We start from the raw sequence: 115,343 nt of genomic DNA, 5'->3' as shown, positions 1-115,343 counted from the left end.
AGCGCAGCAGGCGGGCGATGGTGAAATGCGCCGCCGCCGGAAGGAATTTGAAGTATTCCGAAACGAGCGTGCGGGTGACCGATGCATGCAGCCACCAGCGCGTCGGCGGGAAATTGTTGGGTATCACCGGGTGCGGAATGAGCTCCGTGGAAGGCAGCGCCAGCGCCAACTCCGCGAGGCTGCGCGGCATGTGGTAGCTCGCCGTCACCACTATTAGGCTGCCGTAGCCGTGCGACACCGCCCACGCGCGGGTCTCGTTGGCGTTGCCGGCCGTATCGAGCGCGGCGTAGCCGATGTCCACGCAGCAGTCGAACTTGTCTTCGGGAAGGCCGGAGATCTCGAGCAGCGCCTTCTTGCCCGTGCGGCGGAAGACGCCGGAGATCAGCATGCGCTGGGCACGGCCCTCGTCCAGCAGACGCGCGCCCTCGGCGATGCGCATGCTCTCGCCGGTGAGGACCACGATACCGTCCGCGTGGGGATTGTTGTCGGCAGGAAATCGCGTGACGACGCTGGCGAACAGGACAAAGCCCAGTGCCAGCAAGGACACTGCCGCTCCCAGCCCGATGATCAAAGCTCGCCGCAAGCTGCTCATCGCAAGCGCCGCCTACGTTGTCCGTCCTTAGTCGCCCGCGCCATTGAGCGTCGGCGCAGACTACCCGATTTGATCCCTATTTCGACAGGTCTCATTATGCAGCCGAGCGAATACCGTTTTGCCCGGTTGTTTTGCTGCACCTGCGTGCTAGGCCTTGGAATTGAGGATACGGAAGACCCCGAACCGGGATGTCAGCATACACAACGCGGAGATTGCGATAACCACGCCGCCGAGCATCGCATAGCCGGCGGGGTCGAGGCCGCCGGTGCCGATCAGCCGGTGCATTTCGGCCTGCGTGGTCTGCCCGCCGCCGAGCATCTCCATGATCATCGGCATACCGAAGAACACCGCCATGGCGGACAGCGCCCCGACGATCCCGGCGCGAATGCCGAGACGGAGGAAATGGCGCTCGAACTCGCGGGCAATATAGCGGTCCGTCGCCCCCACGAAATGCAGAACCTCGACGATTTCGCGGTTGGAGGCCAGCGCCGAGCGGGTGGCGGAGACGATGATGGCAATGGTTGCGGCGCCGACGAGCAGGAGAATGGCCAACCCGCCAAGCGCGAACGAGCGTGTAACCGTACGGATCTGCTGCTGCCAGCGTCGGTGATCGTCGAGGGAAGCGGAGGGGAACTGCTTGGTCAGGTCGGCGCGCAGCTGCTCGATATTGGGCGGGTTGTCGCGGTCGATCTCGATGGCGAGCAGGCGCGGCACGGGCAATGCCGCGAGCACGTCCGAATTGCCGAGCCACGGCTCGAGCAACTTCGAAGATGCCTCGAGGCTCAAGGCATTGGCGCGGGCGATGCCCTTCTGGTTGCGCAGGAACGCCTCGGCGTCGCGCACCGTCTTGTCGACGTCCATGCCGTCGCGCGGCTCGATCTGCGCCGTCACCTCGCTGGCGATATCCTTCAGCCAAGCGTTGGCGGATTGATTGATCATGTAGACGGCGCCGGCCGTCAGGCAGGCGAGGAAGCACATGATCGAGATCACGAGGGTGAGTGAACGCCCGGTGACCGAATCCGGCGGCACCACCGGAGTGCTCGTCGGCTCGGCTTTCGCCTTGCGCCCGCGCGCAGGCGCTACTTTGCGTGCCGGTGTATCGTCCAGCGAGCCCGTCGTCGGCTCATAGGTATAGCGCTGCCCCGTGGCGGGGCCCGTCAGCACCGTGTCGTAGAGATCGAAGTCGGTCGCCGTCGGCGCGCCTCCCTGCTCCCTGCGGCCGGTCGGCCTGTCATACGATCCGGACATGACCGTCGTGCAGCTCCAGCCGCGGCGCCTTGAACTGCCGCATCAGTTGATGATCGTGGGTAGCGATGAGCACCGAGGTGCCCAATCGATTGAGCTCGATGAACAGGCGCAGCAGACGGCGCGCCATTTGCGGGTCGACGTTGCCGGTCGGCTCGTCGGCCAGGAGCAGCTCCGGCTTGCCGATGACGGCGCGCGCGATAGCGGCGCGCTGCTTCTCACCGCCGGACAGGATCGACGGGTAAGCGTGCATGCGGTCGCCGAGGCCGACCCACTGCAATAAATCGGTGACATCCTCGCGGTAGTCGGCGAGCCGCTTGCCGACGACGCGGAGCGGAAGCGCGACGTTTTCCCAGGTGGTGAGGTGGTCGAGCAGGCGGAAGTCCTGGAAGACGATGCCGATACGCCGACGCAGCTGGGCGCGCTTGGAGGTGGAGATGCGGCTCACGTCTTGGTTAAACAGCTGGATCTGCCCACGTGTGGGGTGGCGCGACATGAACAACAGGCGCAGCAGCGACGTTTTACCCGCGCCCGACGGGCCGGTCAGGAAGTGGAAAGACCCCGGGCGCAGATGGAAATTCACATCCGATAGAATGTCTGGCCCCTGCTCGTAGGCGAGCCCGATGTTTGACAGACGAATCACGTGTCCTCAGCCAGCGGTTTGCAGCATGTGCGCCAGGCTCCCAAGTTCTTCGAACTACGCGGGAACCGGCGATCAATCCGGTACGAATGTGGCGGGTTCGTGTGCAGAGGGCCGCAGATACAGGGTAAGCACGTTATGGCGGTATTGCGGGGGGGATGCAATGTGCTGCTATCCTCCCCTCATCGGGCAGATTGCGATTTGGAACAGCGGTCATGAACGAAGCGACTACGTCACCCGAGCTCGAGGTCATCTTCACCCCCGAGGCGATCGCTGCGCGCCTCAAGGAGCTGGCGCAGGAGATCGCGGGTGAGCGGCTAGAGAACCTGCTGGTGGTTGCGGTGCTGAAGGGCAGCTTCGTTTTCGCCGCCGACCTGATCCGCGCGCTGCACGCGGTCGGACTCGCGCCTGAGGTCGATTTCATGACCCTCTCGAGCTACAGGAAAGCACGCATTTCGTCAGGTCAGGTATCGATCCTGCGCGACATGGACCTCGACGTGCGCGGACGCCATGTTCTGATCGTCGACGACGTGCTCGATTCCGGTCGCACCCTAGCGTTCGCCAAGGATCTACTGACCGCGCGCGGTGCCGCGTCGATCCGCACCTGTGTGCTGCTCGACAAGCAACTGCCGCGTGCGGTCAATCTGGAGCCCGACTATTGCGCGTTCGAATGTCCCAATGAGTTCGTCGTCGGCTACGGCATGGACGTTGCGCATCGCTACCGCGAGTTGCCGTTCGTCGGCCGTGTCGTGCGGCAATAGGTGAGAAGGAAGGGGGCGCGCGATGGCGCGAATACTACTAGCGGACGACGATGCGGCGACCCGCGAGCTCGTAAGGCGTGCCCTCGAGGCGGACGGACACAGCGTGCATGTCACCCAGGACGGCAGCGAGGCGCTGGATTGCGTCGAAGGTGCCGGCGCGCAGAAGTTCGACGTGCTCGTCAGCGACGTGGAGATGCCGTTGCTCGACGGCGTGGCGCTGGCGCAGCGAGTGCTGAAGCAGCCGAATATTCGCGTTCTGCTGATGTCGGGCTTTGCCGAGCAGCTCGATCGCGCTCGGGGGCTCAAGAGCGGGCAAGTGGCAGTCCTGTCGAAGCCGTTCACGCTCGAGGAAGTTCGCTCCAGCGTGCGTAAACTGCTCGGCTAGCTCACGGTGGCTTCGCAGGCGGCTGCTGCTGCGCCGGCGTGGCCGTTGCCGGCGTCGCCACGGCTCCGGTGACGGGAGCAGACGGGGTCGGTGAGGCGGGCGGTTCAGGCGGCCGCGTGCAGTTGGCCTTGATGTTAATGTCTGCCAGCCGCTTACGCTCCGTCTTCGCATTGGAGAAAGGCGAGAACGACAGGCGTGTGAGCTTGTAAAGCTCGTCGGTGAAGGTGGCGCCGCAGTCGAGCACGAACTGGTGCATCTGTGCCATGCGGCAGCCGTCGAGGATCGGCACGGCGTCCTCGCCGGCGAGCTTCTTGTCGTAGGCCTTGGTCAGGCAGCGGTCGATGTCGGCCATGGTGGCGACGAGGTCGTCCTCGAAGGATTTCTCCAGCACCGTGAACTTCAGGTCGCCACCGACCTCGCGGATGACGAACAGGTTCAAAAGGATGTTCTTGTTCCAGTCGACGTAGGCCTCGTCGTAGGCCCGCTTGCGGAACTGGATCTCGTCGGGCGGAGCATTGCGGCGCATGGAGGAGACCACCATGCCGGCGCGCGTGCGCCTGTCGTAGATGAGGTTGGCCAGCGTCTCGACGGATTTTCTGCGCGTCTGCTGCGTTGAGTAGGTCTGCGCCAGCCAGGCGCCGACGCAGGCAGTGACCACGCCATTGAGAACCGCTGATATCAGAGCGAACAGAATGAGCTGCCGCCGCGTCAGCCGCGCCGAGCGGATCAACCCCATGCCGTACTTGGACATGCTCCCCTCCCGTCCCCACGGGAATAGGAGCTTACCAGACTATCCGCCTGTGACACTCATATGGCGTGCAACGGCGGGACGGCCGGCGCGCCGGTCGATGACGAAGTCGTGCCCCTTGGGCTTCAGAAGCATTGCCTCGTCGATGGCGGCGTGCAGGGCTGCGTCTGAGGAACCGGCGCGCAGTGGCTCGCGCAGGTCTACGGCGTCCTCCTGGCCGAGGCACATGTAGAGCGTGCCGGTGCAGGTGAGCCGCACGCGATTGCAGCTCTCGCAGAAGTTATGCGTCATCGGCGTAATGAAGCCGAGGCGTCCCCCCGTCTCGCGCACGCGGACATAGCGCGCCGGTCCGCCAGTTTGGTGCGGGATGTCCTCCAGCGTCCAACGGTCGAGAAGCCGCGCGCGCACGATCGACAGCGGCAGGTACTGATCGTGGCGGGCGCCGTCGATCTCGCCGAGCGGCATGGTCTCGATGAGCGTCAGGTCGTAGCCGCGGCCGTGGGCGAAGGTGATGAGATCGCCGATCTCGTCCTCATTGGTGCCCTTGAGCGCCACCGCATTGATCTTGACCTTGAGGCCCGCGGCGTCGGCAGCGTCGAGCCCCTCCATCACGGTGCCAATGTCGCCCCAGCGGGTGATGGCACGGAAGCGGTCGGGCTGCAGCGTATCGAGGGAGACGTTGATGCGCTCGACGCTGGCGGCCTTGAGTTCCTTGGCGAAGCGCTTCAGCTGGCTGCCGTTGGTGGTGAGGGTGAGTTCGTCCAGCTGCCCGGATTGGAGATGACGGGCCAGTGCCTCGAACAGCCACATGATGTTCTTGCGGACGAGCGGCTCGCCGCCGGTAATGCGCAGCTTGCGGACGCCGCGCGCGACGAAGGCCGTGCAGATGCGGTCGAGCTCCTCGAGCGTGAGCAGCTCCCGGCGCGGGAGGAAGCTCATATGCTCCGACATGCAATAGACACACCGGAAGTCGCAGCGGTCCGTCACCGACACCCTGAGGTAGGTGATCGAGCGGCCGAAACGGTCGACGAGCGCTGGCAGAAGCGGCGAATTGAGTTGGTCACCCACGTGTTGCGATGCGCTCCCGAAGCGATGTGGATTGCCGTGGCATACGTGCCATAGATGGTGTCCCGGCTGCCGGTAAGCTAGCGACCGCGGCGGGGTGATCAAGGGTTTTGTCGCATTCGGCGCCCAAGGGGAAGGCCGGTGGCGCCGTTCCGGCCGCAGGGTGCCGCTCACCGGCCGGCGGCTGCACGGGACAAACAGTATGCGCACGCTCGTGGCGCTCTTGGAGTGGCTCGCCGCTCGTGCCGGCGTGGCGGGCGGCGCAACGACGGCGGACCGCGCCGGACGGCTGGTGCCCACTCCCCACGACGGGCTGGAACCAGAAGTGAGCCGCTCGCTGGTCGAGCATTGGGCCCTCTGGCTCGCGGTCGGGCTCGTCTTGATCATTGTCGGCATGGGTTACGTGCGTCGCCGCTGGCGCGTGCGTGGCCAGTCGCCGCCCGCGTGGCTCACCTGGCTAGGCCTGCGATGAAGGCCGCGATGCCCTCGGCGTCGTCGAGATCGAATAGAGGCAGCCCGGCGGCGTCCGCTTGGTGATCGGCCGCCACGGCGACAATGCGGCTGTCGCTGGGGGCCAGCGGCTCGTTGGTGGGCGACGCGGTGCGCCGTACCTCGATCTTCGGTATTGGCGCCCGCTTGAACCCCTCGATGAGGACGATGTCGGCCTCGGCCACGTGCGGCGCGATTTCCGCGAGTTCGGGCGGCGGTCCGAACTGCCTCTTGCCGTCGATTTCCCACACCTGCGGGGCGATCACGATCGTCTTGATGGCGCCGGCGCGCGCGTGCCGCTCACCATCGGTGTTGCCGTCGGACGGCCGCAGGTCATGGTGGGTATGCTTCACGGTCATTACCCTAAGCCCGCGCGCCGCCAGCAAGGGAATGAGCCGCTCCACGAGCGTCGTCTTGCCAGAGTTCTTCCACCCGACGATGCCGACGAAAATGGGTGGTCTAGCCACGAGCCGTCTCGCTTGCAAAGAGCGAGCGCGCCTTCTCGAGGTCGGCCGGGGCATTGACGTTGAAAAACGGATCGATGCTCGAGCCGCCGATGACCACGGGCGCGAAGTCGGCGACCGCGCACCCCTGCGCGTCGGTGAAGCGGTGTAACGCGCGCACGTTCTGCTGCAGCGATTCGGCGACCGCGCCTATAAGGTCGGTGCGCCACAGCCCGGCGACTGGGTGACGCTCGCCATGTGATGCTGCGATTGCGCACGAAGCATGCTTGGAGAGCAGCGCCGCCTTGAGGCGTGCGACGAGGTCGAGCGGCAGGAAGGGGCAATCGACAGGCACGCTGGCGATATAGCGGGCCTCCGGCGTTTCACTCAACGCCCAGGCCATGCCGGCGTGAAGTCCGGCAAGCGGCCCTGCATAGCCCTCGATGCTGTCGGATACGACCGGCAGGCAACAGCCGGAAAAGCGCGCTGGGTCGCCGTTGGCGTTGATGACGATACGGCCGACCTGAGGACGCAAGCGTTCGAGAACATGCAGGAGCATCGGCTTGCCGCCGATGTCGAGCAGTGCCTTTTCGCGCCCGCCCATGCGTGAGGAACGGCCGCCCGCCAGGAGCACGCCTGTCACCTCGGCATCTATTTCGCTGGTGCGCATGGAAGCGATTTAGGCGCGTGCGCGACCCGGGGCAAGCCTGGGGTACGGCAATCGTTGTGGGCGCGGCGCGGGCAGGGATATAAGGGCGCCAGGCAGGAAGACAGAAGAGAGGCGTCCGTGAAGAAGCAGGTAAGCCGGCGCAAATTCCTCGCGGCCGCTGCGGCGGGAACCGCGGGAGCCGGCATCGCGGCGCCCGCGATCGCGCAGACGAAGCCGACGATCGACTGGCGCGTCGTGTCGAGCTTCCCGAAGTCGCTCGACACGATCTTCGGCGCCAGCGAGACGTTCGCCAAGGCGCTCATGGAAATGTCGGACGGTAATTTCCGCGTGCGCGTATTCGCGCCCACCGAGCTCGTGCCCGGTCTGTCGGCTGCCGATGCGGTGACCAACGGCAGCGTCGAGATCGCGCACACCGCGTCCTATTATTACTGGGGCAAAGACCCGACGTTTGCCATCCCGACCGCGGTACCCTTCGGCCTCAACTACCGCATGCAGAACGCGTGGATGTACCAGGGCGGCGGCATCGACCTCATGAACGAGTTCTATGCACGCTACAAGATCGTTGCCTTCCCCGGCGGCAACACCGGCACGCAGATGGGCGGCTGGTACCGGCGCGAGATCAACAAGCCGGAGGATTGGCGCGGGCTGAAGATGCGCATCGGCGGTCTCGCCGGCGCGGTTATCGCGCGCCTCGGCGGCGTGCCGCAGCAGATCGCCGGCGGCGACATCTATCCTTCGCTCGAGAAGGGCACGATCGACGCGGCCGAGTGGGTCGGCCCCTACGACGATGAGAAGCTCGGCTTCTCCAAGGTCGCCAAGTACTACTACTACCCGGGCTGGTGGGAGGGGCAGGCAATGCTCCACTTCTTCATCAACCTCGATAAGTGGAACGAGCTGCCCAAAAACTATCAGGCGATGATCCGCGCCGCGTCGTCCATCGCCAACATGAGCATGATGACGCGCTACGACCTGCAGAACCCGGCGGCGCTGCGCCGTCTGGCCATCGGCGGCGCCGAGCCGCGTCCATTCTCGGAAGCGGTGCTCGACGCTTGCTTCAAGGCGTCGAACGAGGTGTTCGCCGAGATCTGCGCCAAGAACGCCGACTTCAAGAAGGTCTACGACGCCACGCTGGCGATCCGCGGCGAGGACTATCTCTGGTTCCAGCTCGCCGAGCACACGTACGACACGTACATGATGATCCAGCAGCGCAAGGGGCTCGTTTAGGAGCCGCGATATGCGCGAACGCGCGCGCCCGCGCGGCGGTCCGCCGGGTTGAGAAAGAGCAAGGGGCGCGGGGCGGGGAAACGCCGCGAGCTTGACTTGTTTTTTTGAGCGGCACCTCGCCGCCCCGCGCAGGATTTGGGGCATACCCGCGGCATTTCAGGGGTTTCCCCCTCCGGGACTTTCACCCGGTGGGCGCGGCGAGCCTCAGGTAGTCGGGCGCCGCGTGAGCGCGCGTGTACCCGACACTGCAGCCCGCCCTCGATACAGGAACGCCTCGAGACCGACCCCTTGCGCGGGGCGGGATGGGGGGATTTTACTCAAGGAGACGAGCGCGGGGGATAAGTCTCTCGATCATCCCGACGCTGTGATGTCCGCTATGGGCCAATAGCGGACATCAGCGGCAGGCACGGCTTATTGGAGCTTCCATCGCGGGAGGAGCAGTCCTGTTGCGGAGCTCGAAAAGTCCGCTCCACCCTGTTGGTCACATGGCCTTCAGGTACTCGTGCACGAACTTCACCGCCATGGCGCCTTCGCCCACTGCTGAGGCGACGCGCTTGATCGAGTCTGCTCGCACGTCTCCAGCTGCGAACACGCCGGCGCGGCTCGTTTCCAACAGGAATGGCTCGCGCTTGGCGGTCCAATGGGGAGAGCGCACGAGTTCCGCTCCTGTGCGGACGAACTCTTTGGCGTCCTTCTCGATCTCCGGCGGCAACCAGTTGGTGCGGGGCTCGGCCCCAATGAAGCTGAAAACCGCGGCCGTCGTCAGCGTTTGCGCCTCGCCGGTTTCGTTGTTCACGATCTCGATCTCGCGCAAGTGGTTGTCACCCCGCATGGCGCGCACGGTGGTGTTCAACAGCACCTCGATGTTTGGCGTCTGCTGGATGCGCCGTGCGAGGTAGGCTGACATGTTGGCATAAAGATCATTGGCACGAATGATGAGATAGACCTTACGGGCAATAGTGGAGAGGAAGACCGCCGCCTGTCCAGCGGAGTTGCCGCCGCCGATGACCACGGCTTCCGCCTTTCGGCACAACGGCGCCTCGTTGAGCGTGGCCGCGTAGTAGACACCGCAGCCCTCGTAGCGTTCACAGCCTTCCGCCGGAAGCCGGCGATAGTCGGCGCCGCTGGCGATCAGCACACACTTGGCGGTCAGCTTCTCGCCTCCGTCGATGTGCAGCGTCGGGTACTGGCCCTCTAACGTGAGGCGGATAACCGGTGAAGGAACCGCGATGTGTGCCCCGAACTTGTTCGCCTGCACCGTCGCGCGCTCGGCCAGTTCGCTACCGGCAATGCCTGTCGGGAAGCCGAGATAGTTCTCGATGCGCATGCTGCGGCCGGCTTGGCCGCCTGGGCCTGCACTCTCGAGCACCACGGTGGTCAATCCTTCCGAGGCGGCATAAACGGCCGCGCCGAGCCCGGCCGGCCCGGCGCCCACCACGATCAGATCATATGTCGTGTGTTCGAGCGCGCGGCGGATGCCGAGCGCCTCGGCGAGCTCTCTGTCCGAGGGGTTGCGCAAGATCAGCTTGCGCCCCCACGTCACTACGGGCGTGTCGGCCTCGCTCACTCCAAACTGCTTCAGGATCCGTGTGACGTCGGGGTTGGCTTCGAGATCGAGCCACGTAAAGGGAAGCCGGTTCTTGGCTAGGAAGTCGCGTACGCGCGAGGTGTCGCTCGAGTAGCGCGAGCCTATGACGCGAATGCCGGCGAATTCCCCAGACTCTCGCAGGAGCTGCCGCCGCGCGATGAACGCCTGCAGTATCGTGTCGCCGAGCGCCGGGTGCAGGTTGATGATCTCGCGCACCCCGCCCGGCGCAATCTCGTAGACCTCGCAGTCCCCTCGCGCCACGGCACTCACCAGGGCCGCTTCGCCGGTCAGATGTGCAACGTCGCCCGTGAAGTTTCCCGGGCCATGAATCGTGACGGTCTTGGGCACATCCCCAGATTCATCTACGATCTGGACCTTGCCCGACTTGACGATGAAAAACCCGAAGTCGCGGTCACCCGCCTGAAACAGGCGCTGTCCGTCCCGAAAGCGCTTGAGCATCGCCGCGCTGCAACGGTCGAGGCCCGCCATCTGTTCGTCCGTCAGCTTTGGAAATGCGATGGTGTTGAGGTCATGCGCGATCATGACAGGTCCCCGGTCGGCGACTGGCCGGCGGTTTTGCTTGAATCTTTTTCTACGGAGCCGGCAGCATCAGCGGCTCTCTAAATTTCACAATGTTTCGAACCCCGTCCGCATCGACGATCTCGAGAGCCGACACAAGCCCGCCCTGCTGCTGAAAGTGTAGTTCACGGGGATGAGAGATGATGTGGTCGAGCCCCTCTAGGGCTACTTCGACGATGTCGTCTTTATGATCGTACGCGATGCCTATGATGGGCACCCATTCCGCGGCGATCTGGTCACCGAGGCTAAGGGCTGCGATCTCGATCTCGGCCTGTTTGCCGCTCAGGCTCTTGGATAGCGTGTCCAGGGCCGCGCGCCATTCGCTCTTGTCGATTTTCTGATTCATTACATTTTGACCTCGGCTGAAGGGTTCTCCCTATGCCTTTCGCAATCAAGCTGTCCTATGCAAAGCAGCGAAGAGTTCACTTGGTCAACGTAGGCAATTAGAGATAATGATGAGCCGTTGTCCCGGGTTCACGCCACCGTGAGATTATTTCAGCAGGCCGGCCAATTGCCGGCGTGAGAGTGTCGAACGAGGAATCCGCAATGATGATATTTGGCGAAACGCGGGCCAACTGGGCTGGGCTCAACCTCTATCAGCGCTTCGAGCAGGTCGTTGTTCTGCTGCTGGGCTTCCTCATCTCCGTCGTTATCGTCGCGGCTCTCATCAACGTGCTGCAAACCGTGTTCGCGTTGCTGCGTCTCGGCTTGCTTGATCCAGCCCGGCCAGAGGTATTCCAGACCGTTTTCGGGATGATCATGATCGTGCTCATCTCGCTTGAGTTTAACCACACGATCGTGGGGCTCCTGGACCGTGGCCGCAGCATCGTCCAGGTTCGCGCGGTCGTGCTGATCGCCCTACTCGCCGTGCTGCGCAAGTTCATCGTCATTGAGATAGGGGAGACCGACGCGCTGGTCCTCCTGGCCTTGTCGGCGGCCACACTCGCTCTCGGCGGCGTTTATTGGGCCGTGCGCGAACAAGACAGAGCAATGCGAACGACCGACGACGACGCAGCGAGCTAGGCCCGCTCGGAGGCCCGGCGGCCGTGCGCGCCAAAAGTCTTATTGGTGTTGACCGCGATTAAGTCCACTTCGGGTCAGGAGCGACGTCGGCGCGGCGGCCTCAGGGCGCGCGTTTGCCGCCGATGACGTCCCACGCCGCGTTGATCTGCTTCATCCGCAACTCACGCAGCTCTCGATCCTCCGGGCTCGTCGCATAGTCGGGATGCCAGCTGAGGCGCAGACCGTCGACGATCTTCTTGACGGCGATCTCGCTGACCTCTGGCGCGACGCCCATGCCCAGGACTTGCAGCGCTTCCTCGCGCGTTTGCGGTATGGCGTCGCCCCAATTTGCCGGCGCCCCGCCGCGCTGTGGCGCGGGGGATTGCGGTGTCGCACCTTCAGGCGCGCTCGTAGCGAGCGAGCGGCCCGCTCGCACCAATTCCTTGCCGCCCGCCCGTCCATCGAATGAAACCGCGGCGATATCGCGCGCGAGCGTGAAGGCCGGTTCGGTTTGGTGGCGCCGATAGGCGAACAGCAATGCGAGCAAGCCGAGCATCGTCACGCCGCCTACGCCCAACAGTGCCGGGCTTACCGATTTCGTGAGGTCGTCGACGAGGGTGACCGCGATCGGTTTGCTTTTGCTTTCCTCCACGGGCGGCGCGGGGTCGGCGTGTGGCTCTTGGCGGGTATCGCTTTCGGCGACAACAGCAGGTGGAACTTTGGCCTCCGCCAGAGCGGCAGTCGTCTCTGGAGGCGCTATAGCCACCTGCTCCGGCGCCGCCTTGGCGCTCGGCAAGCCCGGCTGATTGATGATGGTCGGAGTGAGCGGCGTGCCAGTCGCGGTCTCCGTTGCAGGATCCGTCGCAGTCGGCGGCGTGCCGTCGGGCTTTGCAAGTTCGGATGGTGCGGGAACGGGCGCACTCTTGGCGACCGGCGGTGCGGCGGGTGCCTTCACCGGCTTCTCGGGCTCGCGTGCCGGCGCTGGTGCCTCGGCACGGATGGGCTTGGGGACAGGGCGCTCGGCAACCACGGGAGCAGCTGCCGTCTGGGGTGCCGGTGCGGGCCCCTTGTCCGCAACAAAGATGGCATCCAGTTCGAGCATCGGCGCAAAGCCCGCCGGCATCTCGACATTCGCCCGTTCCATGTTGCGCCGTTCTGCACAGTACCTGCCGTGGCGGCCAGCGCGCCAGCCATAGCGCGCTTCCCTGGCGCACGGGTCGTCGGGCCGCAGGCTCCAGCTGGGCGGCATCTCCAAGTGCATGCGCCCGTCCTCGACCCAGCTGCGCCCCCCGTTGTGCGTGTCGGCGGCGGCAGACAGGGATACCCACGGCAGGCGTTGGCCCCCACAGTCGACATCGAAACGGTAGAGCTTCCACCGCCGGCACATGTCCGGATTGGCCGGGGAGCACTCGGTGAAGTCGCGCTCCTCGCGCCGGCCGATGACGCGGTAGCCCTGATCGGGCGCTGGCGTGAGCACGGGCTCGCCGCCGACGACGCGGCAGGCGTACGGCAATACCAGCAGTTCGCCGGCCGCAACCGTTGTGCAAAGAAGCGTCGTCGCGGCGACGAGCGCCGCAGCCGTGATGCGGTTGATCGCAAAAGAGCGCATGAGTGCCCCGCCAATATGAAATCGCTCTTGAGGGGCCTACCTCCGCCCGCGGCGTGGCGCATTTATGACGTGAGCGAGCTTAAGACACGGGCGAATCTAGGGTTTACGCCCCAGCCCCGTCCCTGTGGCGTCATGTCGAGGCGGTCTTCGACATCAACCGGGCAATCGCTGCGTCGGCGTACGCCTCGAGCTCGGGCAGCAGCACGACGCTCTCCTGCTCGTTCGGATCGGTGCGGGCGATGACGGCCGATATCGGCTTGTCGCTGATGTTGATCGGCAGATGCGGGACGCCCGCGGGGATGTAGAACAGGTCACCCGCCTTGGTGACCGCCTGATGCTGCAGCTTGTCGCCGTAGAGCGCGACGGCCTCGCCATCGAGAACGTAGATCGCCGTTTCGTGGCTTGCATGCATGTGCGCTTTGGCCCTGCCGCCCGGCGGGATGGTCAGCAGATGCATGCAGATGCCCTGCGAGCCGACAGTCTCGGCGGCGATGCCGCAGAAATAGGTGAGTCCCTGCTTGCCGTCGTAGGTGTCGTCGGGGCGGACGAGCCGGCAGGTCGGCGCGGAAGGATTGCTCATGCGGGAGCCTCCAACAGAATCTATTCCGCCAGCCTAGCCTATTCCGCCTACGGCTTCACGATCACCGGCGGCACCGACATGTCGAGCTTGCTCCGCAACCCGACGCCCGGCGCGCGCCCAATACCCGCGAGCTAATAGCATCTGATGTGATCGGTAAACTGAACCGCATCGCGAATGGGGCAGCACTTCCAAGCCCCAGTATAGTGACCTATCGCCCCGACCGTTCCCGCCTCACAACAGGTGTAACGCGCGCCCCAAGGCGTCGTATTAGTGAAACCCCCACACACCGGAAGGTGTGGCGGACAGCAGCTCGTATCGCTGCATTTCGTCCATCCACTGGGACATCTGCATGTTCCATTCACGCAAGAAACCTGTGTTGGAACGCAGTTGGCTCCCTCACACCAACTTGTCGGTCCGCATTTCCTATTGCAGCCGCCGCAATTGTCTATGTTCGTCCCGGTGTTGACGCATGCGCCATTGCACTCCGTGGTGCCGGCCGGACAGACGCATGTTCCGTTGACGCAAGCCTTGGGCGAAGGGCACGACACGCCGCAGGCACCGCAGTTATTCGGATCCGACCTTACGTCGATGCATCTGCCCGAGCACAGCCTATGCCCTGGCGGACATCCGCACATTCCATTTACGCATGGAACCCCCGGGGCGCATCGTTGTCCGCAGCCGCCGCAGTGATTCACATCGGCCTGCGTGTTCGTGCAATTCCCCGAGCAGCAGGTTTCGCCCGGCGCACAAGTGCGAGCACAGCTCCCGCAGTGGCCCCGGTCGGTCTGCAGATCGACGCAGACGCCCGAGCAATCTGTCAGCCCCGTGCGACACATGCAGCGACCACTGACACAGACGCGGTCGTTGCTACAATGGTTGCCGCAAGTCCCGCAGTTATTGCGGTCGGTTCGAAGATCGACGCAAACGCCTGCGCATTCGCCCTGCGGGCAGACGCATCGTCCCGCCTGGCAGACTTGGCCCTCCCTGCAGGCGATTCTGCAGCCGCCGCAGTTGTTCGGGTCGGTTGTGAGGTTGCGGCATTTGCCCGATTTGGCGGCCCCCGGGAGGGCGCAGCAAGCCCGGCTATTGCTCGCACAGACTATGCCGCAGCCGCCGCAATTCGGATCGCGGTTGAAAAAGACGCATTCGCCTGAACAACAGTGCTGATCCGGTAAGCATTCCGTCCCACAGGAGCCGCAGTTGAAGCGGTCCGACGACAGAAGCCGGCACGTTCCGCCGCAATCCGTAAAGCCTGACGGGCAGTAGCAGTCGCACCTGTCCGGGTCCTGCAGTTTCCCACCTGTGCACGGATCAGGACAGACGCACTGGCAGGTATCCGGGTCCTGTATTTTCGGCCATCGACAACGAAAGGGGCCGGACAGGCATCTGCAGCTGCAATCTGGAGCCATGCCCTTCGGCGGTGGGCACGAAGGCCGGCACAGGCCGCCGCAAGGTGTTTGGCCGGGGAGGCAGCAGAGGCCGTCGCGCCAGAGATCGGCGCCCTTCGTCTGAGCATCTGGCTGGCAAAGCAGGCCACCATCGCAACCATGGCGCCGCCGGCAGTCCGACACAGCCTGATCTCGCACATACTCGCAGTTTACGTTCCGTCCGAGCCAGATTGCGCATCGAACCTCGGTGGCAGCAGCGATCTGCCAATTTGAGCCGCACTCTCGGCCGCGCTCCTGATAGCAGCCATTGTATTGGATATCGGCGCCATCAATGCACGTCCGCAGCTTTGGCTGGGAACACGATTTCCCAACTACGCCAAGCTGTCCCGGCGATACGACGACGGGAGACGCCACGATGTAGTTGTTGTGCGACGCATACAGGCTCTCGCCGGCATAAAGCCCGGGAACACGCATTGCGCTCACCCAACTTCCGCGCTGCTGTCAGTGCCGCTGCACGTGTGGACCCAATTGCGAGATGAGGAATGGGAAGAGATCCGTGACATCGACGAGCGCAGAGAACTGCTGCTCATTCGGTGTCTTCCGAGATTTGAAGGTGAAGCTCGTCTCGATAATTCTGCGCCCGGCCGAAAGATCGCTGTAGCCGCCGCGAGCGGCAGCCAGAACGAAGTCGTCGGCCAGCATTTGCGCTGCCAAAGCATGCAGCTCTGCCGAACGCGTCGCGAGGTAGTTGAGAGCGCGATGTTCGTCGCTCGACCCCGAATTCCTCACGCTCCCGATGATCATTGTAACCGCCCTGGTTGCCAGTTCAGCGAATTTCGCCGGTTCGATGCTTGGCGGGCGTGCGAGCTGGCGCGCGAAAGCCTCGGCTTGGAAGGAGTACAACTGCGCGGGTGCCACAACCGGCAGCATGGCGCCGTTGCAGGCACTGATTGAAGCTCGCGGCCCCATGTGCCCAATTACGACATCGATATCGCGGGTGTTGCCCTCGTCGCGCAATGTCTCCAGGAGCCAGCCGAGTTCGGTTGCGCAATTCGGTTTTACGATCAGCAGGTCGACGGTCTCGGCCGAAAGCACCCAGCACATTTGGCGCCCAATGTACTGAGATTTTGGATCCGAGAATGCTTTCTTGAGAACAGAGGGGTCCAGCTTGTCTTTGACGACCGCCGATCCGATGGCCTGCGCCAACTCCTTCTCCACCCCGACATTCGGAAAGCGGGGTCGAATGCGCCCGATAGCGTAGCAATGTCCGATAGCCGTCGCGTGGTCGTGCGCCAATTGCCCTGAGCAGCTAGGGCAAGCGCCGCCGCAAGAGCACCCCCCCGGTGGTTGGCCGTTCGCCAAAAATCCAGCGGACCCATCCGCGCCAAAGACCATGCCCGCTGCCGCAGGCCCAATACCTGACATGTCGACAATCTCCCCTCATCAATGAGCTACAAAATATCTTTCAAAGGTTTGTGAGTTGATGACAGTGCCACTGGAATGTTTTCTGACTACAGCGAAGAGCGGGACGCAAACGCGTCGAAGAATACGCGCGAATGCGTAACCGTCAAATGACAGGTGCCCAAACAATGTTTTGATGGCGCGTCCGTGTAGCGCGAAGCTTTATGGCCGTCGTTACGGCTTCACGATCACCGGCGGCACCGACATGTCGAGCGTCGGTGCGCCGGGGCCGGTCGTTTCCGGCGGCGGGGCGCCGGGGATCGCCGGGGGATAGGGCGGCAGCTCGAAGCCTTGGCTCTTAAACGCCGGTGCCTTCGAGTCGTGCGCCATGCCGGTACTCGGAAGCGCGCGCGGGAGGGGACTCCGATCATGGCCGACGAGGCCTGGGAAGGCGATGAGCAGCCCCACCATAATGAGCTGGATGAAGACGTACGGGACGGCACCCCAATAGATCTGGCCGGACGTGACGGGCGGCATCGTGCGCCCCGTGACCTTGTCGACGTAGGGCACGCGCGGCGCGACGGAGCGCAGATAGAACAGCGCGAAGCCGAACGGCGGATGCATGAAGCTCGTCTGCATGTTCACCGCGAGGATCACGCCGAACCAGATCGGGTCGATGCCGAGCGCCTGCGCTGCCGGAGCCAGCAGCGGCACGATGATGAATGCCAGCTCGAAGAAATCGAGGAAGAAGGCGAGGAAGAATACGAGCACGTTGACGAAGATCAGGAAGCCAACCTCGCCGCCGGGCAGCGACACGAGCAGATGCTCGACCCAGAGGTGGCCGTTCACGCCGTAGAAGGTGAGCGAGAAAATGCGCGCGCCGATGAGGATGAACATGACGAAGGCGGAGAGCTTCGCCGTCGCTTGGGCGGCCGAGCGCACGATGTCGTAGCTGAAGCGGCTGGGGTTGCCCTCGCTCAGGCGCTTGCCGAGCGCCAGCAGTATGGCGCCGACCGCGCCCATGGCGCCGCCTTCCGTGGGCGTGGCGACGCCGATGAAGATGGTGCCGAGCACGAGGAAGATGAGCAGCAGCGGCGGCACCATCACGAATACAACCTGCTCGGCAAGGACCGACAGCAGGCGCGGACCGCCGCTCCGCTTGAAGACCCAATTTGCTCCCGCGATCGCGATGGCAATGCAGATGGCCAGCGTCACCGTGAGAATGACGAAGTCGGCGCCCGATCGTTCGCTGCCGCGCATTAGGAACCATGCAGCGGTGCCGCAGACCGCCACGAGGACGACGAGAGAGCGATAGCCTCGGGATCCGTCCGGCTCGCGATGGATGATGGCCTCAGGGGGAAGGCCGGGAGCAGCCTTCGGCCATATCGACGAGACGATGAAGGCGAACACTGCATAAAATCCGGCCAGCATCAGGCCGGGCACCAGCGCGCCCGTATACATGTCGCCGACCGAGCGGCCGAGCTGATCGGCCAGAACGATGAGCACCAGCGACGGCGGTATGATCTGCGCCAGCGTTCCGGACGCGGCAATCGTGCCGGTCGCAAAGCGCGCGTCATAGCCGTAGCGCAGCATGATGGGCAGCGAGATCAGACCCATCGAGATCACCGAGGCGGCGACGACGCCGGTCGTGGCGGCGAGTAGCGCACCGACGAAGACCACCGCGTAGGCGAGGCCGCCACGCACCGTGCCGAACAGCTGGCCGACCGTCTCGAGCAGGTCCTCGGCCATGCCGGAGCGCTCGAGGATCAGACCCATGAAGGCAAAGAACGGGATAGCCAGCAGCGTGTCGTTGGCCATCACGCCGTATATTCGCTCCGGCAGTGTGCCGAGCAGCGGCCATGAGAGGTTGATGGCGCCCCCGGAGTGGGGCGCCAACTCCACGCCGACGACGAAGAAGATGAGACCGACGGCGGCGAGCGAAAAGGCGACGGGATAGCCGAGCAGCAGAAAGCCGATCAGCGCCAGGAACATGATCGGCGCGAGGTTCTGTGCAATCAGCTCGAGCATGCCCCCGCCCCGTCCCCTCTAGCGCTTCTGATCTGCGGCGCGATCGCCCAAGATGGCCGCGACCTCGAGGCCACCGGCGGTGCGGGCGGCGGGATGGCCGCCGTCGAGCCAATCGTTGGGCAGGTCGCCGTTGATGATGGCGATGCGCTTGATGAGCTCGGACACGCCCTGCACGGAGAGCAGGGCGAAGGCGAGCGGGATCAGGAATTTGACAGGCCACTGCGGCAGGCCGCCGAAGTTGGACGACTGCTCGTTCTGCTGCCACGACGACACGAAGAAATCCCACGAGGTGTAGGCAACGAGCGCCGCCATCGGCAGCAGGAAGAACACGTGACCGATAATCTCGATGGCATTGCGCATCCAGCGGGGAAAACGCTCGTTCACGATGTCGATGCGGATGTGCTCGTTGAGCGCCAGTGTCCACGGCGCGGCGAGGAGGAACACGGCGGCGAACAACCACCACTGCATCTCGAGCCAAGCGTTCGAGCTTAGGTCGAACAGTTTGCGGCTGACGGCATTGCCGGCGCTGATGATGGCGGCAACCACAACCAGCCAGGCGACGGACTGCCCGATCACGCGCGTCGTGGCGTCGATCCAGCGGCTTACCGCCAGCAGCCCCTGCATTTTTTTCTCCCCATTGGCGCGCCGGTCGGCGGTCCCGCCCTGCACCGATGCGCACCGGCATCCTATATCCAGGGCAGGCCGTGACTTCCAGTCTGGCCTCTGACAGTATCCGCGCCCGGCGCGATTAGCCGCCCTCAGGAGCCCTTTATGACCGTCTCGAAGCCGCATGTTCTCGATGAACTGCGCCGTATCAAGGGGCCCGACCTGGAAGGGAATATCGTCGACTTGGGCCTCGTTTCCGAGATCCTCGTCAAGGACGACAAGGTCTATTTCTCGATCACCGTTCCAGCGACACGCGCCGAGGAGCTCGAGCCCCTGCGCAGAGCGGCCGAGACGGTTGTCGCCAAGGTTCCGGGTGTCGCCAGTGTGAGCGCCGTGTTGACCGCTGAGATGCCACGCGGCACCGGCAAGGCGCCCGAAAGCGCGCGGGTGGCGCAGGCGCGCTCGCGCGGGACAGGCGGCAACGGCGGCGGTCACGCGCATAGCCACGATCACGCTCACGCTCACGCGCCCGCACCTGCCGCAGCGGCGGGTGCGCAGCCGGGTACCGGCCCCAAGCCCCTCGCCGCCATTTCCGGCGTAAAGACCTTGATTGCCGTCGCATCGGGCAAGGGCGGCGTCGGCAAGTCGACGGTCGCGGTCAACCTCGCGCTCGGCCTGCAGGCGGCGGGGAAGAAGGTCGGCATCCTCGACGCCGACATCTACGGGCCCTCGCAGCCGCGCCTGTTGGGCCTTAAGGGCCAGCCGCAGATCATCAGCGGCAAGACGCTCAAGCCGATGCAGGCGCACGGTCTCAAAGCCATGTCGATGGGCTTCCTCGTCGACGAGGAGACGCCGGTGATCTGGCGCGGCCCGATGGTCGTCGGCGCGCTCAACCAGATGCTGCGCGACGTCGCGTGGGGCGACGGCGGCGACCTCGACGTGCTGATCATCGATATGCCGCCGGGCACCGGCGACGTGCAGCTCACGATGGCGCAGCAGGTGCCGCTCTCCGGCGCAGTCATCGTCTCGACGCCGCAGGATCTCGCTTTGATCGACGCCCGCAAGGGCCTCTCCATGTTCCGCAAGGTAGGCGTGCCGGTGCTGGGCATCGTCGAGAACATGAGCACCTTCGTCTGCCCGAAGTGCGGTGAGCGCTCCGACATCTTCGGCCACGGCGGCGCAGAGCACGAGGCGCAGCGCCTCGGTGTTCCCTTCCTCGGCGCGGTGCCGCTCGACATGGACGTGCGCCTGCGCTCGGACACAGGCGAGCCGATCACGGCCACGCTCCCCGACAGCGAGCATGCCAAGATCTTCCGCGCCATCGCCGAGCGTACGCTGACCGAGCTGGAGACGGCGCAGCGCAATGCCGTGCGCCCACCGCGGCTGGAGATCACGGGAGGCGGTTCCGGCCTCACCGTCGAGTTCGCGTGCAAGTCGCGCTTCGAATTCACCGCCGAATTGCTGCGGGTGATGAGCCCGTCGGCCGAAGTGCAAGGGCACTCGGCGGAGCAGCGCGTCACTGTCGGCGGCAAACGCAACGTCAAGATCAAGGAGTTGCGCCCGGTCGGCAATTACGCGGTGCGCATTGCCTTCGACGACGGTCACGACACCGGCCTCTACACCTGGACGTACCTGATGCAGCTCGGGCGTGAGAAGGACATGCGCTGGGGCCAGTATCTGGAGGAGCTTACGAAGAAGGGACTTTCCCGCTGAGCCTGTCTCGTCGCTCGGTCAATTTCCTCTTGAGTCCGTAGGCGAGCGATCCCCAGGCGGCGGCGCAGGCCCAGGTCACGACCACCGCTGCCGGCTGAAAGTTACTGACGTACCGTGCCGCCTCGACGGCGGCGGCAATGACGACCGCCACGCCGGCCAAATGCGCCCAACGTCGGCACAAGAGCCCCGCCACGATCGCCGGGATCGCGACCAGCGGGTCGAAGAGCCGTTCCAGGACCAAGGATAGGAAAAGGAAAGAGTACGCGGCACTCATTGCCTAAATCCTCAAAGCGGATATGCCGCGCAGGTTCATTGGCACCGCCGCGCTGGCCAAGGAAAAGTGGCCTGCCGCCATACGATTTGGGTGGGTAGTGGCCCATTCAACTCAGGCGTCCGTCTTGACTTGAGGGCGTTTCTTTTCGATGTTTCGGCCTATTGCGACAGGCATCTGTGCCGGTTGACCGGGGTCGGTCGGCCGGCTTTACGTGCAGAAGTCAGACTTACCAGAGAAGTCACACAAGGAGAGACGACATCCGCCGACCAATGCGAGCCGCGCCCGAGCGCGAGCCATCAGGCCCCCGGATCAACGATGCGATCCGCGCCCGCGAAGTACGACTGATTGACGAGACCGGGCAGAACGTAGGCGTGGTGACCCACGTCGATGCACTCGAGCGGGCCGTCAAGGCCGGGCTCGACCTCGTAGAGATATCGCCCGAGGCTGACCCGCCCGTCTGCAAGATCCTCGACTACGGCAAATACAAGTATCAGGCGCAGAAGAAGGCGGCCGAAGCGCGCAAGCATCAGAAGATCGTCGAGATCAAAGAGATCAAGATGCGGCCCGCCATCGACGATCACGACTACGACGTGAAGATGCGCTCGATCAAAAGGTTCTTCGAGGAAGGCGACAAGGTGAAGATCACCCTGCGCTTCCGCGGCCGTGAGATGGCCCACCAGCAGCTCGGCATGGAAGTGCTGCAGCGGGTGAAGGGCGACCTCGAGCCGATCGCTAAGGTGGAATCCGAGCCGCGCCTGGAAGGCCGGCAGATGGTCATGGTTTTGGCACCGAGGTAACGGTCGTCCCGGCGCCGATGCCCGCGTGACGTGGGGGTGCCGATGACTTTTGTTCTGGCCAATGCGCGCGATCGCCGGCTGCTAGCGGCGGTCGCGCTTTTTCTTCTGACGGCAGGTACGTCGTCCTCCCTCGCTCAAACGACGCCGAAACTGCCAAGTGGCACAGGAGGGGGCGCCGGGGGTGTCGGCGGCGGTGCGGGCAACATGCCGGATTTCAGCCCGGTGCCCATGGCACCGGCTGCGCCGGCCGCCCCGTCCGCTACAGCGCCGCAACCCGTAGTTCCCGCACCGGCGCCCATCATTCGCTTCCGCTGCCAGGTTCCGGCGGGTGCGAGCACCTGCAAAGAGCAGCCTGCACCCGATGGCGGCGGCGATAGCGACTCCTGCGACTGCGCGCGCGACTTTTGCTACAATGACGGCGCAGGCGTGCGGATTTGCGAGAAACCCTGAGCGATATTAACCGGTCGAAGACCGCTTGCCGTTTTGGACCTCCACCCGTATAAGGACCCCCCAAGTCGCCCGGCGGGGCATGCCGTGGCGGCTTTTATTGCTTTGACAAGCCTCAATAGGTGGCTCCTCCCGAACAGGGACGTTTCCGATCGGCCATGGGTCGATACGGAATTAGGGCTGCCCCGAGTAGAGAAAGGATCGAGCCAAATGCCCAAGATGAAGACCAAGAGCGGCGCCAAAAAGCGCTTCAAGATGACGGGCACGGGCAAGGTGAAGGCCGCTGCGGCCGGCAAGCGTCACGGCATGATCAAGCGGACTGCGAAGTTCGTTCGCGATGCGCGCGGCACCATGGTGCTGAACGACTCCGACGCGAAGATCGTCAAGAAGTACATGCCCTACGCCCGCTGAGCATCCGCTGACCAAGCGTCAGCTGCTCGCGCAACCGAACACGTCATCTGAAGGAGCAAGTCCATGGCACGCGTCAAGCGCGGCGTTACCGCCCATGCCAAGCACAAGAAAGTTCTGAAGGCTGCGAAGGGCTACTATGGCCGTCGCAAGAACACGATCCGCGTCGCGAAGCAGGCCGTCGAAAAGGCCATGCAGTACCAGTACCGCGATCGCAAGGCCAAGAAGCGCACGTTCCGCGCTCTCTGGATTCAGCGCATCAACGCCGCGGTGCGCGAGCACGGCATGACCTACGGCCGATTTATCGACGGTCTGAACAAGGCCGGGATCACCATCGACCGCAAGGTTCTGGCCGATCTCGCCGTCACCGACGCTGAGGGCTTCAAGGCGCTGGCCGAGCAGGCTGCCAAGGCCGTCGAGAAGGCGCAGAAGGCCGCCGCTTAAGACACAGCCGGAACGTTCTATTGAATGTCATGCCGGGGCTTGTCCCCGGCATCCAGCTAAAGGCTGGGGTCGCAATTCGAAGTTGCATCCGACCTGAGCGTCTGGAGCCTGCTGATCCCTGGATCCCGGGCACAAGGCCCGGGATGACACCGGTAAGGTTCGTCAACCCATGACCTCGGTTGCTACAGGCGCAGATCTGCAAGGGCTCGAGCAAGAGCTTCTCGCCTCTATCGCTGCCGCCGGCGATCTCGCCGCCATCGAGCAGGCGCGCATCGCCGTGCTCGGCAAGAAGGGTCGCATCGCCGAGCTGATGCAGACGCTCGGCACGCTGCCGGCCGAGCAGCGCAAGGGCTTCGGCCAGTCCGTCAACGAGATCAAGGCGCGGGTCTCCGAGGCGCTCGAGGCGCGCAAGGCGTCGCTCGAGGGCGATGCGCTGTCGCAGCGGCTCGTCAACGAGCGCGCCGACGTGACCTTGCCGGTCCGTCCCGGCGCCGTCGCCGACGGCCGCATCCACCCGGTCAGCCAAGTTTACGACGAGTGCGTCGAGATCTTCGCCGACATGGGCTTTGCCGTCGCCGAAGGTCCCGACATCGAGACCGACGATCTCAATTTCACCAAGCTCAACATCCCGCCCGAGCATCCGGCGCGGCAAGAGCACGACACGTTCTACTTCCGGCCGAAAGAGGATGGATCGCGACTGGTGCTGCGCACGCACACGAGCCCGGTGCAGATCCGCACGATGCTGGCGCAGAAGCCGCCGATCCGCATCATCGCCCCGGGCCGCGTCTATCGCAGCGACAGCGACCAGACCCACACGCCGATGTTCCACCAGATCGAGGGCCTCGTCATCGACGAGACGACCCACATGGGACACCTGAAGTGGGTGCTCGAAGAATTCTGCAAGGCATTCTTCGAAGTGGACGAAGTGAAGATGCGCTTCCGCGCCTCGCACTTCCCGTTCACCGAGCCGTCGATGGAAGTCGACATCGGCGCCGAGGCGATCGGCAAGCCAGGCCAGTGGCTGGAAATCCTGGGCTGCGGGATGGTGCATCCAAACGTGCTGCGCAACTGCGGGCTCGATCCTGAGAAGTATCAGGGCTTCGCCTTCGGCATGGGCCTCGATCGCATCGCCATGCTGAAGTACGGGCTGACCGACCTGCGCGCCTTCTTCTCCGGCGATCTGCGCTGGCTGCGCCACTACGGCTTCTCGGTGTTGGACGTCCCAACGCTTTCCGGAGGCCTTTCGGGCTGAGGTGACGCAATGAAATTCACGCTGTCCTGGCTCAAGGATCATCTGAAGACTAAGGCGACGGTCGATGAGATCGCGACGCGTCTGTCGGCCATCGGCCTCGAGGTCGAGAGCGTCGAGAACCCCGGCGCGAAGCTCGGCGCTTTCCGCGTGGCGCGCATCGTCGAGGCCAAGCGGCATCCGAATGCCGACAAGCTGCAGATCGTCATGGTCGAGACCGACAAGGGTAAGCCGCCGCTCGAGGTCGTCTGTGGCGCCCCCAACGCGCGCACCGGGCTCGTCGGCGTTTTCGCGCCGCTCGGCACCTATATTCCGGGATCGAAGATCACGCTCGAAAAGAAGCCGGTCCGCGGCGTCGTCTCGAACGGCATGATGTGCTCGGCCGCCGAGCTTGAGCTTTCCGACGAGAGCGCCGGCATCATCGAGCTCTCCGCCGAATTGGCGGCGCATGTCGGCGAGAGCTACATCGATGCAGCCGGTCTCAACGATCCCGTTTTCGAGGTGAAGCTGACGCCGAACCGCCCGGACTGCACCGGCGTACGCGGCATCGCTCGCGATCTGGCGGCTGCCGGCCTCGGCACGCTGAAGCCGGAAAAGGCCATTTCCGGCGTCGAAGGCGCCGACGCATGCCCTATCGAGATCAAGCTCGAGTTCTCCAAGGATACGAGCAGTGCCTGTCCGGTGTTCGCCGGCCGCTACGTGAAGGGCGTCAAGAACGGCCCGTCGCCAGCCTGGCTGCAGCAACGCTTGAAAGCTGTAGGCCTCCGGCCGATCAACGCGCTGGTCGACGTCACCAACTACATCAGCATTGATCGCGGTCGCCCGCTGCATGTCTACGACGGCGACAAGTTGAAGGGTGCGGTGCGCGCGCGTCTCGGCAAGCCGGGCGAGAAGTTTCTCGCCTTGGACGGCAAGGAGTACGTGGTCGACGAGACGATGTGCGTCATCGCGGACGACAGCGGCCCGCTCGGCCTCGGTGGGGTCATAGGCGGCGAGGCTTCGGGATCTACCGACGCGACCGTCAACGTGCTGATCGAGAGCGCGTACTTCGATCCGGCACGTACGGCGCAGACGGGCCGCAAGACGGGCCTCGTGACGGATGCGCGTTATCGCTTCGAGCGCGGCGTCGATCCCCAGTCAGTCCTTGCCGGCCTCGATCTCGCGACGCAGATGATCCACAAGCTCTGCGGCGGCAAGCCGTCCAAGGCCACGGTCGCCGGTGTGGCGCCGGAGGGTCGGCACAGCATCACCTTCGACACCAGGCTAGTCGCGAAACTGGCAGGGCTTGTCCTTCCTGAGAGCGAGATCAGAACGATCCTGGAGTCTCTCGGCTGCGAGATCCTTGGAAAGGGCGATGTGATCAGCGTCACGACACCGTCCTGGCGCCCCGACATCCACGGTCCGGCCGACCTCGTCGAGGAGGTCGTGCGCATCGCCGGGCTCGACCGCGTACCAGCAACGCCCATGGAGCGTCCGGCGGGCGTCGCCAAGCCGGTGCTGACCGAGCGCCAGAAACGCGCCCGCCGGGCTCGCCGCACGCTGGCCGCGCGGGGCATCGTCGAGGCGATCACCTGGTCATTCATTCCCCCGGCCGAAGCGAAAGCGTTCGGTGGCGGCCATGCGGCGCTGGAGCTCGCCAATCCGATCTCGGTCGAGATGTCGGCGATGCGTCCGGGTCTGTTGCCGGGTCTGCTCACGGCACTGAAGCGCAATACCAACCGCGGCTTCAATGATGCGGCGCTCTTCGAGCTCGGGCAGGCGTATCGCGGCGACAAGGCCGACGATCAATACGTCTCCGCATCTGGCGTGCGCGCCGGTACGGCCAAGGTCTCTGGCAGCGGCCGCCATTGGGACGGGGCGGCGAAGGACGTCGACGTGTTCGACGCCAAGGCCGACGTGTTCGCCGTGCTCACGGCGCTCGGGCTCGATCCCTCGAAGGCGCAGATCACCCGCGACGCGCCGGCGTGGTACCACCCCGGACGGTCCGGCACGCTGCGCCTCGGGCCGAAGACGGTTCTGGCGCACTTCGGCGAAATCCATCCCGCGACGCTCAAGTCACTCGATGTCGCCGCTCCCGTTGCCGCCTTCGAGGTCTTCCTCGACGCCCTGCCCGCGCAGAAGGCCAAGAGCCGCGCCAAGCCGCGCCTTGAAGCCAGCGATCTCCTGCCGGTGCGCCGCGACTTCGCCTTCGTGCTCGATCGCAACGTCGCTGCCGCTGACGTGGTGCGTGCCGCGGCCGGCGCCGACAAGACGCTGATCCGCGAAGTGTCCGTGTTCGATCTGTTCGAAGGCGGTGCGCTCGAGAAGGAAGGCAAGAAGTCGCTCGCCATCGAAGTGACGCTGCAACCCACCGCCGAGACGCTGACCGACAAGGACATCGAGGCGGTGACGCAGAAGGTGGCGGCTGCGGTGAAGGCAGCGACCGGCGGCGAAATCCGCTCCTGATCGGAGCCTTAGCGGTTTTTCAAATCCTTGCGTGCTTGGTGCACGTGCGGGCATATTCAGCCCGCGCCAGCCGCGAGGGATATGCACCGATGGACAATCGCAAGCTTCTGATGTTCGGCTTCATCGCCTGCATCCTTGCCGCGCTCGCCTACACGTTCGTGTTCGCCGACCTGCCGTTCGCGACGGGACCCGAGACGCCTGCCGCGCCTGCCGCCGAGCCCGCTGCACCCGCGCCCTAAGCGCTCTACGCTGCTCGGCGTCCTGACGCACTTCGTCGCTCGCTATCGAATCGATATGCCCGGCGCTAGCGCTCCGCGGGCCGGCTGATGCTATAAGCGCGTCGGCCCGTAGGTCTCCATCCCAAGAGGCGCTCCGCGATGACGGAATCCACCACACTCCCCGCCACCACCAAGGTGCTCCCCGTCGGCGACGACACCAGCCTGCCGCACATCGTTATCGTCGGCGGTGGTGCGGGCGGTCTGGAATTGGCGACGCGGCTCGGTGACCGACTCGGCCGTGATCGCTGGTGGCGCAAGAAGCAGGCGAGGATCTCGCTCATCGAGCGCGCCCGCACGCACATCTGGAAGCCGCTGCTGCACGAGATAGCCGCCGGCAGCATGGATACGGCGCAGCACGAGATCGAGTATCAGGCACAGGGCTACTGGCACGGCTTTCAGTTTCGTTACGGCGAAATGACGGGCGTCGATCGCAAGAAGCAGCTGGTCTACCTTGCCGCCACCTACGACGAGGACGGACGCGAGATCACGCCGGTTCGCTCGTTCCGCTACGACATCCTCGTCATCGCCATCGGCTGCGTCGGCAACGACTTCGGCACGCCGGGCGTCACCAAATATGCCATCATGCTCGATACACCCGAGCAGGCCGAGCGCTTCAACCGGCGCATGATCAATGCCTGCGTGCGCGCCTACGCGCAGGAGGGCCCCATACGCCCCGGCCAGCTCGACGTCGCCATCATCGGCGCCGGTGCCACCGGCACGGAGCTCGCCGCCGAGTTGCACCAGACGGCACGCGGCGTCGTCGCCTTCGGCCTCGACAAGATCGACCCGGAGAAGGACATCAAGATCACCCTGATCGAGGCGGCGCCGCGCATCCTGCCGGCGTTGCCCGAGAAGATCGCCGAGGCCGTGGCCGAGACGCTGCGCGATCTCCACGTCGACATCCGCACGGGTTCTCCCGTGACTGAGGTCACAGCTGAAGGCGTGAAACTCGCCAACGGCAGCTTCGTACCTTCGGAGCTCGTCGTGTGGGCGGCGGGCGTAAAAGGTCCCGACGTGCTCGCCAAGCTCGATGGCCTCGAGGTCAGCAAGTCGAACCAGCTTGTCGTCACCGAAACGCTGCAAACGACGCGCGACCCCAACATCTTCGCGCTGGGCGACAGCGCATACCTCGTTCCTGAGGGGGCAACTGCGCCGATCCCGCCGCGCGCGCAGGCCGCGCACCAGGAGGCTTCGCACCTCTACACGGAGATCCAGCGCAAGCTGAAGGGCGAGCCGCTGCGGCCGTTCCACTATCGCGACTTCGGCTCGCTCGTGTCGCTCGGCCACTACTCGACCGTCGGCAGCCTCATGGGCTTCATCATCGGGCGGAGCTTCTTCATCGAAGGGCTGTTCGCGCGCTTGATGTATCGCTCGCTTTACAAGATGCACGAGATGGCGCTGCACGGGCCGTGGAAAGTGGCGCTCGATACGCTGTCGCGCACCCTGACGCGCCGCACCGAGCCCGTCGTCAAGCTGCACTGATCTACACGCGCGACGCGCTCTAGGGTCATCCCGGCAATGAATGCCGGGATGACGGAGAGTGCGTGCTGGCTTAGCCGCCGCTGCGCAGCGCGTAGAGCAGCTCGGGCGTGGCGTAGGAGTCGGCGGGCAAGCCCAGCTTGATCTGCATGTCCTTCACCGCCGCGCGCGTCTTGGCGCCGGCGAGGCCGTCGATCTTGCCCACGTCGTAGCCGCGCCGGGCAAGTATCTGCTGCAGCTCCTTGGTCTGCGCCGCGTCGAGACCGTTGGTGTCGCCGCGGCCGCGCGACATCGCCCCCGCGCCGTCGATGCGGGTGGCAAGATAGGCGGCGGTCGTCGCGTAGCTCAGCGAGTTGTTCCACTCCGTGTAGATATCGAAATTCGGGTAGGCGAGGAATGCCGGCCCGTTGCGCCCCATGGGCAGCAGCAGCGACGCGGTGAGGTTGTCGGCGGGAACCGGGCTGCCGTCGGGATACTGGATGCCCCACTGCGCCCATTGCGAGCGCGGCAGCTTGATCGCGAGATCGGCCTTGTCCCACGGCAGATCGCCGGTGACGCGCACCTCCTCGATCCACGGCTCGTTCGGGCGCCAGCCGAGGTTCTTCATGTAGTTCGCGGTCGAGCCGATGACGTCGTCGTCGTTGGAGAACAGGTTGATGCGCCCGTCGCCGTCATAGTCGATGGCGTAGTCGAGGTAGCGGGTGGGCAGGAACTGCGTCTGCCCGATCTCGCCAGCCCACGAGCCGATCATGCCGGACGGGCTCATGTCGCCGCGGTCCATGATCTGCAGCGCGGCGATCAGCTCCTCGGTGAACATCTCGCCGCGCCGGCAGTCGTAGGCGAGGGCGACGAGGGACGGCAGAATGGGGAGCTTCCCCATGCCGGCGCCGAAGTCGCTCTCCAGCGCCCAGAAGCCGGTGATGACCGAAGCGGGCACGCCGAATTCCTTGCCGGCGCGCTCGAACGTGGCGCGATGCTCGGTGACCTTGCGCTTGCTCGACTGCACGCGGTTCGGCGTCGCCAGCTTGGTCTGGAAGTCGAGGAAGGTCATGACGAAGATGGCGCCCTGCTTGCGGTCGCGCCCGATGATGTTGGTGGCAAGCGGCGTCGCGTCGACGATGGCGATCGACTGACGGCTGACGCCGCGCGCCGCCGCTTCTTTGCGGAAGCGCGCCTTCCACGCTTCGAAGTTCTCGGTGTTGCGGCAGTTCTCCTTTGCCGGCGGATAGGGTGGGCGCTTCTTGGGATGCGTGGCGTGCGAGGAGACGCCACCGGTTTCCTGCGCGACCGGGGCCACTGCCGGCGCAGCCTCGGTGGGAGGGGCCTGCGTCATCGGCGCGGGGGCTTCAGGTGCGGCAGGAGCGGCAGCGGGGGGTGTGACAGCTGCCGGTGCCGTCGCGGCTGCCGCGGGCGCGGCGGGCGGCGTTGCGGCTGCCGCCGGTGCGGCCCCAGGTGCTGCAGTTACGGGCGGTGCCTTGCGGACGGGCTTCTTCTTCGGGATCTCGCGGAACGCGGGGGAGGATTCGATCTGGGCCGCGGCGATATTGATGGTGCCGAAATAGATGGTGGCGGCGAGGGCCGCGCAAATTTTCATAACGTGCATCACGCGTCCTTCGGCGTTTTGGCGATCGGGGTGGGGCTAACAAATGCCGCTCGGTATGGCCGCGTCAAGACAAGGACGGCCGCATGGTGTGCGGTATTTTCGGCCCCCACCGGAAAAGCACGGTTACTCAAGCCACTGCCCCTTTCTAGGGGCGGGGGGCGGTGCTATCTACCGCGCCATGACCGATACCTCCCTGATCCGCAATTTCTCCATCATCGCCCATATCGACCACGGAAAGTCGACCCTCTCGGATCGGCTGATCCAGCTGTGCGGGAACGTGGCCGACCGCGAAATGAAGGAGCAGATCCTCGACTCGATGGACATCGAGCGGGAGCGCGGGATCACCATCAAGGCGCAGACCGTGCGCCTCGACTACAAGGCCAAGGACGGCAAGACCTATCAGCTCAACCTGATGGACACGCCGGGACACGTCGACTTCGCCTACGAGGTGTCGCGCTGCCTCGCTGCCTGCGAGGGCGCGATCCTCGTCGTCGATGCCTCGCAAGGCGTCGAGGCGCAGACGCTCGCCAACGTCTATCAGGCGCTCGACAACAACCTCGACATCCTTCCCGTCCTCAACAAGGTCGACCTACCCGCCGCAGACAGCGAGCGTGTCAAGCAGCAGATCGAGGACGTCATCGGCCTCGATGCGTCCGACGCCATTCCGATCTCGGCCAAGACCGGTCTCAACGTCGAGGCAGTGCTCGAGGCGATCGTCGAGCGCCTGCCGCCGCCCGTCGGCAATCCCGACAAAACGCTCAAGGCGCTGCTGATCGACAGTTGGTACGACGCCTATCTCGGCGTCGTCGTGCTCGTGCGCATCATCGACGGCATGCTGCGCAAAGGCCAGAAGATCACGCTCATGTCGACTGACGCCAGCTATCAGATCGAGCGCGTCGGCGTGTTTCGTCCCAAGCAGCAGATGATGGACGCGCTGGGTCCCGGTGAGGTCGGCTTCTTCACCGCCGCCATCAAGGAAGTGGCCGACACGCGCGTCGGCGATACGGTCACCGATGCGCGCAACCCGACTACGGAGCCGCTGCCTGGCTTCAAGCCGGCGCAACCGGTCGTCTTCTGCGGACTGTTCCCGGTCGATGCGGCCGACTTCGCCGACTTGCGCGACGCCATGGGCAGACTGCGCCTCAACGATGCGAGCTTCTCCTTCGAGATGGAGACTTCGGCTGCGCTCGGCCTCGGTTTCCGTTGCGGCTTTCTCGGGCTACTGCATCTCGAGATCATCACCGAGCGGCTCGAGCGCGAGTTCAATCTCGACCTCATCACCACCGCGCCGAGCGTTATCTACAACATCTACCTCACCGACGGCACGATGCTCGAGATGCACAATCCGGCGGACATGCCGGATACGACGCGCATCGAGCGCATCGAGGAGCCGTGGATCAAAGCGACGATCATGGTGCCGGACGAGTATCTCGGCGGCATCCTGAAGCTTTGCCAGGACCGGCGCGGGCGGCAGAAGGATCTCACCTACGCAGGCAACCGCGCCATGCTCGTCTACGAGCTGCCGCTGAACGAGGTCGTGTTCGATTTCTACGATCGCCTGAAGTCGATCAGCAAAGGCTATGCCTCGTTCGACTACCAGATCAAAGGCTACGAGGAGAACGAGCTCGTGAAGCTTTCGGTCCTGGTCAACGAGGAGCCGGTCGATGCGCTGTCGATGATCGTGCATCGCACCCGCGCGGAAAGCCGCGGGCGATCCATGTGCGAGAAGCTCAAAGAACTTATTCGACCTCACCTTTTCAAGATCCCGATTCAGGCAGCCATCGGCGGCAAGGTCATTGCGCGCGAAACCATTAGCGCACTGCGCAAGGACGTGATCGCCAAGTGCTACGGCGGCGACATCACGAGAAAGCGCAAGCTGCTCGAGAAGCAGAAGAAGGGTAAGAAAAAGATGCGCCAGTTCGGCAGCGTCGACATTCCCCAGGAAGCCTTCATCGCCGCCTTGAAGATGGACGAGAACTGAGGCGTCGCGCTCGGCAATGGACGCGCGCGCTCAATCGCCAGCGAACGTCGACATTTCACGCCGCTGGCCACGCCATCGCCCCGGTATCGCCGCCTGCATGCCATCGGTGCATGAAATCACGTGCTCAACGCGAACTTCGCGTGGTGGGAAAGGAGCACATCGTGACACGAATGAAATCGATGGTCGGATCGGTCGTGTGCGCGTCGCTGTTGGTGTCGGCGCTGCCGCTTGCGTCTGCCGTTGCGGCACCGATCGGAATGCAGGCGATCAAAAGCAGTGACACCGGCGTAACATTGGTCGGGCGCCGCGGCTGGGGTCCGGGAGCCTTGTTCGGCGGCATCGTCGCCGGCGCACTGATTGCGGCCGCGATTAGCGAAGGCCGCGCGGATGATCGCGATATGCGCCGCTGCGCCCGCGACTTCCGCGGCTTCGATCCACGCTCCGGCACGTATATCAATCGCTACGGCGAGGAGCGTGTTTGCCCGTACCTGCGCTAGGACGGCAACACGCAAGCACTTTGCTGAGGCGCCGGTTGCACAATCCGGCGCCTCATCGCTTTTCAAGACGCATACGGCGCATCGCCGCACCAGGTTAACCACGCCCCATTGTCACCACATGGCGTGGCAGACTGCGTCTCAACCCGGCTTGGTCATCGTCGTGATGATCGTGGCAAAGGCGCTCGACGGACAGGCGAGGCGGTCTCCGGGGATCTGCGTAGGCTCGTGAACTCGACGGCTGGCTGTGTGCGGCCGTCGATGCAGACCGAGCTGCGAATTTGGAATGGGGCAAGCGCTCGATAGCCGCCCCGAAGTCTCTCTACAAATCCAGGAGTGATCATGATCAAGCGGCTCTCAACCGCAACGATCGGCGTTGCGCTCATTTTCTCTGCCACATCCGTGCAGGCGGCAAAGCCCTACTACGGTTTCGACGGTCGGACTTACGGCGAGCCGGCACAGGCACCAAACTGGGGGCGCCCCGAGGCGAAGAATGTCCCTCGCGTCGCCGACGACAAGGGCGCGCCTCGCAAGTGCCTGACCAAGCCGGTGCACGACCTGCTCGACCAGGTCGAGGCTCGCTTCGGACCGGTAAAGGTGATCTCGACATGCCGCCCGGGCGCGCGCATCGCCGGATCTGGCCGCATCTCGCGCCATGCCAGCGGCAACGCCGTGGACTTCGAGGCCGGCAACCGCAAGGGTGCGATCATCGATTGGCTGGTCGCCAATCACAAGACGGGTGGCACCATGACGTATCCCGACATGAGCCACATCCACATCGACGTCGGCCAGCACTTCGTTTCGCTGGCAGGCGGTCGCAAGTATGCGAGCCGCAATACCGGCAGCAGCAGCCGGCGCTCCGCGTCGAGCGGCGGCTCGCGGTACGAGCGCTATGCGCGCGATTACGACTACGAGCCGCGCTCCTATGGACGTTCCCAGCGATATGCGCGTGAGGCCTCGTACGAGCGCGGCTATGGCTCGCGTTACGGGTCCGGCAACTCCGACTACTCTCGCGGCTACGCTACGATGTATCGCTAGATTGCCATTCCGTGACGGCGGCGGGGCGTGCAACCCAGCCGTTGCAACCTCTCAGGGCGCCGGGCGCATCGCGCCTGGCGCTCTTTTATGTGGTGGGCGGGGTGCTCAGCTGCCCGCTCTTGAGGCAGCGCCTTGCCTCTCCAACACGCCGTAAATTTGCCGCGATCTGAGAGCGCCGCGAGGCCCTCGCGAAGTGAGATTTGCTCTTCGCGATGTGCCGGCAAGTCAAGAGAATCAGGGGCCTTTACCGCCACATAGGTGGACCGGTAAGGGGGCCATCACGTCGTCCCACAGACCCCCATCCTCGCCTTGCCTTTCGGCATGGAGCGGTCCATATAGGGCCGATCGAACACGCCTTGGTTTACTCCGACACTGGACGTCTCCATCGCGCGATTTGATGTCCTAGGGCATTCGCCCGAAGGAGATTGCCTAATTGCTTTGGAGAGACTTGATGGCAAACGGCACTGTGAAGTGGTTCAACGGCCAGAAGGGCTACGGCTTCATCCAGCCGGATGAAGGCGGCAACGACGTTTTCGTGCACATCTCGGCAGTTGAGCGCGCTGGTCTCTCGACGCTTCGTGAGGGACAGAAGATCGCTTACGAGACCGAGACTGGTCGCAACGGCAAGGTCGCAGCAGTCAACCTGCGCCCGATGTAAGAACCGCGGAGCATTCCGCTTCAAGGGGAGCAGGCGCGTCTGCTCCCCTACCATTTTCTAGGCATCGATGCCGGGCGGCCAGTGCGCCCGCTGCGTCGCCCAGCAAGGACCCTGATGGCGAAGGAAGAGATGCTCGAGTTTGAAGGCGTGGTGGTGGAGGTGCTTCCCGATGCACGCTGCCGCGTCAAGCTCGACAACGGACATGAGGTTGTCGCCTACACATCCGGACGCATGAAGAAGAACCGCATCCGCATCCTTGCCGGCGATAAAGTCACCATTGAGATGACGCCGTACGATCTCACCAAAGGGCGCATCAACTTCCGCCACAAGGACACTCGTCCAGGCGGAGGCGGCCCACCGCCGCCGCAGCGCCCTGGCGGTCCCGGCAACTTCCGCCGCCGCTGAGACTAGGAAGCCTTGTGATTTGAACGAGGAGCGTCGCGATTGCCGCGGCGCTCTTGGCGTTTCCGGTCGCGCGAAATTGTGTGCGCGGTTGTATAGCGGCTCCATGATTTAGCCGAGGGTCAGCCACGCGACTCAGTCAACGTCGCGTGCATGAATAGGTATCTGAAGAAGTGGATCTACCGCCGCCCGGTGGCGTCTGCGCTGGCTGGCGTTGTTGCGCTTGGTCTCTTGTCCGTGATCCCGCCGCGCGAGACCGCGGCCCGCTCCGTCGCGGAGCATGGGGCATTGAGCGGCCGGGCGCGGGTCATTGACGGCGACACGCTCGAGATCGATGGCCGCCACATTAGGCTTGAAGGCATTGACGCCCCCGAGATGGGTCAGACCTGCGGCCGTCGCTTGATCGGCTCCTGGAAGTGCGGCTCTGCCGCTGCCGACCGGCTGGCCGCGCTCGTCGCCAAGCGTTCCGTAAACTGCGAAAGCCGCGGCGACGACAAGTACGGGCGCATGCTCGGCATCTGCTTCGTCGACGGAAACGACATCAATGCGCAGATGGTGCGCGAAGGCTATGCGTGGGCGTTCGTGAAGTACTCGCAAACCTATGTTCAGCAGGAAGGCACGGCGCGCACGCAGCGTGTGGGCATCTGGCAGGGCGATGCCGAGCCCGCGTGGGTCTATCGCGAGAAGCGTTGGGCCGGCGCCGAGCAGGCTGCGCCGCAGGGGTGCGCGATCAAGGGCAACGTCACCGAGCACGGCCACATCTATCACATGCCGTGGAGCCCCTGGTACGGGAAGGTCAAGATCGAGGCCACCAAGGGCGAGCGCTGGTTCTGCAGCGAGTCCGAAGCGGCCGCCGCGGGTTGGCGACCGGCATCGGTGCAATAGTTTCTTAGGTCGCGCCGGCGCGCGCGCGAAGATTTCCGTGTAAGGATCATCCAGCAACACACCGACAACCAATACACTTAACGCTTCCTGAAGGGCGCCGCGGCTAGTCTGCGGCGCTCTTTGCTCTGAGGGACGTTTCGTGAAGCCGGTCGGACCAAGAACTGTTCTTGCAGCGATTGCCGAGCATCCCTGGTCGAGCCTGCGCGACTTCGTCGTGCTGTCCGCGATCATGCTTTTCGCAGTGCTCATGGCCCAGCACTACGACATCTTCGCCTTCATCGCCTCGCTCGCCTATCCGAGCCGCGAGATCTCGCCTGCAGAAGCCGTGCTGCTCGGCGGCGTCGGTGCCGCGTGCGTATGGACCTTCATCTCCCGCCGTCTGAGGGATGCTGCGACCGACACTCTCAGCCCGGAGATGCTCGCATCGGAGATGCATGCCTTGCGCGTTCTGGCGATGCAGGATCCGCTGACCAGCTTGCCCAACCGTCGGGTGCTGCTCGATGCCGTCGATATCGCCACCAAGGTGAGCCCGGTGCCGGGCAGGTCGCACGCCGTGTTTCTGCTCGACCTCAACGGCTTCAAGGGGGTCAACGACCGCTACGGACACGCTATGGGCGACGAGGTCCTGAAGGCGGTCGTCGCACGCTTCCGCCGGGCGGCGCGCAGCAGCGATATTCTCGCCCGCCTCGGGGGCGATGAGTTCGCGGTGCTGTCGCGTGACGTGGACGAGACCGACGCCCGCACCATAGGTGACCGCTTCATCGCCGCCCTGCGCGACAACGTGAAGGCCGGCGGAATGTCCCATGCGATCGGCGTCGCCGTCGGCGCGGCGCTTTTTCCCAAGGACGGGGACACTGTCGAGAAGATCATGCGCCACGCAGACGTGGCCATGTACCGTGCCAAGTCGCAGGCGGTATCATCGCTCGTCTTCTTCAACCCCGCTGTCGGCATTGTGGGCATGGAGCGCAAGGCGTCGGCCTGAGCCGCGTCATCTCTCCATCAAACGGGCAGTATCACCGGCTTACCGTCTGGAAAGCGTCCAATTGTCTCCGCGTCGACCTTCAGCGTCTGCGTGACCATGGCGCGCGGCGTGCGCGTCAGCCACTCACACAGCGATACGTCGGCAAAGTGCGCGGCGCGGAAGACCTCGAGATAGACCAGGTCGGTGAGACCCGTATTGCGCAGGTAGTGGCCCTGCGAGCGCTTGACGTAGCCGATGTCGCCCGCATTGAAATTCTGCGTTACCGCGTTGGGGCCGGTCTCGAAGACCGTCAGCTCGCCCTCTCCCTCGATGATGTACAACCATTCGTCGGCGTTCGGGTGCCAATGCATTTCGCGCATGCCCTTCGGGTGGATGCGCACCAGCGCCGCAGCGATCGTCTTGGAAATTTCAAAATTGCTCGAGTCGGCGATGCGAACCTCGCCGCCGCGCGTCTTCTTCACGGGGGCCGTGTCGATGAGCGAGAAGCTCGAGCGCAGCTTCGGCACGCCGGCGTTGCCCTGGGCCTCCTGCCGATCTGTCTCGATAGGGCCGGGCATCTTGCCTTGGAAAATATAGAGATCCGTCAGCGGCACCTTGCTGAACGCCTCCGCTGGTACGCCGAAATTGAGCGCCAGAACGTCCGGCTGAGTATGCGCCATCCACTCGGTCAGGAGCAGGGTGTCGAATTCCGAGGCCTTGCCGTTGTCGAAGCAGATGACGAACTCGCAGCCGTCCTCGCCCACGCCCTGCAGCGAGTGCGGAAGCCCCGGGGGAAAGTACCAAAGGCCGCCCTCGCGCACGTCCTCGACGTTGGCGCGACCCTCCTGATCGATGGTGGTGATGCGGCACACGCCCTTGGTCACGAATGCCCATTCGGCGAACACGTGCCAGTGCATCTCGCGGATGCCGCCGCGGGTCAGGCGCATGTTCACGCCGGAGATGGACTCCGAGATCTGAAAATCTTCCTGGGTGACCTGCCGCGCCCAGCCACCGTTCTGGATGCGGCGCGGAGCGTTGTTGAAGGACGCCCAGAACATCGGCAACGAGCCGACGTCGGTCGCCGGCGGGGAGACCGCGCCGGGAAACTGTCCCGACAATGCAGGGTTATTCGGGCCGATGATCGTCGTGCTCGATGGATTGTCGAGCGTGTTGATCGCGCCCTGCGGCGGTTCGTCGGGATTGCCGAAGGTTGCTGCCTGCGCCGTCGCGGCTGCGGTGATCAGTCCGCCAGCCGCCGTCGCCACGAGCACATCGCGACGCGAAAGCTTGTCCATGTTGGCTCCCGGAAATGACGCCGGCATTGGCAATTTTCGACGCCGGCAGAGAGGCGCAGGGTCGGTCAGTCGCGTTAATTTCGCGTTGCGGAGTGTCCGGGATACGGGTCGTCAGGGCGAGCTATCGAAGCTGAGCGAGCCTTGGAAGAGCAGCGCTGCCTGCTCGACCGAAAAGCGCATCGGTACGTAGGTGCCGCTATCGCCGAAATCCACCGTGCCGCTCTCCGTCCACATGGTCCAGTAGCGACCGCCGACGCCGATCTTCAACTGGTCGGTTAGGGTGTAGGCGAGAATGAGCTCCAATTGCGCTCCGGTGCCGGTTGCCCATTCCGGTGACACGAGCGAACGGAGAAGGTGGTCGTCGACGCCGTTGATCCGAACGTAGGGGAGGTAGGCGGCATCGGCCGTTAGCGTTAGGCCAGGCACAATCTGCAGATCCGCGGCAATTCCGAGGCGCAGGGCATGCCACGTGTCGTCCTCGGAGATGACCGCGACCGAAACCGGGATCGACGTGCCGCAGTCGGAGTTCGGGTTGGCGATCTGGACGCAGCCGAAGCCCTCCATGTACTGGTGGAACTGGCTGTAGCCGACGAACGGCGTCACGCGCACCAGCTGGTCGTGCCAGACATCGTAGCCGGCATCGATGACGCCGTAGCGGATCGAGTCGTCCACCTTCGACCAGGTGTTGGAATAGGGCACGAAGACCGCGAACGGCACCGCCCAGTCCTCGTCGTTGAGGCTGCCTCCGCCGTTGCCCGAGCCGATGAAGCCTTTGGCCATGAAGCCGTTCGGCAGGTCGGCCCGCGCGAAGAGCTCGCCGCCCTGGGTGTTCATGCCCGAATAGGTGAGCCGCGAGGCGAGTGACGACAGCCCCGCGCCCTGGATGCCGAGATCCTTCTGGAAGCGCCCCCAGCCGAACACGTAGCGGGCGCCGACCTCGAGCGTCGTGCCGATGATCGGCCGGAGCGCCGGCGTTTCGATCACCTCGCCCGCACCGCCGCCGAGGTGATAATTGACGCCGAGCTTGAACAGGTGCGCATCCGTCGAAACGTTCGTACCCGTCGAGGCTGTTTGCACCATGTCGGCGGGGTTGCCGCTCGGCACCGGCTGGAAGAATCCCTGCGGCGTGGTCAGGCTGCTGCTGCCGAAATTGAGGTAGTCGTACTCGGCCTTCACCGACCACTGCCGCGACAGCATGCGCTCGGCGCCGGCGCCCAGCATCCACCCGAAGCGGGAATCTCCGCTCGACGTTGTCGGGGTCCCCGCGCCGCCGTTGGTCGTGGCCTCCAAGTCGCCGTTCAACCAGGCACCGCCCGCCTTGCCGTACAGTAGCGTCCCGCCGTCCGTGCCGACGATCCAACCGAGGCGCGCGGCAAGGGTGGCGAGCGCGTTGGTGTCGTCCTCGCAATTGGCGCTGACGTAGAAGCCCGAGTAGGCGAGGCACGTGTTCGTGGCGAAGAAGTCGGCCCAGCCGAGCTCGCCCTCGATGCCGAGGAGCGTCTGGCCAAATTGCCAATTGTAGCCAGCCTGGCCACCGGCGAGCGGACCAGGAGTGCGTACCGTGTCGCCGTACATCGACGGCCCGAACGGGTCGTTGACGTCCGAGAGCTGCAAGCCGCCGCCGAGGTGCGCGCCGATATAGAAGCCGCTCCAATCGTAGCGGACGGCTTCCGACTCTTGCGCGTGCGCGGGATAGGCAGCTGCGCTGGCCAGCATGATGGCCCATGCAAGATGTCGCATGATTATCCTGCGCCCGTTTCTCCTTCCCCTCTAGTGCCGCGATTCGCGTCGCTACCGAAGGTGGTAGCCGCACTTAGCGGTGGGCTCGGACGGCCTATTCAGCACCAGGAATAACGTTTGCTGATCAAATTGGTTTGGCGGCGCAACGGTGCGCCCTAGCGTCGTGGCTCATTCGTCGCCGAAGAGCTGCAAATGTCGATCGCCGCGCTCACCATCGTTTCGGTCCTGCCCGTCAGCACGCCGCTGATGGGCTGTCCCTGTATGCGCGCCCGCTGATCGACGAGACCGCTTCCCGAATAGCCGCTGCAATTGCCGCCCCACCCGCATCGAGGGTGGGTTTATCCCCGCGGCATTGGGGACGACTAGCCTTGCGTAGTACCGGGGCCGAGGCCCCCAATGAGAAACGAACGAAGGGATGACGCCTGGATGACCGCTGATCCAACGAAGGTGTCAACATGATCGAACTCGTACTTCTCGCCTGTCTCGTCGACAAGCCCGAGAGCTGCCGCGATGTCGGCCTCATGTATTCCAGCGAGAACCTCACACCGATGCAGTGCTTGATGCAGGCGCCACCACAGATGGCGAAGTGGGTCGGCGAGCATCCCGGCTGGAAAATCATGAAGTGGTCCTGCCGCCGCGCGGGGCGCTACGCCAAGACCTGATGCGCACGACGGTGGGCACAGCTCGGGCGCGGCGCGAGAAGTCGATTTGCTTATTCAGAATTGTTTAGCAGATCATCTTCGTTCGCCGTTTGCCCGAGCTGATGTTCTCATTCCTCCCGCCGAGGACGACAAAATGTCTCGGTTGAAGGACGTAAGTCCGTAAGTGGAGGAGAAAAGGCAATGCGTGGTGCGGTTCCTATCGCGCTACTCGCCGCAATGGCTTTGTGCAGCCCGGCGATGGCAAATGACGACGTATTGAAACTGACGAGCGACCCGAACAATTGGGCCTCGCAAAGCGGCGATTACTCGCTGCAACGCTATTCCAAGCTCGACCAGATCAACACCAGCAACGTCAAGGACCTGAAGGTCGCCTGGACGTTCTCGACCGGCGTGCTGCGCGGCCACGAAGGCTCGCCGCTCGTCATCGGCAACACGATCTACGTGCACACGCCGTATCCCAACATCGTCTACGCCCTGAACCTCGACGATGAGAACAAGATCATCTGGAAGTACGAGCCGAAGCAGGATCCCGCCGTCATCCCGATCATGTGCTGCGATACTGTGAACCGCGGCCTCGCCTATGCCGACGGCAAGATCTTCCTTTATCAGGCGGATACTTCGCTGGTGGCGCTCGACGCCAAGACCGGCAGGGAGGCGTGGAAGTCCGTCAACGGCGACGTGAAGCGCGGCGAGACCGGCACCAATGCCCCCATCGTCATCAAGGACAAGGTGATCGTCGGCATCTCTGGCGCCGAGTTCGGCGTGCAGGGCTACGTGACCGCCTACAACATCGCCGACGGTTCGCGCGCCTGGCGCGGCTACTCGGTGGGGCCGGACGACCAGATTCTGTTCGACCCCGAGAAGACGACATCGCTCGGCAAGCCCGTCGGCAAGGATTCCTCCTTGAAGACTTGGAACGGCGAGCAGTGGAAGATCGGCGGCGGCTCGACGTGGGGCTGGTTCTCGTACGATCCGAAGATCGACCTCTTCTACTATGGCTCGGGCAATCCCTCGACCTGGAACCCGGTGCAGCGCGCCGGACCGGACGGCAAGCCGATCGACCAGAAGTGGACCATGTCGATCTTCGCCCGCAATCCAGACACCGGCGTCGCGTCTTGGGCCTACCAGCTCACGCCGTTCGACGAGTGGGACTATGACGGCATCAACGAGTCCATCCTCGTCGACGACGTCGATGTGAAGGGCAAGAAGCACAACGTGCTCGTGCACTTCGATCGTAACGGTTTCGCCTACACGATCGATCGGCAGAGTGGCATTCCGCTGGTTGCCGAGAAGTTCGATCCGGCCGTCAACTGGTCGACGGGCGTCGATCTCGACCCGAAGAGCGAGCGCTACGGCCGACCGACGGTCGTCGCCAAGTACTCGACCTTCGCCAATGGTCAGGACGTCAACACGACCAATGTCGTCCCGGCCGCGCTGGGCACAAAGGATCAGCAGCCGGCTGCCTACTCGCCGCTGACCAAGCTGTTCTACGTCCCGACCAACCACGTCGCCATGGACTACGAGCCCTTCAAGGTGGAGTACACCGCCGGTCAGCCGTACGTCGGAGCGACGCTGTCGATGTATCCGCCGCAGGGCGACAAGCACCTCGGCAACTTCATCGCCTGGGACGCCTCGAAGGGGAAGATCGTCTGGTCGAACCCGGAGAAGTTCTCGGTGTGGTCGGGTGCCCTTGCCACCGCCGGCGGCGTCGCCTTCTACGGCACGCTCGAGGGCTACCTGAAGGCGGTCGACCAGAAGACGGGCAAGGAGCTGTACAGGTTCCGCACGCCGTCCGGCATCATCGGCAACGTCTTCACCTACGCACACAAGGGAAAGCAGTTCGTCGGCGTCTACTCGGGCGTCGGCGGTTGGGCCGGCATCGGGCTCGCCGCGGGCCTCACCAATCCAACCGACGGTCTCGGCGCCGTCGGCGGCTACGCGGGTCTTTCCCAGTACACGGCACTGGGCGGCTCGCTCACGGTCTTCTCGCTGCCTTAGCGCTTCCTCCAAGGGTACTAAGCTTGCGAGCACTTGGGGCCGATGCAGTCACCTGCATCGGCCCCTTTTTCAGTTCGGTGGGGATTGCCCTAGGCGGCGCGCGCCAGGCCGGGCAGCGCGGCGAGATCGGCGAACCAACGCTGCATGCGCGCGTCCTGATAGTCGGCGAAGCCCGCGTAGAGCGTGCCTGCCTCGATCGTCGGCTTCAGGCCGAGCAATGTCTGTTTCAGCTCCGCGCAGACCGCGGCATCGAGACTCGAGTGGACGATGAATGGCGGTGTCGGCAATCCGTCGAGGCGGGCGAGCACCTTGGTGCGCTCGGCGTTGGACGGCTGTGCTAGCCAAACGTCCTCATAGACCATCGTGGCGTCGATGCCGCCGCTGAGCATCGTATCGATCTGCCCCTGCCAGGCAGCAACCGGGAACGCATCGAAGAAGTCCTTGAGCGCAAAACCTTCGCGCGCCAGCAGAATCGAGGGCGAGAAGTAGCTCGTCGTGCAGTAGGTGTTGATGTACCCGAGCCGTTTGCCGCGCAGCTGATGCCAACTCGTTGCCGGGTTCTCCTTAGCGACGACGAAGACGCTGCTTTGCGCGGCGCGCTTGGTGATCGGTGTCATGGCGCTGACGATGCCGCGATACGGCGCTTCGCGCAGAAAGAAGCAGTTGGATGACGGCAGGTACGAGAAGTCGAACATCTGCTGGCGTAGCCCCGTCGTCAGCACATCGAGGTCGGTATAGCTCGTGATGCTGCAGGCCGCCGAGCGGGCGAATGCCGCCCAGGCTGGATCGGCGAAGTCGAAGTCGAGGTTGGTGTCAAAACCACCGGTTAGCTTGCGGGAGCTTCCTGACTGATCGGGCATCGGGGCTTCCTCGTCGCTCAAAAGCACCCGACCGGCATAGCGCAACGGGGTGAACGCTTCCGTGCGCGGGACTATTGCGCCGCTTCACACGTCCAGCCACGGTGAACGAAGGGTAAAGCCGCGCGAGGCGATGCGATTCATTTGTCGAGCCGATGTCTCCGCCCTGCCCAATTCCGGTGGCTGCATGGCGCGCGACAAAATAGGGGGGAGACACGGTGAGCAGGGATGCGATCACGACATGGCTGCTCGATGCAGATCCCGCGATCCGCTGGCAAGTTCTGCGTGACATCAGCGGCGGCTCTGAGAGCGATGTGACCGCCGAGCGAGCGCGCGTAGCCAGCGCCGGGTGGGGCGCAGAACTGCTCGAAAGGCAGACAACCGACGGGCACTGGGGGGACGAGCAAGAACACGGCTGGATGACGACCAATGATGCGCTGGCCCTGCTGAGGGAGCTTGGCGCCGATCCGGCCGATGCGAAGGTGCGCGCGGCAATCGACCTCGTCGTGGACCGCATCAAGTGGTGGCAGCTCGACGGCCGGCCTTTTTTCGACGGTGAGACGGAGGCGTGCATCAACGGCAGGATCATCGCTGCCGGCGCATACTTCGGCGCCCCGGTCGACAAGCTGCTGGAGCGCCTTCTCAGCGAGCAGCTCGAAGACGGCGGCTGGAACTGCGAGGCGCCGCCCAGCACGCGCTCATCGTTCCACTCCACGCTCTGCGTCCTCGAAGGACTTCTGGCCTACGAGCAGGCGAACGGGGCAACGCCCGCGACATCGAAGGCTCGGCTGCGGGGCGAGGAATACCTCTTAAAGCGCGGTCTGCTGCGGTCGCTGTCATCCGGTGCGGTCATCAACGAACGCTGGACGCGCTTTGCGTGGCCGGTGGTCTGGTACTACGACGTGCTGCGCGCCCTCGACTACTTCCGTGCCGTGGGGCGTGAGCCCGACCCGAGGATGGCGGAAGCGGTGGCTCTGGTGGAGCAGCGGCGCGACGAAGATGGACGCTGGCCGCTCGACGGCATCCACCCCGATCACAGTAGCCGGCTGGCGTTCGACGTGGAGACCGAAATAGGCAAGCCTAGCCGCTGGATCACGTTGCGCGCCGTGCGCGTGCTCGACTGGTACGGCCCTTGATTGCGCACCCGAGTAGCATGGCGACTAGCTCACCGAGCTGAGCCGTCCTTTCGCGGTCGCAAACGCCCAATCCAGCCATGGCATCAGCGCGCGCAGGTCGTCCGTCTCAACGGTTGCTCCCGTCCAAATCCGCAGCCCCGGCGGCGCATCCCGATAGGACCCGATATCATACGCGACCTTTTCTCGTTCGAGGCTGGCGGCGATATCCTTGGCGAAAGCCGCCTGCGCCTTGTCGACAAGCCCCGTCACGTCCGGGTCAACGATCCTGAGACAGACGGAGGTGTTCGACCACGTTGCGCGGTCGACGGCCAGATTGGCAATCCAAGGCGTTCTCTCGATCCACTCGTAGACGACGCTCGCATTGGCATCGGCGCGCGCGGCGAGGCCGCTTAGTCCGCCGACGCTTCGCGCCCAGTGCAGGCAATGGAGATAGTCCTCGACGCAGAGCATCGACGGCGTATTGATCGTCTCGCCTTCAAAGATCGCCTGATCGAGCGCGCCGCCCTTTGTCATGCGAAAGAGCTTCGGAAGCGGCCAGGGCGGCACATAGCTCGCGAGGCGTTCTACCGCTCGCGGACTTAGGATCAACATGCCGTGTGCGGCTTCCCCGCCGAGGACTTTCTGCCATGAATAGGTGACGACATCTGTCTTCGCCCAATCGATCGGCTGGGCGAAAATCGCCGAGGTCGCATCGACCAGCGTGAGACCGCGGCGGTCGTCAGGGATCCAATCCGCGTTTGGCACGCGGACGCCCGAAGTGGTGCCGTTCCAGGTGAATAGTACGTCGCGCTCGAAATCGACCTGTGCGAGAGCCGGCAGCCTGCCGTAGTCTGCGTGCATCACACGCACATCGTTGAGTTTCAATTGCTTCACCACGTCGGTTACCCAGCCGTGTCCGAAGCTTTCCCATGCAAGCACGTCGACACCGCGTGCCCCCAATAGCGACCACATCGCCATCTCGAAGGCGCCCGTGTCCGACCCGGGGACAATCGCGATGCGATAGTCGGCCGGCAGGCCGAGCAAGCTCCTTGTCTGGTCAAGCGCAGACTTTAGTCGCGCCTTGCCTTCCTTCGCGCGGTGTGATCGCCCGACAAGAGCTTGCGCAAGCACCTCTGGCGTCCAGCCTGGCGGCTTCGTACACGGGCCGGAAGAGAACTGCGGGTTGCGCGGACGCACCTCCGGCTTTTCCAAGATCGTTGTCATTCGTGGGCACCGATTGTTAGCGACTTAGAAGCGATGGGGCCGCGCCGCCGGTTCTTCTCCAGGGGAGAACTCGTCCCGGAAGTTGACTATTTCCCCAAGCGCCACGCCCTACATATTGGGGGCGCCGCAGTTGGGATAGACTCTGAACCATCAGATGGATGCTGGTCCGAGTGGTTCAAAGCAGCAGGGTAGCGAAGAGAATGGCGAACTCCAATTCCGATCACGTGGTAGCGGCCAAGCGCATTCTCGTGGCGGATCCGATCCATGAGCAGGGGCGGGCTTTCCTGGCCGCACGTCCTGGATTGACCGTCGACGTAGTGGCCGGACTGGATGAGAGCGCCTTGATCCACAAGATCGGCGACTATGACGCTCTTATCGTGCGCTCCAAGACGCGCGTCACGGCGCCCGTCATCGCGGCGGGCACGAGGCTCAAGGTCATCGGGAGGGCCGGCATCGGTGTCGACAACATCGATGTTGCGGCGGCGACGGAAAGGGGAATCGTCGTCTTCAACACGCCCGATGCGAATGCCACGACGACGGCAGAGCTCGCACTTGCGCACCTGTTGTCCCTGAGCCGCCACCTTCCGCAAGCCGACCGCTCCGTCCGCCGCGGGGACTGGAAGCCCGGAGACTTCGTCGGCACCGAGCTCGCCGGAAAGACAGTGGGCATCATCGGCTTTGGAACGATCGGGCGCATCGTCGCGCGCCGTTGTTTGGCGTTTCGCATGCGCGTGCTCGCCTTCGATCCCTACGTCGTCGCGGATGTGATCCGCGAGACGGGTGCCGAGCCTGCTGACCTCGACAAGCTGCTTGCCTCGTCCGACTACGTGACGCTCCACTGCCCGCTCAACGACGCGACGCGTAATCTGCTTGACGCATCCCGCTTCAACAAAATGAAACCGGGCGCCCGCCTCATCAATTGCGCGCGGGGCGAGCTGGTTGACGAGACGGCGCTCGTCGAGGCCCTTGCCAGCGGACACTTGGCGGGCGCCGCGCTTGATGTCTACGCGAAGGAACCGCCGGCAAACTCGCCACTCCTTGCACTCGACAACGTGGTCCTAACGCCCCACGTCGGCGCTTCGACCAAAGAGGCGCAGCAGGCCGTGAGCGTCAAGATCGCCGAGCACGTCGCAGCATTCCTCGAAACGGGGGCGGCGCAAAGCGCGGTAAACCTCCCCCGCATAGCGAGCGATCAGGTCATCCGCGCGCGACCCTATCAGCAGCTCGCTCTGGCCCTGGGGCGACTGTTGTCGGCGCTCATGCCTGGCCCCATTGCCGAGCTCGAGGTGGCCCTCTTCGGGCGCATTGCCGATGTCGATCCGCGGCCCATAACCGCGGGAGCGCTGACCGGATTGCTGGGCAAACGTCTGGCCATGCCGGTCAACGAGGTCAACGCGACGACGCTCGCGCAGCGTCAGGGCATTGCCGTGCGCGAGGTCCGCTCGCAAGAAGCGCGCGGCTACCTTTCCCTGGTGGAGCTGCGCGCCAAGACCGGGACGGAATCGATCAGCGTCGCGGGAACGCTACTGGGTGAGAGCCATCCGCGGCTCGTCTGCATCGACGATTACCACGTCGAGGCGGTGCCGGAAGGTTGTCTCATATTCACGCGACACGACGACCGTCCCGGCGTGGTCGGCGCCTTGGGCAGCATCCTCGGGCGCGAAAACATCAACATTTCGCGGATGCAGGTTGGCACCGCCGAAGGGAGGCCCGAAGCCATCGCCCTTGTTGGCGTTTCCGCGCCGTTGCCGCCGGCGGCGATCGAGGAGGTGCGGGCAATTCCCGCCGTCCGCCAAGCCATTCAGATCGAGCTGTAATGGTCGAGCGGCCTAAATTCGACGCGGTTTGCTTTGACTGCGACAGCACTCTGACGCGGATCGAGGGCATCGACGAGCTGGCGCGGCGTTCGGGCCGGGAGGCGGAGATAGCGCCGCTCACGACTGCGGCGATGGACGGCGCGTTGTCACTCGAAGAGGTCTATGCCCGGCGCCTCGAGATTGTTCGGCCCGGCAGAGACGATCTGGCGTGGCTCGGCGAACGATACATCGAGGAATTGGTCGACGGCACCCGTGCGACGATCGCCGCGCTGCAGCGCCTGGGTAAAACGGTCTATGTCATCAGCGGCGGTTTCCTTCAACCGGTCGCCCGGCTGGCACAAGCTGTCGACATACCTGCCTCCCATGTGCGGGCCGTCGAGATCCAATTCGACAGTACAGGCAACTTTTCCGGCTTCGACGCAGGCTCGCCGTTGATACGCGGCGACGGCAAGGCAGAGATCTGCCGCGACCTGGTACAACGCCACGGCGCCATAGCGATGGTTGGCGACGGAATAACCGATCTCGCGGCGCGGGCGGGCGGGGCTTATGTCATCGGGTTCGGCGGCGTTGTCCGGCGGCAAGCAATGGTCGAGGGCGCGGACTCGTTCATTGCGGACGCGAATCTCCTTTGCACGCTTGACGTCCTTCTGACCGGTGCCGAATCCGCGCAGTGGCGCGGCTCGCAGCAAGGTCGTGAGCGGGGATAGATCCTTAAGGGCATTGACCCCAAGCGCGACGCGCACCACGTTCGGTATTGTCGATTAAGGTCTGCGGAAGAGTTCGGAGGGCCTTCCTCCGGCGCCGAAGGAGCAACCGCCCCGGAAACTCTCAGGCAAAAGGACCGCAGACCGATGACGCTCTGGAAAGTGGCCGAATCGGTTTCGCTCCGGCCCACCGAAGAGGATAAGGCGCGCTGGCCCGGTCGGCCGTAGGCAGCGCGTCCAATCTTTCAGGTTTCGAGACAGAGGGGGCTCGAGTTGGCGCGCGCGGGAACGTGCGCGAATGAGCCAAGGAGCCTCTGCATGGGCGGCCAAGGTGCTCTCAGTTCGATCCAGGCGCTTCAGCGCACGCCGCTCCATGCCCTGCATGCTGAGCTCGGCGCCCGCATGATGCCGTTCGCCGGCTATGAAATGCCGTTGCACTTTCCCCCCGGCATCCTCAAGGAGCATCTGTACACGCGTGCAGCGGCGGGTTTGTTCGATGTATCGCACATGGGACAAATCGCTTTGCGCCCACTCTCCGGCGATGTCGCGGATGCGGCCCGCGCCCTGGAGCAGCTTGTGCCGATGGATATCGTCGGTCTAGAGCCCGGCCGACAGCGCTATGCATTTTTTACCTCGCCTGCGGGTGGCATCCTCGACGATCTGATGGTCGCCAATCTTGGGGACCGACTGCTGCTTGTCGTCAATGCGGCCCGCAAAGCCGCCGATGAAGTGCACCTCCACGCCAGCCTTTCGGACAAGTGCTCTGTCGAACTTTTGAGCGAGCGAGCGCTCATGGCTCTGCAGGGACCGAAAGCAGCCGCGGCGCTGTCACTGATCGCGCCCGAATGTGGGCACATGAGCTTCATGGATGTGCGCACGCTGGAACTGCTGGGTGCGCCGTGTGTGGTATCCCGATCTGGGTACACGGGCGAGGATGGGTTCGAGATTGCCTGTCATGCGGACATAGCCCGAGAGATCGCGGAAGCGCTGCTCGAGGATCCGGCGGTCGCGCCGGTCGGTCTGGGCGCGCGCGACTCTCTGCGCCTCGAGGCCGGGCTTTGCCTCTACGGATCGGACATTGACGAGACGACGACGCCGGTCGAGGCGGATCTGGCCTGGGCGATCCCAAAGTCACGCCGGCGCCACGGCTCAAGGGAAGGCGGCTTTCCGGGCGCCTCGATCGCCCTTGCTGAGCTCGAGAGCGGGTCCAGGCGTCGGCGCGTTGGTCTTCGCGCAGAGGGCAAGGTTCCGGTGCGTGCGGGCGCGCTGCTGTACGCCGACGAGGATGGGAAGTTCCCAATGGGCGCGGTGACTTCCGGTGGCTTCGGGCCAAGCGTCCAGGCACCGGTCGCTATGGGTTACTTGCCAACCGAGCTTTCTGCACCCGGAACTAGGATCTTCGCCGAGGTCCGCGACAAGCGGCTTGCCGTTGACGTGACCGGCTTGCCTTTCATTGCCACAAAATATGCGCGCATGCGAAGCGAACATTCCAGGAGGGCACCTTGCTGAAATTCACGGACGAGCACGAGTGGCTGAAGCTTGATGGCGACATTGCTACCGTTGGCATAACCGAGCATGCCGCGACGCAGCTGGGAGATCTCGTCTTCGTGGAACTCCCCGAGGTTGGCGCCAAGCTCAAGAAGGGCGACAGGGCGGCGACCGTTGAATCCGTGAAGGCAGCGTCCGACGTCTTCGCACCCCTATCGGGCGAGGTTGTCGCCGCCAATCAGAGCATTGTCGATGACCCTGCCGTCGTGAACAGTGCCCCAATGGGTGAGGGGTGGTTCTTCAAGCTCAAGCTCGCCCGCGTGGAGGATATGGAGGCGCTGATGGACTTGGACGCCTACAAGGCCCTTATCGCCTGATGGTGATCGTCATGAAGAGCGAAAGATACGAGCCCTACGATTTCGCCAACCGGCGTCACATCGGGCCCTCGCCCGAAGAGATGGCGCAGATGTTGCGCGTGGTTGGCGCGAAAGACCTCGAAGCGCTGATCGACGAAACCATACCGAAGGCGATCCGGCAAACGACGCCGCTGGAATTCGGCCATCCGTTCTCTGAGCGCGGTGCGCTCGACAAATTGCGCGAGACCGCCAACAACAACCGCGTGCTGACCTCCCTCATCGGCCAGGGCTACCACGGCACGATCATGCCGCCGGCGATCCAGCGCAACATCATGGAGAACCCTGCCTGGTATACGGCCTATACGCCCTATCAGCCGGAAATCAGCCAGGGGCGCCTCGAGGCGCTTCTGAACTTCCAGACCCTCGTCAGCGATCTGACAGCGCTCGACATCGCCAACGCGTCCCTGCTCGACGAGGCCACCGCGGCTGCTGAGGCGATGGCGATGGCGCATCGGGTGACAAAGTCGAAGGCGGACGCATTCTTCGTCGATGAGCAGTGTCTGCCCCAGACGATTGCTGTTCTCAGGACCCGCGCCGAGCCGATGGGCTGGAGGCTCATCATCGGCGATCCCATCAAAGGCCTCGATCCCGACGCGGTTTTCGGTGCGATCTTCCAGTACCCTGGCGTCTGCGGAGAATTTCGGGACTTCACCGAGGTCATCGCCAAGCTTCACGCCGCCAAAGCCCTTGCAATAGTGGCCGCCGACCCCCTCGCCCTCACGCTCTTGAAGCCGCCGGGAGAGATGGGCGCCGACATCGCCGTGGGATCAATGCAGCGGTTCGGCATGCCCATGGGGTACGGAGGCCCGCATGCCGCCTACATTGCCGCGAAGGACGCATACAAACGCGCGCTGCCGGGGCGCCTCGTCGGAGTGTCGGTCGATGCCCGGGGCAATCGCGCCTACCGGCTAGCGCTGCAAACGCGCGAGCAGCATATCCGGCGCGGGCAGGCCACGTCGAACATTTGCACCGCGCAGGTGCTTCCCGCAGTCGTCGCGTCGATGTACGCCGTGTTCCACGGCCCCAAAGGACTCAAGGCCATCGCCGAGCGAGTGCACCGCAAAGCCGCACGTCTCGCCGACGGGCTGGCCGCGCTCGGCTTCAAGATTGCCCCTCAATCGTTTTTCGACACGATCACCGTCGAGGTCGGGCCCTACCAAGGGCTCATCATGAAAAACGCCGTCGACAACGGCGTGAACCTGCGCAAGGTTGGCCCCGACCGGATCGGCATCACGGTCGATGAGCGGACGCGGCCGGCAACGCTCGAAGCTGTCTGGCGTGCGTTCGGCGGTTACAACCTCACGTACAAAGACGACTACCCCGAATACCGCCTACCGGAATCCCTTTTGCGTCGATCGAAGTATCTCACGCACCCGGTCTTTCACATGAACCGGGCCGAGAGCGAGATGACGCGCTACATGCGCCGGCTCGCCGATCGCGACCTGGCGCTCGACCGGGCGATGATTCCCCTGGGCTCCTGCACCATGAAGCTCAACGCCACGGCCGAGATGCTCCCCATCACCTGGCCGGAGTTCGCCGAGATTCACCCCTTTGTGCCGGCCGACCAAGCTCGGGGATACGCGGAGCTGATCGAAGACCTTTCCAGAAAGCTGTGTCAGATCACCGGCTACGACGCGATCTCGATGCAGCCGAACTCCGGCGCACAAGGGGAGTACGTGGGGCTACTGACCATTCGCGCCTACCACAGGAGCCGCGGTGAGGCGCATCGGAACGTCTGCCTGATCGCCGCTTCTGCCCACGGCACCAACCCAGCCTCCGCAGCAATGTGCGGGATGCAGGTCGTTGTGATCGGCACCGACGCGCACGGCAACATCGATGTTGACGAATTCCGTGCGCAGGCGACGGAGCACGCGCACGATCTGGCCGCCTGCATGATCACCTACCCGTCGACGCATGGTGTCTTCGAGGAGACGGTACGCGAGATCTGTGAGATCACGCATGCGAATGGCGGACAGGTCTATCTCGACGGCGCCAATCTCAATGCGCTCGTGGGACTGGCCCGGCCTGGAGATATGGGCGCCGACGTTGGGCATCTCAATCTGCACAAGACCTTCTGCATTCCGCACGGCGGCGGCGGCCCGGGCATGGGCCCGATCGGCGTCAAGGCGCACCTCGTTCCCTTCCTGCCGGGGCATCCCGAAATCGACGCCGGGGAGCGATGCGTCTCGGCCGCGCCGTTTGGATCCGCTTCGATATTGCCGATTCCGGCGAGCTACTGCCTCATGATGGGCGGTGAAGGTTTGGCACAGGCCACGCGTGTCGCGATCCTCAACGCCAACTACATCGCGAAGCGACTCGCGGATGCCTACCCCGTGCTCTACACGGGTAGAAATGGACGCGTCGCGCACGAGTGCATCATCGACACGCGCCCGCTCTTAGAAAGCGCCGGAATCGCCGTCGATGACGTCGCCAAACGCCTCATCGATTGCGGCTTCCATCCTCCGACCATGAGCTGGCCGGTTCCCGGCACGCTGATGATCGAACCGACGGAATCGGAGACCAAGGCGGAACTCGACCGTTTCTGCGATGCCATGCTGGCAATCCGCGAGGAAGCACGCGCCATCGCGGAAGGGCGGAGCGATCCCAAAAACAATCCGTTGAAGAACGCGCCGCACACGGTCGAGGATTTGGTCGGCGATTGGCAGCGACCCTACAGCCGCGAGGCAGCTTGCTTCCCGGCGGGCGCTTTCCGCGTCGATAAGTATTGGCCGCCGGTCAACCGCGTCGACAACGTCTACGGCGACCGGAACCTGGTTTGCTCGTGCCCGCCGCTCGATTCGTATGTGAAAGCCGCGGAATAGTCGGCGGTTGCGTGCACCCCGCGGCTGCCAAACATGAAAAAGGGCCGGAAGCGATGCTTCCGGCCAGTTGCACACTTCGGGGAGCTCAGTGTGCCGGGTGAGTGCGCAGGCGCATTGGATCGTAGAACGGCATCTGCACCACCACAGCGCGATGCTCGCCATTGTCATGTACGACGAGCTCGGTTCCGAGCCCGGTAAAACCCGCTTCGATCTGCGCCATAGCCAGCGACTTCATCAGGTGCTGACTGTAAGTGGTGCTGGTGACGACGCCGACCTGCTTGCTGCCAGCGGTGATTTTAGCGCCGGGTTCGATGACCTTCGAGGTGGCGACTTCGAGGCCGGTGATGAACGAGCGCTCCTTGCCCTTGCGCTCGATCAGCGCCTGCTTGCCGACGAAGTCCGGCTTGTTGAGATCAACCGTCCAGCCGGCCCGCACCTCCCACGGCGTCGTGTCCCCGTGCGGCATGTCGAACGGGAAGAACAGCAGGCTTCCCTCGACGCGCACGATGTCGAGGCATGCCCACGAGACGGGGATGATGCCGTGCGACTTGCCGATTTCGAGGATCGTATCCCACAGGTAGTGGGCATCTGCGGCGGAGCAGAAGACCTCATAGCCTCGTTCCGCAGAATAGCCGCCGCGCGCGATGCGGACCTTCTTGCCGAAGAGCGTCGTCGGCTCGTGGCGGAAGTATCCGAGGCCGGCGAGATCCATCGGCGTGTGCGGAGCGAGCGTCGCCAATGCTAGAGGCCCTTGCAGCGAGAGAATGTGGACGTCGTTGTCGCGCTCGATCTTGACATCGTACTTTGCGGCAACCGGCAACATCGCGTCCTCGAACGAGCCGCCGCCGTGCGAGATGCGGAACTCCTCGGGGCCATCGACATAGACGATGACGTCGTCAACGAGCGCGCCCGTCTCGTTGACGATATTGCTGATGTGGGAGTCGCCGGGCTTCGCTTTCGACACGTCGGAGGTGAGAAGGTGATTGAGGAAGGGCAGTGCCTGGCGTCCCGACACGTTGAGCATTTTCAGCATCGAAACATCGAACAGGCCGGCGCGGCAGCGCACCGCGGCGGTCTCCTCGTAAGGGTCCGTCTTGTAGTTCTGCGGAATCGGCATGTCGTTCCAAGCCGTGGAAAGATCCGCGCCGAGTGCAGCGTGGCGATCATTGAGAACCGATTGCCTCGGGAACTTGCTTATCGTCATGGGCGTCTCGCTCCGGTTGCTTTGTGAGTCTTCTGTCTGCGATGCCGAGGGACCATCGTCTGGCCAGCAACCCGGGCTCGTCGGTGCGCCGTCGTCGTACTTCGACAACCATTCGATCGTCGTGTCGCGGTAGCGGGTGAGGCCCTTGTAGTCGACGAGCTCGGGCGGCAGCGTCTTGAGCACGCGGGGGAAGCGTCGCGCCCACTTGGGCACGGTGACGAGTTCGCTCATCTTGATGAGGTAGCAGCGGATGGAGAACAGGATGGCGTTCGAGCGCGGCAGGCGCCACAAGCCTTGCAGCTCGACACGCAGATGAACCTTGTCGCCGACGTTCTCCGGCGTCACGGTCGTACGATCGACGCCCCACTTGTCAAAGTTTTCCGGGCTCGTATCGAGACGCGGGTTGATGGTCATCGTCCAGTTGAGGCGACGCACCGGATGACCATTCTGCAGGTTCAACAGGAACTTTAGCGCCCGCTCAAAAACCCGCGCCTTGTGGGCCAAGGGTACGGGGCCGTGCCACTCGGTGAAGTTCATGCCGACGTCGAAATCGAGCGACCAATCGGCCTGTGCGGTGATGATGCCCGCGTCCATCCAGAGTTGGTTGTCGCGCTGGTCCTGCAGCGAGAAATCACCCTGGCATTGCCGGCCGATATACTCCATCGGCCCGTACGGCAGCGTCGTCTCGTCACCGAAGGTAAAGCGCTGCTCGATATTTAGCGGCCGGTTGATCCAATGCCACTGGTTGCCGGCGCGGTTGAGCGTGAAGTGCTCGAGGTAGTGCGCTGCCATCGACGTCATCAGCAGCTCGAGCATGTCCCACTGCGCCGGCATCATGTGAGGCAAGGCCTGGCAGCGCCGCGGATCCTTCTCGAGCACCAGCGCGCGATCGCGCATTTCCGAGACGTAATGCTCGTCGATGTCGATCGGGAACTCGTACACGCTCCCCGTTGGGCCAGCTATATGCGGCTCGATGTTGACCGCGTACATGTACTTGTCTTCGTGGAAGGGAAACGGAAAGCGGCTTATGGCGGCGGGACTGTTCGAGAACGTGAAGTCATCTCGAAATGTCTCGTTCTTGAAGACCAGGCCCATTACTCGTCCTCCGGGATTGTCGAGGCGATTTCGATCAAAGATCGAGCGTGAGAGTGCTGCCCGCGGCACGCGACACGCAGATCATGATCTTTTCGCCGGACTTCTTTTCTTCGTCAGTGAGGTAGTGGTCGTTGTGCTGCAGGGCGCCGTCGCAGGCGACGACACGCGTCTCGCATTGCCCGCATGCACCGCCGCGACACAGGTACTGCGCGTCGATGCCGTGCTGCTCCAGCGCTTCGAGGATGCTCTGTTGAGGCCCGACGACGATGTCGCGCCGCGAACGGGCGAGTTTGACAGTGAAAGAGCGGCCGGGCGGCGGTGCCGTGAAGCGCTCGGAATGCAGGTTCTCCTGCGGCCAGCCGACCGCACGACCGACCTGCAATGCCCAGTTGATCATCGCGGCGGGACCGCAGACGTACATGTGCGTTCCGAGCGGCTGCTCGCTCAGGACGCTTTCCAGCGGAAATGCCTGACCGAGATCCGATCGGTAAAGGTGCACGCGTGAGCCGTAGTCGGCGAGCAGCCGATCGCAGAAGGGTGCGCGGCCGAGGCCTCGCACCTTGTAGTGCAGCTCGAAATTCGCATTCAGCGCCGCCAATTCCTGCATCATGGCAAGGAAGGGCGTGATGCCGATCCCGCCGGCGACCAGGATGTGCTTGTGGCCCTGCCGGGCGATTGGAAATAGGTTCACGGGCTCGCTGATGTGGAGCTCGGTCCCGGGTTGCACGCCGTCATGCATGAAAGCCGAGCCGCCGCGCGAGCTTGCTAGCCGCAGCACGCTGATCTCGTAGCCGCTGCCGTCATCGGGGGCGCTGATCAGCGAGTAGGGGTTCTTCCATACATGGCCGTTCGCGCCATGCATCGTCACCAGAACATGCGACCCGGCCGAGAACACGGGGAGCGCGGCGCCCGACGCGTCGACAAGGCGAAAGCGTTTGACCTCGTCGGCGACGCGCTCGACCTCGGCGACACGCACGCGACGCAATGCGAATGCCGTCATTGGAACAGGACCTGTTGCTCGGGAATCTCTCCAGGAACTTCGGCGTCGGCGCGGACCCCCTGGAAGGCGGCCAGACGTCGCGAATAATGATCGCGGACCGTCAGCATGAGACCGCAGTTGCTGCACCTTACTGGACTGACGGTCACGTCATCAGTCATGCCCTTGCAGTGGACGCATTGCACACGCCGCTTAAGCGAGCCGCGGTGTTCGCAACGCACCGAACGATGGTCCACGCCGAAGCGCGCCGCCCGTTGGACGGTCGAGCCGATCAATGGCTCGCTGCCCGCTGCATAAACGCGGGTTCCCATTTTGGCGCGGAAAAGCCGCTCGCCGAGCGCGGCGACAGCGGCATTGAGATTGGGTAGCGGGATAGTGGCGGCAGGTTTCAGATTTTCAATCTGCGCTTCGAGGGCCTGCGGCGTGACGAAATCCTCGGCGCACAGAAATACGGTCGTCTTGGCCGCAAAGTCCCCGTTGGCGGTTCGCAGCATGTCGGCGACGGCGGCGGCGCCGGCGCGATCACACACGACAATGTTGCTGCTGGCGAACAGATCGGGCTCGAGGCCTGCGTACACTGGCCGGCTTTTTATGTCGCTAATCAGCAATGCTTTCCTCCTCTCGTCGCTGGGATGTCGGCAAGCTGCCAAAAATCAGGCCGGAGCAGTGCGCACACCGCTCCGGCCCAGGACATCAAGCGGGCAACTGGAAGAACCAGTTGGAGGCGAGGACGATCGCGGCACCGACGATCAGCGCCACGTAGGGCAACGCACCCGCCCGTCTCTTGCTGAGATCTGCTGTCGTCAGCCCCAGGTCAGCGAGCATGTGATCGGGGAACTTGCCGCGATCCTGCACGTAGTGACGGAACCAGAAGACCGGCACGATGAGCGCCGCAGCGATCAGGCCGGCCCACAACGCATTGGGGTTCCAAACTTTGGCGCCGGCGCCGAGGAACACCGCGTTGACGTAGGCGAACAGCACGCCGAGCCCCAGGAGCAGGGTCGGCGCTCGCCACGGCCGCACGACATCGCCGTTGTCGACGCGATGGATCCAGCCGGCATTGAGGTTGAGGAAGTTGAAGATGATGTAGCCGACGTTGGACACCGCCAGGATGAAGAAGAAGCTGGTGGCATCCGCGCAGGCGATGGCCAGTACACCGAGGTTGACGATGAGATCGGTCCACATGGCCCGGGTCGGCGCGCCGTGCTCATTCACGTGGCTGAGATATTTCGGCAGCCACCCGTCATACGAGCCCTGGTAGAGGGTGCGCGATGAGCCGGCCATGGCCGTCATGATCGACAGCAACAACGCGAATATCATCAGCATGACGAACAAGTTCGTCACCCAGCCGCTGCTGCTTACCATTTTGCCCATGGCTTCAGCGACGCCGGAGCCGTCGACGATCGGCGTCGCCAGCATGCCCTCGAGGCCGAGGACGCCCTGGAACGCGAACGGTACGAGCGAGAACAGCACGAGGCAGAGGACGCCCGAGTAAAGGATCGCCCTAACCGTATCGGTCTTCGGGTTCTTGAACTCGCTCGTGTAGCAGATGGCCGTCTCGAAAGCGTAGGTCGACCAGGCCGCGATGAACATGCCGCCGAGCACCAACGTCCAGCCGCCGATGTCCCATGAGCCCATTTCGGGCGCATAGGCAGCTTTGAGCGGCGCCAGAGGCGTGTAGTTCGACCAATCGATCTGGCCAGTGATGATCGGCACGATGCCGACAATCAGCATCGGTATGATCACAATCAAGCCGAGGTACTTTTGGACGTTCGCAGTGCCAAGGATGCCGCGATGCTGAATCGCGAAGGTGAGCAGCATCAACAGCGCGCCAATGAAGAAGGCGGCGTTGAGCGAAAAGGATACCGGCCCCAAGGTTCCCGCATGCAGCGTCCAGGAGCGGACGGCGGGCGTTACTGCCGAAATGGCGTCGGCGGACAGAAGCGCAGCGACGCCGTCAGCCGCCGTCTTTCCCGAATTGGCCGCCAGCCATTCGACGACGCGGGGACTTTCAGCGGTGATGGAGGACGCGTGGCTCTGCACCCAGGCTAGAACGGCCGCGTTATCGGCGCCCGGAACAGGGGCAAGCGCGTTCAGGATGTAAGCGGCGGCGATAGAGCAGCCGAGCGAGAGAACGGGCGACCAAGCGATCCAATTGCACCAGACGGAAAGAGGCGCGATGAGCTTGGAGTAGCGAACCCAGGCCGCGGCTCCATAGACGGACGCGCCGCCGGACTTGCTGGGGAACAGGCCGGCTATCTCCGCATAGGTGAAAGCCTGAATGAACCCCATCAGCATCGATACGATCCAGACGAGGAAGGCTACCTTTCCTGCTGTGCCGGCGATGCCGCCAATGGAGAAGAGGACGAGTGCAGGGACGCCGCTCGCGACCCAGAAAGCGCCTCTCCAATCAATGGCTCTATGAAGCTCCCCCGAAGATGCTTGGCCCACCACGGGCGCTTGCAGTATCCCCGTCGTCATTTGCGTGACTCCTCACGTTGCGCCTTGCCCCAAGCACCCGCGCGCTGGCCGAAATGCCGTCCGTGAAGCCACCCATGGCGAGGCGGGTGGAAATAGCCTTGCGCATCAAGACCAAATTGTGCCATACTCAACCACTTCAGACCAATAGGCGCTGGACTGGTCGAGTTTAGATCAAAAAAAATCGCGAGCAAGAGACAATGTTGCCTGTAAGGAAAGTATTTTGCGTGATGGATGCCCTGCGTTTGATCAGTAGATTCGGGGAGTGAACGTAGAGGTCGTCGCGCAAATGCTTGACTCGTATGCGGAATATTTTGCGTGGTTATAAGTGGTTGATTTTGGGCTGATTGCCTGCAATCTAGGCGCCCGCTTTCCCGTTCTGAGAGCAGACGCCCTGAGTGAAAGGCGACCGAGAGAGTGACGAATGGGCGGCCGTTTCCGAGATGATTGGATGGGAATAACGGCTGCGGGCTTTGCGGCCATGGCCGAGGGCCGGCTGGATGACGCGGCTAAGCAGTGGCAGCAGGCAGCACGGGAAGTCGGGCGAGAGGGAGCTTCCGATCCGCTCGGCGCTGCTTCCTACAACAACGCCGGCGTCGCCCATCTACTCGCGTCTGACGCGCACAGGGCCCAGGAGAAGTTTTGCGAGGCCGAGAGGCTCTGGGGGAAATCGCGCGCCCAAATTGAAAGCGCGGAGATACCGATCGCAGGGCGCAGTTCCGTGTTTCATCTTCGCCTCGCCATGGAGCATCATGAAGCTTTCGCGGCGCTACGGCGGCGCAAGCACACGCTAATATGCGCGGCGGCCTGCGCGATCACGAAATTCAACGCCCGTCTCGCACACAGCGTTGCTGACGGCACCCTAGGCAACGCCAAGGCGGATCAGAGCCTGATCCCTACACTATCCGCGGCCTTCGGTCCGAGCTGTGTAGAGATCATGATCCTGCGCGATGCATTAGCCGATGGCGATAGCTCACCCACCACCGCGACCTTTGCCGCTTACCGGGCAAAGGGTGCGCGTCTGGCAGAACCCTCCACGCATACTTATGTCGACAGTGACCGTATCTGCGCCGATCTCGATTGCGCGGCCCAACTCACGGCGCTGATGCATCCTGGCCTTCTGTCAGCGCCGTCGAACGCTGCCGGGGCAACTGACAAAGGTAGACGATGATCGAGACGAGCCTACGAGCGATGGAAGGCCCGGTTGAAACGCCGCCGTGGGAAAGGGATCTCTCGTCCCATCCGATGGTCAAGCAGCGCGTCAAGAGGATCGCGACGCAGATCTTCAATCGCATGGTCTCGGGCGAGTATTCCTTCGGCACGCGCATTCCGGCCGAGCGCGAACTTGCCGACGCGTTTGCGGAGTCGCGCACGACCATCCGGCAGGCTCTCGACTTTCTGGAGACCTTCGGCGCAGTCGCCCGGCGCGCAGGTAGCGGAACCTTCGTTGCCTACCGCGCTGATCCCGCCAAGCGCGCCGGTACCGACGCATCGGGCTACCTCAACATCTCGCTCATCGCCGAGACGATCTCGCCGTTTGAGATGAACGTAGCGGAATCGATTCTCGAGCCCGAGATCGTGAGGTTGGCGACGATCTACATGTCGGTCCGCGATCTGACAAAGCTCGGCCAGCAACTGACGCAACTCGAAGCGATCGTCACCGATGCCGCAGAGTTCGCCGACCTCGAGAAGCAGTTCATGATGACGATCTGCGAAGGGACGCACAATTCGCTCATCGTTACGATGTATCGCATCATGCACGAGGTCCGCCGCCAACCGCAGTGGTGCGCCAACAAGAAGCGGACGCTGACCCCTCTGCGCATCCGCGAAGCGCAGAAGGCGCTTCGATCCCTCTTTACGGCCCTCGAACGGCGAGATGTGGACACCGCCGTCGAGTGCATGCGGCTCTACATATCGAGCACGCAGGAGGACATGATCTACGCCTCACCCTGAGGCCGTGCACCGCGATTAGAAATTACGGCCGCTCGTGCGCCAGCGCCGACGCGACTTGCGCCTCCTCGCGCTGGTCCCACATGAGGTTCATGTTCCGCATGTGCCGGATCAGAACCGCCTTGTTCTTGGACCACCAGCGCACGATCGATGAGAACTCCTGAATGCGCGCGCGCCCATCCTCGATGGTGACAACGGGCCAGTCGCCCACCAGAGCATTGTCTATCCCGAAAAGCTCTCTGCCCCACCAGACGGCTTCGCCGAACGCATGGTGTCCGACCCCGCCGAACTTCATCATGGAAAGCACCGAAAACGGCTCGAACGTGCGGGCACGCTGCACTGCGTTCTTCCAAAGCTCGAGGGTCGAGACGTATTCCCAGGACACCGCACTCCAGGTTCCCGGATAGCGGGCGCAGAACTCCGCGTAGAACTCGTTGGGGTTCTCGAAGTTGATCTGCGAGTCGTTGAGCCGCGGGTCATCGAAATCCGGGAACTGGAAGACGAAGCCCTCCATGAACTCGGGGCTCGTGTGGGCGATGAGGTCGCCATAGTTGTCGCACGTGCAGGAGATCATGCGGCCCTTGAAGCCCCGCTTGAAGGCCTCCTTGGTGAGGGCATGCAGAAACGGCTCGTAGACCGTGTCCCAGCACAAGACGTCCGGGTTTTTGGCCATCAGCTTGTCGACGATGGCGCCGAAGTCCGTCGTTTCGATGGGGAACAGGTGCTCGGCAACGAGGTCCCATCCCGCCACCTCGAATGCCGCCCGATAGGTCGCGATTGAGGGCAGCCCATGAAGGTCGTCCTGCGCACACATGGCGACCGTCTTGAGACCTGGCTCCTGCCGATGCAGCCAGTCGACGCCCGTAACATTGTAGATCGGGTGCACCTCGCTAGGGGCAACCAGCGTCGGTGCGTCCGGCGTGAGGTCGCTCGGCAGCAGCGTCGCAACCAGCATGCGGTGCTTGTTCACGAGATTGCGGACCTCGTCGGTGAAGTCGTTGCCCCCGACCATCAGGATGAATTTTACGCCGTCCTCGTTGATCAGCTTTTTCACCCCCGCCAGTGCCAGATCGGGCTGGAAGTTGCTGTCGAAGGGGATGAGGTCGACCATGAAGCGGCGCATGCCGACCTTGATGCCGCCTGCGGCATTGACGCGGTCGCGCCAGATGAGGCTGCCATTGAGGCCTGGCTCCGCCCACGACTTCAGCTTGCCGGTCAGCGGCGCCAGGAAGCCCACCTTCAGGACGGTTGGCGATCCAAGGCCATGGTCCGCCATCGCGATGGATAGTGCCGAGGCAAGTGAGCTTTTCGAGCGTGCTGCCATCAGCCCAAGACTCTCCTTCGAGTTCCGCGGATCGTGGGTGCCCGGTTGCCCCGCCTAGCGAGCGGGGCGCGAAGCTCAGCCTAGCGCTCACGCCGCGTCCGCCGCAATGCGCCGCCGTGTATTGGGCGAAGGTCAACAAGATCATGTAGCCGGCAACGCTGGTTGCCGGAACGATTGAGTTCGAATCCTGGATGATGGAATGGCGCACCCGAAGGGATTCGACCCCCCTGGCCTCGGCCTTTATTCGTTCGTGGCAACGCTCTCTCAACAATGGCGGGTGATGTGGCGTCGGGCGTGGGGGAGGCGTCCCCACATTTCCCCCACGAAAAAGTAGAAAATCATTTCACATCAAATGCTTGTTTTCCTGAAGGAAATCGCGTGAGTGCAATCGTTCCTGCCGCAACCCCTACAAGAGGACTCACCATCTCGGCTTCGGACGACTAGGCGCCGCCCGGCAGTTGTTGGCGACCGCATCTATACAGAAGCCGACGAGGGCCCCTTGCTGCTGCTTGGTCAGCGCGAGATCCGCTTTGCAGAGTTAGCGGACACCGCTCCAATACCGCCCACCCATCTGCTGTCGGTCGCAGCAATGGCCGAATTGCCCTTGACAGCGGTCATTGGCGTTCCGGCGCAAGACTCCGCATCCTGTCTAGGGGCGCGCTCCGCGGAAGGCTCACCAGTGAATGCGTTCGATGTCCGTAACATTGATCTGCGCGCCGTCGTTGACGCTGATGATGCCGTCCGCATCGTTGGAAAGGATGAGCTCGCCGGCGTTCTGGGTGACGATGCTGCCGGACGTCAGGTTGAGCGTCCAGTCCGTGCCGAACTGCATCGCGCCCGCCGACTGATCGAACTGGACCGTATCCAGCCAGCTGGCGCCGCCGTCGATGTTGTCTGACCCTTGGCCGTGCAGATAGATGAACACGTCGTCGCCGGTCCCGCCGATCAGCGTGTCTGTGCCGGCACCGCCGGTCAGCGTGTCGTTGCCCGCTCCGCCGTCGAGCACGTTGTTGCCCGCATTGCCGGTCAGCGTGTTGTCGAGCGCATTTCCCGTGCCGTTGATGTCGCCGGATCCGGTCAGCGTCAGGTTCTCGACGTTGGCGCCGAGCGTGTACGTGACGCCCGACTGCACCGTGTCGGTTCCCTCGCTGGCGTTCTCCGTCACCGTGTCGCCGGCCGCGTTGACGACGTAGGTGTCGTTGCCGATACCGCCGCTCATGGCGTCATTGCCGGTGCCGCCGTCGAGCGTGTCGTTGCCGGCGCCGCCGGAGAGCACGTTGGCCCCTGAATTGCCGGTGAGGACGTTGTCGAGCGAGTTGCCGGTTGCATTGATGCTGGCCGTCCCGGTCAGCGTCAGGTTCTCGATGTTGGCGCTGAGCGAGTAGGTCACTCCCGACTGCACGGTGTCGGTTCCTTCGCTGGCGTTCTCGACGACCGTGTCGCCGGCCGCGTTGACGACGTAGGTGTCGTCCCCCGCGCCGCCGCTCATGGCGTCGTTGCCGGTGCTGCCGTCGAGGATGTTGTTGCCGGAATTGCCGATCAGGATGTTGGCGCCGGAGTTTCCGGTGGCGTTGATGTTGTCGCTGCCCAGCAGGGTCAGGTTCTCGACGTTGGTGGCGATGGTGAAGCTGACGCTGGACTGTACCGTATCGGTTCCGGCGCTGGCGCCTTCGGTCACCGTGTCGCCCACCGCATCGACAACGTAGACGTCGTTGCCGGCCCCACCGCTCATGGAGTCATTGCCGCCGCCGCCGTCCAGAACGTTCGCTCCGGAGTTGCCGGTGAGCGTGTTGTTCAACGCATTGCCCGTGGCGTCGATGTTCGCCGTTCCGGTCAACGTGAGGTTCTCGAGGTTGGCACCGAGCCCATAGCTGATGCTCGCCTGCACCAAGTCGGTGCCCTCGGACGCGTTCTCGGCCACGCTGTCTCCGGCCGCGTCGACGACGTAGGTGTCGTTACCCGCACCGCCGACCATGGTGTCGTTGCCGGCGCCGCCGGTCAGGATGTTGGCGCCGGTGGTGCCGGTCAGCACGTTGTCGAGCGTGTTGCCGGTGGCGTTGTTGTTGCCGGTGCCGGTCAGCGTGAGATTCTCGACATTGGCGCTGAGCGTGTAGGTCGTGCTCGACTGCACGGTGTCGGTGCCCTCGCTGGCATTCTCGACCACCACATCGCCGGCCGCGTTGACAAAATAGATGTCGTCGCCCGTGCCGCCGCTCATGGTGTCATTGCCGGTGCCGCCGTTCAAAGTATCGTTGCCGGCGCCGCCGTCGAGCGCGTTGGCGCCGGAGTTGCCCGTCAGCACGTTGTCCAGATCGTTGCCGGTGGCGCCGATCCCGCCAGTGCCGGTCAGCGTCAGGTTCTCGACGTTGGCGCTCAGCGTGTAGGAAACACCTGACTGAACCGTATCGGTGCCTTGGTTGACCGCCTCGGTCACCGAGTCACCGACCACATCGACGACGTAGATATCGTCGCCGGCGCCGCCGCTCATCGCGTCGTTGCCGGCGCCGCCGCTCAGCGTGTTGTTGCCGGAGTTGCCGACAAGCGTGTTGTCGAGGGTGTTGCCGGTGGCGTTGACGTTGCCCGTCCCGGTCAGCGTCAGATTGTCGACGTTGGATCCCAGCGTGTAGGAGAGTGCCGTCATGACTGTATCGGTGCCGGCGCTGGCGCCCTCGGTCACAGTGTCGCTGGCCGAGTCCACGACGTATGTGTCGTCGCCTGCGCCGCCGCTCATCGCATCGTTGCCGGCGCCGCCATCGAGCACGTTGTTGCCGGCGTTGCCTGTCAATGTGTTGTTGGCGGCATTGCCGGTGCCGTCGATGTTGTCGGTGCCGGTCAGCGTCAGATTCTCGAGGTTGTCGCCCAGAACATAGCTGATGCTCGCCTGGACGGTGTCGGTACCTTGACCCACCAGCTCGGTAACGACGTCGCCCGCGGCATCGACGACGTAGGTGTCGCTGCCGGCGCCGCCGATCATCGTGTCGTTGCCGGCGCCGCCGGACAGCACGTTGACTCCCGTGTTTCCGGTGAGCGTATTGTCGAGCTCGTTACCCGTAGCATTGATGGCGCTGGTGCCGCCGAGCGTGAGGTTCTCTACGTTGGCGCTGAGCGTGTAGGTGACGCTCGACTGCACCGTGTCAGTGCCCTCATTGGCGCCCTCGACGATCGTATCGCCGGCATTATCGACAATGTAGGTGTCGTTGCCGGTGGCGCCGATCATCGTGTCGCTGCCGGAACCGCCGCTGAGCACGTTGGCGCCGCTGTTGCCGGTCAGCGTGTTGTTGAGCGTGTTGCCGGTGGCGTTGATGTCCGCCGCGCCGCTCAGCGTCAGGTTCTCGACATTGGCACTCAGCGTGTAGGAGACGGCGGACACGACCGTGTCAGTGCCGGCGCTGGTGCCTTCGGTCACCACGTCACTTGCCGCGTCGACGACGTAGGTATCATCCCCGGTGCCCCCGGCCATCGTGTCGGTGCCGGCGCCGCCGTCGAGCACGTTGGCACCGGTGCTACCGGTCAGCGCGTTGTTCGCGGCGTTGCCCGTGGCATTGATGTCTCCGGCGCCCGTGAGCGTCAGGTTCTCGACGTCGCTGCCCAGCACATAGCTGATGCTCGACTGGACGGTGTCTGTGCCCTCGGAAGCGTTCTCGACCACTGTGTCGCCGACGGAATCGACCACATACGTGTCGTTGCCGGCGCCGCCGATCATCGTGTCGTTGCCAGCGCCGCCGGACAGCACGTTGACTCCCGTGTTGCCGGTGAGCGTGTTGTCGAGCGCGTTGCCGGTGGCGTTGATGGCGCCGGTGCCGGTAAGGGTGATGTTCTCGACGTTGTCGCTCAGCGTGTAGGTCGCGCTCGACTGCACCGTGTCGGTGCCTTCGCCGCTCGCCTCGGTCACGACATCGGTGGCGGTGTCGACGACATAAGTGTCGTCACCGGCGCCGCCGCTCATGGTGTCGCTGCCGGAGCTGCCGCTGAGCACGTTGGCGCCGGCGTTGCCGACAAGGGTATTGTTCAACGTGTTGCCAGTGGCGTTGATGTCGGCGCTGCCGGTCAGGGTCAGGTTCTCGACATTGGTGGCAAGCGTGAAGCTGACGCTCGCTTGAACCGTATCCGTGCCCTGGTTGGCGCCCTCGATCACCGTGTCGCCGGCCGCATCGACGATGTACGTATCGTTGCCGGCGCCGCCGCTCATGGCGTCGTTGCCGGCGCCGCCGTCGAGCACGTTGACTCCGCTGTTGCCGGTCAGCGTGTTGTTCAAGGCATTGCCTGTGGCGTCGACGTCAGCTGTCCCCGTCAGCGTGAGGTTCTCGACGTTGTCGGAGAGCGCGTAGCTAACGGACGACTGGATGGTGTCGGTGCCTTCGCTTGCCGCCTCGATTACGGTGTCGCCAGCGGAATCGACCACATAAGTGTCGTTGCCGGCGCCGCCGGCCATGGCGTCGTTGCCGGCGCCGCCCGAAAGCGCGTTTGCCCCGGTGTTTCCGGTGAGCGTGTTGTCCAGCGCGTTGCCGGTGGCATTGATCGCGCCCGTGCCGGTCAGCGTCATGTTCTCGACGTTTGCCCCTAGCGTGTAGCTGACACTCGACTGCACGGTGTCGGTGCCCTCGCCGGTCGACTCGGTCACTGTGTCGGTGGTCGCATCGACGACGTAGGTATCGTCGCCGGCCCCGCCGGCCATCGCGTCGGTCCCGGCGCCACCGCTCAGCACGTTGTTGCCGCTATTGCCGGTGAGTGTGTTGGTGCCGGTGTTGCCGGTTGCATCGATGTCGCCGGTGCCGGTGAGGGTCAAATTCTCCACGTTGGTGCCGAGCGTGAAGCTGACGCTGGCTTGCACCGTGTCGGTGCCCCCGCCCGTGCCTTCTGTCACCGTGTCGCCGGCCGCATCGACGATGTAGGTATCGTTGCCGGCGCCGCCGCTCATGGCATCGTTCCCGGCGCCACCGTCGAGCACGTTGGCTCCGCTGTTGCCGGTCAGCGCGTTGTTAAGGGCGTTGCCGGTCGCATCTAAGGCGCCGCTTCCCGTCAGCGTGAGGTTCTCGACGTTGTCACCGAGCGTGTAGCTGACGCTCGATTGCACCGTGTCGGTGCCTTCGCTTGCCGCCTCGGTCACGGTGTCGCCGGCCGCATCGACCACATAAGTGTCGTTGCCGGCGCCACCGGCCATCGCATCATCGCCGGCGCCTCCGCTCAGCACATTGTTGCCGCTGTTGCCGGTGAGTGTGTTGTCGAGCGTGTTGCCGGTGCCGTTTATGTTGGCGCCTCCCGTTAACGTCAGGTTCTCGATGTTTGCTCCCAGCGTGAAACTGACGCCCGATTGCACGGTGTCGGTGCCTGCACCGGTCGCCTCCGTCACCGTGTCGCCGGTCGCGTCGACGATATAGGTGTCGTCACCGTCGCCGCCGGTCATGGCGTCGCTGCCGGTGCCGCCGTCGAGCGTGTTGTTACCGGAATTGCCGGTGAGCGTGTTGGTGCCGGTGTTGCCGATCCCGCTGATGTCGGCAGACCCAGTGAGGGTCAGGTTCTCGACATTGGATCCGAGCGTATAGCTGAAGTTTGCCTGCACCGTGTCGGTGCCCTGGCCGGATGCCTCCGTGACCGTATCGCCGGAGTCGACCACATACGTGTCGTTGCCGGTCCCGCCGATCAGCGTGTCGCTTCCGGCGCCGCCGTCCAGCGTATCGTTGCCGCTGCTGCCGCTCAGGATGTTGTTGCCGGAATTGCCGGCGAGCGTGTTGGCCAGAGTGTTGCCGGTGCCGTTGATGTCGGCCACCCCCGTGAGCGTCAGGCTCTCAACGTTCGCCGGAAGCACGTAGCTGAAATCCGCCTCCGCCGTGTCGGTACCTTCGCCAGCGGCTTCCGCCACCGTGTCGCCGGAGCCGACGATGTAGGTGTCGTCACCCTCGCCGCCGCTCAGGGCGTCGTTGCCTGCGCCGCCGTCGAGGGTATCGTTGCCCTGCAGCCCCGCGATGGTGTCTTCTTCGCTGGTGCCGATGAGCACGTCGTCACCGGGGGTGCCGATGACGGTGCCGGATTGATTGGTCACCTGGATGACCACTGCTTCTGCGTAGCTGAGGCCGCTCGCGTCGGTCACGGTGACGATCACCTCGTGCGACGTCGCGCTCTCGTAATCGATGTCGGCACCTGTCTTCACCCTGATCTCGTCGCCGACGATCTCAAACAGGCCGGAAGGGTCGTCGCTCAGCGCGTAGGTAAAGGAGGTCGAGTCCGCATCGACTGCGGACAGCGTCGCCACGACCGTTCCAGCCGGGGCATTCTCGGCTACCGAGCCGCCGCCGACTAAGATGTCGGTTGGCGCCAGCGGTTGCACAGGAGCTATCTCCGCTTCCTCCTCCTCCTCGGCCGAGGCGAGGGCGCCGGTCACCAGCTCATCGGCCGCCGCGGCAACCGCGACTCCGGGAGTGTCGGCAGGCAGTAGCTCGCCTGATTCGCGGCCGGTGATGGCGCTCAGCGCCGCAGGGCTGGAGCTTGGATTTCTCGCGGTGGTTTCCGCCGGCGGGGCATCCGGGGCGCCTGCATCGCCGCCCGCATGCGGGGAACGGGAGCGCGTGCTGATGAGCTCCTCGACGGGCGCCGTCTGGCTCTCCGGCTCTTCTGTGGTACGCGTTTCGCCCGCGTCGTCTCCTGCAGCCTGCACACCGCTATCGCTTGTAGTGCTTTGGACCTGCAATTCCACGAACGGCCAGCCGAATTGGTTTGTTTCGGCGACGGGTGGCTGCCCCGTTTGACCCTGGTGCGTATTCGCCAGAGACGAGCCGGGATGGTCCGGCTGCTGCACCGGGGCGGGCGCATCACCGGTTTTTTCGAGCGACTTGAGAGCGTCCGCAACCTCGCCGTCTGCGGCAGGAGGTGGGATGGAAGAGGTCTCGGGGTTGGTGAGCATGGGACGTTCTCAGCGAACGGATGCAGACGAAGGTGAGCCTACGTATCACCCTGTCGATAATGACCTCCCCTACATTGTCCTATGTCTGAATAATTCACCGCTAGATCGCGCTGTGTACTGAATATCGAGTATCGGCAATCTCACTTAGGTTCATTCAGCGTGACATATTGCAGTGCGATATGCAGGCTGAAAATCAGACAACGGAGCGTCAAGCAGGAATTAGGGCTTGTTCGATACTATCCATCGATCCTGACACCGATCGAGCCACCGTGCAGCCCACCATCTCGACATTCGACTCAGCAACACCAAGAACCTCGCCTGCCTCGGATGGCCCCTCCGGCGCGCCTTCAGGCGGGGTGTCGGCTGTTGCCGGCCGAGAGTACCTCCAGCTGTTCGGCAGGACGTTCTCCAGCTTGCCGGCCGACGTGATTGCCGCCTCGGTCGCCATCAATCTGTTGGGCTTGGCGCTGCCGCTGGCAATTCTGCAGGTCTATGACCGCATCATCCCGCGCGCGAGCTGGTCCACTCTCTTCTACCTCGTCCTCTGCGTGTGCATTGTCGTGCTCCTGGAGGCGGTCCTGCGGGTCATGCGCAGCCAAGTCATCGCCTGGGCCGCGATGAAGGAAGCCTGGAGGAACAGTGTCGATGCCGCCGCCCGCGTTGCGCTGGCGCCAGCTCGGGTGCTCCACCGGGAGCCTGCAACTTGGCTGCTGCAACGCTTTCAGGCCATCGGTACGGTTTCGGACTTTCAGCTGAACCCTGCGCGTCTGGTCATCATCGACCTGCCGTTCGTATTGATATTCGTAGCTTTCCTGTTTGCGATAAGCCCCCTGCTCGCGGCCATTCCGTTTGCAATGTTCGTTTTGTTCGCCATCGTCGCAATCATGCAGGGACGCGCGCTGAAGGTCGCCACGGCGGCGCGCGCGCGTTCGGAGGCGAAGACCCGCGATTTCCTGCATGAAACTCTGAGCGGCATCGTCGACGTCAAGGCGCTTGCGATGGAGCAGCAGGTTCTGCGCCGCTTCGAGCGCCTGGAGGAAGCAGCGTCCGGCCATTCCTATAACGTCCATCTGTTGTCCGACAATGCCGTCAGCCTCGCTTCCCTTGCATCCACCACGACGCAGCTGGCGACTGTCACGCTCGGCGCCTTGCTGACGATCAACGGCGACATCACGATCGGCGCGCTGGCGTGCTGCACGATGCTCTCCGGAAGAGTGATGCAGCCGCTGGGGCGCCTGGTCTCGAGCTGGAACGAGATACACTCGGTGATTGTCGCGGAGGAGACGGCGCGGCCGATTTACGAGTTGCCGCGCAATGACCGGCCTGCCCCGGCCATCAATAGAGCGCTACCGGCGCGTGTGGTCTTCGAGGATGTTTCGTTCACCCATGCGGGCAAGCCGGAGCCGATACTGTCAGATGCCAGCTTTTGCATCGAGCCTGGTGCGATCGTTGCGCTGACGGGACCGAACGGCAGCGGCAAGTCGACAGTCGTCCGCCTCGCCCTGGGACGGCTACGTCCGCAGTCAGGCCAGGTTCTGATCGACGGGATACCAGCAACGCTGGCCGAGACCTGCCTCTGCGGCAACCTCGCGCTGGTCGATTATCATGTGGCGTCGATACGCGGCACCGTCCTCAACAATCTCACGATGTACGATGAAGGCAACGACGCCGAGAGGGCACTCTCGATGGCGCGCCTGATCGGCCTCGAAGACGATATCCACGCCCTTCCCCGTGGCTACGACACCCGGCTGGGCGAGGCTGCTAGCGAGCCGATACCGCCGAGCCTGCTGCAGCGCATCGCCATTGTCCGGGCATTGGTTAGTCAGCCGCGGCTCCTGATCCTCGATGAAGCGAACCTCGCGCTCGATTACCGAAGCGACCACCTGCTGGCGCGCGCGCTCCTTTCTCTGAAGGGCAAGGTGACTATCATCATCATTACGAACCGGCCTTCGTTCGCCGCCGTCGCCGACCGCGTCGTCGCGATTCGCGGGCGGAAATTCGTGCAGCTCCATGAAAAGCAATCGATGATGAAATCGGCTGCCTCCTCCAAGGAGGTCGTCGCATGATCCAACCCAATCAGACAGAAAGTGCGAGCAGGATCGAAGACAGAGCGACGGTGGCCGGCAACCTCGCGCGCGAGGGCCCCGCTGCCTCGAGCGCGGACACGCAGCACCACTCGATCGGCTTGGCCGCGGATGCGGGTACGTTCGACCGGTTGCTGCTGGAGATACTAGCCACACTCAGATGGCGCGGAGAGCATCGCCGCTTGTTCGAAGCTCTTCCCCACATGCAGCGGATCGGCTCGTTCACCATGCTGCGTACGGTCCTCGACCGTCTGGACGTGGGCCTGATCATGGTGGAACGCCACGGCCGGCAGTTGGCGGCCAGGGACCTGCCCTACCTGGTAGTGGATGCCGCAACCTGCTGGCTCGTCAGGTCCGTAGGCGGGAAGGCGCAAGTCTACAACGCCGCCGCGCCGTCCGCGAGCGTGGATGCCGACTCACTGCGGGGCACTACCTACCTGCTGAGGATGAACACAGCCGACGAGGCCGCGGCCTGGGCCCCTGTCGATGGGTTTGTCGGAGCCGTCGTGCGGTCGCTCCGCAAACCGATCATAAGGATTGCCGTGTACTCGGCAGCGATCAGTGCGCTCGGCATTGTCCTGTCTCTCTACATCCTGCTCGTCTACGACCTGGTGGTCGCCACAGGTTCGCGCGATACCCTGGCCTTTCTTGCCTTCGGCGCCGCTGTGGGTCTTGCGCTCGAACTTTTTCTCTACGCTCAGCGGTCGAAGCGCATCGCCTACATCGCCTCGCGCTTCGACGGCATCGTCCAGGTTCGAGCACTCTCCGCCGTTGTCAATTTGCCCCTGGCGCTGACGGAGCGGGCGCCGCTCTCGTCGCAGCTCGCGCGCTTCCGGCAGTTCGAGCTCGGCCGCGACCTGTTTGCGGGGCGCCTTGCGTCGGCCCTCATCGATCTGCCCTTCACGCTCCTGTTCCTCGCGATGCTTTTCGTCATCGGCGGCTCTTTGGGATTTGTGCCGCTGGGGATCGCCCTCGTCATGATCGCGCTCGCCGCTTTCTCCGTGCCGGCGTCCTTGGCGCACACGTCGAGGGTTGCCGCCGTCAGGCTCAAGGCGGAGACCATGCTGCTCGAGCTGGCGACCAAGTTTGGCGCCCTGCGAGGTGCTTCCGCTGAACCCAAGTGGCTCGCCCGTTATGGCCGCAAGCTTGCCATCTACGAGCGAGCCCGCTTCGAGAGCATGCGCCAGAGCAACGCGCTGCAGATCACGACCAACGCACTCATCGCCCTTGCCGGGGTTGCCACTCTAGGAGTCGGCGCGCAGCGCGTGATCGAGGGCACGCTGTCGCTGGGCGGCCTGGTCGCCTGCATGATCATCGTGTGGCGAATGCTGGTTCCGCTGCAGATCGTGTCGCTCGGCCTGCCCCGCTTGTGGCAGCTGCGTACGACAATCGGGCAGATCGACGATCTGATGCGCATGCGGCCGGAGCGCGACGAGCCCGCGCCGCTTGTCTACCGGCGACTGCGCGGCAGCATCGCCACTTCGGGGCTCTATCTCAATCTCGGGACGCGCCAGGAGCCGCAGCTGCGGGGCGTCAACATCGACATCCGGCCGGGCGAGACCGTTGTCGTCACGGGGCCCAGCGGCAGTGGCAAGTCGACCCTGCTCAAGGTGCTTCTGGGTCTCTATCCGCAGTACATGGGCACGGTGCGGCTGGGCGGCCTCGACATGCGCCAGCTCGATCCTGCGGAAGTTCGTGCGGCGGTCGGTTATGCGTCCAACCACCTGAACTTCTTTTACGGCACGGTTGCCGACAACCTGCGCTTTGCCTTCCCCGACGCTACCGATCACGACATCGTCGAGGCCTTGGCGGCGGTGGGGATTCGGTTGCCGCATCCTGATCTGCCCGAGGGGATCGAGACGCGCATCAGCGCGACCGCCGCTCGTTCGTTTTCCCAAGGCATGCTGTGCCGCCTGTCGCTGGCTCGCGCCTTCGTCAAGAAGTCCTCGATCATTCTGTTGGATGACGCCTACAGCGGCCTCGACGCCGAAGGCGACGCCGCCCTGATTTCCCACCTCAACACTCTGCGCGGCAACACCACCGTGGTGCTGGTGACCGCTCGACCCAGCCACATGCGGATTGCCGACCGCATCATCATCATGAATGCGGGCACCGTCGCCATGAGCGGCAAGCCGGACAACATCATTCCCAAAATTATGGAAGTCATTCACGCCGAAGTTGCGTGACGACGCGCGCCGGCGCGTCGGTAGAACCAATGGATTGAGTATAAGCGTGATGTCGCGAACAAATGCAGTGGCCGTCGCACCCGCCGAGACGCCCGATTGGCTGACCAGCCCAATCGAGTTCGAGGACCAGGCCTCGACGAGGACGCGCCGGCATACGATGCGTATCGTCGTCCTGCTCGTCGCCGTGGCGCTGGTTTGGGCCGCGGTTGCTCCCATCCGCGAGCACTCGAAAGCGCAGGGACAGCTTGTGCCGCGCTTCGAGGTGCGCCCCGTGCAGCATCTGGAAGGCGGCATCGTCGACCAGATTCTCGTCAGCGAGGGCGATCTCGTCGAGAAGGGGCAGCCGCTGCTGCGCTTGCGGCCCATCGAGACCCAATCCGATCTCGCCGGCCTGCACGTTCGCGCCAACAATCTGACGCTGCAGAAGGCGCGCTCGGAAGCGCTTCTCGCCGGTCGCGAGATGCAGCCGGGCTCGTTGAAGGGCATCGGCGCCGATATCGTCGCCGAGCACAATCAGGTCCTTCGGTTGCGTGTTGCGCAGCGGGCCAAGGAACGCGAACTGCTGGCGAGCCGTGTCGATCAGCGCAAGGCGGAGATCGCCGGCCTGAAGTCGCAGATTCCGATGCAGCAACGGCTGGTCGAGATGCAGAAGGAGCGTCTGGATGGCCGCCAGCAGCTGTTCGCGCAGGGCGCCATGTCGAAAAAGCAGGTACTGGAGGTTGAAACCCTCTACGAGCAGGCGCGCATCCAGCTGCGCGAGAGCGAGCGCAAGCTGGCGATGGCCGAGGAAGCGCTACCGGAGGCCGCGGCGGCGCTCGATGAAGCCGAGGCACAGGCACGCAAGCTCTGGAGCGAGGAGCTGACAAAGGCATCGAGCGAGCTTGCTGAGATTCAGGAAACGGTCCGCAAGCAGACGGATCGCGTCGACAGGCTCGAGGTTCGCTCACCAATTCGCGGCAGGGTGCAGAACCTGCTGCAGCGCTCACCTGGGGAGGTGGTGCCGCCCGGAGAGAGCATCTTGCGTGTCGTGCCGGTCGGGGGCGATCTGGTGGCCGAGGTTCGCGTCCATCCGGAGGACATCGCCGACGTCAAGGTCGGCGACGCAGCCGACATCAAGGTCAGCGCCTTCGATTTCAGCCGCTACGGCAAGCTCAAGGGCGCGGTCACCTCGATCTCGCCGACGACCTTCGAGACCGAGGACGACCAGCTCTATTACAAGGCGCTGATCAAGTTCGATCCTGCCGATGCGACAAACTTCAAGCCGTTCGCGCGGCTCCAGCCCGGCATGACGATCGACGCCGACATCATCTCCGGCAGCAAGTCGCTGCTGCGCTATCTGCTGAAGCCGATCTTCCGCGGGATGGACGTCGCCTTCTCGGAGCGGTGATCCCAGACCAAACGGCGCAGGCCTATGTCACTATCGGCATCGGTGGTCCCAAGGCCGACGCCACAAGTGTGGGCAGGAGCGATGTCGCTCCGGAAATTGGAGCAGACATCACCTCGGGCACGAACGCGCAAAATTACTCAAGGCGGAAATGTCTGCGGTTAGGATGAAGCGTCCGCCCACTGCCTAGCCCAATCATTCCGCGCCATTATCAGAGTGATGTTGGCTTTTGTATACGTGCTCGCATCCGGCCCCGCAGTCATCCGCCGTCAGTGAAGACGACATGAGTTTGGAAGCGGACCTTCGTGTGATGTACACGAAGGTCCGCTCTACCTCCCGAAACAGAACTGTGTCGGATCTCGTCGCTGGAGCAAACGCGGTCATGTGCCCACTTCCGCAAATGGGATCAAGCGGACGCGAAGGTCACGGCGAGGGATAAGGTGACGAGGTCCGCTTCTGTATAGAAGTGGACGTCAGCGCTGGCCGGGTCCGCGCAGCGCCGACTTTGGGTCAGCAGCCTCAACGCGGCGCATTGAGTTGAGTTTTTTTGCTCAACGCACCCATCGTGGCACGCGCGCACCCTGGCTACGTTCCCCCACATTTCCCCCACCCTCATCCGCATGCGAAATGCAGCATTCAGCAATTTCGGACCAGATCTACAGGGTAGAAATTCATTCCAGCAAATTTTGCGTGAGATTTCATGGCGGGGGATGGCGCACCCGAGTGGAGAAAGTTCGAACTATTGGCTCGCCGCTCTGGAAGAGCTTGAGGGTGCTTTAGCGGTGGATTCTCAACTGTTTGAGCCTGCTCCTGAGCCATAGTCTATCAGGAGGCCGGGAAAAAGCCGGGCGGATCAGCTCCGCACGCACAGTCTTTGACGCATCGCCGAGGACGAGTGCTGCCAGCGCAGCCCACCCAGGTGGGTCAATTCTTGTCGGACGCACCGCGTATCTGCCGCAGGCGGCGCGCCCCGTGCTCGAGCGCCCGGCGCAGCTCAATGTTTACGGTGCCCATGCTGACGCCGAGGCGCTTGGCGATGGCCCGCCAGGGGGCCTTGTCCTGCAGCGCCGCAACGAGAATAGCGCGGCGGCGCTCGGGCAACTCGGCGAGCGCCTGAGCTAGCGCCTCTGACTGCGCGTCCGTCTCGTGTGCCAGATCGTGCGTATCCTCGGCGCTCTGCAGCAGGCTTGCTATCTCGGCCTCGGTCAGCTTACGCGCAGCCCCGCGTTGCCGATGCGCGGCGAAGGCGAGTGCTACCCGCACGAGACGACGAATGAGGGTTCGGCTGTTCGCAGCCGGCAGTTTTGGCACGATGTCTTGCTGCGGACCGCTGGCGGGTGCATCAGGTCTGCGGCTGTGTCGTGCTCGCTTCTTTGGCGACTTGGAGCTTGGGGGAGGGCGGGCCATGGTCGTTGATCCAGTTCCAACGCGCACGCATGCTCCGCATGTCACTGAATGACGCGCTGCGAACCCATATTGGGGACGGTCCGCGCAGACCCTTTGCGAAGACTTGAGCCTTTGAAACCTGTGAACAAGTTGCGCGGCACGTTTCCGCGTGGGCGCCACGGCGGTCCGCAGCTCGCCTACCGCCGCTGTCCAGGCTGACTCAAATCCACGCTACATTGCGGTCTGGCGCCCGGATGAGACCTTGGCGAGTTTGGATGAGAGCTTTCCAGAACTTGCCGAAGTGGGCTTCGCGAGGGAACTGGGCACTCACTTGTATCCGCGAGGCCACGGATCACCCGACACGTAAGTGTTACACTTCGCAGGTAAGGGTCGGCAGACTAGGACCAATTTGCGGCCAGTGGGTGGGAAGCGTGCTGATGCCGGATGCCGCGGTTTCCGCGCAGTGCCGAAGCCGTTGGCTATGTCGAGCGTTGACGTCCGTATTGGCCCTAACGTGGCTCGGTTACGGCGCCCTCTCGCAAACGACACCCCCTCGGCACTTCGCGATTGTAGCCCAGCCACTCGCTGTCGCACTGAACACTTACAGCACGGTATCGGGTATTGAGCTGTACTACGACGGGGAGTTCGCCCTCGGTCAACTTTCGAGCCCGATCGAAGGCGTGCTTGCGCCAGAGCAGGCACTGCGTCAACTGCTAGTCGGCACGGGCCTCATAGCACGGTCGACCGGCCCAAGCAGTATTACCATCACGCCGGCTCGGCCATCGCGTATCGCCGATACCAGCGTTCAGTCCTACTTCGCGGCAATCCAGGTGCGCGTATCGCAAGTGTTGTGCGCGCGCACCGAGACCAGGCCAGGCTCGGCAGACCTATTGATCCAGTTGTGGTTGACGCCCGCCGGTGCGGTGCAGCGCGCGACGCTGCTCGATGCTCCGGACGACCGCCGGCGGAGTGAAGCGTTCGCGGCGGCGCTGCAGGGGGTGCGGATCGGGGCACCACCACCCGGCGGGATGCCACAGCCCATCAACATGGCGGTTCTTGCCCGTGCCGATGGAGAGCCGACCGGCTGTGCCAGATCCACGACGACGGCGGCGCGCTGAGATGTGCAAGATGCACGCATGAGCAAGTCGAGCCGCGACGCGCTACGTGAGTTCTTCTTGCTCGGCTATGATGAGCTGCGGGCACGACTGACCCGGCGTTTGGGATCCGCTGAGCTCGCCAGCGACGCCCTGCATGAAACTTGGCTGCGGATCGAGAGCGCGGATCCCGCCGGGAGCGTGCAAAGCCCGAAGCACTACCTGTTGCAAATGGCCGCCAACGTTGCCCTCAAGCGCCTGAGCATCGAAAACCGCTTCGTCACGCTCACTGACGCCAAAATGGCGATCGGACTAGTTGACGAGACGCCAGATCCCGAGCGCGCCGCAATTGCGCGCTCCGAGGTTGAGGCGGTTGCCAAGGCCCTGGCGGAACTCACTCCGCGCCGCCGAGAGATCCTGCTCGCTTCGCGGCTGAGCGGCGATCCCTTATGGACGATTGCCCAGCGTCTCGGCATCTCGCAGCGACTTGTCGAGCTTGAGCTCAGAGATGCGCTTGCCCATTGCGCGCTGCGCCTTGAGCGAACGATCGTGCAAAGATTCGGTCCCAAGCCGTCGAAGAGATCTCAGACAGATGAGGATCCAATCTGATGCCAGAGGTTGTGGGGCAGGCTCGGCCAGTAGTGGACATGCGATAGTGGCGGATATTCCCGAGAACCCGTTTCTGACAGTGGTGGACCGCGAGGCGCACGATTGGATGATGCGGTTCACGGCTGGCAATGCCAGTCCGGAGGACCTAGCAGCGTTCAAACAATGGTCCGCCTCCAATCCCGCACGCACGCAAGCGTTCGCGCGCGCATGTCAGCTCTGGGAGGCGATCGAACCGGCAAACCAGATACGAGTGCAGGAGCACCGCAAAGACGCTCAAAAGCGAAGCGTACGCGTTGGCCGCCGTGCAGTCGTCGGTGGAGCACTTGCCGCTTCGGTCGGTGCCGCAATCTATCTCGCCGCTCGGCCGCCGCTTGGCCTCTGGCCATCGTGGTCCGAACTCGCGGCCGATTATCGGACAGCCCCCGGCGAGCAACGCAGCATAACGCTCGCCGGCGGTCCACACGTGGAGCTGAACACGCGCACCAGCATCGCTCTGAGGCCGTCAGCCAATGGCACAGAGCGGATCGAGTTGATCGCTGGTGAAGCTTCCATCGTCACGCGTTCCGAAATGCGCCGGGCTGTTGAAGTGATCGCAGCAGACGGTCAAGCCCTGACCGCAGACGCGGTTTTCAACATACGCTACGAGAAAAATATCGTCTGCACGACATGTGTCGCCGGCCGGCTCGATATCATACACAAAGGCCATGTCGTGAGGGTTCGCGCCGGCGAACAGGTAGCCTACTCACCGGACGGATTAGGCTCCGTGACGAAGGTCAACGCCTCGCTCGTGACTGCCTGGAAAGGCGGCATGCTGGTGTTTCAATCGACGCCGCTCGCCGAGGCCGTAGCAGAAATCAATCGGTACCGGAGCACCCCAATCATCGTGATAAACGCGGCGCTTGGGCGCCGGCTGTTCAACGCGCGGTTCCAGATAGCGAGCATCGACGGTGTCGTGGAGCAGATCCAAAGTGTTTTCGGTGCGTCTGTGACCCGCCTGCCCGGCGGTATCGTGCTTCTGGGATGATCCCAGTAGCGGACGGTGTCTCATTTCGGAGACAAACGCGCCGGGTTCAATCGGATGGGGTCAAAATCTTTTCGGTATCGAGCTGCGAGAAGGATCTAGGCTGCGACCGCGGACGGTGAGCGCGGTCGTCGATGCTGCTTCTTTTCCGGTGAGAGCCGTTCATGCGCAAGAACCTTTCGTTCTCCCGCTCGCTAGGTTGCTCGCGATACGTCTTGCTTGCCAATCTTAGTGTGGCGACGGCGCTTGCGGCCTGCCCGCCTGTGTATGCAGTGGATCTGCTCGGCGGCGGGAATGGGTCGCGGCCGCCGGCGAATGCGGCCGGGCAGGAGGCTGCGGCACAGGCGGCAGCGGCCGCAAAGCGCTCGATCGATATGCTGGGGCGCGCGAGCCAGGCGATCCAGAACATGCGCGCCGGCCAGGACGCGGCGCGGGCGTTGGCCAAGCAGGGCGTCAGCCCGGTGCCGAACGGCCTGCATCCGGATGGATTGATGCCCGAGGGGGGCCTGAATGGTTCCATAACGACGAATACTGGCCCGACGACGACCACTACCTACGACACGCCGACGCATTGGACCGGTATCGAGCAGAGGGGAACTGACGGGGAGCATCCGGGACTGTCACAGACGACGGGTCAGGACGGATCTCAAGTCACCATCAAGCAGAACCAGCAGAGGGCGATCCTCACCTGGGACAGCTTCAATGTGGGCCGCGAGACGGGTCTCTATTTCGACCAGACGGCAGGCGGCGGCAGTGCCAACAGCTGGATCGCGCTCAACGTACTGACCGACGCGAGCACGGCGCCGAGCAGCATCCTCGGCTCGATGAGGGCGGAAGGGCAAGTCTACGTCATCAACAAGAACGGCATCATCTTCGGCGGATCGAGCCAAATTAACGTCCACACCCTCATCGCATCGTCGCTCAATTTGAACGACACATACGCGACTGATCCCACGAAATCCAAGTTCCTGACCGGCAAGGGGATCCTATCGATCGATGGCACCCCTTCTTTCCACAGCGTCGATGTCAACCAAAACACCTATTCCGCCGGTGCTGTGAGCGTCGTTGCAGGCGCCGAGATCACGGCCTCGAATGGCACTGTGGTGCTGCTCGCTTCATCCGTTCGGAATGACGGTATCATCAGCACGCCGCAGGGACAGGCACTTCTTTTGGGTGGCAGCGATGTCATGTTGGCGGCCGGCGACACCTACACGCGGGGATTTGTCGTCCAACAGAACATCAGTAGTCAGAACCCCAATGTCGATAACGGTTACTATAGCTCCGTAACGCCCGGCTCGGTTGTCAACAATGGCTGGATATCCGCCGCCGAGGGCAACATCACAATCATCGGCGGCGCGGTCGCTCAGAACGGTGTCTTGACCGCGACTACCTCGACGACGAAGAACGGCTCAATCCTTGTGCGGGCCGAAAACGGCCGGCTGGTGCTAGGAGGGCCGAACGACAACCCGCTCTTCGCCGCTTTTGGTGTTGCCCCCCAGCCAAGCCTCGTTCAAATCGTCCCCGACGCGAATGATCAATCGCTGATCACCGATACACAGGCGATCGCCAATTCAAGCATCACGCTCAGCGGCACGGATGTCGACATCAAGGGCATCGTCCAGCTGCGTGGGTACGATGTGAGGAATGCGAACAGTCGTCCTGGTGGAATCACGATCACCGCCACGGGCACCAATCTGACCACCGTCGGTCAGGTTTTCCTCGAAGCCGGAAGCTTGCTGGATGCGGCGGGTACGACGGGCGCGGTTGCCAGCGCCTCGCGCAATTCGGTCAAGGTCGAGCTGCGCTCCAACGAACTGCGCGATTCTCCGGTGGTCAAGGATGGGCTACTCTATCAGCGGACGATCTATGTCGATGCGAGCGCGTCGGGAACGAATGCCGACGGGACGACCTGGCAGGGTACGCCGCTTGCCGATGCGAGCGGCTGGGTCGGGCTGACCGAACGATCGCTCGAAGAGCGGATGATGAACGGTGCGCCCATCTCCATATCGAGCGCAAACGGGGCAGCGAATCTCGTTCAAGCCCAAGGCTCGATTATCGACGTTTCGGGCGGTTATCTCACCTACACGCCGGGCTTCGTGCGCGTCTCCCAGGTGATCACGGCCGATGGGCGGATCATCTCAGTGAGCTCGGCGGACGCCACGCCGGATCGCCGCTATATCGGTATCGTTGACGACGGCTGGACGCGGCACCACGCCCGCTGGGGTGTCACCCAGACCTACCACATGCCGCTCGGATCCGCGCCAACCGGCTACACCGATCCGGGTTATATCCAGGGCGGGGCGGGGGGCAGTCTGACCTTGCAGGTTGCTTCGGCGGTCCTGGGCGGAGAGATTCGCTCCTCCATCGTACACGGAGAAAAGCAGCGCACGCCGGCAAGCGCGCCCCGAGGCGGCGCCCTGGTCGTTCAGGGCGCCGCTTTTCTCAGCCCTCCGCCTCTTTATCTCGATATAGACGCGAGCTCCTACAGCACCGATCGGATGGTCGTGTCGGAAGCCGCAACCAGGATTGCGGCAGATTGGGCGGCAGGCTTCGATCTCGACACCGATCTCAACACGCTCTTCAGCGCGCACTCGGCGTCGGTCAACTCGGTCTATCTGCCGGCGTCATGGCTCAATTCGGGATTTGCCAGCGTCACGCTTGCGGCCAATGACGAGGTTGTGCTTGCGGCGGGTAACCCGGTTGCGCTCCAGGCCGGAGGAAGCTTCTCGGCGACGGCGAACACTGTCGATATCCAAAGTTCGATCACTGTGCCCGGCGGGACGATCAAGCTCACCGGCGGTTTCACGCTCAGATCCACCGTCGAAAACAACCTCAACGGAACCCGCAGTCCACGCTCGAGCCTCGTGACGATCGGGCCCGGTGTCACCGTGAGTGTCGCCGGCCTCTGGACGAACGACCGAAGCGAGCTGTGGAGCACATCCATTGCCGTTGACGGCGGAACGATTTCGCTCAGCTCAAACGGTGATATCAATCTGGGCGAGGGGAGCATCCTGGATGTTTCCGGTGGCGCTTATGTGTCCGCTTCGGGGAAGGTCACGACCGGGAAAGGCGGAGCGTTGACCCTGGCGACGGACCTCTTGCCCGGCACGCGAGGGTCCAATCCCCCGATTATGGTTCCTCGTGGCTATGTGAACTTCGAGGGCGGGCTGAAACCCGGCCAGCTCCTCGGCTATGGCACCGGAACCAGCAAGGGCGGGACGCTTAGCCTCACAACGTCGTCCGTTGCCACGATCAAAGCGGCGAGCCAGATGGGTGGCGCGCTGATGGAGCAAGCAACGCCGACCACCGATGCGTTTGGCAACCCCTACACGCCGCTTGCCGTCTCGACCGATTTCTTCTCTTCGGGCGGATTTTCCGCCACGAGCCTGACGGCCGCGGGAATAAACCTTCCGTCCGATGTTGATCTGACGCCCACGGTTGCCTCGCTCTTGATCTCAGATCCGACTGCCGCTTCGGCGACCTCGATCCGCGGTCTCGCAACGCCGATTATATTGCCGGCCGGTCTACGCCAGGCTGCGTCCATCGCTTTGCGGTCGACGGGTGATCTCTGGAATAGGGGTATTCCGGGCACGAGCAGCTATCAAAGCGCGATCGATGCGAGCACCTATGCGCTCAACATCGCCGGCAGGATCGAAACCGACGCCAAGGGCTCGATCAAGCTGACCGGAGATCAAATCGCGATCGTGAGCGGCATCGTCTCCGCACCGGGCGGAGCCATTGCGCTTGGCGGGGGGACCTACAAGTCGATCCAACCGGATGCGTCCGGCGCTCCGGTTCCTCTCAGGGGCGAGGGCGTGTGGCTGACGGGCACCGGGAAGCTGTTGGCCGCCGGTACTCAGATCGCCGTGCCACAGAGCGACGGCACGATCTTTAGCGACGTCCTGGCTGGTGGCCAGGTGACGGTCAGCGGCGGCGATATTGTTCTGGCCGCAGGGTCGGTCATCGACGTGTCGGGGACGGCCGGTCAGTCCACGCTACGCGCCGCCGGCTCATTCGAGCCCGGCCGCCCGCCGTTCACAGACGCCGCGACGCAGGCCGAGACGTTTCCTGTTTCGAGCGCCGGTGGCGCGATTTCGATTTCGGCCGTGCTGGGCGCGGCGCTCGAAGGCACGCTCTTGGGCAACGCCGGCGGCGCGGGATCAGCGGGCGGCAGCTTGAGCATCACGCTTGCCGCGCATGGCGGCAAGGTCGATGAGGCCGGCGTTGCGACCCCGACTGGCTATTGGCCGGCGATCGAAGCCACGAACATCGTTCTTCAGCCGACTGTCGGTGACAGCCACATTCTGCCCGGTGCTGCGAACACGGCCAGCCTGGTCAACGCCGTCATTCCGGTTTCGACCGAGATGGTCGCGCAAGGCGGCTTCCATTCGCTCAGCCTGACCGCCGCTTCGCCATCCCCAGATCGGGTGATCGGCACGGCGGAGGGTTACGTCACATTCTCCCCGGAGGCCGACGTATCCCTCGCGCTTGCCGATCAGCTGATCATCAATGCGACCACGATCATCGTTCCCGACGGCCGGACGGAGCGCTTAAGCGCGAACTATTTCCGCTGGCAGAACAACGAGGGCCTCGCGCTTCCGGGCGCGGGAACCGGAAGCTTGACTATCGCCGCGAACAACGCGGATCTCGTCGGCGATCTCGCCGTGCAGGGCGCGGCGGTCACTCTGTTCGATATCGCCAGAGATCTTCGATTGACCGGCCGCCCCAGCTTATCGTCCGGCGGCCAAGTCGATCCGACACGGCTTAGCGGCGCGCTCTTCTCCGCCCAGGAGCTTCGCATCAAGGCCGGTCAGATCTATCCCACGACCGGCTCCACCTACGCACTCAATTCCGCGACGGTGATCAGCCTCGCGGCCAATGGCGCTCCGCCGCAGGTGCCTCTCTCGGCGGGCGGAGTGCTGAACGTCTTTGCGCCAGTGATCGATCACTCGGGCACTCTGCGCGCGCCGACCGGCACGATCAATCTCGGCGCGCCGGACCAAACGGACACGGGCACCCTGCGGAGTAACCTCCCAGGAACCCCCAGTACGCTGGGTGTGGCTGGGCTTTGGGAGTTTCAGACGACCGGACGCAGATTCGTCCCGGGACAGAGCGTCACCGTTAGGAACCAAAGTGGCAGCGTAACGCTGACGGGCGTCGTCGGGTCTTTGGCGGAAACGGGGCTTGTGGTCAGCGTAAGCACCGTGGCAGGGCCGTACTCTCCGGTTCAGGGCGAGGTCTGGACGATCACGGGTCAGGGGACGGACACCATCGCGCTCGGCGCCGGCAGTCTAACCTCGGTCTCGGCCGAGGGACTAATCACGCCCTATGGCTATACCAACAACGGCACGGCTTGGTATTACAACGCGACCGGCGATCCGAACCTGCCGCACGCGATCACAGCGCCGCCCACCAAACTGATCACACTCAATGCGAAGGATACTTCCGTTGCGGAGAACGCCGTGCTGGACGGCGCGGGAGGCGGCGATCTCTATGCCGGCGAGTTCATCTCGGGCGTCGGGGGCTCCAGGAACATCTTCGCCGATCCCAACAGCTACGCGGTGCTTCCCGGCTATAGTGGCATCGCTCCTTACGATCCGGCGTTGGGCGGAGCCGGGCCTTCGGCAGGCAAACAGGTCTATCTGAACGGCGTGCCCGGATTGCCCGCGGGCTTCTACACTCTGCTGCCGGGCCAGTATGCGCAGCTTCCCGGCGCCTTCCGCGTCACCGTGCAGACCGCGCCCGGCGCCGCGACGCTGGCCACTACTCAGGCACCGATTGGGACCGTGGTCCTGAGCGACGGCTCGGCAGTCACTTCGGGCTATTTCGCCGCGCCAGGGACAAGCGCCAGGGACGAGCATTGGTCGGTCTTCAAGGTCATGTCCGGTGCGGTCGCCCGGCAATACACAGAGATCGCCGACAGCTACGCAAATACGTTCTTTCCTGCGCGAGCGGCGGAGAAGGACGCCTCGGTGCCACGACTCCCGCGCGATGGCGCCCAGATTTCGATCGCGGCAACGCGAAGCCTCGACTTTAGCGGTACCGGCCGTTTCATGCCCGGTGCGGGTGGGCTCGGAGGGCTCGCGGACATAAGCGCCAACCAAATGCTCGTCGTCGACGCTGCGACCCGCAGCGCACTCGACGCCATGAGCGCCAGCGCCCGTCTGACGGCCCTGCAGACCTATAAACCGCAGGGCGATCCGGATGACTGGAACCCGATTGTGCTGTCGGCCGGTGACCTGAACAATCTCGGGGTCGAAAGTCTTCTCTTGGGCGGAGCGCGCTCATTTGCAAGTGATGGGCTTCATTTCAGCGCCAAGGCGAGCCAGGTCGTCGTGGCGAACAATGCAAGCGATCCGCTGAGCCTGCCGGATATCCAGCTCATCGCGACGCCGCGTGTCGCGATCGACGCCGTCACATCCATCAACAACCCTGAGAGCATTCTCAAGCTGGCCAAACCCGTGGCGGGCACCGGCCAAGTCGTCATCGCGCCCAATGCCGTGATCGTGGCCTCGGGATCCGTTGCCCCGGGTGGAACCACGACCTACATTCTGTCTTCGGCGACCCCCGTCGCACCCAAGCTGAATTCATTCACTTACCTCGGAAACGAGGTCGAAGCCTATTACAGGGCCGTGGCGGCCAATGAGATCGGCTATGTCCGGCTGTCCGGGGCCGGCTTGGTCACCACCGTCGGCGGCTCGCCCGACTATGCGGGCCTGCCGACCGGCACCGTCAGCGTCTCGCCGCGCGATGATCAGGGCGTTCTTCGGGCCGGCGATTTCGCGCTGACTGGCTACGCGATCGCGGGCTCGGTCGACATCGGCGCGGGGGCACAGCTCATCTCGGATAATTCGTTGACCGTCTTCGCCAGCCAGTCGAGCAAGCTCGGCGCCGGGGTGACGGTCTCCGCAAAGGCTGCCGAGCTCAAGGCTTCGCTGATAAGTCTTGGGACCGGAAACCCAAGCCTCCACGGCCTGGCGCTCGATCAGGCAGCGCTCAACGCCCTCGCCAGGGTGAGTGAATTGCGGCTGACCAGCACCAGCACGATCGATCTCTATGGCAGCCTATCCCTTGGGGTTCGCGACGCCGCAGGGCAGACGGTCCTCAAGAGCCTGACCTTTGATGCCGCGGGCCTGCTCAACAAAGGCGCCTCGGGCACTGCTCTGTTCACCGCCGAGCAGGTGACTTTGCAGAATTCCTTTGGCGGCATCGCACCAGTCACGGGATCCATTGCCGGCTCGAGCCTGCAGATCGTTGCCGACGATGTCGGCGGGTCCGGCCTCAATAATGCGCAAATCTCGCTTGGTGCGGGCAACTTCGTCCTGGCCGGATTCTCCGCCGTCAATCTCAAAAGCAGGGGCCAGATTGTTGCTACGAGCGATGGCTCGCTCTCGGTGCAGGCCCCTCTGACGCTCGATGCACCTCGCATCACCGGGGGGACGGTCAAGACGGTCGCTGGCGTGCCGAAATTTAACGCGGCCTCCTACACGATAACCACTGCGAGCGATCCGAACAGCCCGTCCTCTTATTATGCGGTTTCGCTCATCAACAGTGGCGGCACGGCACCCTCTCTGCCCAGCGCTTTGCTCGCCAGCAGCCTGACCATCCAGGGTGGATCGACGCTCGTCGACACCACCGTTGCCCTCCCGGGAGGCGTCTTCAGCCTCACCGCCAATGGCGGCGATATCACGGTCGGCAGCCATGGCGCGATCGATGTCGGCGGCCGGGCTGTGCAGTTCGCGGACGTGCTCGCAACGATCGGCGGAGGGACCGTCAAGCTTTCGAGTACCTCGGGCGCCATCGCTATCCAATCCGGAGCGCGCCTCGATGTCAGCGACCTCGCCACGGCCGGCGCGGTCAACAAGACCGCCGCCGGTACGATCATCCTCACGGCGCCCGTGGGCGGCGTCAGCATCGCGACGGGAACGCTCCACGGCGAGGGGCTCGATACAGATAGCTCCGGATCGTTTGCGCTCGATACGAGGAGCCTGGCGGACTACGATGCCTTGGCCGCCGTCCTCGTCGCGGGCGGCTTCTCCAAGAGCTGGGATATTCGGGCCCGCATCGGCAATATCACGATGGCCGGCTTGAGCCGTGCGCGCAGCCTCACCGTGAGCACCGATACGGGCAATATCGATGTGTCTGGAATGATCGATGCGTCCGGTGCGACCGGGGGCAAGATCAATCTCTGGGCCGCGCACGATTTGACGCTCGAAGCGAGCGCCCGTCTCAACGCCCATGGCGCCGTTGCCGACGCCAATGGCAAAGGCGGGCAGATTCTCTTGGCCGCCTCGCAGGCGGGGAACCAACAGGGCACGTTGAACCTCAGTGTCGGTGCGACGATCGACGTGGGGGCCGACGCGCAGAACACCGGGGTCTCGGGCCCGATTCTCGGCGGGCAGGTCGCCTTCGCGACGACGCGGGACACGGCGGGGACCGGCGTGGCGCTCTCCACCAATGGAGGCAGCTTCGCGGATTTCCTCAACGGCGTGCATGGAGAGAGCGCCTGGGACGGCATCGTCGTCGTCGGCAACAAGACCTATAGCTACGACACACCATCACTTGTGGTGACGCCCACCAGCTTTGGGACGTACCTCACAGATGCCAACACCTTCATGGGGGTGACGGGCGGGGACGGTGGCGATGGCGCAGCGGTGTGGAGCGCACTGGGCGGGATCGGTGACGACGGCGTCGCCACGATCGTCAATGCCAATGCCGTTCTCAGCGACGGCCTTTCCAGCAATGCCACCAGTCGCGTGCTGGTCAATGTCAGGGCCGGGATCGTCATCAAAAACAGCGGCGAAATCACCATTGAGGGCGACGCGATCAATCCCAACGGCATCGATCTGTCGGGATCGGACTTTGCCACCAGCGTCCTCAATGTGGCCAGCAGGGGCGAGACGCAGTCGCTGAGCGGGCATTTCGGCCAATATGACCAGCCCATCGTGCTCGCGATCCGCGCCGCCGGAAACCTGAATTTCGGCACCTATACGGGTGGGTCGACGGCGATCCTCGGGACGCTGAGCGACGGCTTCTCGCAGTATACGGGTGGGCTTGCGAGCTTCACGAAGCGTCCTGGCAGCGGCGCCTCGGGCTTGGCGGCGATCTTCGATCCGGCCGCGCCCGGCGCCTATAACGGCCTGTCCGGCGGGCTTGGCGCCAATTCAGCGCGCTATTTCCTGGCCGCGGGCGCCGATATCGCGGCGGCCAATGCCCTTGCAGTCGACCGCAACGCGGAAGCGGGCACGCTGACGGTCGCGGGCATTGCCGGCGAAGCGGACGAGACCGCAAACTTTGGGAACGCTACTTATGCGGTTACAGCCAACCCGCTCTATCTCTATGGCGGGCATGACGCGAATGGCGGGCAGAATAACTCGACCCTTGCCAACTACACCGATATCGCATCCTTCATCAGGACCGGCACCGGTGAGATCGGCATCGCCACCGCCAAGGATCTCATTCTGCAAAGCCCGCGGTCTCTGATCTACACCGCGGGCACCGGCTATAATGTGAATGGGACGAGCACCCAGCCCCTTGCCGGCTTCACGCAATATTCCGGCATCCTGAGGGTCGCGTCGACGGCGCCCGCGCGGACCGACACGCTCCCGCCATCCACGTTCCCAACCCATGGTGGCGACGTCACCGTGACGGTCGGCCGTGACCTCACGGGCGATATGAACGGCAATTTTACCGCCACAGGGAATCTCGGAGAACACCAAAAGCTGCCCTACTCCATGACGGCGCTCGGCAGCCAGCTCAAATTGCAGAATTGGCTGAACGGGGACGGCGATATGGGCGGGTTCAGTGCCCTCTACGCGACCGATGCCTGGATGAATTCCGCGACCAGCGGACAGACCTATTATTCATTGTTCACGCCCACTGCGTCGAACAGGGTCACGCCGGGCTTCTACCAATTGGGCTGGTACACGTGGTTTCCGTTCCTCGAGAACACGATCGGCTCCTTCGGCGGCGGCAATATTGCGGTCACGGCGGGCGGCAATATCTCCAGAGTCCAGTTCGTCGCTCCGACCAATGCCCGCGATGCCGGACCCAAGCTGGTCGCGAGCGCCTATAATCCGCTGACGCAAGCCGGCCTCTATGTGCAGGGCGGTGGCAATATTGCGGTCAAAGCCGGCGGGAACATCGCCGGTGTCTATACCTATGCCCAGAATGGCGCCACGCTGCTCGAAGCCGGTGACTCGGTGCGCGACCTCTGTCTCTCGGGCTGCGGAGCGCTCGAGGCAAAAACGATCCCGCTGGTGATCGAGACCTCAACCGGCGAGGTCACAGTGCGGGCGGGACGCGATATCAGCATTTCCGATCAACTCGTCCAACCTAGACTTTCAAAGCCGAATGAGACCGAGCCCGTGGTTCTGTCCGGCCTTTCGCTGATCCAGAACGCCAGTTACTTGATCAACCTGCCTCCTACCGGCATTGCCGGCCAGGCGCGGACATGGACAGGCGTGCAGACGGTGCTGACGGGGCTGCTTACCTCGGTTCCGACGGGATCGGTGACGCTGCAAGCCGTTCGGGATGTCGCGCTGGACGTCGGCACGCCGTCCAGCGGCGCCTGGAACACCAACCAGGGTGTTCTTCCGGCGCAGCTTCATCTCATTGCCCTGCAAGGCGACATAACGAACAACAAGAGATTCATCACCTACCCCGATCGGGCCGGCACGGTCGATCTCCTGGCCCGCGGCTCCATCAATCTGAACGCCGGCTTCGTGCTGTCGGATGCCGATCCGGCCGTGATGCCTACGCTTGCCAATATCGCAGCCGTGCTCGCGCCCTACACCACGACCGTCAACGGCACCAACGCGGCCACCTCGACGCTCGCGCCCGCGTATTCCAGATTGAACGGCGGAGGGACGGGAGGGGTGTCGTCCAATCGCGGCGGCGCGAATTTTCTGCCGGGACAGGACGGCGGCTATACTGTTCTCGGCGGGGACACGTTCAGGCAGCTTCTCCGCAGCAATCCGAACACCCCGGACCCGGCGGTCGTGATCAACCGCCATGCGGGGCTGCATGCGGACGATGACAATCCGGCGCGTATCATCGCGCTCGGCGGCGATCTCACGCTGCCCTACGAAAGCGGTGACGACCCACTTCTCTATGTCAGTCTTGCCAAGGCGGCACGGATCTATGCCGGGCGTGATGCGGTCAATCTGCGCCTTCTCGGCCAGAACAATAATGCCGCCGATGTCACCTCCATTGTGGTGGGCCGCGACCTGATCTATCCCGCCGACGATAGTGGCAATAGCTTCGTGAAACCCGTGGCGATCCAGATCGGCGGCCCGGGCGATCTGCTCATCGAAAGTGGACGCAACGTCGATCTTGGCACCACCACCGGCATTCAGAGCTTCGGCAATCTGCTCAATCCTCGGCTACAGGATCAAGGCGCCAGCATCACCATCGAGACCGGCCTCGGCCGGCCCCTGGTCTCGCCCGACTATGCGAGCTTCCTGGCGCAATTCGCCGATCCGGCATCGACCAATTCCTTCTCCGAGCCCCTCCAACTCTTCGATGCCGATGGCAAGGTCATCGGCTCTGGCGCGGAGGCCTATGCCTATCTTCTTAGCCTGCCGGAGGAGGCTCGGGAAATCCTGCTCAACCGGATTTTCTTCGAACTGATCCGCGATTCCGGTCGCGAGCATACCGGCGCGGAGGGAGGCGGCAACTATGTGGTCGGGGGGACGATCACGATCGACACACTTGGCGCGCTCAATGCAGCCTACGCCAATTACGAGCGTGCGTACGCTGTCATCGACACCTTCCTGAAAGGAACTGCCGGGAGCGGCAGCTTCTTCGGCGGCCTCAGCACCGTGCGCACGCGCGATGGTGGGAACATTACGATCCTCGCTCCGCACGGGCAGATTCAGGTCGGCCTTGTCGCGCCGCCCGCGAACTTCCCCGGCTATTCCAAGCCCAACGATCCCCTCTATGCCCTTGGCTTCGGCGTCGTGACGGAGCGCGGCGGCAATGTCGACCTTTATGCCAACGACGATATTTCGGTGAACCAATCACGTGTGTTCACCCTTGGCGGCGGCGACCTGACGGTCGTCTCCAAAACCGGCAATATCGATGCCGGGAGGGGCGCCAAAACGGTTCTTGCGATCCAGCCGCCGACGGTTTCAATCGATCCGTACGGCAATGTCACGATCACACCGTACGGGCCGGCCTCCGGCAGCGGTCTGGCCGTTCTGCGTTCACTTCCGGAGGTGCCGCGCAGCAAAACGGACCTGATCGCCTTTGAAGGCATCGTCGATGCGGGCGATGCAGGGATCAGGGTCAGCGGCAGCCTCAACATTGCTGCGATCGAGGTGCGCAACGCCGCCAACATCGCGGTCGGCGGCATGACGACCGGTGTGCCGACCATCCAGCCACCCAACATCTCCGGTCTCACCGAGGCTTCAAGCACCTCCGGCGCAGCGGTAAAGGAAGCTGTCGCGCCAGCCCAGACCACACCCACTGACCAGCCTTCGATCATCATCGTCGAGGTCATCGGCTACGGCGGCGGCGATGCCGGTCAACCCGATGGCGATCAACCTGCAAAAGACAAGGAACGACCGGGTCGCAAAGGTGCGACAGATGACCAGCACGGACAGAACCCCGATAGCGCATACCAAGTCCTAGGTGCCGGCGAAATGACGGCGGACGAGGCGCGTCAGCTGATCGCCGAGCGTCGCAAGGTCGCTGGCCGAGGGGGACAACAGTAGTTTCCGCCAGGTCAACGAGCTTGCGTGAAGTAGCGCGAAACGGCGCGGCTGTCGGCGGACGCTTTCGGCGTTACTGCAGAGCTCAAAGTTCACTTCCGCCCAGACGGCGATTTGAAACCGGTTAGACTGCGGCCCGCAGGGCCGTTGGCGCGCCTCGATGGAGATACTTCGAACCAAATCATCACCGCTTTGGAAGACCTCGAAGCACAACTTGCTGAATGTTCGCAAGCCTTTGAGCAGGGGCCGTAGTTGGGGCTATGCCGAACGCTGGGAAAATGTTGGACGCATCATTTATCCTCACTTTCCGCTGCAATCTTGACCGCCGGAAACCTGCCAGCCGGCCCGAACCATTCATCAAGTTCCTTGAGCCGCTCGCCCGACAGCGTTCTGCTGCCGCGCGGCAGCAGGCTGGGCAGATCCTCGCCCCCCTGATCGCGTCCGATCCAGACCGCCTCTGAGAACGCAAGCGGCTCGCGCGTAATGAGCGATACGGCCGCCGCGAAGTCGCTCACGCTCACACCCATGGCGAAGACCGCATCCGGTTCGGCAATTTCTGCCGCCATCACGAAGCCCGGCGCAAGCTTCCAGGCCATGAAGTCCGAGAGCAGCGCCCGGCGGTTTGCGCGCTCGCTTTCATCGTCTGTCAGCGTCATCGCGATCCAGACATCGCCGCCCGGCGCGGCGATACGGAACTGCGGGTCTATCTCATCGCCCATGCGCCGGATAAGCCGCTGCGCCCGCGCCAGGTCAGCCAGCACGAGTTCTTTGAGCGTGCGCGGTTTTTTGCTTCACCCATGGGACCTCGCAAACATGGGGAGTTGCCGATTCAATCTCAATAAAACGACGTTGCTGATTGGTAACATTGGAGAATCCATTGACAGGGAGCGCCCAAGCAAAAATTGCAGGCGAACCCGCGGCGGGTGAGTGTGCGTTTGTGCAACAAGCGATTCGGAATTGGACCATGAACCCATCCGTTCTCTCGCCGTTGCGTCTGGCATCCTCCCGCCCGGCCCCATCGGATGTTCGAGCGCCCGTTCTCGACGCCGCCCCCCGCCTCTGGCCAACCGACAAGGTCAGGGCGGTGCTGCTCGAGGCATCGGTCTCCCAGTGCTTTGCCGGCAGGCGTATTCTGGAGCCTGTCGTGCGAGCGCTCGTTGCGCGCGGGTATTTTTGCTTTGGTGATCTTCTCACGCTCACGCGCGAACAGATTTTTGCGGGCACGCCGGAGGTATTCCGGGTCCGCCTGGCCTTTATCCGCGAGCTTGAAGCGCTGGGTTTCGTCTTCTCATCCGAGCCGCGCCCTGTCAGGCGCTGGCGGCGGCGCATCGCGTAGGAACGTGGGCCGATCATCCCGGCATCACCGACCCTAGAATGGCGGAGGCCTGATCGCCTGCCGTTCTGCTTCCGACCGCGCGATCCAGGCCGCGGGCGAGAGATATTCGTCCGGGGAGAACCGGATCGCTTCCTCAAGCACGGGCCAGATTGTTCGCTTCGTGCTGGGCCGGTTGCGCGTGCGTCCGCAGCGCACGGCGAGGCCGGCCGCAGTCGCACCTCCCAGCAGTCTCTTTTCCTCAAGGGCCTTCAATGTGCGTAGCGTCAGATCGGCGGTCTTCCGCGTCACGAACCAATGGCCCTCGGCCATCTTCTCAAGCACCACTGCGGGCTGTCCGGTCTCGTTCTGCAGCTCATCCATGACTGATGCGTTTCCGCGCAGCGGGCCGAAGAAGCCTGCATTGAAGCCTTCGACGTAAAACGTCACCGGCCGCAGGCGGGCGTATCGGAAGAGGGGAAAATCGATTTCCCGCTCCTCCAGCACGGCCCACAGATACAGTGCGGATAGCGCAGAGCGGTCGAACCTCTGCAGTTCGCCGCGCGCCGCGTCTCGGATCTGCGCCGCCCTCAGTCCCGCCTCGAACGACGCGCTGAAAAAGCGGTCTTTCCACGCGTCCGGCACCAGCTCCAGCATGCGCGAATTGTGGCGATGCTTCTCCCAGGGCGGCGAGGCGACAGCCCGTAGGGCCAGATTGCATTGGTCAAGTACATCGGCGAAGCCGACGAGGCGGAAATATTTCTGCGCGACCCCGAACTCGTCCTGCCAGCCCGGCTGGAGATGCTGGCGTTCCGCAAAGCCTGGATAGGGCGTGCCTCCATCCAGCGGCTGTCCTTCGATCAGCTCCCCGTATGTGCCCGGCACGTCAGCGCTGGCCATCTTTTGTGCGGCCTCCGGAAACCCCGAAAAACCCCGTTTTACGGCTGCTATCGCAGAAAAACAATCAATTTGAGCAGTAACCAGTTCGTGGCTTCAAACGCCGAGCCGGGCGCGTCCCGCGTGGTCGGCAAACCGTGCAAAACGGCGAAATACCACGCCAAAGGGCGTCAAACACGGCAAACTAACGCGCTGAAATCACTATGTTTTTAGGAACTTTCGTTCGTATACGTGTCATCAACCACGCATACAAAAAGGGCGCGTCCGCAGGTGCGGCGCGCCCGAGATGAGATCCTCGCGGGATCTCTTTCACAAGCTGGTTATGGGCACCCGCCCCAGAGGTGTCAAGCCGGCGGAACGCGAGGACCTCCCTCGGGAAACCATCAAGTCCTGAAGGAGTACGTGTCATGACTGATGAAATCCCGTTCTGCAGACCGCTCCCGCCGACCTGGTGGGGCCGGATCAAGGATCTCCTGTGGGAGATCCTCACATCCATCCTGGTGCTTCTCGCGACGGCCTGGTTTGCCGCCGGAAAGCCCTGGTTCTGAGACGTAAACGCAAGCCAACGACAATAAACGAAAGCCCTCGACTCGGCCCCGGTCCCCCGGGGCTTCTTCTTGTTCGCGGTTCTCTTCCGCCCATTGTGTCTCATGAACACGGGTACGCTTCGGATCAACATCAACGTCCGAAGCGCCCATGCCCGATCTGACGCCAAAACCGCCACGCCCGTTTTCTCTCCGGCTATCGGCCGAAGAGCGGCAGGCGCTTGCCCGGCGCGCGGGCGGGATGCCACTCGGGGCCTATGTGCGGCGGTTCCTGTTCCCGGCCAACGACAACGGCCCGGCCATCACGCCCCGGTCGCGCGGCAGGTCGCCAGTCCGGGATCACCACGTGCTTGCCGCCGTGCTGGCCCGGCTGGGACATTCCGAACTTTCCGCGAGCTTGCGGGAATTGGCCCGCGCAGCAAACCTCGGTGCTCTGCCCATGACGCCGGAAACCGAGGCCACCATTCAGCAAGCCTGCCGCGATGTGGCGGAGATGAAGGCCCTCGTTATGAAGGCGCTCGGCATCCGGGAGAGGTGAGGCGGGATGATCCTCAAGGCTTCTCAGCGCGGCGGCGGCAAGCAGCTTGGTCTTCACCTGATGAAGACTGAGGAGAACGAACACGTCGAGGTGCATGAGATTCGCGGCTTCGTTTCGGATGATATCGTGGGAGCGCTGAAAGAAGCCTATGCCGTGAGCAAAGGAACGCGCTGCAAGCAGTTCCTGTTTTCCGTCTCGCTGAACCCTCCGCCCAACGAACGGGTGCCGGTCGAGATTTTCGAGAGTGCCATTGCGCGGATCGAGGAGAAGAACGGCCTCATTGGCCAGCCGCGCATTGTCGTCTTCCACGAAAAGGAGGGCCGCAGGCATGCCCATGCCATCTGGAGCCGCATCGACGCGGAGACCATGACAGCGAAGAACCTCTCGCATTTCAAGCTCAAGCTCCGCGACCTCTCCCGCGAGATCTATCTCGAACAGGGCTGGAAGATGCCGCGCGGCCTGATGAACAGCCGCGAGGCAGACCCGCGCAATTTTACTCTCAAGGAGTGGCAGCAGGCCAAGCGCACGGGCCGCGGTGATCTTAAGGAGCTGATGCAGGAGTGCTGGGCGGTCTCCGATTCCAAGGCCGCCTTCATGCAGGCGCTCAAAAGCCGGGGCTTCACGCTGGCCAAGGGCGACCGGCGCGGGCATGTCGCGATCACACCGGAGGGCGAGGTGATCTCCATCGCGCGGTACACCGGCAAGAAGACCAAGGACATCGAGGCGAGGCTAGGAAAATCCGATACGCTTCCAAGCGTGACCGAAGCGAGAGCTCAGCTCACCAAAGACCTCTCAGCCACGTTCAAGCGCCACATGCGCGAGGCCGAGGAGAAAAAGCGCCGCGATCTTGCGCCGCTGGATGCTGAGCGCCGGGCGATGGTGCAGGGCCAGCGGCAGGAGCGCACGCATCTTCGCACCCGGCAGACGCAGCGTTGGATTGAAGAATCCCGCGCCCGTATCGAACGTTTCGACGAGGGCGTCAAAGGCCTTTGGGGCCGGATCACCGGCAAGCACGCAGAAATCTGCAAGGCGAACGAGCGCGAGGCGTATGCCGCGCTGACCCGTGACCGCGATCAGCGGCAGACGCTAATGGAGGCGCAGATGAAGGACCGCCAAGCGCTGCAGATTCACATTAAGGCCACGCGCAACCGTCACGCCCTAATGCTGAAAGAATTGCGCACCGACCGACACGCTGTACGCCAGATCGAGCACCGGGCGGCGCCGATGAAGGAAGTCCGTTTACAGGCCGAGACACCAACCCAACGCACCACCCCGCCGACTATGCGGGAGCGCCTTGACAAGCTTCGGAAGGCCGAGCGCGAGTGGGGGCCGGGCCGCGACGGTAATTTCGACAGAGAACGCTAATAGCATCTAGCGATAATCCGCTTACGTTCTCTGGCTTTGCGGCTGCCGAGCGCGCTCACGCATATCACACAGGGCGTCTCTTAGGCTCTCCTTCCAAGGCGGACGCCCCCGAGGGTGCCGACCGGTCGCGCAATCGTTCACGCGGGCGATGCGGGGGTGGGGGGTTCCGATGTGTTCGATAGAGTATTCGGCAGTACAGAGAGTTCCAGAGATTCCGGCAAGTTTGCAGTCATAGACGCAAATCTTGGATCGGACGTCGGCACGTCGTAGACTTCCGTATATAGCGATGCCAGCACGTTCTTCACCCACTCCCGGTCAAATCGCGCGTCGGCATCCGCACCACAGACCAGGATCTTCATGGGTGGCGGGGAGCCGGCGAATTCGAGCGGCAAGATATAATCCAGTGGCTCAAGTGCCAGACAGCCTTGCCGACGATAGAATTGTAGCCGCCGCCATTTTTCATCATCGGTACTGCCCGCCGCTGGCGCGCGATCAACCTCAAGAAGGCACACCGCATGCGGCAGGCGCTCTGAGCCACGCCGGATCGTCTCTTGGAATAGCAGGGCACCCAAACCTTGTGACCTGACTGCCGTGTCGGCGGCCATGTATTCCAAGAGCCAAAACCTCTTCGTGCTCGGAAAGAACGAGATCGAGAACCCTACGGCACGTGCACCGTCTAAGGCGGCAAGCACCATGTACCGCGGGTCGCCAACCATAGCCTCAAGCGCCTCAGGCGGCTTCTGTTCGCTGGATTCAATCGCGCCCTGGTAAATTCGGATCACTTCTGCAAGCGATCGGTCGTCGCCGGCTGACAGCGCTTTGATCGCGATGGCCATAGCTCTCGCCAATATTTGGAGTCGTGCTGTGACTAAAAGTGGTCCGGGAGAGTCATCGCCAAGCGGAACCCGCCGTAGTCTATGCGGTTCGTTGATGAGTATCTCAGGCGACGAGCCGCGCGAAGGTCAGGACGAAAACTATACCACGAGCCTCCCCGCATAACGCCAAGTTCAAAGCTGCCTCCCTCAACCCATGCAGATTGATCGCAGGCGCTGTTGGCCATTCCCGGTTTGTCATCGAAAGTTTTGTGCCACGGATCAGCACACCACTCGAAGACATTCCCGTGCATGTGATAAAGTCCAAAATTGTTTGGGTCATACATGTGCACTGGAACCCGTTTAGTAATGGGAATTTTCTTTTCTCGAACCTCGCGTTTTCCCAGCGAACCTGAGTAGTTGGCCTGTCCGGCGCCTATGTCTTTTCCGGTATTGTACCAGTCGTCCTCGCCGTCCTTGCCTGCCCTGCATGCGTATTCCCACTCTGCTTCCGTAGGCAGTCTGTATACCCGGCCAGTGACCCTCTCTAACCACCCACAATAGTGCATCGCATCTATCCAGCTAACGTCAACAATGGGAAGCCGTGCTGGATCTTCTCGTACCGCTGTCGTCTGTGTCGTATCCCCACCGGCATTGCGTAGCTGATATTCCTTAAACCGGGTCGGCAGCTCATTCCGGGTGGCGTTCAAGAACGCAAGGTACTCTTCGACTGTAACCGGGTAGCGTCCAATCGCGAACGATTGCTTCATTGTAACGAAGTGCCTGGGCCGCTCTGATGGCAGGGATCTTTCCTCATCGTCGGGCGACCCCATCCAAAATCCCGGTGGAAATTCGCCAGAAGGCTTTGGTTCGATGCGGACTAACTGATCGTGCTCTTGGCCCTGGCCAAGTTGCGCCTGTGCCGCAGCCGTGCTCAATGGAATCCGTTGGATTCGCGCAGCGTGATTGATGAGCACAGCTAGCCGACGATCATCGGATTTCGATCCCCACTTGAAAAAATCAAGAGGATTCGATGGCCTTGGGAGTGCGTACGCCACGGCGAGGATAGGCACATACCCATCGAAATTGCCCTTCTGAGGGTGAGGAACGCGCCCGGCCAATCTCGCTATTTTCTGATCAGCTTCGGTTACGCCCTGGTTCGCGAGAGCGACAGCTGCTCCGGCTCGCACTTCGGGAAACTCGCGCCAATACGTCAATTTCTCGAGCAAGAGCGCTTTGGTGGCTTCACACTTATCAAGCCGACCAAGCGCGCGCGCTGCCGCTGCGCGCTCGCGAGGATCACGGCCAACATCTTGAAGGATATCCTGCAATGTCTTGCGGTTAGCCTCACCTTCGCTGTTTCGGGGAGGTAAGCGGCTGGCTACGTCAACGACCCACTTGCGCAGCTTAACGTTCTTTGCCGAACCGCTTTGGGCAGTGAAGAACTCCGCCGTATCGCCGTCTGGATGCTGGGCGCCCAGAAGGGCCACCGCCACTTTCCCTCTCAAAAATCTCCTGTATTTTTCGCTATCGTCATCTTCCTCGCTATCCCTATGCTCTACCGATTGGACAATCTCCATCAGACGGTCTGCGTCATAGCGATAGGCAGTTCGCACAGCGGGTAAATCAACTACTGGCAAGCCGAACGAGTTGTTAAGAGCGAGTGCGATCCTCTCCATTTCGCGGTTTTCGGCAAGTGGTTCAAGGATTGGCAGTTGGTTTGATTCGAATGCCCGTCTCTCGGTCACCAACCGCCACATAATTTGCAACGCTTGCAGTAGCGTCGCCAGAAACAATAGATCGAGTCCGGCACGGAGCACAAAGACTATGATCTTACCCTCTTTAGATGTCGGGTCAGGCCAATCGCTTTTCACTCCAAAGACCTCGGACCAATCAACAAAAGGGACAGCTTTTGTTAAATGGCTTCCGAAATAGGCCAACCACTCTAGCAGTTCGTAATGTAAGGGCATTGAGCCCAGCGGCTTCACCGGTAGAGGGCAGCTATGCTCCGTTCCGAAGCCACAATATGCCCATTGAATCTGGCGCAACAGTATCGGTATCAAAATAATCAGGAGTAACAGGCTTGCGAGCGCTTCATCGCGCAAGTCCTCATCAAGCATTGCTCCGCGCGAGCCTAACTCCTTTGATTTGGTGCGCTCTACGAGAAAGCGGTCTTTTTCGGCTTCTACCCAGCTCCAGCGACGCACTATAGCAAAGATGGCCGTGCCTACGGCCGCGGCTGCTATAAGTCCAAAGGGGGGCGGCAAAAATACTCCACAGAGCATGCCGAGCGAGAGAATTCCGAAGGCGATCGTGCGGCTACGGCCCGGTGCCACAAGGGGGGCCGCTAGCACGCGAACGAATACATAGTCGAGAAATGACAAGGCTAAGGAAGCCGACGACCAAAGAGTGCCAACAACAAAACGCAGCGCTTTAAGTGGAAATCTGGCGTAAATGTGCCGAGGAAACGGAAAGTCCTTGAGGCGATGCCGCGAGGCACTCACCAACGCAGCAATTAGTGCCGCGGCTCCCACGATGAAGACTACAGCGATGCTCTGTTGGCGATCAATCGCGTCAATAGGCGTGCCCTCGGGTACGGCGTATCGCTCGACGATCTCGTAAAGTAGAAACGCAAATGCGACGAGCGACCAAGCTGCCGCGGGGCCAATGCTAGGAGCCAGGAACACATCGTTTCGAAAGGTACGCAACGCTTTGGATTGGCGTAATGCTGTTGTCCAAAACAGCAGCGTAAGTACACCCCGGCGTATGTGACGGCGGAGGCGAGTGAACTGGTGCCACACCTTGTCTTCCCCCAATAAACCCTTGGGAGCAGTTGGGCTCAGAACGAAGACAAAGATATGACGCGGCATGAGGGATGTTGCACAACGAGGTGCTTGATGGGCATAGAGGGCTTGAGTTGGCTGCCTGCTTAGCCGGCAGCCGGTTCCAGGCCGGGGCCGGAGAGGTCCAAAATCTTATGCCCGAAAAATCCGCGTCGAATGAGGAGGTTGCCGGTGATCTCGCGTTGCTCTCCGGCGAGGTAGGCCCTCCCGGCAACTTCAACGTTGCCCTTGACGTCGACCAACCCAGTTACCACCGCATTCTCGTAGACCTTCGCGTTTTCTGATACATTGGCTCCACCCCGCACCCTAGCGCTGCCGAATATTTTGGCATTCCCGCCTATCACAGGGGGCGTATACTCCAAGGGAAGAATCTCGCCCCGATCGGATGGCGGTCGCCCGATGCAGAAGCGGCCCGACACCCGGGCATTGTCGAAGACCTGGGCTTCCTCAGCGATAATTGCGAGGCCACCGACCCTGGCCCACCCGAAGACGCTCGCGTTGCCGTAGACCTTGGCTTCACCTTCGATCAGCGCCCAATCATAAACCCTCGCCTGATGACCGACAGCGGCTTCGCGCTCGATGCAGGCGTCGCCAAATACCTGCGCGGTGCCGGATATCAGCGTATCGTCTGTAACAATGGCGCGATCGAAAACTGACGCCTCGTCCAAGACTCTTGCGTTGCCGGAGATCATGGCGTTTCCGTAGACCTTGGCATTCCCGCCAACCCATGACTCGCCAGACTGCGATAAATTGTGTTCGCCCGTGATGTAGCCGCCCTTATCGCCTTTTTCGATTCTTCCCCAGCCTCTGTCGGTCCCAATTTCGCGCAGAGCTTGAATTCGATAAAGGGTTTCACCGCTGATGGTGATTGTGTCTTCCGGGAGCAAACAATATTTTTGTTGCTTAACTGTTGTTGATTTCCATAGTTGGGATAGTGCAATCATAGCGATTTACTCTATTCTTTCAAAATTGATGGGTTACGGTCAATAGCGTGATAATAACATAACGTTGTTTAGTAATGCAAATCTCCATGGATTGATTTGATGTCGATGCTGGACGGAAGCCGGGATAATTCTGCGCGCAAAGCCAAAAGCATTCGGCAAAACCTGGCCAGAGCCGCTTTATTCTTTTGCCATAACGCGCGAATTGCGGCTTCGGCGGGTGTAGCGTTGGCGGCAAGCTCGGAACACCTGGGTTTGTGTTCGGCTTCATCGACTCGACGAGTTCCGCGGAGAACGCCAGCCAAAGCGCCGCGAGCGCGATATGTACCGGGAGAGATGGCGGGTCTATTCACGCCGCGCTTGGCAGCTCCTTATGGAGACGGAGGCCGATGCCGCGATACCGTCCGGCCACTAAGACGATACCTATGGCCGCCGCCAGACTTGCAAAGGCGGACGCGAACGCGGCGTGGCCCATAGGCACATCGTCTCGCATTCGGCACCAAGCCTCGTAACCAGTGAACAGTTCGTCTGCAGTGAGGCGATCGCCCTTAGACGCAACCAAGGCTTCGAGACAAAAATCCTCAATGCCGCCAACCGAAGCCGTCGACGCTACCGGCTCTGAGACAATGGCGCTCGGTTGCTTGCTTTCGTGCCCGCTATCGGCTCGTCGCTTGAACAGATCGCTGTGGCCCGTCGCGAGGAAAAGCCCGAGCGAGGAGCCGGTCTCCACCAGCAGCGCTACGATCACGATAAGCGCGAGGCGCACGGAATCCTGTGCGCGCCCGAAGATGTGGCTGAGCAGCGAGACTTGCGGATCGCGCTCCTGCCCAGCCCCCGCCCGCTGCAGGCGGGAGATCTCATTTTTCAGCGCCGCGCTGGCGTTCGCAATGCGCTCAGCTTCGCTTCCGGTTGCAAGTTCTGCCTGGAGGGTAAAGTAGGCGGCGCAGAAGTCCCGGCTCTGGCTCTCGGTGGCGTTCGTGCATTCTTGCGTCGCGGCCCAGCGGCGATTTTGTTTGTGCCGCTCCATCTCCGCGCCCACTACGGATGGTGGGCGATGCGCAGGCAAAGCGGCAAGCCGACTTTCCGCATCGTGCAGTTCCCGCCTTGCGCGCTCAAAAGTATCGGACAATGCCGCGCGCGTTTCGGTGATCACACCCCGGTTGTCGGCGGCAAAGCCGACAGCGCTTAAGAGCGAGAACCCGGCAAAGAAGGCGAACACCGCCGCTCCGGCTGCGGCGGCCACCATGCGGCGCGAGCGCCAGCTCCACGCGATGAAGAACGGAAGCAGCGCTTTCAGCAGGTCGGCGGCGGCGGACGCTGCGCCCAGCACCTGACCTTCGAGCGTCGTTTTGCCGAGCGATGAGAGGAACAAATAGTTCATGGCCGCGGAGACGGCCAGCATGATGATAGCGGCGACGATTCCCAATGCGGAGAGGATCGCGCGCATCGTGTCAGGTCCTTGGAGACTGACCCTTTCGGGCTTCGTAAGCATCGAGCGCCTCCGCGAGAATCTGCGCTTGGCTAAGGCCATCGCGAACACTCAGCGCCTTGAGCCGCGCCGCATCGCTTTCCAGAACGGAGAGATTTTTCTGGACGCGTCTTCTGCGTTCGCCCGGCTGTGTCCGCGTTACGCCTCCGCGCAAATGGCGGCGCACCGCTTCGAGCTTGGTTAAGCGATTCATGCGGTTCAGCTATCGGCCGCGCTCGTCCCGGTCGCGCCTATCAGCGGGACGCTCACCGCTCTTGGCGTCCTCGAGCCGATCCCGCGCCGTGCGCAGCATCACGCGGCCGTTGACGGGGTTGGAGTTGAGAATGACGTCGTAGCCTTCGCCATCTTTATGCGGCCAGACCGCGCCGATGCGGCTGATGAGAGGCTCTCGGCTGTTGTGCTCGGGATCGCGCACCTCATAGGCAATATGGGTGGGCTTGGGGCCTTGGCTTTTGGCTTCGCTGCTCATCGGGGAAATCCTGTTTGAAGGAGCTGCATCAGCGCCCGCGGTCGAAATCCTGCTTCGCGCGTCCACGCTCTAACGCGCGGGTGTGGCTGTCCTTGAAATTCTCGCGGGCGATCTTGAGCCGCTCGTCGATATGCCTGATGCGGCGCTCCGATTCCTGATCGATCTGCCGCCGCACGTCATTGGCTTCCCACCCGTTCGGGGTGAGATGCAGCTCGGCCCGAGGCTTGGGCCGGGCTGCGATACGCTGGTCGAGCTCCGCCTTGGTCACAACACCGGAGGCGGCCCGGCCAAACTCGTTACTCACCGCTCGTAACGGGGGCCGTTATCGCGCGGGCGACGGTCCTCCCTGCTGGTGCTGCGCCGGTCATCGCGGCGATCGTCGGGGCGATCATCACGCGCATTGTCCTTGGCCTCCTGGACGCGGTCCTGGACGGAGCGGACGACAACCTTTCCGTCCTTCGGGAAGGAATCCAGTTCGATATTGAATCCCTCGCCGTCCTTGTGCGGCCACACCGCTCCGATGCGGTTGAAGTACGACTTGTTCTCCTCACCCTCACGCACCTGATAGGCGATGTGGGAAGGCTTGCGGTTTTCAGGGTTGTTTTCTGCACTCATACTTTGCTCCTTGGGTTAAGTTGGTTTGTAGCCTTCCACATATGCCCAGGTTCCATTCTGATATTGGGCGAAAGACGCAAATTCCTTCGGTACCGGCTCTTCGATGACGCGCGCCGAGGTGCTGCCGCGCCATGAGGCGATGCGCACGCGGTTTCGCGGCGGGTGATAGGGATTGGGCAGGTACAGCCCCGCCATCTCGGCCCGCGTGAAGTACGGATACTTCTGCGCGAAGATGGGCGGCAGATTCTTGCCGGAGATGAAAAGAATCTGGCGGTCCTCGGGCAGGCTCAGGATTTCCTCTTCCGTCATGAGCTTGCGCGCCTGCTTGCTGCGGATTTTCTCCGACTTGCCGTAGTGCGCGACATCGAGCGCCGCTGAGAACGGCTCCTCGCCCAGCATGAAGCGCTGCACGGCCTGCACCTTCTGGCGGCGTGCCGTTTCCTGCATGCGCGTATCGTCGTATTCCAGCGTCTCGCTGCCGAGCATGTTCGAGACGTGCTGTGACGTCTGGAAGTCGCGCACGCCGAAGAACTGGCGCATCTGAGCCGATCCCATGAAGCCCTGCACGCCGGGAGGACCAAAATTGCGCGTGATCTGGCCAATGTCCTGAAATACCGCCCAGGGACGAATGCCCGCGCCGCGTCCATATGTGAATGATTTGAGGAGATCCTCGAACGCGCCGAGCTGCCCGGCCTCGTCGACCAGCATGGTCACGCGCGGCGCGCTCGGAGCGCGGGATTTGTAGAGCATCGTCCCTGTAAAACTCAGCCGCAGAAGCGGGGCGAGCTGGCTCAAGTATTCGGCCGGAACGATGAGGAAGATTTTGGTGGCGCGGCCTGGATCACACAGCGCGGAAAGCGAAAAATCCGAGCGCTCCAGCGAGGCTTGAAGCACTGGATCGTCAAGGAAGCCGAGACCCGCGTAAAGCTCGCCGATGATCGAGCCGAACTCGCGGGGGCTATCTTGCTGCTTGATCAGCATCTCGCCGGCGGTGCGGCGCACATCGTCGAAGCGTGAGGCCAGCATGCGCTCGATGTGGTTCGGCCATTCACCGCTGCCCGATTCCACGAGGTTCACGATGCGCATGAGGCGCGGCAGGCTCGTCCGGCCGTCCGTTTCCGCATCCGCCTTGAGCAGCGCCTCAACCCAGCCGCTGCCGCGCTGCTCGAAGTATTTGCCTTCCGCCTTGCTGGTGACAGCGACGAGCGCGCGGGCCACGAATTTGCAATCGGCATGGAAGGTCGGCTTGACCGGATCGATGATGTCGAGCGGATTGAAGCCGTGCTGCGGGAGGCCGTGCAGGCCGAAAGGATTGAACGTGTACGCCTGCTCCCCATGCGCGGCATGGACGTGGTGCGAGATGGCCGCAAGCTCGCCGCGCGGGTCGAGCACGATCATGCGCTGACCTGGAGAATTGCAGACCACATAGCCCAGGAGATCGCGCAGCTTGCCCGAGCCTGCCCCGCCGACCGTGAGCATCGGCGCATCGCTTTCAAGATGCAGCGGGCGCTGACCAAGGTATCCGATCTGAAGACCGCGCCTGCCGAAGAGTCCTGCGGCTGCAATCTCGTGGTCCTGCGCCCAGCCAGCGCTGCCGAAGCGATATTGCTCGTTGAAGGCGGAAGACGACATGGCGTGCGGCTCCTATTCGGAAAGGAAAGGGGCCGCGCTAGCGGCCCCTGCCGGGCTTACTTGAAGACGCCAACCTCAGCCTGCTTCTCCCACCGGAACTTGATCTTCGAGCAGACGGCGAAGGCGAGGATGCTCAGGATCAGAGGGCCGATGAAATTGCCGCCCTGCGCGAGCGCCAGGACCGCGACCAGGAGGAACAGCGCGCCCGCAAAACCGAGGCACCTATGAAGAACCTGCAGGGGACGGTTGATGATGACTTCCGGTGTACGTGACATGGGGAGTGTCCTTTCCTTGCGTTCTCAAACGAAGCGCGTGGCGGCAGCCAGTCCTGCCGCGACGATGGCGGTGGCGAGCGTGGCGCGGGCGGTGAAGAAGATCAGAAGGCCCGTCATGGCGAACCAGCCGAGCGTGATCATGTCTTCGAAGCCCGCGCCGTAGCGGGCGCTCGCAAAGCTCACGACCCAATCGACCGTGCGTGCGTAGACCTCGGGCGTGGCCATAAAGGTGGTCAGCAAGGCCAGCAGGTTGGCGAGGGCCTCGATGGAGCCCATGAAGACCTGCTGGCGCTTCTGACGGTGATCGCTGGGATTGAACATCCCGGCACCGTCCTTTCGGGACTACGGCGATCCGACTATTCGGATCGCCGTGTGTGGGGAGGGTGATAGCGCGGCTTGCAACCGCTTCTGGGAGGATGCTGGGAAAATCCCGCGCCCTACTTCGCAATGAAGCCGGCGCGCACGGGATTTGAGATGCGGAAGGCGAGATCGATTAGCCGCAGCCGATGCAGCACGCGCCGCTGCGGGTTTTGCTTGGGGTCGATGTCATCGAAATACATAAAGCCCGAGAGCCAGCGGAAGCTGCCATCATCGTTGAACGCGGCGTCAATGTCCTCATCGCCCACCTCGAACGGTTTGCCGTCCGGCCATGTGATGCGTCCGCGAAAACCGTAGATCGTATCAGCAATCCAGTTGGGGATCTCACGGCGCGAGATGCCAAGCGCCCGCGTGGCTGTGGCAAGGCGCTGGAAGTGCGAGCGGCGCAGCAGTTCGGTATCTGACGCCACCACGACGGAGCGCTTGTTGTCGTTGACGGGTCTGAAGGCACAGGGTTTGCAGACATCGCGTCCGCAGCGTTGGCAATAAGTCATGGTTCAAAACTCCTCTTTTGTTTTTGTTGTTGGCGGTTTTCAAAAACCGCAGCGCACCCTCTTTCTGCACACGCATTAGTTGAGGTATTTTCCCGGCGCATGCTGAAACAATAGTGTTTTTATGCCGTATTCTGCAAAATCGAAGGGAAGAACGCGCGCACGAAAACAACTATAAATAGAATATGAGCGCGGCAATTGAGGGGATCAGAAAAACAAAAAAGCGCGGCAGCAAGCCCGCGCCGCAATCGCTATTGTGCCGGGGCAAAACTCTCCGAGCACAAGTTCCTGCGCATCCTGCACGGCTACGCGGAAGGGCTTCCGGTCAAGACGCTGGAGCCGCGCACGCATGTCACGGCCAAGACTATCCGCAGCACTTATGGCACGCTGCGGGCGCATCTGCCCGTCGCCACGCGGCGCGAACGCGCGCGGTTCTCCCATGCCGGGGTCTATCTGTTTGAAGGGGAGCGCATCGCACCGGAGGGCCGCTGCATCCTTGCGAGCATCGAACGCACGCGCCGCTTTGGCCGCTATATCAAGCGCCACGCTCCGCGCCTGTCCTCATGCGAGGACGAACACCTGTTCCTGCTGGAAAAAGCCGTGCGCATCTTCTGCGCGCTCGATCTGAGGGGCGTGGATCTTGATGAGCGCCTGCTCGCGCAAATCGGCGAAGCCTTCACCGCCCTGCACCCGCGCGACCCGTTGCAAAAGCTGGCGGACTTCATCCCCGGCGCAAAACCCCACGCCCACCCTGAGCTTAGGCTGTATGAAGATTACAGGCGGTACCTGCTGAAGAATCCACTTCGGGGAACAGTGGCTCCGTCGCATGTTAAATGACGCGTTTAGAAACAGCTCGGGGAGCCGCGGCCTGACATGATGCTACAGGTGTCGTTGTTCGGTGCATGACCAGCTGCTAAGCTTGCAGCGATTTTGATCCCAAGAACTTTTCATGCGGGGGACTTCATGCGACCGCGCGGGCTCGTTGCACTTCTCGTCTTTTGCTCTCTGTCCCACGCAACGCATGCAGGTCAGTGCGCGCGCGCGCCGCTTAAGCTACTGGCAGAGGACGTGAGCGATGAGCAAGCCGAACTCAGCGGCGTCGTTTTGCTGGACGGAGGGAGAAAGCTCATCGCCGTCTCTAACGAAGGCCTGGGCCCGGATGGGCGCGCTTACATGGCGCAGGTGTTCGAGGGCGATCCCAAAGACGGCTACACTCATTCCCATAACGAACGCATCTACGAGCCCGATGGATGCAAGGAAGCAGACTTCGAGGCGCTGGCGCAGGATGACGACACCCTGTTCGTCATTGGCTCTCACTCGCAGAACCGCAAGAAGCAAAACAAGAACGAGACGCGCGCGGAAAACTTCCGGCGCTTGAGCGCGGACGGTATCGACGAGGATTGCAAATCCCGCGACAAGCTTCGCAAGTTCCGGCTGACCGACGGCGAGAAGGTCGAGACGCTCCAAAAGACGAGCTTGCGCGATCTGGTCGACCATCACCCCGTTCTAAAGCGGTTCGCGACGTTGCCGAACAAGGAGAACGGCATCGATATCGAAGGCCTCGCCGTGTTCGATGGCGCCCTGTTCGTTGGCTTTAGGGGGCCGGTTCTGCGGGAGAACTACGTTCCGGTTCTGCGTCTTCCCACGGATCTCGACCGGATCGAGCCCGATGGAGAGAGTGATGGCGCGCTCTTCGTCAATCTCGGCGGAAGAGGCATCCGCGATCTTGCGCCAGGCCCATTAGAGGAGAAGGCGCTTTATATCCTCGCCGGGCCCAATGGTGACGAGAAGCAGAACTTCGCGATCTATCGCTGGGACGGACGCGACCAGCTCGGCGGCAATGGCCACGAGCCGGACATCCGGCAGCCGCTCTGCGAGATCGATCTGACGGACGAAGACAAGCGAACAAAGCATAAGCCGGAAGGGCTTGCCTACCTTGACAGGACACCGTCCGCTTTGCGTTTCGTACTCGTGCATGACGGCGAGGTCGAACTGAAAGCGGAAATCATCACAATTCGCGAGTGAGAGCAGATCATGAAGTTGGCTGAGGCCCAATCGCTTAAAGAGTCCATACTCGACGGCTACTATTCGAAGGTAATCGGGACGGACAGCGGTGTTAGGACACAATCTGCACTGCCGATCGAGCGTCCCGAGCGTCGGATCGCGGTCGGGCTTTCCCGTATCAAAGGCGGCTATCGAGTAGAGATCAGAATTCATCGCGAAGGTGGCGCGGCGGAATCTCTGACAAAGGCCCTCAAGGCCAAGCATGGAAGCGCGATCAACGTGGCCGTGATCCAGCGTTTGGAGATTGCGCCGATCAACGCAATCCGACGCCTTTTGGGTCAACGGCAGGGTAGACCCCCAAGGGCAGCGAGTGGAATCCGGCCGATCGAGCTAGGCTTATCCATCGGTCATCCCGACGGAGGACCGGGCACGCTTGGAGCGATCGTTGAGGTGAAGGGAAAGGGCGATGCTATTCTTTCAAATGCCCACGTCTTCGCGCCTAGCAGTGAGGCGAAGAGCAAAGACCCCATATATCAGCCAGGGCGTGAAGGCAGGCCGTTGGCCTTACGTACTCGTGTGGGGGCATTGCTCGACTTCACCGCACTCAGTAAGACCGGCGCCAATTCGGTGGATGCCGCGGTGGCGCTCATCGACGAGGGAATAGAACACACACGCAATGTGGTCCCTCCATATCTTTCATGCGATTGTGCCGGCAAACCCATCCGTGGGGTCGTCTCTGCCCTTTCCCTGATGGAAGGTACCAAGCTCGCCAAGCTTGGTCGCACGACGGGCTATACCGAAGGCGCTTTGACAGCGCAGAGCGTCGATGACGTAACCATTCTCTACCATGGTGTCGGAAACCTCCGCTTTGACAATGTGCTCGAGGTCACCTGGCCATCTCTCAAAAAGCCGTTCTCCGAGCCTGGCGATTCGGGGGCTCTAGTCTTCGATCCGGGAACGATGAAGGCAGTAGGGTTGCATTTCGCAGGCGGTGTATTACTTCGAGATAACAAGGAGGTTGGAGTAAGTTACGCTTGCGACATAAGGCAGGTACTTGACAGTCTTGAGTGCACTCTGGTTAAGTAGTTGGCATGTCTACTGAAAAACTCATTGGAATTAAGAATTCGGTCAAAGACCTTGCGCGAGAGCGACCGGGCTATCGAAGTGTTGCGGTCGTCAGAGACGCTGCGAAGGGAGACCGCGTCTATGTCGACATCGAACCAGATGCCGACGTGCACGAGTTCGACGATATTGCCGGCTTGCACGATGGCGTGACAGTCGTCGTCCGCCGTGTTTCGGGCAGCGTTCGTGCCGACGCGCAGCTGAGACCGGCGGGCTTGGAATAGTCAGGCAATTGTCGCATTCGCTGCGGCATTGACCAATGACTGCCACCCGATCCCCATGGGGAACAGGGCAGCCAGTTGTACAGCTATGGGCTTTTCCGGGTCAAAGGACGATTTGTATACTGCCGGCAGTAGGATGATTGCCACGATCAGGCCGAACAGGAGACGCCCCAGCAGGCTCTGAAGATCGACAGACCAAGCCCCTGATTCGATATATTTGCGCAGGAACGGCTCAACGACCACACCTGCTGCAACGGCGAGATATTGCGGCCATACAGATGCATGTTGGCCCGCTTGAGCGGCAATCGTGCCTGTCTTCCGCGGGTAGAGATCAAACCAATTCCTGATCCAGTCTGGCATCGCCGCCTTCCCTCAACAATACAATCGGTGCATCCGGGCTCGTTAGAGACTGCAGCCTAGGGCTGATTCACGACCCACGATCCGTAGAGCGGATTCGGTATCAAGATATAATCCGGTCCGAATTTCAGCGCGCCAAGACCTTCCCGACGCGCCTCATCGGCACTGACCTTTGGTAGATCGAGCACGTTGTCGCCGACCCAAAGCTTGATCTTATGCGGCTTGGCCCAGGAGGACTCCAGTGCGCCATTTCCGTCATTGGCCCAGCAGGCACTTGCCTTGCCCGTTTCAAAGAGTTTCCGCCGCCGGTCCTTGTCGTTCTTGTAGCCTTCGCGCTGCCACTCTTTCTCGTGGCCGGCTTTCTTATCGTCATCCGAGCGTGCCAGGATACACACCTTGGACCGGTCGTCCTTCATGCCGAGCCGCGTGAGATTTCGATAGGTCGCTTCAGCATTCCCGGCGGTACGGTTGGTGATGATCACGATCTTCCCCTGTTTGCCGAGGATATCGTTCATGAAGGCGACAGCGCCCGGCATGGCCCTCGCAGCCCCGCGCGCCTCCCACTGGTCCCAGCGTTCCTTCACATAACCTAGCCCAAGATACTCGTTCTCATATTGGCCGAGAGAGTTATCGAGGATAGTTTCATCCGCATCGAGGGACACGGCCCACGCTTCAGATGGAGAAGCCGCCTCGGCGATCTCCTTCACGCGCAGTGATGCTTGCGCGAAGAGGTAGTTTACGATCGCCACGAACTCGGGCGAACGGCGGAACCACCGCAGGCCGCGCGAAAGGTAGCCTTTGAAGCTTGAGCTGTCCGCGCACTGCGCGGGCTCGCCGGCGTCGCACAGATCCGGCACGGTGACATCCACAGACACCGGGCAATGGTCGCTCGGGTACTTGGCCTCGGGCTCCGCGAACTTGAGCTCGGCAAAGTGGGTGAACTCTGCGAAAGCCTTGCTCTTCTGGTCGAAGATGATGTGGTCGATGAATTTATCGGTCCAGGCGTGGCATCTCGAAACCGCTTCCCGCGAGACAGAGAGCGTCAGACCGCTGCGCACCCCGAGAAGCCCCACCACTTCCTCCTCATTCTGGAGCCTGCGGTTGAAATCGCCCAAGAGGACGAAAGGCAGCCCGTCCTTCCTCCGCGCCTCGATCCAGCTGTTGAGCACCTTTGACTGGTCGCGCAAGGGCGGGCAATCGGCATCGTCGCCGTCAAGTGGCGCATCGGCACATCCCGATTTCAGGTGAACCGAGAGCATCCGAATGGGCACGCCGGCCTCCAGCGTGATGTCGACACCGTCGCGATGGCGATTCGTGCCGCCGACATCGAGCGCGGTCACATCGGGATTGCGCGTATAGGGAATTCCCCTGCGGATGGCAAAGCCCGTGCGCTGCGTTATCATCGGTGCGCCGGTCTCTTTGCATGTCTCGGGCGGGTTCTGGTCATGTCTCCATGAGATTTCGATCTCCCACTCCTGGGGATCGAATATCCGGCCCACGGCCGGCTCGTTTTCAACTTCCTGGAGCGCGATGACATCGGCCTTGAGCTGCTCGGCGTAGCGCTTCAGCAGCGTGTAGTCGGCGTCGGAGCGGGCCCGGCAGCCCTCGCCATTCGTATCGGCCAGATGTTCGAGGTTCCACGTTGCGAGACGCAGAGTCCGGTACGTTTGAGCCGTAGCCGGGAAGCTGAGCAGCAGTGTGAGACTGCAGAAAATTGCGCGCAAAATCACATCGGCACCAAAGCAGCTATTTTAGCAATATAGAGCCGATTATTCGCGACGATTGTGACAATTTATCTGCAGTCGAGCTCCACCCTCACTTGCCGATGAGCCGGCTCCGTTCGGGGTAGGCGATCTTGAAGCCCAGATCGAGCACACGAAGCCGCTCAAGCACGCGCTCCTGCGCGCGCTGCTGAGGCGCTTCCTCAGCGAAGTCCATGAAATAGCCGAGCCAGCGGTAGCTGCCGTCTTCACCGAAAACAGCTTCAATGTCAGGCACCTGGTAAGGCGTGCCGTTCGGCCAAAGAATCTGTCCCTTGAAACCGTAGACGGTGTCGCAAAGCCAGTCGGTTATTCCGCGGCGGGGTTGGCCAAGCGCCTTCGTCGCGATAGCGAGCCTCTGGAAATGGTGGATCGAGCGTAGCTCACGGTCGCTCGCCACAACGATGGTGGCTGGCGGCTGGGAAGACTTTGGGGAAGAACCGTCGCCAAACTTGCTCATGATGCACCTCCGCGTTTTCGTGGGCTCAGCGATCCGGGCGAACCGATTCCGCCCTGAGAACGCTGTCGACGAGCGCTGGAGGAGCTGTGGAAGGAGGTAGAAAAAGAGAGTGGCAGGGCCGTCAACGTGAGACAACCGGCTTGCGGGCGCGGCTACACAGATCGGGAAGCAAACGGCACTTGCTCCGAACCGTAGGCCGCGGAATTGCGAGGGAACGCTGGCACCGGAATCGACGGGCGCGGGCAGTGGGAATGGTCATGAAGCGCCCGCGCAACCCGCTACGCAGGAGCGCCAAGCTCGATCTCGTCCGAACGATCCAGGCTGTCGATCTGTTCGCGCAGGGCATCGGCGTAAACATCGCGGCCAAGGCGACCGGAACGTCGCGCAAAACCATGCGTGGGCTTTACATCGATTTCCGCGACCGGCTCAGCGATCCCGTCTTTGCCAGGTGGCACCGGGCCAATGCGGCGTTGCTCAACGTAACCGCCGCGGAGGAGATCGCGCTGATCAAGAGCGCAATGCTCGAGCTGCTCGCGCAATGCCACGCGCTAGACACCTGCTATCGCAACTACCGGGCCGGGCGGCGCTCAAGTCCCATTTGTCGCGCCTGCCCGTTGCACAGGAAGTTCACAAGCCCGGAGACAGACGGCGAAGCCGCCGCACTGATCAACAGCCTGCGCGCCTTCTATCATGCGCTCAACATCCACGCCGAAGAGGGCCGCGATCCGGTCTCGCTGCTGCGCGCGCGTCTCATCCACATGGTTACAATTGCCGCCGTAACGCAGAACAGCCGTAGGCTCGCGGGCGGCAGGCTCGATCCCAAGCAGAAGACCTTTCTCTCCTTCGGTACATTCCGCGAGGTTCTCGCGCGTCACTTGCTGGAAAGCGATCAATCAGAATTTTGACTTCCACAATCCGTATACGGTACAATAGTCATAAAATGGGTGTGTGGAGTTACGTGAAACCTGAATTCGAGAACCTGCCGGATCTGGAAGCCGCCTTTGAGGCGGTGAAGGGGCTGCTATTCGGCCCGGTGGACCCGGCGCTGGTCAAGCTCAAGCACAAAGAGATCACCCAAGACGCCAAGGAAAAGCGCGAACAGGAGATCAACCCGCGCGGAGGGGTTGGCCTTGCGCGCGGCGATCACGCGGAGCGGGATCGTAAGGACCGGGATCATCAGACGCGAACGCTCACTTGGCTGCTGGCCAATGACCGGGCCTACCGCGAAGCCCACGAGCGGGCGATGGCCTCCTTCACGAACGCAGGCGATGCGATTGGCCGCGCCATCGAGGCCGGGGAGAAGGCGCGCGAGAACGTAAGGCAGCAGATCGATGACTATCTGCACTCAACCGCGCGCCTCAAGGATGGCCGCTATGTCATGACCGACGCGGACGGAACCTGCCGCGATCAGAACGGCACGCCGATCAGCGCAGAGGATGCTGCCGAGGTTGAAGGCCAGCCGAAGCGGGCCTTCATGCCGTATGATGACATGCGGGAGCGCAAGGACGATATCGACCGTGATCTGGCCGAGTTACGCGGCTGGGATGTAGAAGTCGGCGGCATGAGAAACGAAGCGACCGACGACAGAAGACCCGCCAGCCGCGAGAGACTGGATGACATGACGGAACGCGCCGACGATCTGGCCGAACGGGCCGCAGAAAAGCAGCGCGGGTTCGAAGCGTCCGCACCGAACACCGATACAAATCGCAGTCTTGATCTCGTCGAGCGCAAAGAATCGACGGTCACTATGGCGATGCCGCAGTTGCCTTAGCGTACCGGAACTCTCCGCATGCCTTCTCTATAACAGTCAGCGTAACAGCCATGGGGTGATAGTCCGGGAGCTTCTTCATCGCTGCGATAACGGGCTGATAGCCACTGGCACTGTACTGGCCAACCCAATCATCAATGCACTTTGCTTGGCCCGCCCGGTTCAGGTTCGCGATCACGCCCGCTGCCGTAGCAGCGGTAGAGATATAGCCACGCTGCTTTTCCACAGACAGCCCCAAGAATTCAGAACTCTTGAAGCCCTCTTCGGCGATGCCCGCCTGCGTGCATACGATGGTACACAGGCTTGCTATTGCTAGTGCTTTCCTGCTCAACATAAACGATCGTTATTGTAGAGGAGGAAAAACTAGCACGAGAATGACAGGACGACACTTGGCAAGCGGCGGAACTCCGCCAAACTGGCGCGCTAGCACTAGCGCTCTTAGCACCTCGGCAAAAAGGATCGATTTTGGCGAGGTGACGTCATGACGAAGCTCTTTCTCCCCAGCATCGAAGTCACCGGGCGGCGCATAGGCTATGCGCGGGTTTCCACCGCCGATCAAAAGCTCAGGATGCAGCTGGACGCGCTCAAAGCCGCGCGCTGTGATCGGGTTTTCAAGGACCACGGAATCTCAGGCGGCAAGGCCAACCGCCCCGGTCTGGACGAAGCCCTCAAGACATTGAAGCGCGGCGATGCGCTGGTCGTTCTCAAGCTCGACCGGCTGGGCCGCTCGGTGCAGCACCTGTCTGATCTGCTGGTGCGGCTCGGGAATGAAGGCATCCATTTCTGCTCGCTGGCCGAAGGCATCAACACGACAACGCCGGGCGGCAAGCTGGTCTATCACCTCTTCGCCGCCTTCGCGGAATTCAACCGCGACATGATCCGCGAGAACACCGTGCTAGGACTGGCAGCCGCAAAGCAGCGCGGCGCGCGTGTCGGAAGGCCGAGGGCTCTGGCCATTGATGAGATTCTGGAAGGCCACCGCCACGTCACGCAGTGCGGCATCCCCATCGGCTTAGTCGCCGAACGGCTGGAAGTCTCACATGCCACGCTGACGCGCGGGTTCAGGCGAGCGGGATTGTGCTACCTGAATTGATCGTGCCGGCCGCAATCCGTATTCCGCGCTTCACACGAAGGGGGTAAACTGTAGTCGTTTCAGATCACCATCGCATTTTGCTCATTCCGCCGGTTGGCACAGTCAATGCTAATTCTCAACCACGCCCGGTTCAGACTCTGGCATTGCCGGTTGAGCCTTTTGAGCCTACTGGCGGGTGCAGCGCTCATTCTCCTCGTCCCCCAAATTCAGGATCTTTTCCTTGAGCGATTGGCCGGAGAGGCAGCCGCTGCGTATGCGCTGATCCTGCTCGCTTTCTGGGCGATTCCGGTCCATCTCGCGGCCCGCCATGCCGTGAGCGACATGCGAACCGGGATTGTCGAAGACCGCGCTGAGTTTCAGCGCTGGGCGCAGTCGATCGATCTCTGGTTGCCACGCCTCCTTGGCCTCTTGCCTTTTGCCATCGTTGCTCTCGGTCTCAGAGGAGCCAGTGCAGAGCTTGACGGCCTGGGACAACTGAAAGAGGCGAAGGAAGCACGCGAGGGCCTGAGACACTTGTCCTGGGCAGTTGCCGGTTCGGCCCTCGCATACATCGGCTATATCGCGTTGCGCCACCTCATACGCATTGGCCGCATGCCAACGCAGGGGTTGCTTGCCGACAGCAGGCTGTCCGATTGGATTCAGAAGACATACGCACTTATCGCCATGCTGATGTTCTTCTGGGCATTCTTCTGGCCGCTCGACTTCACCGCGACCATCGGCCGGGCAGCCTTGCTTCCAGTCCTTCTGGGCGCGTGGCTGCCGTTTCTCACGCCACTGGCTATTGTTTCTCAACGGT

94 protein-coding genes, 1 pseudogene and 2 riboswitches (2 of these 97 only partly in view) are annotated in these 115,343 nt (G+C 63.0%); of the genes and pseudogenes, 50 read left to right on the top strand and 45 right to left on the bottom strand.

Annotation, left to right across the window (positions count from 1 at the left end):
* The 3 genes from GIW81_RS08860 to ftsE form a co-directional block, all read right to left on the bottom strand.
* On the bottom strand, window positions 1-547 hold the 5' portion of the coding sequence (locus tag GIW81_RS08860; RefSeq protein WP_324614943.1) for a YdcF family protein. The gene continues 62 nt to the left of window position 1, outside the view; the window shows 547 of its 609 coding nt (coding positions 1-547); it begins with the start codon at window positions 545-547; its stop codon lies beyond the left edge, outside the window.
* Between the two features lie 192 nt (window positions 548-739).
* Entirely contained in the window at window positions 740-1,840 is a 1,101-nt protein-coding gene (locus tag GIW81_RS08855) for a cell division protein FtsX (RefSeq protein ID WP_154738868.1), read from the bottom strand.
* Complete coding sequence (ftsE, locus tag GIW81_RS08850) at window positions 1,824-2,480, bottom strand: cell division ATP-binding protein FtsE (RefSeq protein WP_324614942.1); 657 nt, start codon at window positions 2,478-2,480, stop codon at window positions 1,824-1,826. The genes GIW81_RS08855 and ftsE overlap by 17 nt, the downstream gene beginning before the upstream one ends.
* A 212-nt stretch (window positions 2,481-2,692) precedes the next feature.
* Here ftsE and hpt point away from each other — a divergent pair, with 212 nt between their 5' ends.
* On the top strand, window positions 2,693-3,238 hold the full coding sequence (gene hpt / locus GIW81_RS08845) for a hypoxanthine phosphoribosyltransferase (RefSeq protein WP_154738867.1): 546 nt from the start codon (window positions 2,693-2,695) through the stop codon (window positions 3,236-3,238).
* Window positions 3,239-3,260: 22 nt separating this feature from the next.
* Window positions 3,261-3,623 carry a response regulator gene (locus tag GIW81_RS08840; protein WP_154738866.1) on the top strand — a complete coding sequence of 121 codons (363 nt, stop codon included), beginning with the start codon at window positions 3,261-3,263 and terminating at the stop codon, window positions 3,621-3,623.
* A gap of 1 nt (window position 3,624) precedes the next feature.
* Here GIW81_RS08840 and GIW81_RS08835 read toward each other — a convergent pair whose 3' ends face one another.
* Entirely contained in the window at window positions 3,625-4,374 is a 750-nt protein-coding gene (locus GIW81_RS08835) for a hypothetical protein (protein ID WP_154738865.1), read from the bottom strand.
* A 39-nt stretch (window positions 4,375-4,413) separates the two neighbouring features.
* Window positions 4,414-5,439, bottom strand: coding sequence for a GTP 3',8-cyclase MoaA (gene moaA, locus GIW81_RS08830; RefSeq protein ID WP_324614941.1), 1,026 nt, complete (start codon window positions 5,437-5,439; stop codon window positions 4,414-4,416).
* 94 nt (window positions 5,440-5,533) lie between these two features.
* Here moaA and GIW81_RS19055 point away from each other — a divergent pair, with 94 nt between their 5' ends.
* Complete coding sequence (locus GIW81_RS19055; RefSeq protein ID WP_229309122.1) at window positions 5,534-5,908, top strand: hypothetical protein; 375 nt, start codon at window positions 5,534-5,536, stop codon at window positions 5,906-5,908.
* Here GIW81_RS19055 and mobB read toward each other — a convergent pair.
* Together mobB and mobA are read right to left on the bottom strand one after the other, a co-directional pair.
* On the bottom strand, window positions 5,886-6,392 hold the full coding sequence (gene mobB / locus GIW81_RS08825; protein ID WP_324614940.1) for a molybdopterin-guanine dinucleotide biosynthesis protein B: 507 nt from the start codon (window positions 6,390-6,392) through the stop codon (window positions 5,886-5,888). The genes GIW81_RS19055 and mobB overlap by 23 nt on opposite strands.
* Entirely contained in the window at window positions 6,385-7,038 is a 654-nt protein-coding gene (gene mobA / locus GIW81_RS08820; protein ID WP_154738863.1) for a molybdenum cofactor guanylyltransferase MobA, read from the bottom strand. Before mobA ends, mobB begins: the two co-directional genes overlap by 8 nt.
* Before the next feature lie 117 nt (window positions 7,039-7,155).
* Between mobA and GIW81_RS08815 the strand changes: the two genes are divergently transcribed.
* On the top strand, window positions 7,156-8,262 hold the full coding sequence (locus GIW81_RS08815) for a TRAP transporter substrate-binding protein (RefSeq protein ID WP_324614939.1): 1,107 nt from the start codon (window positions 7,156-7,158) through the stop codon (window positions 8,260-8,262).
* A 481-nt stretch (window positions 8,263-8,743) separates the two neighbouring features.
* Here GIW81_RS08815 and GIW81_RS08810 read toward each other — a convergent pair whose 3' ends face one another.
* Together GIW81_RS08810 and GIW81_RS08805 are read right to left on the bottom strand one after the other, a co-directional pair.
* Window positions 8,744-10,393 carry an FAD-dependent oxidoreductase gene (locus tag GIW81_RS08810; RefSeq protein ID WP_154738861.1) on the bottom strand — a complete coding sequence of 550 codons (1,650 nt, stop codon included), beginning with the start codon at window positions 10,391-10,393 and terminating at the stop codon, window positions 8,744-8,746.
* 49 nt (window positions 10,394-10,442) lie between these two features.
* Entirely contained in the window at window positions 10,443-10,775 is a 333-nt protein-coding gene (locus GIW81_RS08805) for a DUF5335 domain-containing protein (protein WP_154738860.1), read from the bottom strand.
* A gap of 200 nt (window positions 10,776-10,975) precedes the next feature.
* Here GIW81_RS08805 and GIW81_RS08800 point away from each other — a divergent pair, with 200 nt between their 5' ends.
* Entirely contained in the window at window positions 10,976-11,452 is a 477-nt protein-coding gene (locus tag GIW81_RS08800) for a phosphate-starvation-inducible PsiE family protein (RefSeq protein WP_154738859.1), read from the top strand.
* A gap of 100 nt (window positions 11,453-11,552) precedes the next feature.
* Here GIW81_RS08800 and GIW81_RS08795 read toward each other — a convergent pair whose 3' ends face one another.
* The 5 genes from GIW81_RS08795 to GIW81_RS08770 form a co-directional block, all read right to left on the bottom strand.
* Window positions 11,553-13,040 (bottom strand): J domain-containing protein, encoded by a 1,488-nt coding sequence (locus tag GIW81_RS08795; protein WP_154738858.1) that lies wholly within the window; start codon window positions 13,038-13,040, stop codon window positions 11,553-11,555.
* Between the two features lie 130 nt (window positions 13,041-13,170).
* Window positions 13,171-13,620, bottom strand: coding sequence for a cupin domain-containing protein (locus tag GIW81_RS08790; RefSeq protein ID WP_154738857.1), 450 nt, complete (start codon window positions 13,618-13,620; stop codon window positions 13,171-13,173).
* Window positions 13,621-15,509: 1,889 nt separating this feature from the next.
* Window positions 15,510-16,403, bottom strand: a complete 894-nt coding sequence (locus GIW81_RS08780) for a cyanobactin maturation protease PatG family protein (RefSeq protein ID WP_267873838.1) — start codon at window positions 16,401-16,403, stop codon at window positions 15,510-15,512.
* 240 nt (window positions 16,404-16,643) lie between these two features.
* Window positions 16,644-18,437, bottom strand: coding sequence for a TRAP transporter large permease (locus tag GIW81_RS08775; RefSeq protein WP_154738854.1), 1,794 nt, complete (start codon window positions 18,435-18,437; stop codon window positions 16,644-16,646).
* 18 nt (window positions 18,438-18,455) lie between these two features.
* The gene (locus GIW81_RS08770; RefSeq protein ID WP_154738853.1) at window positions 18,456-19,061 is read right to left on the bottom strand and encodes a TRAP transporter small permease subunit; all 606 of its coding nucleotides are present in this window, start codon (window positions 19,059-19,061) and stop codon (window positions 18,456-18,458) included.
* Window positions 19,062-19,208: 147 nt separating this feature from the next.
* Between GIW81_RS08770 and GIW81_RS08765 the strand changes: the two genes are divergently transcribed.
* The gene (locus GIW81_RS08765) at window positions 19,209-20,756 is read left to right on the top strand and encodes a P-loop NTPase (RefSeq protein WP_154738852.1); all 1,548 of its coding nucleotides are present in this window, start codon (window positions 19,209-19,211) and stop codon (window positions 20,754-20,756) included.
* Here the strand turns inward: GIW81_RS08765 and GIW81_RS08760 are convergent.
* Window positions 20,731-21,030, bottom strand: a complete 300-nt coding sequence (locus GIW81_RS08760; protein ID WP_154738851.1) for a hypothetical protein — start codon at window positions 21,028-21,030, stop codon at window positions 20,731-20,733. The genes GIW81_RS08765 and GIW81_RS08760 overlap by 26 nt on opposite strands.
* 257 nt (window positions 21,031-21,287) lie before the next feature.
* Between GIW81_RS08760 and infC the strand changes: the two genes are divergently transcribed.
* The 7 genes from infC (at window position 21,288) to GIW81_RS08725 (ending at window position 28,580) form a co-directional block, all read left to right on the top strand.
* A complete protein-coding gene (gene infC, locus GIW81_RS08755) occupies window positions 21,288-21,827 on the top strand; it encodes a translation initiation factor IF-3 (RefSeq protein WP_324615012.1) in 540 nt (179 codons plus the stop codon).
* A gap of 657 nt (window positions 21,828-22,484) precedes the next feature.
* Window positions 22,485-22,685 (top strand): 50S ribosomal protein L35, encoded by a 201-nt coding sequence (gene rpmI / locus GIW81_RS08750; RefSeq protein WP_154738849.1) that lies wholly within the window; start codon window positions 22,485-22,487, stop codon window positions 22,683-22,685.
* A 63-nt stretch (window positions 22,686-22,748) separates the two neighbouring features.
* A complete protein-coding gene (rplT, locus tag GIW81_RS08745) occupies window positions 22,749-23,126 on the top strand; it encodes a 50S ribosomal protein L20 (protein ID WP_154738848.1) in 378 nt (125 codons plus the stop codon).
* A 169-nt stretch (window positions 23,127-23,295) separates the two neighbouring features.
* Window positions 23,296-24,378 carry a phenylalanine--tRNA ligase subunit alpha gene (pheS, locus tag GIW81_RS08740; RefSeq protein WP_154738847.1) on the top strand — a complete coding sequence of 361 codons (1,083 nt, stop codon included), beginning with the start codon at window positions 23,296-23,298 and terminating at the stop codon, window positions 24,376-24,378.
* A gap of 9 nt (window positions 24,379-24,387) precedes the next feature.
* Window positions 24,388-26,820 carry a phenylalanine--tRNA ligase subunit beta gene (gene pheT, locus GIW81_RS08735; protein WP_154738846.1) on the top strand — a complete coding sequence of 811 codons (2,433 nt, stop codon included), beginning with the start codon at window positions 24,388-24,390 and terminating at the stop codon, window positions 26,818-26,820.
* A gap of 89 nt (window positions 26,821-26,909) precedes the next feature.
* Complete coding sequence (locus GIW81_RS08730) at window positions 26,910-27,059, top strand: hypothetical protein (RefSeq protein WP_154738845.1); 150 nt, start codon at window positions 26,910-26,912, stop codon at window positions 27,057-27,059.
* 174 nt (window positions 27,060-27,233) lie between these two features.
* The gene (locus GIW81_RS08725; protein ID WP_324615011.1) at window positions 27,234-28,580 is read left to right on the top strand and encodes an NAD(P)/FAD-dependent oxidoreductase; all 1,347 of its coding nucleotides are present in this window, start codon (window positions 27,234-27,236) and stop codon (window positions 28,578-28,580) included.
* Between the two features lie 70 nt (window positions 28,581-28,650).
* Here GIW81_RS08725 and GIW81_RS08720 read toward each other — a convergent pair whose 3' ends face one another.
* A complete protein-coding gene (locus GIW81_RS08720; protein ID WP_229309121.1) occupies window positions 28,651-30,180 on the bottom strand; it encodes a lytic murein transglycosylase in 1,530 nt (509 codons plus the stop codon).
* 178 nt (window positions 30,181-30,358) lie between these two features.
* On the opposite strand from GIW81_RS08720, the gene lepA reads away from it, so the two are divergent.
* From lepA to GIW81_RS19355, 7 genes are all read left to right on the top strand, one after another.
* On the top strand, window positions 30,359-32,161 hold the full coding sequence (gene lepA / locus GIW81_RS08715) for a translation elongation factor 4 (RefSeq protein WP_154738843.1): 1,803 nt from the start codon (window positions 30,359-30,361) through the stop codon (window positions 32,159-32,161).
* Window positions 32,162-32,271: 110 nt separating this feature from the next.
* Complete coding sequence (locus GIW81_RS08710) at window positions 32,272-32,658, top strand: BA14K family protein (protein ID WP_229309120.1); 387 nt, start codon at window positions 32,272-32,274, stop codon at window positions 32,656-32,658.
* A gap of 339 nt (window positions 32,659-32,997) precedes the next feature.
* Window positions 32,998-33,693: a D-Ala-D-Ala carboxypeptidase family metallohydrolase gene (locus tag GIW81_RS08705; protein WP_154738842.1), complete on the top strand. Its 696-nt coding sequence runs from the start codon at window positions 32,998-33,000 to the stop codon at window positions 33,691-33,693.
* Window positions 33,694-34,144: 451 nt separating this feature from the next.
* The gene (locus tag GIW81_RS08700) at window positions 34,145-34,351 is read left to right on the top strand and encodes a cold-shock protein (protein ID WP_154738841.1); all 207 of its coding nucleotides are present in this window, start codon (window positions 34,145-34,147) and stop codon (window positions 34,349-34,351) included.
* A 114-nt stretch (window positions 34,352-34,465) separates the two neighbouring features.
* On the top strand, window positions 34,466-34,756 hold the full coding sequence (gene infA / locus GIW81_RS08695; protein WP_154738840.1) for a translation initiation factor IF-1: 291 nt from the start codon (window positions 34,466-34,468) through the stop codon (window positions 34,754-34,756).
* Window positions 34,757-34,906: 150 nt separating this feature from the next.
* Entirely contained in the window at window positions 34,907-35,638 is a 732-nt protein-coding gene (locus tag GIW81_RS08690; RefSeq protein ID WP_154738839.1) for a thermonuclease family protein, read from the top strand.
* Window positions 35,639-35,777: 139 nt separating this feature from the next.
* On the top strand, window positions 35,778-36,620 hold the full coding sequence (locus GIW81_RS19355) for a diguanylate cyclase domain-containing protein (RefSeq protein ID WP_154738838.1): 843 nt from the start codon (window positions 35,778-35,780) through the stop codon (window positions 36,618-36,620).
* 17 nt (window positions 36,621-36,637) lie between these two features.
* Here GIW81_RS19355 and GIW81_RS08680 read toward each other — a convergent pair whose 3' ends face one another.
* Window positions 36,638-37,894, bottom strand: coding sequence for a cupin domain-containing protein (locus GIW81_RS08680; protein WP_154738837.1), 1,257 nt, complete (start codon window positions 37,892-37,894; stop codon window positions 36,638-36,640).
* A 111-nt stretch (window positions 37,895-38,005) separates the two neighbouring features.
* Window positions 38,006-39,634, bottom strand: coding sequence for an outer membrane beta-barrel protein (locus GIW81_RS08675; RefSeq protein ID WP_154738836.1), 1,629 nt, complete (start codon window positions 39,632-39,634; stop codon window positions 38,006-38,008).
* 455 nt (window positions 39,635-40,089) lie between these two features.
* Between GIW81_RS08675 and GIW81_RS08670 the strand changes: the two genes are divergently transcribed.
* Both GIW81_RS08670 and GIW81_RS08665 read left to right on the top strand, forming a co-directional pair.
* Window positions 40,090-40,296 (top strand): hypothetical protein, encoded by a 207-nt coding sequence (locus tag GIW81_RS08670; RefSeq protein ID WP_154738835.1) that lies wholly within the window; start codon window positions 40,090-40,092, stop codon window positions 40,294-40,296.
* Window positions 40,297-40,533: 237 nt separating this feature from the next.
* A complete protein-coding gene (locus GIW81_RS08665) occupies window positions 40,534-42,294 on the top strand; it encodes a methanol/ethanol family PQQ-dependent dehydrogenase (protein WP_407658170.1) in 1,761 nt (586 codons plus the stop codon).
* Window positions 42,295-42,383: 89 nt separating this feature from the next.
* Here the strand turns inward: GIW81_RS08665 and GIW81_RS08660 are convergent, their stop codons facing one another.
* Window positions 42,384-43,154, bottom strand: coding sequence for a phosphate/phosphite/phosphonate ABC transporter substrate-binding protein (locus GIW81_RS08660; protein ID WP_154738833.1), 771 nt, complete (start codon window positions 43,152-43,154; stop codon window positions 42,384-42,386).
* A 215-nt stretch (window positions 43,155-43,369) separates the two neighbouring features.
* Between GIW81_RS08660 and GIW81_RS08655 the strand changes: the two genes are divergently transcribed.
* Complete coding sequence (locus GIW81_RS08655; RefSeq protein WP_324614938.1) at window positions 43,370-44,287, top strand: prenyltransferase/squalene oxidase repeat-containing protein; 918 nt, start codon at window positions 43,370-43,372, stop codon at window positions 44,285-44,287.
* Window positions 44,288-44,311: 24 nt separating this feature from the next.
* On the opposite strand, the gene GIW81_RS08650 is transcribed toward GIW81_RS08655, so the two are convergent.
* Window positions 44,312-45,490, bottom strand: a complete 1,179-nt coding sequence (locus GIW81_RS08650) for a phosphoserine transaminase (RefSeq protein ID WP_154738832.1) — start codon at window positions 45,488-45,490, stop codon at window positions 44,312-44,314.
* 200 nt (window positions 45,491-45,690) lie between these two features.
* Here GIW81_RS08650 and serA point away from each other — a divergent pair, with 200 nt between their 5' ends.
* The 5 genes from serA (at window position 45,691) to gcvP (ending at window position 52,737) form a co-directional block, all read left to right on the top strand.
* Complete coding sequence (serA, locus tag GIW81_RS08645; protein ID WP_154738831.1) at window positions 45,691-47,307, top strand: phosphoglycerate dehydrogenase; 1,617 nt, start codon at window positions 45,691-45,693, stop codon at window positions 47,305-47,307.
* The gene (locus GIW81_RS08640; protein WP_154738830.1) at window positions 47,307-48,014 is read left to right on the top strand and encodes an HAD-IB family phosphatase; all 708 of its coding nucleotides are present in this window, start codon (window positions 47,307-47,309) and stop codon (window positions 48,012-48,014) included. The genes serA and GIW81_RS08640 overlap by 1 nt, the downstream gene beginning before the upstream one ends.
* Window positions 48,015-48,068: 54 nt before the next feature.
* Window positions 48,069-48,161, top strand: a riboswitch (glycine riboswitch).
* A 3-nt stretch (window positions 48,162-48,164) separates the two neighbouring features.
* A riboswitch (glycine riboswitch) is annotated at window positions 48,165-48,274 on the top strand.
* 55 nt (window positions 48,275-48,329) lie between these two features.
* Window positions 48,330-49,520 carry a glycine cleavage system aminomethyltransferase GcvT gene (gene gcvT / locus GIW81_RS08635; protein WP_154738829.1) on the top strand — a complete coding sequence of 397 codons (1,191 nt, stop codon included), beginning with the start codon at window positions 48,330-48,332 and terminating at the stop codon, window positions 49,518-49,520.
* Entirely contained in the window at window positions 49,514-49,876 is a 363-nt protein-coding gene (gcvH, locus tag GIW81_RS08630; RefSeq protein ID WP_154738828.1) for a glycine cleavage system protein GcvH, read from the top strand. The genes gcvT and gcvH overlap by 7 nt, the downstream gene beginning before the upstream one ends.
* Window positions 49,877-49,887: 11 nt before the next feature.
* Window positions 49,888-52,737 carry an aminomethyl-transferring glycine dehydrogenase gene (gene gcvP / locus GIW81_RS08625; RefSeq protein ID WP_154738827.1) on the top strand — a complete coding sequence of 950 codons (2,850 nt, stop codon included), beginning with the start codon at window positions 49,888-49,890 and terminating at the stop codon, window positions 52,735-52,737.
* A gap of 85 nt (window positions 52,738-52,822) precedes the next feature.
* Here gcvP and GIW81_RS08620 read toward each other — a convergent pair whose 3' ends face one another.
* From GIW81_RS08620 to GIW81_RS08600, 5 genes and pseudogenes are all read right to left on the bottom strand, one after another.
* Window positions 52,823-53,941 carry an aminomethyltransferase family protein gene (locus GIW81_RS08620; protein WP_154739592.1) on the bottom strand — a complete coding sequence of 373 codons (1,119 nt, stop codon included), beginning with the start codon at window positions 53,939-53,941 and terminating at the stop codon, window positions 52,823-52,825.
* A gap of 57 nt (window positions 53,942-53,998) precedes the next feature.
* Window positions 53,999-55,036: pseudogene (locus GIW81_RS08615) on the bottom strand (heme-dependent oxidative N-demethylase family protein); the annotation flags it as partial.
* Window positions 55,037-55,070: 34 nt separating this feature from the next.
* Window positions 55,071-56,036 carry a PDR/VanB family oxidoreductase gene (locus tag GIW81_RS08610; RefSeq protein ID WP_154738826.1) on the bottom strand — a complete coding sequence of 322 codons (966 nt, stop codon included), beginning with the start codon at window positions 56,034-56,036 and terminating at the stop codon, window positions 55,071-55,073.
* Complete coding sequence (locus GIW81_RS08605; RefSeq protein WP_154738825.1) at window positions 56,033-56,641, bottom strand: dimethylamine monooxygenase subunit DmmA family protein; 609 nt, start codon at window positions 56,639-56,641, stop codon at window positions 56,033-56,035. Before GIW81_RS08605 ends, GIW81_RS08610 begins: the two co-directional genes overlap by 4 nt.
* An 85-nt stretch (window positions 56,642-56,726) precedes the next feature.
* A complete protein-coding gene (locus GIW81_RS08600) occupies window positions 56,727-58,514 on the bottom strand; it encodes an APC family permease (protein WP_154738824.1) in 1,788 nt (595 codons plus the stop codon).
* 421 nt (window positions 58,515-58,935) lie between these two features.
* Between GIW81_RS08600 and GIW81_RS08595 the strand changes: the two genes are divergently transcribed.
* Both GIW81_RS08595 and GIW81_RS08590 read left to right on the top strand, forming a co-directional pair.
* A complete protein-coding gene (locus GIW81_RS08595) occupies window positions 58,936-59,682 on the top strand; it encodes a hypothetical protein (protein ID WP_154738823.1) in 747 nt (248 codons plus the stop codon).
* Complete coding sequence (locus GIW81_RS08590) at window positions 59,679-60,464, top strand: FadR/GntR family transcriptional regulator (RefSeq protein WP_229309119.1); 786 nt, start codon at window positions 59,679-59,681, stop codon at window positions 60,462-60,464. The genes GIW81_RS08595 and GIW81_RS08590 overlap by 4 nt, the downstream gene beginning before the upstream one ends.
* Window positions 60,465-60,486: 22 nt before the next feature.
* On the opposite strand, the gene GIW81_RS08585 is transcribed toward GIW81_RS08590, so the two are convergent.
* Window positions 60,487-61,785, bottom strand: coding sequence for an ABC transporter substrate-binding protein (locus GIW81_RS08585; RefSeq protein ID WP_154738822.1), 1,299 nt, complete (start codon window positions 61,783-61,785; stop codon window positions 60,487-60,489).
* Window positions 61,786-62,458: 673 nt separating this feature from the next.
* Complete coding sequence (locus tag GIW81_RS08580; protein WP_154738821.1) at window positions 62,459-68,683, bottom strand: calcium-binding protein; 6,225 nt, start codon at window positions 68,681-68,683, stop codon at window positions 62,459-62,461.
* A 269-nt stretch (window positions 68,684-68,952) separates the two neighbouring features.
* Here GIW81_RS08580 and GIW81_RS08575 point away from each other — a divergent pair, with 269 nt between their 5' ends.
* The 3 genes from GIW81_RS08575 (at window position 68,953) to GIW81_RS08565 (ending at window position 74,340) form a co-directional block, all read left to right on the top strand.
* Window positions 68,953-70,749 (top strand): peptidase domain-containing ABC transporter, encoded by a 1,797-nt coding sequence (locus GIW81_RS08575; RefSeq protein ID WP_195930480.1) that lies wholly within the window; start codon window positions 68,953-68,955, stop codon window positions 70,747-70,749.
* Entirely contained in the window at window positions 70,746-72,953 is a 2,208-nt protein-coding gene (locus tag GIW81_RS08570; RefSeq protein WP_154738819.1) for a peptidase domain-containing ABC transporter, read from the top strand. Before GIW81_RS08575 ends, GIW81_RS08570 begins: the two co-directional genes overlap by 4 nt.
* A gap of 67 nt (window positions 72,954-73,020) precedes the next feature.
* Window positions 73,021-74,340, top strand: coding sequence for an HlyD family type I secretion periplasmic adaptor subunit (locus GIW81_RS08565; protein WP_195930476.1), 1,320 nt, complete (start codon window positions 73,021-73,023; stop codon window positions 74,338-74,340).
* 921 nt (window positions 74,341-75,261) lie between these two features.
* Here the strand turns inward: GIW81_RS08565 and GIW81_RS08560 are convergent.
* Window positions 75,262-75,648 carry a sigma-70 family RNA polymerase sigma factor gene (locus GIW81_RS08560; protein ID WP_195930475.1) on the bottom strand — a complete coding sequence of 129 codons (387 nt, stop codon included), beginning with the start codon at window positions 75,646-75,648 and terminating at the stop codon, window positions 75,262-75,264.
* A 512-nt stretch (window positions 75,649-76,160) separates the two neighbouring features.
* On the opposite strand from GIW81_RS08560, the gene GIW81_RS08555 reads away from it, so the two are divergent.
* The 4 genes from GIW81_RS08555 (at window position 76,161) to GIW81_RS08540 (ending at window position 91,163) form a co-directional block, all read left to right on the top strand.
* Complete coding sequence (locus GIW81_RS08555) at window positions 76,161-76,841, top strand: STN domain-containing protein (RefSeq protein ID WP_154738816.1); 681 nt, start codon at window positions 76,161-76,163, stop codon at window positions 76,839-76,841.
* An 18-nt stretch (window positions 76,842-76,859) separates the two neighbouring features.
* The gene (locus tag GIW81_RS08550) at window positions 76,860-77,426 is read left to right on the top strand and encodes an RNA polymerase sigma factor (RefSeq protein WP_154738815.1); all 567 of its coding nucleotides are present in this window, start codon (window positions 76,860-76,862) and stop codon (window positions 77,424-77,426) included.
* Window positions 77,427-77,472: 46 nt separating this feature from the next.
* A complete protein-coding gene (locus GIW81_RS08545; RefSeq protein ID WP_195930474.1) occupies window positions 77,473-78,450 on the top strand; it encodes a FecR family protein in 978 nt (325 codons plus the stop codon).
* A gap of 161 nt (window positions 78,451-78,611) precedes the next feature.
* Entirely contained in the window at window positions 78,612-91,163 is a 12,552-nt protein-coding gene (locus GIW81_RS08540) for a filamentous haemagglutinin family protein (RefSeq protein WP_154738813.1), read from the top strand.
* A gap of 287 nt (window positions 91,164-91,450) precedes the next feature.
* On the opposite strand, the gene GIW81_RS08535 is transcribed toward GIW81_RS08540, so the two are convergent.
* The gene (locus GIW81_RS08535; protein ID WP_154738812.1) at window positions 91,451-91,921 is read right to left on the bottom strand and encodes a hypothetical protein; all 471 of its coding nucleotides are present in this window, start codon (window positions 91,919-91,921) and stop codon (window positions 91,451-91,453) included.
* A gap of 203 nt (window positions 91,922-92,124) precedes the next feature.
* Between GIW81_RS08535 and GIW81_RS08530 the strand changes: the two genes are divergently transcribed.
* Window positions 92,125-92,496, top strand: coding sequence for a hypothetical protein (locus tag GIW81_RS08530; RefSeq protein ID WP_154738811.1), 372 nt, complete (start codon window positions 92,125-92,127; stop codon window positions 92,494-92,496).
* 33 nt (window positions 92,497-92,529) lie between these two features.
* Here GIW81_RS08530 and GIW81_RS08525 read toward each other — a convergent pair whose 3' ends face one another.
* On the bottom strand, window positions 92,530-93,372 hold the full coding sequence (locus tag GIW81_RS08525) for a hypothetical protein (RefSeq protein WP_154738810.1): 843 nt from the start codon (window positions 93,370-93,372) through the stop codon (window positions 92,530-92,532).
* 404 nt (window positions 93,373-93,776) lie between these two features.
* Here GIW81_RS08525 and GIW81_RS08520 point away from each other — a divergent pair, with 404 nt between their 5' ends.
* From GIW81_RS08520 to GIW81_RS08510, 3 genes are all read left to right on the top strand, one after another.
* Complete coding sequence (locus GIW81_RS08520; protein WP_154738809.1) at window positions 93,777-93,917, top strand: hypothetical protein; 141 nt, start codon at window positions 93,777-93,779, stop codon at window positions 93,915-93,917.
* A 148-nt stretch (window positions 93,918-94,065) separates the two neighbouring features.
* Complete coding sequence (locus GIW81_RS08515; RefSeq protein WP_154738808.1) at window positions 94,066-94,452, top strand: hypothetical protein; 387 nt, start codon at window positions 94,066-94,068, stop codon at window positions 94,450-94,452.
* A 6-nt stretch (window positions 94,453-94,458) separates the two neighbouring features.
* A complete protein-coding gene (locus GIW81_RS08510) occupies window positions 94,459-95,817 on the top strand; it encodes a relaxase/mobilization nuclease domain-containing protein (protein WP_154738807.1) in 1,359 nt (452 codons plus the stop codon).
* Window positions 95,818-95,954: 137 nt separating this feature from the next.
* On the opposite strand, the gene GIW81_RS08505 is transcribed toward GIW81_RS08510, so the two are convergent.
* The 4 genes from GIW81_RS08505 to GIW81_RS08490 form a co-directional block, all read right to left on the bottom strand.
* Entirely contained in the window at window positions 95,955-96,653 is a 699-nt protein-coding gene (locus tag GIW81_RS08505) for a GNAT family N-acetyltransferase (protein ID WP_154738806.1), read from the bottom strand.
* A gap of 32 nt (window positions 96,654-96,685) precedes the next feature.
* Entirely contained in the window at window positions 96,686-99,499 is a 2,814-nt protein-coding gene (locus GIW81_RS08500; RefSeq protein WP_154738805.1) for an SUMF1/EgtB/PvdO family nonheme iron enzyme, read from the bottom strand.
* 59 nt (window positions 99,500-99,558) lie between these two features.
* Window positions 99,559-100,416, bottom strand: a complete 858-nt coding sequence (locus GIW81_RS08495) for an LbetaH domain-containing protein (RefSeq protein WP_154738804.1) — start codon at window positions 100,414-100,416, stop codon at window positions 99,559-99,561.
* A gap of 346 nt (window positions 100,417-100,762) precedes the next feature.
* The gene (locus GIW81_RS08490) at window positions 100,763-101,860 is read right to left on the bottom strand and encodes a hypothetical protein (RefSeq protein ID WP_154738803.1); all 1,098 of its coding nucleotides are present in this window, start codon (window positions 101,858-101,860) and stop codon (window positions 100,763-100,765) included.
* 70 nt (window positions 101,861-101,930) lie between these two features.
* On the opposite strand from GIW81_RS08490, the gene GIW81_RS08485 reads away from it, so the two are divergent.
* A complete protein-coding gene (locus GIW81_RS08485; RefSeq protein WP_154738802.1) occupies window positions 101,931-102,086 on the top strand; it encodes a hypothetical protein in 156 nt (51 codons plus the stop codon).
* A gap of 18 nt (window positions 102,087-102,104) precedes the next feature.
* On the opposite strand, the gene GIW81_RS08480 is transcribed toward GIW81_RS08485, so the two are convergent.
* The 7 genes from GIW81_RS08480 to GIW81_RS08450 form a co-directional block, all read right to left on the bottom strand.
* Window positions 102,105-102,371: a hypothetical protein gene (locus tag GIW81_RS08480; protein ID WP_154738801.1), complete on the bottom strand. Its 267-nt coding sequence runs from the start codon at window positions 102,369-102,371 to the stop codon at window positions 102,105-102,107.
* A 28-nt stretch (window positions 102,372-102,399) separates the two neighbouring features.
* Window positions 102,400-102,639 carry a hypothetical protein gene (locus GIW81_RS08475; RefSeq protein ID WP_154738800.1) on the bottom strand — a complete coding sequence of 80 codons (240 nt, stop codon included), beginning with the start codon at window positions 102,637-102,639 and terminating at the stop codon, window positions 102,400-102,402.
* A 32-nt stretch (window positions 102,640-102,671) separates the two neighbouring features.
* Window positions 102,672-102,986: a hypothetical protein gene (locus GIW81_RS18820; protein ID WP_195930473.1), complete on the bottom strand. Its 315-nt coding sequence runs from the start codon at window positions 102,984-102,986 to the stop codon at window positions 102,672-102,674.
* A 15-nt stretch (window positions 102,987-103,001) separates the two neighbouring features.
* Entirely contained in the window at window positions 103,002-104,618 is a 1,617-nt protein-coding gene (locus tag GIW81_RS08465) for a type IV secretory system conjugative DNA transfer family protein (protein ID WP_154738799.1), read from the bottom strand.
* 56 nt (window positions 104,619-104,674) lie between these two features.
* Window positions 104,675-104,893 (bottom strand): hypothetical protein, encoded by a 219-nt coding sequence (locus tag GIW81_RS08460; protein WP_154738798.1) that lies wholly within the window; start codon window positions 104,891-104,893, stop codon window positions 104,675-104,677.
* A gap of 24 nt (window positions 104,894-104,917) precedes the next feature.
* Window positions 104,918-105,214: a hypothetical protein gene (locus GIW81_RS08455; protein WP_154738797.1), complete on the bottom strand. Its 297-nt coding sequence runs from the start codon at window positions 105,212-105,214 to the stop codon at window positions 104,918-104,920.
* Window positions 105,215-105,330: 116 nt separating this feature from the next.
* Window positions 105,331-105,765, bottom strand: coding sequence for a hypothetical protein (locus tag GIW81_RS08450; RefSeq protein WP_154738796.1), 435 nt, complete (start codon window positions 105,763-105,765; stop codon window positions 105,331-105,333).
* 195 nt (window positions 105,766-105,960) lie between these two features.
* On the opposite strand from GIW81_RS08450, the gene GIW81_RS08445 reads away from it, so the two are divergent.
* The 4 genes from GIW81_RS08445 (at window position 105,961) to GIW81_RS08430 (ending at window position 109,112) form a co-directional block, all read left to right on the top strand.
* On the top strand, window positions 105,961-106,599 hold the full coding sequence (locus GIW81_RS08445) for a hypothetical protein (RefSeq protein WP_154738795.1): 639 nt from the start codon (window positions 105,961-105,963) through the stop codon (window positions 106,597-106,599).
* Between the two features lie 231 nt (window positions 106,600-106,830).
* Window positions 106,831-107,787: a DUF3616 domain-containing protein gene (locus GIW81_RS08440; protein WP_195930472.1), complete on the top strand. Its 957-nt coding sequence runs from the start codon at window positions 106,831-106,833 to the stop codon at window positions 107,785-107,787.
* Between the two features lie 9 nt (window positions 107,788-107,796).
* Window positions 107,797-108,852 (top strand): chymotrypsin family serine protease, encoded by a 1,056-nt coding sequence (locus GIW81_RS08435; RefSeq protein ID WP_154738793.1) that lies wholly within the window; start codon window positions 107,797-107,799, stop codon window positions 108,850-108,852.
* A gap of 5 nt (window positions 108,853-108,857) precedes the next feature.
* On the top strand, window positions 108,858-109,112 hold the full coding sequence (locus GIW81_RS08430) for a hypothetical protein (protein ID WP_154738792.1): 255 nt from the start codon (window positions 108,858-108,860) through the stop codon (window positions 109,110-109,112).
* Here GIW81_RS08430 and GIW81_RS08425 read toward each other — a convergent pair whose 3' ends face one another.
* From GIW81_RS08425 to GIW81_RS08415, 3 genes are all read right to left on the bottom strand, one after another.
* On the bottom strand, window positions 109,113-109,469 hold the full coding sequence (locus tag GIW81_RS08425; protein WP_154738791.1) for a hypothetical protein: 357 nt from the start codon (window positions 109,467-109,469) through the stop codon (window positions 109,113-109,115). It abuts the gene before it with no gap.
* 56 nt (window positions 109,470-109,525) lie between these two features.
* A complete protein-coding gene (locus tag GIW81_RS08420; protein WP_154738790.1) occupies window positions 109,526-111,196 on the bottom strand; it encodes an HAD family acid phosphatase in 1,671 nt (556 codons plus the stop codon).
* Window positions 111,197-111,281: 85 nt separating this feature from the next.
* Window positions 111,282-111,686 carry a hypothetical protein gene (locus GIW81_RS08415; protein ID WP_154738789.1) on the bottom strand — a complete coding sequence of 135 codons (405 nt, stop codon included), beginning with the start codon at window positions 111,684-111,686 and terminating at the stop codon, window positions 111,282-111,284.
* A gap of 257 nt (window positions 111,687-111,943) precedes the next feature.
* Between GIW81_RS08415 and GIW81_RS08410 the strand changes: the two genes are divergently transcribed.
* On the top strand, window positions 111,944-112,591 hold the full coding sequence (locus GIW81_RS08410) for a hypothetical protein (RefSeq protein ID WP_154738788.1): 648 nt from the start codon (window positions 111,944-111,946) through the stop codon (window positions 112,589-112,591).
* Window positions 112,592-112,644: 53 nt separating this feature from the next.
* The gene (locus GIW81_RS08405; RefSeq protein WP_154738787.1) at window positions 112,645-113,457 is read left to right on the top strand and encodes a hypothetical protein; all 813 of its coding nucleotides are present in this window, start codon (window positions 112,645-112,647) and stop codon (window positions 113,455-113,457) included.
* Here GIW81_RS08405 and GIW81_RS08400 read toward each other — a convergent pair.
* A complete protein-coding gene (locus GIW81_RS08400) occupies window positions 113,432-113,788 on the bottom strand; it encodes a hypothetical protein (RefSeq protein WP_154738786.1) in 357 nt (118 codons plus the stop codon). The two genes, GIW81_RS08405 and GIW81_RS08400, sit on opposite strands and share 26 nt — an antisense overlap.
* A 147-nt stretch (window positions 113,789-113,935) precedes the next feature.
* Here GIW81_RS08400 and GIW81_RS08395 point away from each other — a divergent pair, with 147 nt between their 5' ends.
* Window positions 113,936-114,547 (top strand): recombinase family protein, encoded by a 612-nt coding sequence (locus GIW81_RS08395; protein ID WP_154738785.1) that lies wholly within the window; start codon window positions 113,936-113,938, stop codon window positions 114,545-114,547.
* 105 nt (window positions 114,548-114,652) lie between these two features.
* Window positions 114,653-115,343, top strand: partial view of a hypothetical protein gene (locus tag GIW81_RS08390; RefSeq protein ID WP_154738784.1) — the 5' end (the start) only. Its footprint extends 1,649 nt past the window's final position; only the first 691 of its 2,340 coding nucleotides appear in the window; it begins with the start codon at window positions 114,653-114,655; its stop codon lies beyond the right edge, outside the window.

The sequence above is a fragment of the Hyphomicrobium album genome (genome assembly GCF_009708035.1).
GTDB classification, from domain to species: Bacteria; Pseudomonadota; Alphaproteobacteria; order Rhizobiales; family Hyphomicrobiaceae; genus Hyphomicrobium_A; species Hyphomicrobium_A album.
The sequence above is the reverse complement of the archived record's forward strand: the minus strand, read 5'-3'. Positions and strand labels throughout refer to the sequence as shown.

Coding starts and splice junctions, on each gene's coding strand:
- GIW81_RS08855 (WP_154738868.1), bottom strand. CDS start 1,840: ATGTCCGGATCGTATGACAGGCCGACCGGCCGCAGGGAGCAGGGAGGC.
- hpt (WP_154738867.1), top strand. CDS start 2,693: ATGAACGAAGCGACTACGTCACCCGAGCTCGAGGTCATCTTCACCCCC.
- GIW81_RS08840 (WP_154738866.1), top strand. CDS start 3,261: ATGGCGCGAATACTACTAGCGGACGACGATGCGGCGACCCGCGAGCTC.
- GIW81_RS08835 (WP_154738865.1), bottom strand. CDS start 4,374: ATGTCCAAGTACGGCATGGGGTTGATCCGCTCGGCGCGGCTGACGCGG.
- mobA (WP_154738863.1), bottom strand. CDS start 7,038: ATGCGCACCAGCGAAATAGATGCCGAGGTGACAGGCGTGCTCCTGGCG.
- GIW81_RS08810 (WP_154738861.1), bottom strand. CDS start 10,393: ATGATCGCGCATGACCTCAACACCATCGCATTTCCAAAGCTGACGGAC.
- GIW81_RS08805 (WP_154738860.1), bottom strand. CDS start 10,775: ATGAATCAGAAAATCGACAAGAGCGAATGGCGCGCGGCCCTGGACACG.
- GIW81_RS08800 (WP_154738859.1), top strand. CDS start 10,976: ATGATGATATTTGGCGAAACGCGGGCCAACTGGGCTGGGCTCAACCTC.
- GIW81_RS08795 (WP_154738858.1), bottom strand. CDS start 13,040: ATGCGCTCTTTTGCGATCAACCGCATCACGGCTGCGGCGCTCGTCGCC.
- GIW81_RS08790 (WP_154738857.1), bottom strand. CDS start 13,620: ATGAGCAATCCTTCCGCGCCGACCTGCCGGCTCGTCCGCCCCGACGAC.
- GIW81_RS08780 (WP_267873838.1), bottom strand. CDS start 16,403: ATGGTCTTTGGCGCGGATGGGTCCGCTGGATTTTTGGCGAACGGCCAA.
- GIW81_RS08775 (WP_154738854.1), bottom strand. CDS start 18,437: ATGCTCGAGCTGATTGCACAGAACCTCGCGCCGATCATGTTCCTGGCG.
- GIW81_RS08770 (WP_154738853.1), bottom strand. CDS start 19,061: ATGCAGGGGCTGCTGGCGGTAAGCCGCTGGATCGACGCCACGACGCGC.
- GIW81_RS08765 (WP_154738852.1), top strand. CDS start 19,209: ATGACCGTCTCGAAGCCGCATGTTCTCGATGAACTGCGCCGTATCAAG.
- GIW81_RS08760 (WP_154738851.1), bottom strand. CDS start 21,030: ATGAGTGCCGCGTACTCTTTCCTTTTCCTATCCTTGGTCCTGGAACGG.
- rpmI (WP_154738849.1), top strand. CDS start 22,485: ATGCCCAAGATGAAGACCAAGAGCGGCGCCAAAAAGCGCTTCAAGATG.
- rplT (WP_154738848.1), top strand. CDS start 22,749: ATGGCACGCGTCAAGCGCGGCGTTACCGCCCATGCCAAGCACAAGAAA.
- pheS (WP_154738847.1), top strand. CDS start 23,296: ATGACCTCGGTTGCTACAGGCGCAGATCTGCAAGGGCTCGAGCAAGAG.
- pheT (WP_154738846.1), top strand. CDS start 24,388: ATGAAATTCACGCTGTCCTGGCTCAAGGATCATCTGAAGACTAAGGCG.
- GIW81_RS08730 (WP_154738845.1), top strand. CDS start 26,910: ATGGACAATCGCAAGCTTCTGATGTTCGGCTTCATCGCCTGCATCCTT.
- GIW81_RS08720 (WP_229309121.1), bottom strand. CDS start 30,180: ATGCACGTTATGAAAATTTGCGCGGCCCTCGCCGCCACCATCTATTTC.
- lepA (WP_154738843.1), top strand. CDS start 30,359: ATGACCGATACCTCCCTGATCCGCAATTTCTCCATCATCGCCCATATC.
- GIW81_RS08710 (WP_229309120.1), top strand. CDS start 32,272: ATGAAATCACGTGCTCAACGCGAACTTCGCGTGGTGGGAAAGGAGCAC.
- GIW81_RS08705 (WP_154738842.1), top strand. CDS start 32,998: ATGATCAAGCGGCTCTCAACCGCAACGATCGGCGTTGCGCTCATTTTC.
- GIW81_RS08700 (WP_154738841.1), top strand. CDS start 34,145: ATGGCAAACGGCACTGTGAAGTGGTTCAACGGCCAGAAGGGCTACGGC.
- infA (WP_154738840.1), top strand. CDS start 34,466: ATGGCGAAGGAAGAGATGCTCGAGTTTGAAGGCGTGGTGGTGGAGGTG.
- GIW81_RS08690 (WP_154738839.1), top strand. CDS start 34,907: ATGAATAGGTATCTGAAGAAGTGGATCTACCGCCGCCCGGTGGCGTCT.
- GIW81_RS08680 (WP_154738837.1), bottom strand. CDS start 37,894: ATGGACAAGCTTTCGCGTCGCGATGTGCTCGTGGCGACGGCGGCTGGC.
- GIW81_RS08675 (WP_154738836.1), bottom strand. CDS start 39,634: ATGCGACATCTTGCATGGGCCATCATGCTGGCCAGCGCAGCTGCCTAT.
- GIW81_RS08670 (WP_154738835.1), top strand. CDS start 40,090: ATGATCGAACTCGTACTTCTCGCCTGTCTCGTCGACAAGCCCGAGAGC.
- GIW81_RS08665 (WP_407658170.1), top strand. CDS start 40,534: ATGGCAAATGACGACGTATTGAAACTGACGAGCGACCCGAACAATTGG.
- GIW81_RS08660 (WP_154738833.1), bottom strand. CDS start 43,154: ATGCCCGATCAGTCAGGAAGCTCCCGCAAGCTAACCGGTGGTTTTGAC.
- GIW81_RS08650 (WP_154738832.1), bottom strand. CDS start 45,490: ATGACAACGATCTTGGAAAAGCCGGAGGTGCGTCCGCGCAACCCGCAG.
- serA (WP_154738831.1), top strand. CDS start 45,691: ATGGCGAACTCCAATTCCGATCACGTGGTAGCGGCCAAGCGCATTCTC.
- GIW81_RS08640 (WP_154738830.1), top strand. CDS start 47,307: ATGGTCGAGCGGCCTAAATTCGACGCGGTTTGCTTTGACTGCGACAGC.
- gcvT (WP_154738829.1), top strand. CDS start 48,330: ATGGGCGGCCAAGGTGCTCTCAGTTCGATCCAGGCGCTTCAGCGCACG.
- gcvP (WP_154738827.1), top strand. CDS start 49,888: ATGAAGAGCGAAAGATACGAGCCCTACGATTTCGCCAACCGGCGTCAC.
- GIW81_RS08620 (WP_154739592.1), bottom strand. CDS start 53,941: ATGACGATAAGCAAGTTCCCGAGGCAATCGGTTCTCAATGATCGCCAC.
- GIW81_RS08610 (WP_154738826.1), bottom strand. CDS start 56,036: ATGACGGCATTCGCATTGCGTCGCGTGCGTGTCGCCGAGGTCGAGCGC.
- GIW81_RS08600 (WP_154738824.1), bottom strand. CDS start 58,514: ATGACGACGGGGATACTGCAAGCGCCCGTGGTGGGCCAAGCATCTTCG.
- GIW81_RS08595 (WP_154738823.1), top strand. CDS start 58,936: ATGGGCGGCCGTTTCCGAGATGATTGGATGGGAATAACGGCTGCGGGC.
- GIW81_RS08590 (WP_229309119.1), top strand. CDS start 59,679: ATGATCGAGACGAGCCTACGAGCGATGGAAGGCCCGGTTGAAACGCCG.
- GIW81_RS08585 (WP_154738822.1), bottom strand. CDS start 61,785: ATGGCAGCACGCTCGAAAAGCTCACTTGCCTCGGCACTATCCATCGCG.
- GIW81_RS08580 (WP_154738821.1), bottom strand. CDS start 68,683: ATGCTCACCAACCCCGAGACCTCTTCCATCCCACCTCCTGCCGCAGAC.
- GIW81_RS08570 (WP_154738819.1), top strand. CDS start 70,746: ATGATCCAACCCAATCAGACAGAAAGTGCGAGCAGGATCGAAGACAGA.
- GIW81_RS08555 (WP_154738816.1), top strand. CDS start 76,161: ATGCCGGATGCCGCGGTTTCCGCGCAGTGCCGAAGCCGTTGGCTATGT.
- GIW81_RS08550 (WP_154738815.1), top strand. CDS start 76,860: ATGAGCAAGTCGAGCCGCGACGCGCTACGTGAGTTCTTCTTGCTCGGC.
- GIW81_RS08540 (WP_154738813.1), top strand. CDS start 78,612: ATGCGCAAGAACCTTTCGTTCTCCCGCTCGCTAGGTTGCTCGCGATAC.
- GIW81_RS08530 (WP_154738811.1), top strand. CDS start 92,125: ATGAACCCATCCGTTCTCTCGCCGTTGCGTCTGGCATCCTCCCGCCCG.
- GIW81_RS08525 (WP_154738810.1), bottom strand. CDS start 93,372: ATGGCCAGCGCTGACGTGCCGGGCACATACGGGGAGCTGATCGAAGGA.
- GIW81_RS08520 (WP_154738809.1), top strand. CDS start 93,777: ATGACTGATGAAATCCCGTTCTGCAGACCGCTCCCGCCGACCTGGTGG.
- GIW81_RS08515 (WP_154738808.1), top strand. CDS start 94,066: ATGCCCGATCTGACGCCAAAACCGCCACGCCCGTTTTCTCTCCGGCTA.
- GIW81_RS08510 (WP_154738807.1), top strand. CDS start 94,459: ATGATCCTCAAGGCTTCTCAGCGCGGCGGCGGCAAGCAGCTTGGTCTT.
- GIW81_RS08505 (WP_154738806.1), bottom strand. CDS start 96,653: ATGGCCATCGCGATCAAAGCGCTGTCAGCCGGCGACGACCGATCGCTT.
- GIW81_RS08500 (WP_154738805.1), bottom strand. CDS start 99,499: ATGCCGCGTCATATCTTTGTCTTCGTTCTGAGCCCAACTGCTCCCAAG.
- GIW81_RS08495 (WP_154738804.1), bottom strand. CDS start 100,416: ATGATTGCACTATCCCAACTATGGAAATCAACAACAGTTAAGCAACAA.
- GIW81_RS08490 (WP_154738803.1), bottom strand. CDS start 101,860: ATGCGCGCGATCCTCTCCGCATTGGGAATCGTCGCCGCTATCATCATG.
- GIW81_RS08480 (WP_154738801.1), bottom strand. CDS start 102,371: ATGAGCAGCGAAGCCAAAAGCCAAGGCCCCAAGCCCACCCATATTGCC.
- GIW81_RS18820 (WP_195930473.1), bottom strand. CDS start 102,986: ATGAGTGCAGAAAACAACCCTGAAAACCGCAAGCCTTCCCACATCGCC.
- GIW81_RS08465 (WP_154738799.1), bottom strand. CDS start 104,618: ATGTCGTCTTCCGCCTTCAACGAGCAATATCGCTTCGGCAGCGCTGGC.
- GIW81_RS08460 (WP_154738798.1), bottom strand. CDS start 104,893: ATGTCACGTACACCGGAAGTCATCATCAACCGTCCCCTGCAGGTTCTT.
- GIW81_RS08455 (WP_154738797.1), bottom strand. CDS start 105,214: ATGTTCAATCCCAGCGATCACCGTCAGAAGCGCCAGCAGGTCTTCATG.
- GIW81_RS08450 (WP_154738796.1), bottom strand. CDS start 105,765: ATGACTTATTGCCAACGCTGCGGACGCGATGTCTGCAAACCCTGTGCC.
- GIW81_RS08435 (WP_154738793.1), top strand. CDS start 107,797: ATGAAGTTGGCTGAGGCCCAATCGCTTAAAGAGTCCATACTCGACGGC.
- GIW81_RS08430 (WP_154738792.1), top strand. CDS start 108,858: ATGTCTACTGAAAAACTCATTGGAATTAAGAATTCGGTCAAAGACCTT.
- GIW81_RS08425 (WP_154738791.1), bottom strand. CDS start 109,469: ATGCCAGACTGGATCAGGAATTGGTTTGATCTCTACCCGCGGAAGACA.
- GIW81_RS08415 (WP_154738789.1), bottom strand. CDS start 111,686: ATGAGCAAGTTTGGCGACGGTTCTTCCCCAAAGTCTTCCCAGCCGCCA.
- GIW81_RS08410 (WP_154738788.1), top strand. CDS start 111,944: ATGAAGCGCCCGCGCAACCCGCTACGCAGGAGCGCCAAGCTCGATCTC.
- GIW81_RS08400 (WP_154738786.1), bottom strand. CDS start 113,788: ATGTTGAGCAGGAAAGCACTAGCAATAGCAAGCCTGTGTACCATCGTA.
- GIW81_RS08395 (WP_154738785.1), top strand. CDS start 113,936: ATGACGAAGCTCTTTCTCCCCAGCATCGAAGTCACCGGGCGGCGCATA.